Genomic DNA, 115343 nt, shown 5'->3' on the forward strand with positions numbered 1-115343 from the left:
GCGCTGTTGTCACAAGTGATAAATAAAACAAATAAATCGCAATTTGCAGTACCCGTACTTTTGTTGTATCTTTCGCCCATTTTTCAAACCGCTTTGATACACCGAAAATGAGTACAAATAATAAAACAATCCATTGCAACGGCGTCGCTAAGAAAAATAATAAATTTTTCACCCGAGAGTAATCTTGACTAAGTGTCAGCTCCCTTGCATTCATAAATGTTGCTGGATCTGCACTCGTTCCTTTGTACATTTCTGGTATCATCTCATGATTCCATCCAAATAAATACCAATATATAAACAAAGCAAATAACACGTACAAAAAAAGTGCCCAGCTCATCACTTTTCGCATGTTTTCTCCTCCTCATCGCTGCCTGTCTATTATTATTGTAGTTCGTTCCTCGAAAAATAGAACAAGCTAATACGATGAATTGTCATGTAATATTCACTCATACCTCCTCATTTTTCAGACTTTTCTTATAAAATAAAATTGGGGGGATTGGAATGAAAAAACTGTATATTACCTTTACGTTAGGACTTATTATCGCAATCGGGATTGGAATTTTTTATTTTACAAGTTACCGAAAAGTATCAGCGGAAATACCAAAGGGGATTGTTATGGAAGATGTAAACGGCGCATCTGTATCATTTGATCAATTACCGAAAAAATTAAAATTAGTAGAGTTTATGTATACAAAATGTCCAGATATTTGTCCTGTTACAACATATAAAATGAAATATTTACGAGATGAGCTTATGAAAGAGAAAGTTTTCGGAACAAAAATCGAATTTATTACAATTACCATTGATCCGAAATACGATACGAAAGAAGTGCTAGAAAATTACTCCAAAACGTTTGACATGAAACAAACGAAAGGTTGGCACCTGCTGCGCGGCGATGAGGAAGAAACGAAACAATTAGCCGAATCTTTTAACTTCCGCTATCGCGATCCTGGAAGCGGTCTTTACATTCATACTTCAAACTCTTATCTACTAGATGAAAACAATCGTTTAATCGAAGTATTTGGTATGGGAGAACGCGGGTTTGATAGTAAACAAGTGTTAGAGAAAATTAAAGAGGAACTGTAAAAATACAAATTGAAAAACCGACAAAACCTTTTTTAGGTGGGCAAGAGCATCTGGCCATGCCTAGAAGCGTTCAGGGCCTTTTCCTGCCACTGGCGAAGTTAAAACAAAGAGAGAAAGCAAGTGCAGGTCATTTTTTGTGCTGCATTGCAGCGATTTTTATGTTAAAAAATATCGCAACTTACCATATATATTGCTTCTATTGCAACAGACAAATAATACGATATCAGCGCTTTTCTGTATATATCGGCGCTTCGGCAATATTCAACATACGTACACAGTAAGAAACTGCTCCCCAAAGGCACGTAAGTGCCTTTGGGGAGCAGTCTCTTTTACTTTTTCTTTTGCACCGGTAACCAAATCTCTAGTTGTGCAAGCTCGTGCTTATCTGCATGGCACCGCTCATCATATAATTCAAACTCTACAACACCAGAATGTTCGTAGCCAGAATGCGGAAACCACTCTGTAAAGATTGCATTCCACGTTTGCTGAATCGATGCTACCATTTCTTCGTGCGGAACTTTTGGCGTTGTAAATACAGCGTACGTTGCTTCCGGGAATGTACGACACGCCATCTCACTTGGCACACCATTAAAGCTTGTTGCTTCCATTCCGATAATATACGTAATCTCCCCTGTTTCTAAATTAAAATCTGTACACATTCCTAATTCTACACATTCGTTCGTATGCTTACGGTTTGGAATGTTTTCCGACAAATTATTTTGCAAATACTTTTCCCACATCGCTGGGATATCTTTTAGATTTTGTCCTTCTTTACTTGTTGTCTTCATTTCATACCCAATCACTTGAAAAGCTGGCTTTGTTTCTATACGAAATTCCATTTGGATTCCTCCTAAATACGGATTAAATTTCCGCTGCATCACATTCACTTTGGAATATAACGGCGTTCGAATCTCTTGCTTTCGATATGCACTCGGCGTCATATGAAACAGCTTTTTAAAGGCGCGCGTGAACGTTTCATGAGATTGAAAGCCGTGCTCTAGTGCAACATCGAGAATTTTCTCCTCTGTATGAGAAAGCTGATAAGCTGCCCGGGCGAGCTTTCTCTTTCGTACATACTCCATCACAGAGTCTCCAACTAACGCTTGAAACACGCGGTGGAAATGAAACTCCGAAAATCCAGCAATACGAGCTAGATCCTTTAATGTTTGCTTTTCCATTACATCTTCTTCAATATAATCTATTACCTTTTGAATTTGTATTTCATAACTTTCCATCTCTGTTCACCTGCCTTATATGTATTATCATAAAGGGAACTGGAATTTTCTTCTTGATGTTTTTTGCTTTTATTATATAAAACTTTTAACTTTTTAATAAAAAGAAAGCTACCGATTAGCAGCTTTCTTCCCACTCTATTATAATTTCTCTAATTCACTGCCAAGAAACTTCGCAATCTCTAACATACCGTACTTTCCAACAACTGCTTCGGCATCAGCATTGTAGTTTGTGTTCGTATTAATATCATAAGTGAAAATTTCACCATCAGCATTTCGAATAAACTCAATGCCAGCGATTGCTATATTGTTAGCGGCCAAAACAGCCTCATACTTTTGAATAATTGGGTCGTTAAATCCTTCAACGATTTGAAACTTCGGTTTTTCCGGAGCTTTTTCGCCAACAGGACAGAACAAATCTCCAATTTGACAAGCATCAGCAGGGCATAATTCGAAACCTTTCGATGTATCTACTTGAACCGCATACACAAACTTTCCGCCTACAAACTCACAACGCGTAATGTAAGGTTCAGGAGCTTGTATATATTCTTGAATCAACGTAATACCATCTACTGGCTCTTCAAACGCTGCGCTTTCTACATAATCTTTTAAAGAAGCAACAGACTGGAACAATTGAACTCCTAATCCTTTTCCAGCGCGGTTATGTTTCGTAATGAATGAACGGCCTTCAAATTGAGCTGCCGCTTCTATAATATGATCCTTACCAACAGCTGCGATTGTCTTTGGTGTACGAATTCCTTGAGCGTTTAGTGCCATATATTGTGCAACTTTACTTACTTCAAGTTGCAATGCTCTGCTTCCATTGAACACCTTTCGGTTATGTTGTTCTAACCAAGCAAGTACAGCAGCCGTAAGCTCCGGTGCAAAGCGGTGATTTCTCGTATGAGAAGAAGCGCTCATTCGGTTATAAAATACGCCTTCTGGCGGAACAGAAGAAAGATCAACAATACCTTCGTCTAAATGCCATTCTTCATATGGAAGTCCAAGTTCTTCCAACCTTTTTATAAGATGAGTTGTCCACTCTTTATTTTCATGAATAATGTGAATTTTCCCCATAGAAATACCCTCTTTCTAGATGTAATAGTTTCATTATACTATTTGTATAATAAAGAAAAAAGCTGTCCAAAAATTTTACTTGGAACAGCTTCTTCACCTGAAAGAGGGTTAAAAATATTGAATGCTTTCGACCACCTACTACTCTATTAAACTGTTATAGTAGTGCCATCGAATTTCGTAAAAGTGAATCCACCAAACTGTTCATTATAAGTTGCTTTATGATCGTGAAGAATTCCAATTGCTACTGCTTCACCTAGCTTTAGACCTTCAGTCATATCAGAACGCCAGTGAACACCAGCTATATTGCGCCCAATACCAATATTAGAAGCAAGTTTATTTAATTCGTCTCCCACGCTCAAAGGTTGTCCTAAATAAGGAAGCAAAGAAAGACCATCAGCGTTCGCTACAACCGGCTGCGGAATGACAAATGATTCATTAAAGAAGGCCTTCAATACAGTGACGCCAGCACCTAGAATACTAGCATGTCCAGAGGGATATGCTGGATGAGTCGGACAACCTTCTGGGTAAGCCATAGGTAATAAATACGTACCAAATCGGTTAAAGACTTCAGAAACAGCCTGCGAATTCAATAATTCTGAATGAATTGGATAATGAACAGCGCCTGTTAACTGATTATGAACACGGCCTCCAAACTCTTCAGGACGAATTCTACGATGAACTAAAAATTTTTGAAACCAAGCTGCTTCGAGTGCTGCCGTTGCCGTTCTACCTACTAAATCTAAAATATGCGGAGCACCAAAGGTAACAAAACTCTTTTGCGTTTTGGAATGCAAATACGGATTACTTGGCGACAATGCCGCTTCTCCAAAACTAAGTAATATTAAACATGCAGAAAGACAAGCTTGATAGGAAAAGTCTTGATGAACAAATTCACCTAAATCACGTCCATTGCGAATATAGCGTGAGGTAGAATCAAATAACATCTTTTGCGAAGATGAACCATTTTGAATATTCAGCCATTCTTCATTAGAAGTCATGTAATCTTTATCCGGCAAGGCGGTTCGATATTTTTGAACCATTGTTGTCGCTCCATAAGGCACGTCTTTCCACAAAAATTGAGAGATGTAAGGACCAGTTAAATCGCCAGATGTTTCACCGCGGAACAAGGTCCCTGTCGTAACGACTCCCCCAACTTTCGGACCACGAAAATCTGAAAAACTTGAGAGGTCAGAAGCAGCTGCAATAGTAAGTGGATCCGTATCATACTCTGTAAAAGGCACATCACGTAATAATGCATGCCAATATAATTCAGCCATTTCACTTGCTTCCCAAGCACTACTAAACGCCGGAGGTACAGCTACACTTAAATGATGGCTATCTGGCCCTTCTAATCCATATGCATAAGCAGCTTGCGGATTAGCTAGTTTCGCAGTCCCACCTAAAATTAAGCGCTCAAAAATACTTGATTTTCCCTTCTTCAATGCTTTAATCCATCTTTTATAAGCATGCAATTCAACTTCTCCGTAATCATTATGCGGTAAAGCTTTAGAAAAATTAGCACTTTTATTTAAAAAACGTTTTTCATCTCCATTACATAATTGTTTTGGAATAGGAAGATCCTGTTGGTGAAATGCCGCTTCTACGCGAATTTCTAGCGCTTCATCGCAACGCTCACTTGGACACATAGGTCCTATTTCACATTCTTTTTCTTTCTTCGATATATCCGCATTCGGATATCCAGTATTGTTTTCCTGATTACAATCTTTCGCCATTTACTACCACCTTATCACACTCTAAATTTGTTCTAGCTTAAACCATTGTGATTCTTTCATTTGAATTCTATTTAATATATTCATATATCGCTAATTATGAAACTAAATAGACTGCCTGTTTATTAAAATACTGACAATTAGTTGAATGGATTAAGCTTATATAATGAACAATCTTGAGTGCTGTTCGGTCATCATAAGGTGAAACGGCTATCTACAATTCTTCCATCTAATTTCTTCAAATTATTCCCATCTGACTACCTACAGGATAAAGTGAAACTTCCATCAGTAGGGGTTTTCTTCATCCCCCGCTGATGATTAGTTAAACCAATCGGGCTTTTACGGGTAGTTATCCCCCACCTATCTTCTTCGATTCTCTCTGAGTCTTGAGGTAGGGGTCTTATTGCCCGCGAATAGCGGGATAAATCATTTTCATATTCCCTTCTACACTTGCATCGCCTTCTCTTTTAATGCCCTTCTCAAAATCTTTCCTGTCGTATTTTTCGGAAGTTCTTCTAAAAATTCAATACTGCTCGGCACTTTATATTTCGCAAGATGTAATGAACAGTACGCCATAAGCTCTTCCACTGTAACAGCATTCGTTTTCAGTACAACATACGCTTTCACTGCTTCACCTAAACTTTCATCTGGAACACCGATGACAACAACTTCAGCAACAGCTTCATGCATATATAACACTTCTTCTACTTCGCGCGGGTAAACATTATAACCGCCAACAAGAACGATATCTTTTTTCCGGTCTACAATGTAAAAGTAACCTTCTTCATCCATTTTTGCTAAATCACCTGTATACAGCCAGCCATCACGAATTGTTGCTGCTGTATCCTCCGGCGCTTTGTAATAGCCCTTCATTACATTCGGGCCGCGAACGATTAATTCTCCAACTTCGCCAACTGGTACTTCCTCACCCATTTCATTTACAACTTTGTTTTCCACATTCTGAACATTCGTTCCGATTGAACCAGGCTTACGCGAACGATCAAGCGGATTGAAACAAGTGACGGGCGATGCTTCTGATAATCCATACCCTTCCGAAACAATAACATCAAACCTTTTTTCAAAGTTTGTAAGAAGGGCAACAGGCATAGACGCACCGCCAGAAATACAAAAACGAAGTGTATGAACATCTTCTGCACCGGCGTCCTCATATAAATATAAATAATTGTACATAGTCGGTACACCCGCAAATATCGTAGCTTCGTATGTACGGCAAATACGAAATACTTCTTTCGGGCTAAACTTTGGCAACATTAAAATTGTGGCTCCGTTTACAATCGGTGCATTAACAGCAACCGTTAAGCAGAACACATGGAACATCGGCAGCGCTGCAATTACACGATCATGCTCTGAATACTGTAAATACGAAGCGACATCGCTTGCATTACTGTATAAATTTTTGTGCGTTAACATTGCTCCTTTTGGCTTTCCTGTCGTTCCAGATGTATATAAAATAACGGCAACGTCTTCTTCTTGTATATCTGGACCTTGAAAAGCGAGATCTCCGCCCGCCACTAATTTCGTAAACGTTTTCATTTTTTCAGTTTCTTCATGAGTTGAATTTGCTGAGGTTTCACAAATGATGATGTTCTTGATGGAAGGAAGTCTTGATGTAAGTGATTGCATAACTGGTAGAAGGATGTCGAGTGTGATGATTGCTTTAACGTCTCCATTTTGTAAAATGTAATATAGTTCATCTGGTGTATAAATAGGATTGACTGGAATAACAGTGGCTCCTGCACGCATTGCCCCGTATAAACCAATTAAAAAGTGCGGTGAATTCCCAACAATTAATGCGACATTATCCCCTTTGCCAATACCCATTTTTGCTAAACTACTAGAAAACTTAATGACTAATTCGTTAAATTGGTCATAAGAGACCGATTGATCCTGAAATATATAAGCCGGCTTGTTCCCTTTCATTTTCACCGTTTCGGCTAATGATTGAACGAGATTCACAAAACCCCCACCTTTTATAAGATTTTAAAAATTCTAAATACATTATATTAAAAGAAAATTAAGGGTGCAAGTTACATTTCATCAAACAAATATAAAAAAACAACCATACGTAAGATATGGCTGTTTTTTTATCTACTTAAAAGAATAAAGATAAGAAATCTTCTTTTGTTATATTACCAAAATAACGTGGCACTTCTACATCTGCTAGCGCCTCAGCAAATGCTCCCTTATCAAATACCTTACCACTTAAACGTTCTTCAATGTCGTGTACATCTTCAACACCGAAAAAGTCCCCGTAAATCTTACATTCTGAGACTACACCTTTTTGTACTTCTAACCGAACATCTACTTGTCCAACTGGGAAACGTTGTGAATGCTTCAAGTTAAATTTTGGAGACTTCCCGTAGTTCCATTCCCAATTCCGATAACGTTCTTCTGAGATTTTATGGATTTCTTTCCAGTCATCTTCCGTTAATTCATATGTTGGAATTTCACTTTCTCCTTCAAAAATATTTTCTAAAAGGAGCTGTTTAAATTCTTCAATTGTAATTTTCTCATTTAAAAACTCCGCAATATTTGCAACACGGCTGCGAATTGATTTAATTCCTTTTGATTGAATTTTATCCATTTTTACATTTAATGCAGATACAACATGGTCAATTTCTGAATCAAATAATAACGTACCATGACTAAACATACGGCCTTTTGTCGCAAACTGAGCGTTACCAGAAATTTTTCTTCCTTCCGCTAAAATATCATTACGGCCGCTTAATTCTGCGTTAATACCTAATTTTCCAAGCGCTGCTGTAACCGGTTCTGTAAACTTTTTAAAATTGTTAAAGCTATCTCCATCATCTTTCGTAATAAAGCTGAAGTTTAAATTTCCTAAATCATGATACACAGCGCCGCCTCCAGAAAGACGTCTTACAACATGAATTCCCTTTTCACGTACATAATCAGCATTAATTTCTTCTACTGTATTTTGATTCTTTCCAATAATAATAGATGGCTCATTGATGTAAAACAGTAAATACGTTTCGTTAATATTTAAGTTTTTCACACAATATTCTTCAATCGCTAAGTTAATCGTTGGATCTGTAATTCCTTTATTATCAATAAATAACATCATTTCACCTCAAGATTCCCAAACGTAACCGCTATGAGCAAGCACCGTGCGGCCGTTAAAAATTTGTTTTGCTTCCGCTACTAAATCAGATAAATTGCCTGTATGCGGCAAATGAGTTAAAAGCAGCTCTCCTACATTTGCTTGTTTTGCAATTTCTCCTGCTTCTGTACTATTCATATGCCCAGCTTTTGATCCATCTTGATGCGCATACATGTTACATTCACAAATAAATACATCTGCATTTCGTGCAAATGAAACAAACTTTGGCATGTAACTAGAATCTGCTGTATACACAACAGTTTTCTCACCAGCTGTAATACGCATCGCAAAACATATAGCAGGATGCACCGTTTGTAAGAAGGAAATGGAAAATGGACCAATTTGTAATGTGTCCGCTGGGTTGTAAGGAACCCCTTTTGTATACGGTGTATGTGTTAACGATGCAAATCCTTTTGCATCAAAAGTATGGCCATAAATCGGCAGTTCTGGTAATACACCATTTGTCATACTTGTGATTAAGCGCGCATATTGAAGTACCCCAATATCAGCAACATGATCGTGATGATAATGTGATAACAGAACCGCATCTATATCAGAAGGCGTTATGTATTTTTGAAGCTGTGCTAGTACACCGCTGCCACAGTCGACGAGTAAACGAAAGCCATCGTGTTCAAATAAATATCCAGACGTTGCTTCTCCCGCTTCTGGAAAACCGCCCCAAAAGCCAACAACTGTCATTTTCATATGTATTCATCCTTTCTAATCCCTTAATCATTGTTTTACATACTCTGTTTCACTTTCTATTCTCCATTCTTAACTATAATGGATTTTCTACACATTTTCATTATTTCTAAATTTGTTATAAAACAGTTGTTGACTTTAATCATTTGTACTAATACAATAATAGTAACAAATGGAAATGGAGGGATTTACCATGATAGATCAACCAATGGAGTTCTTCAGAAATTTACCGGCAAAAACTTGTTCCCAATGCGGAAAAGAGATTGATGAGCAACACGAAGCGTATCATAACAAATGCGACGATTGTACACACGAAGAATAATAGATTGTAAACATAAGAAAAACCTAGCAGATATCATCTACTAGGCTGGCATCATTGTACCTTTCACCGTTGACCCTTTCACCAAGAGCTCCAGTTCAAACTCGTACACTTCTTTATTTCGATAATTTTTCGTATGAATTTTATCCATCATCAGTTCTACAACTTTACGCGCCATTTCATCAATTGGCTGATCGATTGTTGTAATACCTGAGTCTGTAATTTGTGATAAGAACTGATTATCAAAACCAACTACAGCTAAATCGTCAGGAATGCTCCAGTCGTGTTTGTTTGCTTCTGTGATAATTCCTGCTGCGACTTCATCTCCCCCTGCCAAAATAGCGGTAGGATTTTTTTGTCTTGCAAAAGCTCATAAAACATGTTTTTTCCATCTTCAACAGAGTAAGCGCTTTCAATGAAATCAATTGACTCAACTTGTTTGCTTTTTTCTGTTACAGCACGTAAAAACCCCATTTTTCTCTGCTGATTTATCACCTTTGTCTCTTTCCCCCGACAGAAGACAAGATGACGATATCCTTGATCTAACACATGCTTCGCTGCTATGTAAGCTCCTTGTGCATGATCAAAGTTTACAGTTGGAATGTTTGCTTCTTCAATATATTCATTGCATAAAACAATTGGTCCATGTTGTAAATAAGGCTCAACATCCTCCCACTGATTTTCAAGTGAACATAAAATAATTCCATCTACTTGTTTCGTAGATAACAATTGTAAATACTCCATCTCTTTTTCTGGTAAATATCTTGTTTGACAAATAATCAGTTTATATTTATGATCTGAAGCTACAATTTCAATTGCCTCAATAAATTTACTGAAAAAAGGATCTGTCACGCGCGGAACCAAAACTGCAATCGTTTCCGTCTTTTGCTTACGAAGTCTTCTCGCCGCAGAATTAGGAACAAATCCAAGGTGCTTCATCGCTAATTGTACTCTCTTTTTTCTCTTCCGATACATACGGATGGTTATTAATTACCCGAGAAACCGTTGTTCTTGATAACCCCGCTAATTTCGCTACGTCCTCGATAGTCGACACGAAATTCTCCCCCTTTGAATGAAAACGTTTTCTTATTTAGAATTATATAGTATATAATTGGAAACCGCAAGACACCTTGACGGGAATTTACTATATTAATATTGTAAAAATTAAAAACTAGTAAATTAACGCTATAAACTGCAGGAAAAATGGCTCTATAGTTCGAATTTATTTTTGTGTTGCAATTAGTAGTATAAGATAAGCTTATAAACTGAGAAAGGATGATATATGAATCAAACAGACCGTTCACTTTCCATTATCCGGAATTGTAACAAAAAAATCGTAACAGCAAACGCTTTAGCAAAAAAATATGTAATTCTTCATTCTTACTGCTGGCATAATGGTATCAGCAATACTTCTTTATATTAAGAGAAAAGAACTTAATTATAATAAGAAAGGAAGTATGTAACATGAAAACAAGTGTAGTTTTGGAGAAGTTTGAAGAGTTAGCAACATATTATATAAAAGAGCTGGAGAAGTACCCATTAGAACTATTGATACAAAAACCTTCCGATGAAGAATGGTCACTTGGACAAATGTACAATCATCTAATTTTATCAGCGTTCCATATGCAAATAGCAGCTATTGAAAAATGTGCAAATCAAACAGCTGCTATTGGCGGGGATAAAACAGACGCTGGAGAAAAAATTTACGCAATGGGAGCATTTCCTCCCATCCAAATTAAAGTACCTGATCGCCCTGGATATACACCAGACAATCCAACGAATAAAGAAGACATGAAACAAGGTCTGTTACAACTTATCGAAAAAATGAAAGAAATTGAACCAAAATTATCAACTATTCCAGGTGATTTTAAAGTAGAGCATCCACGCTTAGGTTATTTAAACGCAGCGGAATGGTTTCAACTTATTTATATGCATTTTCAGCATCATCTTCGTCAAAAAGAAAGACTCGATCTATTACACGTTAATGGGTAAAAATTTCTCTTTTACCACGATATATCGTTATCCAAAATACAAAAAGCTAGCACTTTGCTAGCTTTTTTTGTGAAGAGACTAGGAACCCTTATTGAAAAGGCTTTCAAAATTTATTTTCTCTAATAGAGAATATTTATCGTATTCATCATGAAACATTATCTCTCGAAATTTCTATTTTCTTGTACTGATCATGTTTTACCACTTGGCGAGCTTCGATATCTTGATGCTCTTCATTCTTTAACATTTCTGAAACATCTACAACAACTGTATTTATTAAAATGTTTACTACATATCCAGTTAATTTTAAGGATGGGTTATCACGATAAGGAAACTGAACATAATCCCCAATGTTTACTTTGTTCATTTGTTCCATAATAAAAACCTCCTATATGCACTTTATGTTTTTCCTTTATAGTTGTTTCAGCTTTTTCGCCTATTTTTCCTTCCTAATAATACACTTTATTAATAATCATGCAAAAAATACCTGAAAATGCAAACAAATATGCATAAAACCACTCTTTATAATATGAAAAATCCTAAAGGCCACAAACCTTTAGGATTCTTCATTTATTCTGTTTCCGCAAATTTTCCGAATTGACGTTTATGCATCCAAGTTAATGTACCAATTGTTCCAAGTGATAACAGAACGATAAAGATCATTAAAATACCTGCATTGTGCCACATAAAGCTGAAATCTCCACTTGAAATAACTGCTTTAAATCCTGATACAGAATATGTCATTGGGAACCATGCGTTAAATATTTGCAATGGTTTTGGAATTAACTCAAGTGGGAATGTACCAGCACTTGTTGTTAACTGTAAAATCAATGTCAAGATCGCAACAAAACGTCCTGCATCGCTGAAAGCTGTTACTAAAAATTGAACTAACGCAATAAATGATAAACTTGTAATAATGCTAAACAATACGAAGTATGGAACACTTTGTACTTCAACACCTAACCAGAACAGCAATATCGCATCTGCAATAAGTGCTTGAATCACACCAACTGCAAAAAGTACACCAAACTTACTAATAAACCAGCTAAATCCTGATTTCGGTATACCAACTGTTTCACGTAATGGGAACACGATAGATAATAACAGTGCTCCAACGAATAAACCAAGAGATAAGAAGTACGGTGTAAAGCCTGTTCCGTAATTTGGAACTTCTGCTTCCTTCTCAGTTTTCACTTTCACCGGAGCAGCGAACATGTCGTATTTCTTCTCATCGCCTTTTACTTCGCTCGTTTCTTTAGCGCCCTCGCCAAGTTTTGTTGCGAGTTCTTTTGAACCGTCGTTTGCTTCGCCCAATCCATTCGTTACTTGACCTGAGCCTTCTTGTAATTGAGCTAAACCACTTTGGAAATCTCCTTTTGGATTTACGAATTGACCTAAACCACCTGAGATTTGTTGTGAACCGTCAAGTAAAGCACTTACTCCACTTATTAATTGACCGGATTGACTCGCTAATTCATTTAAACCGCCTGTTATTTGCCCTGATCCAGTTGCTAATTGATTTAAGCCAGTTTGGAATTCCCCTTTTGAATCTACTAACTGGCCTAGTCCTCCTGTTACTTGCCCTGATCCAGTTGCCAATTGATTTAAACCAGCTATTGATTTTTCCGACAGCTGATTGATTCCTTTATTTAAATCACCAGCACCACTTGCGAGTTGTGTTGCTCCAGCTTCAATTTTTCCAGCACCTTTTTCTCCAGCTAGCCCTTGTACGCCTTGTGCAACTCCTGCTGTACCTTTGGAAACTTGTTGACTACCTTCCATTATTCCTTGAACAGCAGGCTGTAATTGTTTTCTATATTCTTCTGGTAAATTTTTAATTTGTTCATTTAAATCAGCTAAGCTTTTTGAAACCTGTTGAGCTCCTCCTGCTGTTTGTTGCGCAACACCACTTAGTGTATCTGCTTGTTTCTTCCATTCAGATACCCCTTGTGAAAGTCCAGAAGCTCCTGCGCTTATCTCTTGTGCACCTATTTGAGCTGCTTTGAATCCAGATTGATAGTCACCTTGTGGATCAGTATACTGATGTAATCCATCTGTAATTTGTTGCGAACCATTCAATAACTTACCTAAATTTGATTGCAATTTCCCTTTAGGATTAGTTAGTTCATTTAAACCACCTGTAATTTGTTGTGAACCATTTAATAACTGATTCACTCCACTCGGCATAGCACTTACTTTACTATTTAACTCACCTAAGCCATTCGTAATTTGATTAGAACCTGTTGCTAATTGGTTCAATCCATCATTCGCCTTCTTAGTTAAGTCACCTAAGCCATTTGTGATTTGCTGTGAGCCATCTTTTAATTGACCAGTTCCGTCATGAAGCTTACCCGCTCCCTCACTTGCATCAGCAAAACCTTTAGAAACATCTTTTAATGAATCAAACATTGTCTCAGCATACGTTTTCGTTACTGAATTTGCTACTTCACCTTTGATTTTTTCAATGGCTGATCCACCAATTTGTGAAGATAAGAAGTTTAAACTTTCATTTGGAATGTACTCTAATTTTGATTTTTAGGGTTTTCATCCAACAGTGTTGTTGTATTTTTAGAGAAATCTTTTGGAATGCGGATCGTCATGTAATATTTACGATCGTCCATTCCCTCTTTTGCTTTTTTGTCGCTGACAAACTCCCATTTGAAGCTTTTATTTTCTTTTAAATTATCAACAAGTTCCTTACCGGCTTCAATCGGTTTTCCATTATATACTGCACCTTCATCAAGGTTTACAACTGCAACTGGTAAATCATCTAATTGGCTATATGGATCCCAAAACGCCCATAAGAACATACCAGCGTACAATACTGGAATAAATAATACTGCAATAATTGGAACTAAGATTTTTTTGCTTTTAAGAATCGTAGCAAACTCTTTTCCAAGCAATTTAAATCCTCGCATTGTTTCACTCTCCCTCTAAATTATTGACTACTTTGTTCATTTAGTCAGTTTTTGTAAAAAAAGAAGAAAATAACGACCAATTCATCTTCTCGTATGCGTTGCTATCTTCTTACAATTCCGCCTCCACTAACTCATGACCGAAACGTTCACTTGGTCATATTTTATAATAATAAGAGGATTATCTTATTTTGACAATCCCTTTAATAAATATAGTTCAAAAAGTTCAGCGATATGCTCTTTTTCTAACGGTTCGTGATACTTTTCCCAGTCAGAAATAAGCGATACATACAGATGAAGCATGATAAATGCGGTAATTTCTGGATCACATGCTATAATTTCACCTTTTGCAATTGCAACTTCAAGACGAGATTTAATAAATGTAATAATTTCAGAATCCAATTGCCGCATAACATCTTGCACTTCTTTTGTGCCCATATCTCGCTCTTCTTGAATAAGCTTAATCATAAGTTGATGGTCTTTACGGAATTCTAAAATGCTATATAAGGCACGATGTACATTTTCAAAAAATGATACATTTGAATCAATTGCTGTTTCTGCGACTTGCTTCATTTCGTTAATTAAATTTGAAATGATTTCACCAAACAGCTCTTCTTTATTTTTAAAAAACGTATAAATTGTCCCTTTTCCAACATTTGCAAGTTTCGCAACTTGATCCATTGTTGTTGCCTTATAACCAAAAGCGGAAAAAGATTTTGTTGCAGCTTCAATAATTGCTCGTTTTCGATCAATTGCCATGTTGTCACCTCCAATAATGACCAAATGAATATTTCGGTCAATCAGTACGAATATGATATTATCATATCTTTCCAATGTTTTCAAGTTTTATTTTAAACGGAAATTCAGCATTACTTCTAAAAAATAAAATTCATTATCCCTCATTGTATCAAAAAATAACAAAAGTAAACAAACACACTCGTCTGTACGACAGACGAGTGTGTTTTATCCCGCATGAACGGGCAGTAAGACCCCCACTGATGGAAGCTTCACTTTATCTTTCCCTTAAGAAGCTTTCTTTAAATCCACCTGTGCAAGTACCGGATCATGATCACTCATGCGTCCATCCTCTTCCATGACATTTGCATTTAAATGAACTGGATCAACAATGGTGTGCGGTGCAATGTTATTCGTTACGAAAATATGATCTAACACTTGTGCATTTCCGTCATGAATATACGTATAGCGATTTTCTGGCGGAACTGTTTCAAGCATTTCTTTCATGATGTCTCCCTTTAATGCTTGCATTGGTTTAGAAAATTCAAAGTCATTCATATCACCGACTACAACAACTGGTGCATTTGCATGTCGTCCCTGAATACCTTTTACGAAACCATTGACTTCCTCAGCAAGTTGCACACGTTTTGCTTCACTTTTTAGTACAAGCGGCTGGATTTTTCCAAACGGCGGTGCATCTCCTAATTTAGAGTTTAAATGATTGGAAATAACAACGATGTTCTGGCCTTGGAACGTAAACTCAGCAGCTAACGGTTTACGTGTATCGTCAAATAATGGATTGTTTTCTCCAATTCGTACAACATTTTTCTCAAGTAAAACCGGCTTTTGTGCTAATTTCACACGAGATGGATTATAGAAGAAACCAACACGAATATTTGCTCCTGGTGCACCGCCATCTTTATTGTTTTCTGGTGCAATCTCTACATACTCATACTTTGGTCCGTGAATTTCCTGAATCGCATCAATTAAACGTTTTGCACTAAGTGATGCATCTGTTGTACCGTCATTTATTGTTCCATTGTTATCTTGCATTTCTTGAACACCAATAATATCTGGCATCTTTAAATTGTATTTAATTGCGTAAGCAAGACGTCTTACTTTTTCATCGGACGTTTCTTTTATATTTGCTGAGAAGTTCTCAATGTTATATGTTGCAATTGTTAATTTATCAAGGCGCGGTTGAATATTTGCACCAAGTTGTTTAAATCCACCATCTTGCAGCGCTGGAAGCTCTCCGATTGGGGCAATACGATAACTTCCGTAGTCGTAACCAACTATACCTGTTACATCTCCAAGAAGTTGATCTCCTGCTTTTGCTACATAATTACGTGCGACCTTAACGGAAAGGCGCTCTGGATTTAAATTGTCAGCTTGCAGCAGCGGCGTCCCGAATTTTGTTGTTACTTTCTGACTGCCATTAGCAATCGTTACATACAAGTTACCGTTTTTTGCGGTGCAATCACTTTTGGTTGTGGCAGTGTTACAAGCATTCCTTCTAAACTTTCATAAAAATCAATTGCATCTTCTGCTGGATCAAACATACCGAATCCATCATTATCAATGACTTGATCTGGTATTTTCACACCATTTTCTCCTAATACAACTGCTTCTGGTAATTTTTGATTACTCGCTTTAATTGTAACTTGCTTTGCTTTAATTTCTGTAATCGATAAATCTGTCTCAAAACGTTCTGCATATCCTGGCCCAATAAATTCCTCAACTTGTCCATCTACAGAAACTAGGTCACCTACTTTCACGCCCCCATCTTTCTTATAGACATAAATTCCTTCTGAAGTAGCTGGGTCTTCATCAGACTGGGGATCTTGCATATAAAATCCATACTTATCTACTTGTGTAACAATACCTGTAACGACTTTTACATCTTTTCCATCATAAGCAGAAACGTGCGATTTCCCTTGAATATCATGAATGCGAATAGGGTCATTTTTCACAATCGTAAACGAGAATGTTGCAATGCGAGAATCTTCAAATCCCTCTTTCACTGCAATCGCTTTAATGACACTATTTTCATTAAGTACAATTTGTTCATTATAAAGAATACTCTGAGCCGTTGGATTTGATCCATCTAATGTGTAATAGATAGCAGCACCTTCTGTTGCAGTTGTTAATGTTACAGCTGTTCCTTTGTCTACTTCGCCCCCATTTGGGTTAGCGATTACATCGCTCACCTTATGATTCTCATTATCTTGAAACGCATAAGCTGTAACAGATTTTAACCCTGGACTACTAAAATAACTATCTAACGTACCTGTTAAACGCACTTTTTTCCCTATATTTTCTGGGTGATCTTTTACATTCACTGCTTTACGAACTTCACCTATTGGAAGCTGAACTGGCATAATTTTATCCGCGTTTATTTCATCCGGAGAAGCAGCAATTGCAACATTTGTATCTCCAAATTTCGCTGGGTCTTTCGTATATTTACCTGGATTTTGCGTGTACCCAACAATATACCCCTCTACAACCGCTTGTTTCTTTCCTTGCTGCTGAAACAATTGAATTGCTTCATCAACAGTTAATACTTGTTCCTGTTCAGCCTTCGCTACAATATCTGTTACTAACACAACGAACACGAGTGAAAAAAAGATGATTGCTAGCTTTTTCAAAGAAATCCTCCCCCTAAATGTTTGTCCTATACTCTAGCATGTTCTATCATAGCAGGGATTCTTTATAAAGAATATTATATTTGTTAGAATTTACAAAAAATTAACCTCTTACTTCAGTAGGAGATTAAACTTTCTTTCTATGAACATATGATGAATCCAGTTTACTACTTTCTACGGAGTCTTTTATGACTTTCTTATGTGTTTACCCTTGCGTTTTCATCGCTAGGCGTACGCCATCTATGGAGTACACGATTTTCTTTTTGTACCACCTGTTGTTTAAATTCTGCAGAACGATTTCGTCTTTACATTACAAGAGCCCCCTACTTGACCTTAAGTATAAAAACTATAATGGTATTTCACAGTCCTACATACGATTTTTCACTAAAATAGCTCTCCAGTCATTACAGTCATAAACTCCTTAAAAAACTGTTCGTAATTCATATGTATTGCGATCCTATGTTTTGGACGATTACCGAATGTTTCGGGTTCCAAAGTGGATCTAAAATCTCCTATGCTTTGTCCTCGTAAATTACCAGGTACATTGACCATCACAGACGATTGGTAGTACGTAAAAATATCATCACGATTAAGTGCAATCAAAGTCAGCGCATCATGAACCGGGCTACCTTGTATTCCAGGAACTTTTTTTGATAAAATTGATAATAGTAATAGTCTAAAAGAGGCTTTAAAAACTTAGTTTTTCCTTTAGAATGGATATAATTAACCATTTCTGGTGTTACGATAGCTGATTGTGTAACATTCAAAGGATAAATTGATAAATTTTTTGCGTATCTCATTACAATATTAGCCGCTACAGGATCACCATGAAAATTAGCTTCTGCAATTGGAGTAACATTCCCTGGATATAGAAAAGCCCCCCCATGATATAATAAGAATGGACATTTTTCATCACATCTCCATAAAGAAGAAATAAGGTTGCAAGAGAAGTTAATCTTCCAGTATTCACGATAATAAGTTCATTTTTGTACTGGTTAATAAGTTTGAGAACTTCAAAAAAATTCTCAAACATTTTAAGTTCTAGTCCTGGTTGAATGGGTCCTATCCCAAATTTCCCATGAACTTCTGGGTAAAAAGTTTCAACTTCTGCAGTCATGGAATGTTCTGCCCCACCAAAAACCTTTATATATTCTTTTCCTACACTTTTAAGTAAAAAACGAACATTTCTAATAGCTTCTGTTTTGGGTACATTCCCATAGTCCGCAACAATTCCTATAACATCAATTTTATCTGTTAAATGGGCATATGTAAGAGCTATCGCATCATCAATTCCAAAATCTCCAAAAAACAATACTTTTTTTCCCATAAAATATTTCTCCTTAACTTTATTAACTTTTTAAAATAAGTATAATTGGGGATTATAATATAGATTTGTCCTATACCTTTTCAGAGCCATGTGTACTTAGTTAGCTTACTCTTTCGTGAAAAAAGAACAATTTCCTTCTATTACAATGAATGACAATCCAACACAACAATCACTTGAATACGAACAGGAACACTACAATAAAAAGCATCCCTAATGAATAGGGATGCTTCTGTTATTGTGCTATTAACTCTTTTTGTTTCGTTTGTTCTAAATAAGATAACACATATTTCACCGCTGCTTCGCCTTGATCAATACAATCTGGCAATCCAGCGCCAGCATAAGAGCTTCCTGCTAAATAAATGCCAGGTAATTCTTCATTCATGAACTGTTTTAAAGTTTCCATACGCTCTTTATGACCAACCGTATATTGCGGCATCGCATCTTTCCAGCGGCTGACAACAGTAAACTCTGGCTCAGCTGTTATATCCATCGTCTTTTGCAGATCTTCTAACACGACACGAACCATTTCTTCATCTGTCTGCTCCACAATTGCTTCATCACCAGGGCGTCCCACATAACAGCGCAAGAGCACTTTTCCTTCCGGCGTCGTATGCGGCCATTTTTTATGCGTCCATGTACATGCTGTAATCGTAAAATCACTATTACGAGAGACAACAAATCCTGTTCCTTCAATATCACGCTGAATCGCTTCTTCTGGGAACGCTAACGCTACATTCGCAACTGACGTAGATGGAATGTTGCGGAAAAAACGGAACTGTTTATATTGAGAAAACATCGCTGGCAACCACTTATGAGATGCAGCCATAACAATAGCATCGGCTTCTATTTCTTTACCATTGCTAAGTGTAATGCTATAACAATCACCAATTTTTGTGATTTTTTCAACGCGCGTTCCTTTCATAACCGTTTCATCTTCTAATCTTTCTTCAATTGCATCTACAATGGATTGTAATCCTGTTTTCAACGTTAAAAAGATTCCTTTTGCCTTCGCGTCCTTTGGCTTTTTCGGTGCCAATGTACGCATACCGAGCGAAATACTGCGATATTTTTGTTCTACTTGATAAAACTGCGGGAACGTCGACATTAAACTCATCTGATCAATATCACCAGCATAAATGCCTGATAACAACGGCTCAATTAAATTTTCAACCACTTCATTTCCTAAACGGCGACGGAAAAAATGACCGAGTGATTGATCCGATATTGGCTTAGAACGAGGAAGCACAAAATCAAAGCTTGCTCGCACCTTGCCGATAGGAGAAAATAACCCAGAAAATACAAATGGTTTAATTTGCGTTGGAATCCCCATCATCGAACCGCTTGGAATGCCATGCAAACGATTATTTACAAGAACAAACGATTTTCCTGTTGCATTGTTGACAAGTTCATCGCCAAGATTTAATTCTCGTGCTAACCTTGCTGCACTCTCTTTTCGCTCTAAGAACGAATCTGGACCACGTTCAATTGTAAATCCGTCTTTTTGCAATGTTTGAATTTTCCCTCCGAGCCTACCTGATGCTTCAATAAGCATCGTATCAATCGGCATTCCTTGTTCACGAATTTCTTTTTGTAAGTAATATGCTGTTGTTAAGCCGGAAATCCCGCCACCTATAATTACTACCTTCTTTTTCAAGTCTGCTTCCTCCTTCCTCGCTTTATGAAACTGCACTCCACTTTTTTATAACAACATCTGCTAAACAAGCAATAAATGCAGCACTTGCATTTGGCATTTCTGGACGATAATACTTTGCATTTATTTCTTCTGTTACAATTTTACATTCAATATCATTGTCATATAGTACTTCTAAATGATCTGCAACAAATCCAACAGGTGCATATACAAAAGAAGTGTATCCATATTTCTCATGCAATTCACGTGTTAAATCCTGCACATCTGGCCCAATCCATGGATCTGGTGTATTACCGGCACTTTGCCAACCTACTGCATAATTTTCCACTTCAGCTCCGCGGGCGATATAATCAGCCGTTTCACTTAATTGTTCTGGATACGGATCACCAAGCGCAATGATTTTCTCTGGCAAACTATGCGCTGATACGATAAGAACAGCTTTTTCACGCTCTTCAGCTGTCATTGTTTCATATGTTGCTTTTACTTGGTTAACCCAGTAATCGATAAATTTCGGTTCTTTATGCCAACTGTCAATACCATGAATTTGCAAGCTGCCAAGCTTTTTCTGCTTCTTCTTGCGCTCTTCCTACATACGACTTTACGCTGAATGTAGAATAGTGCGGCGCAAGAACAAGGGCAATTGCATCTTTAATTCCATCTTCGCGCATATTCTTCACAGCATCTTCAATAAACGGCTCAATATGTTTTAAGCCGAGATACATTTTAAACTCTACTTCGTCTTGCATTTCATTTAAATACGCTTCTAACTTTGTTGCTTGCTCAAGCGTAATCTTTGCTAGAGGAGAAATGCCACCGATTGCTCGGTAGCGTTCTGTTAGCTCTTCTAACATTTCTGCGCTTGGCTTTCTTCCTCTGCGAATATGTGTATAGTAACGTTCAATATCTTCTTCTTTATAAGGCGTTCCATATGCCATCACAAGTAAACCGATTTTCTTTTTCATGCGGCTTCTCCTTTACTTCGCCAACTGTTCTCTTGAATAGTCGTGTATGAATGCAGTCATACGTTTTAACGTCTCTGGATTTACCTCTGGGAATACACCATGTCCTAAGTTAAATATGTATCCCGGCTGTTTCATTCCTTCGTCTAAAATCGCTTTTACATGCGTTTCAATAACATCCCACGGTGCAAGTAAAATAGATGGATCTAAATTTCCTTGCACAGCCTTTTGAATACCGCGCGCACGCGCCTCTTCAATCGGCAGACGCCAGTCCAAACCGACAACATCAAGTGGCAAGTCATGCCATTCATTTGCTAAATGACTCGCTCCAACGCCGTGCATAATAAGCGGTACATTCATAGGACGAAGCTCTGTGAAAATACGCTCCATTGCTGGTTTAATATATAAGCGGTAATCCGCAACATTTACTGTACCAACCCAAGAATCGAAAATTTGGATTGCTTTTGCACCAGCATTAATTTGCGCTTTTAAATACGTAATCGTCATATCTGCAAGCTTATCCATTAGCGCAAACCATGCTTTCGGCTCTGCATACATAAACGCTTTCGTTTTATGATAATTGCGAGACGGTCCGCCTTCAATCATATAACTTGCTAGCGTAAACGGTGCTCCTGAAAATCCGATTAGCGGAACATCAAGCATTTCCGTTGTTAATAAACGAATCGTATCTAATACATATGGAACGTCATCTTCAGGATGAATTTCTCCTAATTTTTCTACATCTTGCAGCGATTGAATAGGATTATCAATCACAGGCCCAATTCCAGATTTAATCTCTACATCCACACCAATCGCTGGAAGCGGTGACATAATATCTTTATATAAAATAGCAGCGTCAACGTTATATTGATCAACAGGCAGCTTCGTTACATAAGCACAAAGCTCTGGCTGATGTGTAATTTCAAACAAAGAATACTTTTCTTTAATCTTTCTGTATTCCGGCTGAGAGCGACCCGCTTGGCGCATATACCATGCTGGTACATAATCCGTACGCTCTCCTCTGCATGCTTGTAAAAATGTTTCATTAATTTGTCGTACCAAAACCCTTGTCCCCCTTTTTCTAATCCACCTAACGAATCCTATCCTTTTTATCTTTTCTTACTATACAATCTGTAAAAACAAAATGTACAACATTATGTACGATGTTCATGAAATTGACACAAACATATGTCTAAATCCCTTCTTTTTTCGGAACATTTTCATTATAGCACAAGCTGAATTTACGGCTTAACCTCTTTTGTTTTTTCTCCTTCTCGATTCGTTTGCGGATTAAATGGTACAACATAAAAACGAGGTGCTTTAAAAACGTTCATAAACTTTACTTCATATTCACCTTTTCCTGTTACTGTATCTACATGAGTTGCTTTCCCATTGTCTATTTTGTAAATTCGATATTGAACTCTCTTATCAGGAAGTTGATTCCATGTTAGTTTTGCTGTAAATAAACCAAGCGGGGTAAACATTAACTTAGCTTCTAAACCATCCACTTTACTTAAGCGAATCGGCATCCCAATTGTTTCAACACCGCGTGGCTGTACAAATTTCTTTTCATCTTGTACATTTACTTTCGCTAAAATTGTTTTAAATAGTTTTGTTGGATAGGCACTGCTGCCACGCACATAATGTTTGTCATCAGTGCGGTCATACCCCATCCAAACAGCCCCAACTAAATCTGGTGTATAACCAACAAACCAAACATCTCTTGCTCCGTTTTCTTGATTTGGCAAAGAGGTTGTTCCTGTTTTCCCAGCAAGTGCTCCTTTATATACACCATCTTGTGCAGTTCCTTCTTTCACAACGCCTTCAAGCATTTTTGTCATATACCAAGCAGTTTGCTTAGAAAAAATTTTTATTTCTTTTCCTGTTGCTTGTCCAATGATTTCTCCGTGTCGATTCAACACCTTCTCAATTACATGCGGTTCAACGATTTTTCCACCCTCTACAAATGCACGATACATTTTCACAAGTTCAAATGGGAAACTCCTTCTTTTAAACCGCCAAGCGCAGTACTAAGACCGTGTTCAGGAATATAGATATCTCCTTTTTCTAAATATCGCATTCCTTCCTCCACGCCAATTTCATGCAGAAGAGATACAGCTGGGACATTTGTCGATTCTAATAGCGCATCATACATCGTTACTTCCTTCGAATATTGATTGTTGTAATTGTGCGGTTCATAGCCATCAAACGAACTTTGTTCATTTGTTAATAAAGAATACGGTGTATATTTTTTCGTTTCAAGTGCTGGTGCATATACGAGAAGCGGCTTTAATACAGATCCCGGCTGCCGCTTTGCGTAAATTCGATTTAACCCGCGTGCTAAGTAATGCCTTCCTCCAACTGCGGCTCTTATCCCGCCTGTTTTACTATCCATTAAGAGAACAGCACCTTGCATCTCATCGTCTTGCATTGGAAAATTACGGACATTTTGCAATTGTTCATACGTTACCTTTTGCATCTTGTCATCCATCGCAACAACAAATGTATATCCTCCGCGCAATACTTCTTGATGAGATAATCCATACGTACGAGCTGCTTCATCGACTACCATATCGATATATGGCATATAAGCAAGCTTCTGTTCATTTCGATTTGTATGAAGAGCAATCGTTTTCCCTTGATAACGAACTGTTTCTTCTGCCGATAAATATCCTTGCTTATGCATTAACGATAAAATCAAATCCCGGCGTTCCTTACTTTTTTCAGGATACAAAAACGGAGAATAGCTATTCGGTGCTTTCGGAAGAGCAGCGAGCATCGCACCTTCTTCGACCGTTAACTGCTGCGCGTCTTTATTAAAATAAAATTTTGCAGCTGCTTGAATGCCGTATGCCCCGTGCCCAAAATAAATATGATTTAAATACATTTCTAAAAGCTGCTGCTTCGTATATTTCTGCTCCAAGTGAAACGCAATTGCAACTTCCTTCATTTTGCGAAATAACGTTTTTTCATGTGACAAAAAGACATTTTTCACAAGCTGCTGTGTAATCGTACTCCCGCCTTCTACTTTCTCTCCAGCTAAAATATCTTTATAAAGTGCTCGTATAATAGAAGAAAAATCAACACCATGATGTTTATAAAAACGTGAATCTTCAACAGCTAAAAACGATTGTTGAACAAATGTTGGGATATCTTCAATATGTACCAATTCTCGATTTTCCACGTAAAGTTTCGTGATTTCTTTACCCTTCTGATCAACGATACGTGATGAAGAGTGAAATACAAGACGCTTTTCATCCATCATATAACCACCAGCAAATATAATCAGTTTATATAGAACAATTGCAAATATAAAAATTGAAACAAAGCCAATGAGAAACATCTTTGTATTCTTCACGCCTCACCCTTCTTTCCAAATGATGGTACGTTTATTATTTGAAAAAACATATCCTTTATGTATCATCTTCGAAGGTTTTTACAGGTCTTGGTATCATGAATAAAAATAAAGTGAAACTTCCATTAGTTGGGGTCAAGCCCTCCACTAATGGAAGTTTCACTTTAAAAAATTTGAATTCACTACAACATATGTTTTACGTTCCTAGTATCTTTTTACCAAGAGGTTTCGTACTATTCGAATCTGGCTCAAGTGTAATACCGATGTTATCAAAGGACTGTGTTTGTGAAATTTCATATGTCAGAAGTCCTGAACCAGTTTCATCAGGTTTAAAGATTCCAGCGTTTTTTCTTTCTCCATCTTTTAATAACCAAACTTGATACACTTCTGAATTTTTTACTTGTGGCAAATGATCAGCTTGTACAACTAATTTTTTCTTATCTCCTTGTTGTATAACAAACATATATCCCTTTGTATTTTCATGGTTTTGATCGTTTGATACTAATGGACGAGTAGAAATTACTTCAATTGGATCACTGTTTAATCCATGCTTAGCTAAAGGTTGTACTTTTAATTGCGAATTTTCGATTGTTAATGCTACTGTAATCACTAACATTGTTACTAGTAATCCTGTTGCCAACGGTGTAAATTGTTTTTTTAGTAAAGCCGTCCATTCTTTCAATTTCGCTGTTACTCTGTTATCTTCATTCGTTTGTTCGTCTGCAAATATAAAATCAAACACTTCAGCTTTTAATGTGGCTGGTACTTCTTTCTCCTCAAAATCGAAATGCAGCGCTTCCCAAGCTGGCTGCATTGATTGATACTCAGCTTGACATTTCGGGCATACCTTTAAGTGTTCTTTAAACTTTTTTCTTCTTTATCATCAAATGTATTCGTAACGTAGGATAATAAATGCTCACATTCTCTCTCCATACTATCCCCTCTATTCTAGATATTTTTTTAATTGCTTTAAAGATTGATGAAGACGACTTTTCGTGGTTCCCAATGGTTCATCTTCCATTTTAGCAATCTCACTAAGGGAATAACCTTTCCAATATAGCAAGTCGATTAATCTTTTTTGAGACGTAGACAAATTCTGCTTTGCCTTTTGAATTTCAACACTGTGCAGCTTTTTCTCGATTTCATTCTTTGAATCTGCTATATGTATAGGTTTTTCAGCATCATCAAACTTCCTATACATAAGTTCTTTATTTTCTTTTCGGACATAATCAATACATATATTCCTCGTAATAGTAAGTATCCAATTTACGAACTCACCTTTTGAAGGATTATACATACTTTTCGTTGTCCAAAGTTTTAAGAAAACTAATTGAACGACTTCTTTTGTTTTGTCTTCATTTCCTTGGAAAAACTTAAAAGTAAAACTATATATCAACTTAATATATCGTTCATATAGTTCTTCTAATGCGGGACGATAGTTCCTTTTTACTAATTGCATTAACTCATAATCATTTTTTTCTTTCATTCTCACCTGCACTCCCTGTTTTTTCATTCATTTCTGATAATTCGTAATTTATTTAATTATATAATTCAGGAAGAAAAATAGGAACCACCAACAACGCTGGTCGCTCCGTTTAACAGAATATTTACCACTGTTTACTGTTTAAATGTAGTTTCACTATTCAGCACAAACCATATATCTTTAACCCCTTGTCCATTTATATCTCCTTTTGATTTATCATTCGCAAAATAGTAAAGGGGATAGCCTTTATACGTTACTTGTTGTTCTTTCGTATCTTCTCTTGTTATCGTAGCAAAGTCTTTTTTATCAAATCCTTTTGGCACTTCAAAATCTTTTGCAACAAATGGCGGCCAAAGTTTTACACAGTCACCACTACAATTACTTACCTTAGATGTGTCTTTTGCAAAATAATAGAGTGTCTTTCCGTTTGAATCTGCTAAGTATTTTCCAACCTTATCGTTCTCTAATAATTGTAAACTAAGAGATTCGTCCTTATTACTAGAAACTTCACTCACGTTTTCTCCACTCGTTTTCTTACTTTGAGCCTCTTCTTTCTTATCGCTATTACACGCTGTTAATAAAAAAATGCTCGCTAATACTGCTACAACACATTGCCATGCTTTCATACTGACTCCTCCTTCAATTTTTTATTTATATGTAAGGTAACGATTGAAAGATTGAATCGGTTTTATAGAAAATAAAAAAAGATGCAAGCCTTTCCTTCTGCTTACATCTCTTTCTAACTCTATCAAATTTATTCTGCTATTCGCAGGCAGTAAGCCCCCACTGCTGGAAGTTTCACTTTATGTAAACTGAAGAATTTTTATATGTTTCTATATATTGAATATCGTTATATTAACAACACTTTATACTCAAACGCTCTTTCAGTCTACAACTATTTTTTCATCTTTTTGCTTATACCAACTATGCATCTTCTCCGCATCTTCTAATCTCGTATGCTTTAGTTCATAATGCCGTCCCGCACCTGATGATGCAACCGCAAACATATACGTACACAATTGATCTTTATGCTGGAAGTAAGACTGACTTTTCTTCATCGATTGAATATGTCTTTTTCTCACTAATCCCGTATATTTAGCAATGCCACGATATACAATTGTGAACTGATTAGGTTGCAGTGCATATCCGCCTGTTGTAAATTTTCCATATCCAAGAGCTGTAAAAAGAATAAACAATAGAATTAACACAAATAACCCTATATATTGTTTAAAATATATACTGACTCCGGCAATCGGTATTGCAAATATCATACAAATAATCCAACTATTAATGAGGTAGCGACGCAGTGCAGCCTTTGGTAAATGTGTTACACGCTCCTCTATTTTGTATGGTAATTGCAAGTGCTCAAATAATTGTTGCACGTCCTTTTTTTCATAAGGGGATGAAGCGTGACATTCATTTCATTTTTTCCAACGCTTTGAATTACTTCTACGTGCACCGAGCAATAACCAAACGGTTGGCGAAGCAACGCTTCTTTAATCGTAATGGCTTGGATCCGATGCAACTTTAACACAAGTTCCTTTTTCTCAAATAGCCCTTGCGAAATGCGAATTTCATCTCCTCTTCGATAAACAGTAAAATTCGCATGTTTAAATGCATATGAAAGTGTTGAAATAACCCATGAAAATACAAGTAAAATTGCCGCCATATACATCCAGCCGTACATATCACTATTTTCCACATATTTTTCGACTGCATTGATAAGATGCTGTGGAAGATAGTCTTTTAGCTCTTGCGCAAATATGAAAAGAAACGAAAATAACAACCCAAACTGACCGGATGTAATAGATGCAAGAAGAATTTCTTTTACTGTTAGTTTATAAACAGCTGTATTTGTTTCATTCGTTTGCGCATGCTGTTCTTCTTCTAACCGATTTTCTATTTTCGCTTCTTCATTTAGAAGAGAAATTAAATGCTTTGCCTCATCATTTGTAATCCCTGCTAAGCTTACCTCTGGTTCATGGCCTCCACCAGCCGTTTCAATTTTTAATTTCGTTAAACCTAACAATTGATAGACAACATTGGAGCTTGTATTGATTGTTTGCACACGCTCTTTATTTAAGTAGCTTTCTTTTTTCACAAATAATCCATGTTTAATATGTAGAGTATTATTTTCAATCCAATACACTTTGTAATACCATTCAATCATAGTAGAAAGAATGGTAAATGCGAAAATCCCAAATGGAATCAAATACCAAAATGGAAATTTACCTTTCGTACTAAAGAGAAGTAGAAATGTTGGCAGAAGATCTTTAATCTTTAATTCGAATAAAATGGTAATTGGATGCTGCCTCTTATACATCTTCATCACTTACCTTCGCCAGTTCAGAAATTTGACGTTTTAATTGTTCTGCTTCTCTCATCGTTAAACCAGGAATACCGTGCGTCATTGCAGCTGTAGATACTTTTAATTCTGTTAAGCCATACTTACGCATAATTGGACCTTGTTCAATCGTTATGTGCTGAATACGAATCATCGGCACTAATACGCGCTGAACAACGAACATTCCATGTTGAATTTCCATCTCTTCTTCATTTAATTGATAACTATGATAGCGTTGACGTAAATTTGGAAAAACAAGATAGCTGAGCGGCGCATACGCAAGAAGCCCTATTACAAGCGCACCAAATATCCAGCCTGTCCAATCAAATTTAATCATAAATATAAAATAAGCAATTGTAATAATAAGACCGACTCCAGATGTAATAAGCGAGCTAATTTGCCATACCCGTACCATGCTGGAATGAATTTGATTTTCTAATGGTTGCATCGTTTCACCTCTATTTCATCATCTAGTACATCTTTTCTATGAATCTATAACCTTAGTTACCAAACTGCATTAATCATATAAAAAACATAATTGGAAAACAAGTTATTTTTAGTAAATGTTTTCCTTTTTTGAGGGTATAAAAAAACTTTCGCATCTATATAGATACGAAAGTTTTCTATGTTATATCATGCCTTGTTGCTGTAAGAAGCGCAGCCGATAGCAGTTCATTGTCACTTCACCGAGCCGCTGTAAAAGTTGATAGTTCGCGTACGCCCCCACCGGCGCACCGATAATTGGTACAAGCTGCAGCATCTTGGCTAAGTCAATATAATCCCGGTACTCTTGCTGAAATTTCTCCCAATCAATATGATTTTCTATATTCGTATCCCACGTTTCAATAGCCTTCCATATTTCTTTGCGATGATCATCACTTGAGAAAGCGAGTTGGAATACATGAAGAATGAATAACCGCTCTTCTTTTTTACTCGTATCATAGCCGTACAATGTCGCCGCATCAAATAAAAATTTAATTTTAATGCTAAGCAAAAGTGGGAAGTCAGCAAGACCGAGCAAGAAACCTCCTGCTCCTGTTCCAGCTCCTTCCGCAGCTGCAATCTTTTTATATTCATCCATTTTCTTTAGCACTTCTTCATCTCTTCTTTGCAATGACCAATCCGTTTCTTTTAACTTCGGTTTGATAAAATTTGAACCGATGCTAATTCCTTGCACCATCGTTTTAATCGTTTCTGTTAATATGTTTTGCACTTTTGCTGGAATGAATTGCTGCACTTTCGTTTGCATTGCTTTTGAAAAACGTGTCATTGCGGAAGAGTTTTTTATAATTTTTCTTTTCCACTGCTGCAATTCTAAGATGACCTTTTGTTCATATTCAGTCATACTTTTCTTCCTTTCAATATACAGTGAAACTTCCATTCATCGAATTTGTTCACCTATATTTTAAGTGCGGGATAATTTTTTTAAGCGCTTTGCGCCGTATTGATATACAAATCCAACGCTAAATAACATATTTTCAAAAAATACGATTCCTGTCATCATCATATCCTTCGTTGCAACCGCAAATAGCACGGTGAAAATTACACCACCTATGCAAAGGATAGCACATAATAATGCGAGAAAATCCTTCATCTTCGCTTCCTCTGAAATAGGATATAAATCCATCCATAACTTCAAACGATGATGCTTCCATAAGCTTAGCAACTGATAGCCAATTAAATATAAAAACACGACACTGACAATAAGACGTGCATATAGAAATGGAACAAAGTATAAAATCAAGCTGCCAATTATAAGTAGACGAACATACAATCCAAGATAATTTCCTGAACGTAAAAACGTACGAACAAATAAGAATAAATATGGTCGTTTTTCTGGTACGGTATTGAGAATAAAATCAAGCCATTTCCGGCGAGATACACGTTCCTTTAACGCCGGCACATCGACAAACATATTGGCAATGCGGTATAGCAATAACATTTTCTTTCCTTCTTCAGCAATTAAGTATTCCCAGTTCAGCGGTTTTCCTTTTACTTTTCGCTGCAAAAACACAAGATAAACCACCATTGCAAAAACGATTGCGCCCATATAAACAGCCGAAGCGCGCGCTACAAGGAAATAAACAAAGAAAAAGTTAAGCACAAAACGGACCAACCAGTCAATGAGGTGAATACGGTTATCCGTCATATAAGACTTTTCCCAGGTGACAAATAAATTCCAAGCTTTACTTAACACAATAGCGAGCACAATTACTATGTATGTTGTTCCGGATTGTTGCGTCTGCTGGAAATAGAGCGGAGCAATCGCTGCACTTGCCATCGCTACCAGATACAACTGGATGAGAAACGTAAATTGAAATGCTTTTGTGAAATATGCTTTTAATTTTTCTTCTACCGGCAGTAAATATACAAGATCCGCTTCTTTTAATAACGTTTGAATCGATCCTGCAGTTAATACAAGGCCCAATAGAACTGCTATAACAAATGCTGCTGGAAATGAAGGTGTTAATGTTTGTAACCATTGCTGATAATAATATGCACCCGCACCGATGATAAATACAAAAATAAATTTTAAATGATCATTAAACACATATTTACCATATGTACGAATTTCTTTTAAAAAATGACGAAACCGTTCGCTCCATAACTTTTTACTATTCATCAGCATCTTCTTCCTTCGTTAGTGCAATGTAAATATCATCAAGCGTTGCACCCGCCATGTTAAACCGCTGTTGCAGCTCTTCAAGTGTGCCCTGTGCACGAATTTCGCCTTGATGCAAAATAATGAACGAATCACAATAACGCTCTGCTGTTGCTAAAATATGTGTACTCATTAAAATGCCAGCACCGCTTTTCTTCATTTGATCCATCATTTGCAAAAGCGATTGAATGGCTAACGGGTCTAATCCAATAAACGGTTCATCCACAATATACAGAGAAGGCTGCACTAAAAAGGCGCTCATAATCATTACTTTTTGTTTCATCCCTTTTGAAAAATGGGATGGAAACCACTTTAAACGATTTTTCATGCGAAACTCTTTTAACAGTTTTCCTACACGTTCTTCATATTCTTTTTCCTCAACGCCATATGCCATTGCTGTTAGCTTTAAATGCTCTTCTAATGTTAACTCCTCATATAACACAGGTGTTTCTGGAATAAATGAGAAACTAGAGCGATATGCTGTCATATCCTCTTTTAATGTCTTGCCGTTAATCGTAATGTGACCTTGTTTCGGCTCCATCAATCCGATAATGTGCTTAATTGTTGTACTCTTGCCTGCACCATTTAAACCAATTAAACCGACAAGTTCCCCTTTCTTAACGGAGAATGAAATATTTTGCAATACAGGCCGTTTTGTATATCCACCTGTGACATTTTCCACTCGCAATAATTGTTCCATATGACACCACTTTCTTCTTTATGTATGTGTAATCATCTTACCAAAAAATTAAAGCTCCTACATAGTACGGAACTTTTTTAAAAAGAAAAAATTTCCTTTACATAACTTTTACAAAAGCGGACATCATAATTAGTGAGGAAGGAACACATTGAAAAAGCAACCATAAAAGTGATGAACACAGCATAGCGAAATCATCATGAAATGGGGTGTCTATAATGGACAAAGTGAGTGAGTTTACACGGAGCAGATAATTGTTTAATTTTAGAAACGGGGTGTCTCGAGGAGAGTAGATACTGTTTTATAAAATAAACAAGTCATTTCAGAAGGATTGCAACATCATTTCATTGTAAATGGGGTGTCGACGGCAGAGTAGATGTCGAATTACCACGCATTTCCTAATAAATGAGGTGTCTGTTAAAGGTAGATTAAACGAAAACGCTTTTTCAACCCTTCTTCAGAAGGCAGGAAGCTTAATTAGCTTCCTGCTTTTCGTGTTTTTTCTACTATGTAATTATGGTAAAATACGGCTAAGACCACTGAAAGGATGAGGAATATGAATCATACAGCAGATAATTGTATTTTTTGTAAAATTATTGAAGGGCAAATTCCTTGCGCAAAAGTATATGAAGATGAGCATGTACTTGCTTTTTTAGATATTAGCCAAGTTACAAAAGGACATACACTCGTAATTCCAAAAGTACATAAACAAGATGTATTTGCATTAACACCAGAAATTGCTGCACACATTTTCTCTGTCGTTCCAAAAATTTCGAACGCTATTAAAACCGAGTACAATCCAGTTGGCTTTAACTTATTAAATAATAACGGAGAAAAAGCAGGCCAAACTGTCTTTCACTTCCATCTTCATTTAATTCCACGCTACGGTGGAAAGGACGGATTTGGCGCTGTGTGGAAATCTCATCAAGGTGATTACACAATGGAAGAGTTACACAACATTGCAAACACAATTGCAACTAGTGTAAAGTAGTATAACACTTTCATCGGGACTGATGAGTTGAAAAGATCAGATTTTGCAGATAATCTTTCTTATATAACATATTAAGACAGACTAACCGTTTCATCTGAATAGATAACCTATTGTAGTATGTACAATAAAATTGTACATACCATACATATCCCGCCAATGAAAGCGAACCTAACAGTTTGTTGTTTCACCAAAAGTATTGGCGGATACGATCTTTTCTGTTTTAAAATGAAAAGTAATTGCATTGCTCGTACAAGAAAGAAAAGACTGACAATAAAACAAATTGTTGTAATCCATTTCACTTTTCTCCCCCTTGTCTTATGCATATGCACGTTTTTACACATCATGAGTACAACGATAAAGTAAAACTTCCATCAACTGATGGTTAGTTGAACCAATTAAGGAGGTCCTTTTTATGTCAAAATCTAAATTCTTTCTAACTGGCGTCATCTGCGGCGGAGCTGTCGCTGGACTTGCTGTGCTCTTTTCCACTCCTTCATCTGGAAAAGATATGCGAAGTAAGTTAAAAGAAAAAGGAAATGATATAAAGAAAACATTATCTGATATTACAGCAGATACTAAATTATTAAAACGACAAATTGTTGAAACAGCTTCTGAAGGAAAAGGGGTAATTCAAGAATTAAGAAATGATATGCACGAAACATTCTCTGTATGGAGACAAGATATTTCTCAAAACAAACGCCATATTGAACAAGAAATTGAAGACATTCAAAAATCAATTGAAAAATTACAACAAGCAGTTCCTGATAAAGCGTAACTTTTCGTATATAACAAATATTTTTGATTCGGCTCTTCTCTTACACGGCACATGACATACATGTGCCGTATTTTTTATACAATTACACTGTTTCCTTTTTTCATGCAAATGAGAATAAAATTACGTTAATCTTTACCCTAATCCGCAATGAAACGCTTCCAAATTAACTCGGAATTTGTATAGTTTTGTCATTTTTCCGAAAAATTTTCACAATTCTAACAAAAAGACTTTATTAATTTTTATTTTACTGGCATAATAGATACTAATGAATAAGAATTGTATAAAGTGGGTGAATGAATGAAAAGCGGGGAAAAAAGTTATTCGATAAAAGAAGCGATGATTTTCAGTCAACGCATCGCTCAACTATCAAAAGCATTATGGAAATCTGTAGAAAAAGATTGGCAGCAATGGATTAAACCATACGATTTAAACATTAATGAGCATCACATTTTATGGATTGCGTATCATTTAAAAGGGGCTTCTATTTCAGAAATTGCAAAGTTCGGCGTAATGCATGTATCCACAGCTTTTAACTTCTCTAAAAAACTAGAAGAGCGCGGTTTACTTATTTTTTCAAAAAAGAAGATGACAAGCGAAACACATACATCGAGATTACGGATATGGGAGAGCAATTGCTGCTGCAATTGATGGAGGAGTATGACCCTGAAAGTAATTCTGTCTTTAATGGCGCTTTGGCTCTTCGTAATTTTTATGGTAAATTCCCAGAAAATATCGAATTAATCGCCATTTTACGAAATATTTACGGGCAAGATTTTATCGACATTTTCGAGAAATCCCTGGATAATATCGAGGACAATTTTACAGAGCTCGATGAAAAACTTGTTAAAAAATTTTAAATTCATTCTTTTAATGCCATCATACGTATAAATTCTTGCATTAATGGTTGAAATAAACCTTGACGCTCAAGCGCTTCTGCGGTCTCTTTTCCTTCGAGGCTTCGTGGAAGCGCTTTTTCAAATTTATTCAACAATTCATCAAATAAAAGTAAACCTTCTTGCTTTTCTATTATGTATTGCTCGTTCATTTCTTCACAAAGAACTAACAAACGATCTACATCACGTCTCATCACTTTCTTCTTTATAATTAAAGAGTAAAATGGACACTTTTGTTCATCTATCATATTAAAAAGAAGCGATACATAATATTCTGCTTGTTCTAAGCGTTTGACAACGTCCACTTTCTTCCCTCTCTTTCTAATACAAGTTTCTCTATTTCAGAATTTTATAACACGAACAAAATATCGTATGATACAATAGATTCAATTATATGTATTTTCGCCAAAGGAGGACTCTCCTCGTGACAATTATATTTATCGCTTTTGCACTTATTGTTCTAGTTTATACGAATTTCATGGCGCACACACTGTGTCAACAAAAACAAATGTCTGATCGACGCAAAACGGGTGTCTTTCGGTTCATTAATGTATGTATCACTATTTTATTAATTTCTAGTTATATAGAAATTATATTTCATGCAAAGTGAGGAAGGGAACCCCCTTCCTCACTTTTTTCCTTTATAAACAAATTATACCTACTATCACCAATAAAATAAATAACACAAGCAACAAAATTAATTGTTGATTCATTATAATTTCAACCCCCTCACCTTATTTTGTATGCCTATAAACCTAAAATGGTGAAATGGCCTAATCTTACAATCCTCACCAGCAAATGGTTAATTTTCCTTTATCAATAGGAAAACATGTTGAAATATGTTATATTAAATTTAGTACATATTGCTTATACTATAAAAAATACATAATAGTAGGAGTGTTTATTTCATGAAGAAAGCAATACTTGCTCTAGCTGTAACAAGCGTGTTCACATTATCAGCATGTGGCACTTCGGACAAGGTTGTAACGTCAAAAGCTGGCGATATAACAAAAGATGAGTTCTATGATGCAATGAAGAAACAAGGCGGTCAAAACGTCTTACGTAACATGACAATGGAAAAAGTATTCACTAAAAATTACCCAGTAAAAGACGATGCCGTTAATAAAAAATATGACGAATATAAAAAGCAATACGGTGATCAATTCGATGCTTTATTAAAGCAAAGCGGTATGACTGAGAAACAATTAAAAGATTCCGTTCGCGCTGAGCTTTCAATGAGAGAAGCTGTAAAGGCAAGCATCACGGATGAAGAAGCAAAAGCAAATTACAAACCTGAAATCAAAGCAAGCCACATTCTTGTAAAAGATGAAGAAACCGCGAAAAAAGTAGAAGCTGAACTAGCACAAGGAAAATCTTTTGAAGACTTAGCAAAACAATACTCTGAAGATACAGGTTCAAAAGATAAAGGCGGCGACTTAGGATACTTCGGACCAGGTAAAATGGTAAAAGAATTTGAAGATGCTGCATATAAATTGAAAAAAGATGAAATCAGTCAACCTGTAAAATCACAATTTGGCTACCATATCATCAAAGTAACTGACATTAAAGAATTGAAACCATTCGACCAAGAAAAAGATCGTATTAAAGAGGAACTTGTTGATAAGAAAATCCAAGATCCACAATTCATGAACGATCTTGTTACAAAAGAAATGAAAAAAGCAGATGTGAAGATTAACGATAAAGATTTAAAAGATATCTTCGAAGCTCCGAAAGCAAGTACACCTGGCGCACCTAGCTCATCTGGTTCATCTAGCAAATAATAAAAAGGCTCGGCATATGCCGGGCTTTTTTGTTTTGCGTATTAAATAAAGTGAAACTTCCATCAGTGGGGGTCTTCTTCCTCCCCACTAATGGAAAGCTTTTACCAATCGAGCTTTTACGGACAATTATCCCCCACCTATCTTCTTCACTTTTCTCTGAACCTTGAGGTGCGGATCTTACTATCCACAAATAGCGAGACAAACACACCTAGTGCAAATGATAATGAATTTTTGAAAGCTTATTAATTTCCACAAAAAAGTAAGTTACAATAGAACAAAGAAAATAATCTACTATAAAGTGAAACTTCCATCAGCAGATGCTTTTTCTGCTGATGGAAAGCTCTCACCAATCGGGCTCTTACGGACGGTTTTTCTTCTTGAAATAATCTACATTACCGACCGTTTGAGCGGGATAAAACGAGAAGAAACGGAATTTATAAACTATAGGGGTAAAAGAAAATGAACAATAAACTTCATGAACTCAATAAACAAAAAAAACCGCTATTCGTCACTGTGTATGACCAATTGTATAAATTAATCATGGATGGAACATTTCCTCCTGACAGCAAGCTTCCAACAGAACCCGAATTGGCCAAAATATTTGGCGTGAGCAGAATGACATTGAGACATGCTTTGGCACTTTTGCAGGAAGATGGATTGGTTAAAAATATCCATGGAAAAGGAAATTTCATTACAAAATTTCATCATAATGAAAGTAACGATGGCCTGGAGAAGTTGGGGAATCCCTTATATAAATGCTATACGGAAAAAATAGATGATATCGAACTGAATTTCCGAATTGACCTAGTAACGGACTATGCAATGCAAGTATTAAATCAAGAAATGAGTGCAGTGGTTGCGTTGGAACGCTGGTATAAAAGTAACGATAAGATAGTTGCTTTTGCTTTTACGATGATGCCAATAGAAGCTGTTTCCAAATTAAATCTTGACTTACAAAACGAGAAGCAAGTATTGGAAATGTTGGAGGAGAAAGTATATGAACTCGCTAATTCCTCTACCATTGAAATTAAACGTTCTAATTCCGTCAACACTCCGTCATTAAAATACCAAATTTTCCACGGAGAGGAATGTGATTTGATTTTAGAAAGTGTATATATCAGCGATAAATACCCTGTGGTTTATAATAAATACTATATACCAATAGAATTTAGTCAAATTAGGATTAAAACGTCTAAATAATCGAATGAGCAATCCATTATCTCTTAGAAACTTCCATTCGTGGAGGGCTATACGTGATAAAGTTTGATCAAAAATACTTCTCAAACTCTCATATTACATCAAAACAAAAGAATCCATTTTGAAAAAAGATTAATCAAAATGGATTCTTTTATTAGAAATCTGAATTTAGTTTTTATAAAAAAGTTTGATTAAAACTCATTTAAAATTCGCTAAATCGATTCGGATATAATTCACTTAACATATAACTACCACCTCATTTAAAAATTTCTAGCCTACAATTCTTCATAAAACGAGGTATCCCTTGTTGTTAAATTTTAAGGGAATTCCATTTTTTTGAATATTAAAAGTACATTTCATTATTGCCCAATGATATAATTATAGAAAAACAATGATTATGGACGGATGCTTGAAATGAAGGCGCACAAAAAAGACGACACAAAAAGAAACGACGTAACCGGAAAACATTTAGACAATTTTTGTTTCAATGTTGGATTTATGTCAAAAAATTTTTTAAAGCATTATTTTTCTTAGTGCTTTTATTGGCATTTTTAGTACTTGGTTATTACATAGTGGATGCAATATTGAATCGAGAATTTACAGTATATCTTGCTTTATCCTTTGTAATCTGCGTTGTATTGTCCTATATTCTAGGGTATATAATCAGTAAAGAGGAGAAATTAGATTTTATCAATGCGGATGCTAGTTTCGATGGGGGTATTGTAGATTTTATTATATGTATCATTTTAGCGATGCTATTTTTCATATTATTTGGCGTAACGTATCATGGAGTGAACTATATTATTCATAAAGTAACTGGAAGTGAAAGATTTAAATCCTTCTAAAAAGAGCCCTAATATTCAGGGCTCTTTTCACAGAGAACTCTATGTTGATCAAGATACTTTGCGATATAATTTTTTTGTTCCTTTTTTCTTCTCAATGCTTGATAGACGTATCGTGCTCCCCCTATTAAGGCTTTCTAATTGAAAGTGGGATTCCCTATACGCTCATATAAGATAAGACATTTCGGTTCATCTTTTATATAAAGCGATGTATTTCATACGAAATACATCGCTTTTTTTGTAACAAAAAAGACAAATTCCGAAAGAAAGATGGGTTGTGAGCCAATGAAAGGTATGGTATCCTTTTCATTGTTAAGATGTATACAAGTTTTTAGACAACTGTACAATATTGTATACTTCAAGGAGTTATCATACATTACCATGAAAGCGCAATCAGAAGGTAAGATGGTTTTGGTTATTCATGTAAGTTCCTTATAAACATCATAAGAAGGAAGTGTATGATATCGTTTTCATTACCCAGATGCATACAACCATACGATATTGTATATTTTAAAGGGCTATCACGCATGATCATGAAAGCGTAATCAAAAGGCAAGATATTTTTAGTCATTTATAGAAACGTTTCCTTTATAAAAGCGAGACAATCATGAATCAGGAAGACAATTTCCTGCATAACAAAAGGAGAGGAATATAACTATGTCTACAACAACTGCAGATGTGAGCATGAAGAAAACTCAGGAATATAGTGCTAAGAAAGCAGTACCTATTACCTTACTGTTATTTCTATTATGTTTAGTAATTGACAATTCGTTTAAGATTATTTCTGTTGATATGGCAAAGGATTTTCACATTTCAGCGACAACAGTTAGCTGGCAAGCAACTCTAGCTGGCCTTGTGATTGGAATTGGGGCTGTGGTGTACGCAACTTTGGCGGATTCCATTAGTATTAGAAAACTTTTTAGCGTTGGTATTATTTTAATCTGTGTCGGTTCAATCATGGGATATATTTTTCAACACTCGTTTTTACTAGTTGTTATCTCACGAATGATCCAAACTGCAGGTTTAGCATCAGCTGAAACATTATATGTTATCTTTGTAACAAAACATTTACCTGCAAATGAACAAAAGAAATTTTTAGGATTAAGTACAAGCAGTTTTGCTCTTTCACAACTTATAGGTGCATTAACTGGAGGTTATGTTTCTACGTACTTCCATTGGACAACTCTGTTTTTACTTTCTTTAGTAACACTTTTCACACTTCCTTTTATTTTAAAATATCTTCCTAAGGAAGAAACGAAAAACAGTAATGTAGATGTATTAGGATTATTGCTAGTTGGAACCATTTCAGCATCCCTACTACTATATATTACCGATTTCAATTGGATGTACCTTATCTTGTTTATTGTTGCAATTACATTGTTCCTTACTTATATCAGCAAGAACTCAAAAGCGTTTATCGGAATTTCATTCTTTAAAAATAAACAATTTATCTCATTGCTTGGAGTTGCTTTTGTAATTTACTCTGTACAGTTAGCATATATTTTCTTATTTCCATTCTTGCTTGAAAAGATTTATGGTTTGCAGCTAGATACCATTTCACTATTATTGATTCCAGGCTATATCGCAGCTGCTGTAGTTGGGGCTCTTTCTGGAAAAATCGCGAAGGTTCTAGGAAGCAAGCAATGTATTACACTCGCTATGTGTAGCATTATGATTAGCTTACTATTAGGCGGAATCTTTATAAAAACTTCTGTTGTTGTATTCGTAATATCTATGATTCTCTTCTCTAGTTCATTTGCATTCATGTATGCACCATTACTTGATTCTTGCATTTGTACGATTGAAAAAGAAAAAACAGGAACAGCAATCGGATTTTATAATTTAACACTTAGTGTCGCTATGTCAATCGGAATCGCCTATACAGCAGCAATGATGGACCATTCTGCAATGCGACAAAGCTTCTTCGGGATTACAAGCAATTTAGATGCTTCCATGTTTAGTAATATTCTATTCATTCTCGTACTCATTACCCTTTTCAGTTTATCTCTGTACTGGGTATTAGTAGGACGAAAAGCGACAAAATAGATTATTGGACAAGTTGTCTATTAGTTAACTAGTCATATAGAATTTCTTTGTAAGAAAACTTTAAAACATAGTAGAACCCTAAGACCAAAATCTTAGGGTTCTTTTTTTATTACATTAAAAGGATAGAGTTTAGACGAATCCGTCTACCCTACTTACTCCTGACTATTTCCCAAATCGTTTACGATATCCGCATTTTCTACATAGTTCCTCTACTGCTACTCTTCGTGAAAGTGAAAAAACGAAGGGGTTTATCCCTTCGTCTTTATGTTAAGAATAGAACTGATTTTATTTATTTGGCATCGAGTCTATATATTTTTTAACTACTTCATATACATATTCTTGATTTGCCGCTGCGGTATTGGGGTTGTATTTTCCGCCGTTTACTTTATTGTTAGATAATACTCGAATCCCTAAGAATGGTACATCATAAGCTTCTGCGATTTGCGCTGCGGCAGCACCTTCCATTTCTTCTACAGATGTACCGTATTTTGTATGGAACCACTTAATTCTATCAACTTCATTATTCCAAACGTCTGCTGAACCTATAGTACCTTCAACTACTTTACCTTTTGTATACTTATCTTTTACTGCATTAGCTGCTGCAAGTAAATCCTTATCTCCCTCGTAGTATCGGATTTTCTCAGCATTTGGATCTTCTCCTGCACTTCCTTCAGAAGCCATTAAGTCCATAGATATCCATTTCGTCGGCTCAATTCCTTGGTTCTCATCCATCTTTGTTGTTTTTAGTGAACCTATGTTTGCGACTTTTTTCCTAAAACAATATCAAATACGTTTAAATTAGGATCATGTCCACCTGATGTTCCTTGGTTAATAATCGCTATAGGCTTATATTTTTCAATAGCCACTGCTGTAGCGGCTGCTGTATTTTCCATTCCTTTACCTGTTTTCTCAACGATTACAGGATAGTTGTCTACAGTTCCTTTATAAAATACAAAAGTTCCGGATTTTTCCTCTTTAACATTTTTTAACTTTTTTGCAAATTTTTCAGCTTCTATTGGCATTGGACCTTGAATTAAGATAGGTTTTTGATTGCTTTTTGCCTCAGCTACTTGTTTTGAACTAGCATTACATCCTGCAAGTATTGAGAATGACAATGCGATAGTAGTTGCTAGAGAAGCATATTTTTTTAACATGTTGTTCTTCATAAATAATCTCTCCTTTTTCTCTTGTTGTTTGATACACTTGAGGTTTTGGTCCAAAGAAAAAAGTTCTAGAAATTGTAGAAGAATCTCTACTTTCTAGAACTACGGTAGTTAAAGTTAATTAAGCAAAAAATGAGGCGAATGCTAAATTATAGAACGGTAGCGGCTCAATACACCGAACGACCGAATACTTTAACCCGTAGTCTAGTTCTTTCATTGGGAACTAGGTAGAAACGCTCGGACCATATTACCGAGTATATACGAGTGATGATATTTAAGATTATTACATTGGTAATATAACAAACTTTTAGTGAATACGCAATAAAAACATGAACATTTTTTTCTAAAACTCGAAAAATGTTCGCTTTTATCGACATAATAGATAGAAGGTTTTGTTTCTTAATGGATTCGGTCGTAAAAAACTTAAAGTCCATATACTAGAATTAGCTCATTAATCAAAAATATGAAGTAATTACCCGTTTCAGTTTATCTCTGTACTGGGTATTAGTAGGACGAAAAGCGACAAAATAGATTATTGGACAAGTTGTCTATTAGTTAACTAGTCATATAGCATTTCTTTGTAAGAAAACCTTAAAACAATGATTTCAGAAAAGAACCCTAAGCTCAAAAGCTTAGGGTTCTTTTTTATTACATTAAAAGGGCAGTTGTCTAACCTACTCATCTCTAGCCAATTACCTATCTATTTTCCAAATCTCTTGCGATACCCGCATTTTCTACATAGTTCTTCTACTGCCTCTCTTCGTGAAAATCCATCTACAAGGTTTTTTGCTCGCTCCCCTTCGATAATATCAGAAAATGAGGCATCGTTAATATTTCCAAGGTTGATAATTCCCTCACCATCTAAACAACAAGGGATAACAGTTCCATTTGCTAAAATACCTGCTTGATTTCGAAGGCCATAACAGAAGCCCTTTCCATCGTCTTCTTCTTCATGCAGTGCAGGCCATTGGAATTCGTAATCTTGATTGATGAAAATGCGATCAGCAATTTTCACGCCGCTTCCTGGTGTGACCTTCTCTTCAATTTTGTACGGTAAATCAAATTCGTTCTCAATGATTTCTAGTAATTGTCTGTTTCGTTGTATTTCCACATTCGTCTTATTGTCTTGTGTGAGATTCCATAATCTCAGTGAAACAATCAATTCCGATTGGCTCGTCGCTTCTTTAATAAAAGAAAGTATGCTCCTCACATATCCTTCCTTATCTGTAGAGCCCTCATGACCATCAAAACTATGAAGTGAAAAGTTCATCTGTCTGAGTGCAGGTTTATTTAATAACCTGTCCCTCTTTTTATTAATTAATGTTCCGTTAGTTGTAATATTAACTTTAAACCCTTTTTCATGACATAAGTCTAACAATTGATCTATTTTAGGATGAAGCAGCGGCTCACCTTTTACATGTAAATAAATATAGTCTGTGTGAGGTTTAATTTCATCTAATCTCTTAGAAAAATCCTCCACAGAAATGAATTGCTTCTGCCGTTCTGTTGGCGGACAAAAGCTGCACGCGAGATTACATACGCTAGTAATCTCTAAGTAAAACTTCTTAAACTTTTTCAATCTCAATTCCTCACTTCTTTGACTACTTAGAACAGGATAAAATATTGTTCTATTACTATTACAGCATAATTTTTCATAAATGAAAACATACTTATTCAAGGAAACTACTGTTACTATTTTCTTTGTTTGGAAGAATGGAATTGTATTTTGATCCTCACTTATTCTGCTACAAGAAATAAAATAATGATTTCAATAAAAAAACTACCCACCCGTTAAAGTGGATAGCCCCCTTTTATTTAATTGCCTCATGAACCTTTAACTGCTTCCCTTTTATCGTTGTGTTTTTCATTACTTTTAAAACAAGTGGTCCTTTTCCGTTTAGAATATCAACATAAGAAACATTATCCTGTATCGTAATAATCCCTATATCATCCGCTGTAACACCTGGAATTTTGGCAATTGTACCAACAAAATCCACTGCTCGGATTTTCTTTTTCTTCCCACCATTAAAGTAAAGCTTCATGATTCCCTTATTTAGACTAGCACTTTTATCTTTTTTAATAATTGGCTTAGCATTTATTTTTTCTTCAAATGCCGCCTTTCTTTTTGTAACTTCTTCTTTTAAAGGTGCATCTATTTTTAAAATTTCAAAACCGATATACTCTTCGATTTCTGCTAGAAATCTCTCTTCATACGGAGTTACAAATGTAATTGCTTTTCCGCTATTACCAGCACGTCCTGTTCTTCCTGTACGGTGTACGTAACTTTCTTTTTCTAATGGAATATCGTAATTGATGACGTGGGTAATATTCTCAATATCAATTCCTCGTGCTGCTACATCTGTCGCTACTAAATAGCGGAATTTCCCTTTTTTAAAGTCATTCATTACTGCAAACCGATCTTCTTGCACCATACCACCATGAATTTTATCACAAGGATAGCCAGAACGTTTTAACTGTCTAAATACATCATCTACATTTTCTTGCGTACGGCAGAAAATAATGCAACTATCTGGATTTTCAATAGTTGTTATATCTTTCAGAAGAGCGAACTTCTCTTCTTCCCTCACTTCTAAAAGACTATGTTCAATTTTATCTGTCGTAATACCAGATGCTTTAATCTCGATGTTGATTGGTGATTCCATATATGTACGAGACAAATTTTCAACATCTTCTGGTAATGTCGCAGAAAATAGCATCGTCATTCGGTTCGTAGGTAGTTCGTCAATAATTGCTTCTACTTGATCGATAAAGCCCATATTTAACATTTCATCTGCCTCATCAATTACCAAATATTTCAAACACTCTAACGAGAAAGTCCCTTTTTCAATATGATCTAATACACGTCCAGGAGTACCGACAACAATATGTGTCTTTTGCTTTAGTTCTAATTTCTGACGCGCAAATGGAGATTTTCCGTAAACCGCAGTTGCTTTAATACGCTTAAATCTGCCTATATTCGTAATATCTTCTTTTACCTGCGCAGCAAGTTCCCTTGTTGGTGTAAGGATTAACGCCTGCGGCTTATTTTCTTCCCACTCAACCATTTCACAAAGCGGAATCCCAAAAGAAGCTGTCTTACCGCTTCCTGTTTGTGATTTTACAACAAGATCTTTCTTTTCTAATGCAATTGGGATGACTTTCTCTTGCACTTCTGTTGGCTTTTCATATTGTAAGCTAGCAAGTGCTTTTATAATTTCCTTACTCAATGCGTAATTGTTAAAACTTTGTGGACTCATGTACTAACCTCATTTTGTTATATATTCTTTTATGTATTTTTCACCATTGTATGAATACCATATGCATAATTCCATTTTTTCTATGGAGTTTTCATTTCTCCTTGGTATCATAAACTCGAAATCCAAGTTCCAGCATCTGCAATATTCTTAAATGTTCTAAAATAACAGCAACTCTTATATGATAGTTTATGAATTTTTGCACCATCATTCCTGCTAGACCTGTTTTCAGATTGAAGAAGTCTTCCGAAAATGCATCAACGTAGAGTATTAATAAGTATACGTCATTTTCAACACATATGCCTACAATTCTAACACATCTTTTTCTGAACAAATTTGTCTCTCAACAGAAACACATTCAATATATTTTTTGTTGTTTTTTCCACCACTCTATAATTCATTATGCTTGTCCCCTTATAAATCAGTTTGTTCTACAAGCACTGAAATTGAACTCAGCATCTCTTCAATAAACGTTATATTCCCCCATAACATGACTCTTAATCGGCTTATTTTATCATCATATTTCATAAAAAAGTCTACGTCATTTATGCTACCACCGATACTAATCTACATAAGATTTTAATAAGCCCTTGAAAATCTTATGTGAAACCAATATTCTAATACTATTAACTCTCTACTTAAGGTTGTGTTTAACATGCGTATTAATAAGTACATTAGTGAATCCGGAAAAGCATCTAGACGCGGTGCAGATAAATTAGTCAATGAAGGAAGAGTCACGATAAATGGAAAGGTTGCGAAAATAGGCAGCCAAGTCGAGCCTGGGGATGATGTTCGTGTAAGCGGTAACCCAATACGGATGGCAAGAAATTATGTTTATATTGCCTTAAATAAACCCGTAGGTATTACGAGTACAACAGAAAAAATGTTAAGGGTAATATTGTTGATTTAGTCAATCATCCATTAAGAGTTTTTAATATCGGGCGACTAGATAAAGATTCAGATGGCTTAATACTCCTTACGAACGACGGTGATATAGTCAATGAAATTTTACGTGCTGAAAATAAGCATGAAAAAGAATACATTGTTACAGTAGACAAGCCGATTACTCCTGAATTTTTAAAACGAATGGCTGAAGGTGTAAAAATTTTAGGTACGAAAACGCTGCCTTGTAAGATGGAACAACTTTCTAAATATGTTTTTCAAATCACTTTAACACAAGGTCTAAATCGTCAAATTCGTCGCATGTGTGAAGCGCTTGGATACGATGTTTATAGACTACAGCGAACTCGAATTATGAATATTCATTTAGGTAATCTACCCGTTGGACAATGGAGAGACTTATCTAAAAAAGAGCGCAATCGATTATTCCAAGACTTGAACTATGAGCCAAAGGAATGGTAAAAAAGATGGACCAAAACAGTAAGAAACTGTTTTGGTCCATCTTTTTTTACTGTACACGTTTTGCGTGGCCCTCGTTTTCCTATCTATTTTCCAAATCGTTTGCGATATCCGTATTTTCTACATAGTTCCTCTACTGCCACTCTTGATTTAAGTCAATGACCAGTCATAATCTTCCCATTAAAATGAAATTCAATAATATAATATAGGGGGTTATCTTATGGCTATCACAGTAAAAGAACGATCGGATCAGCGAAAATCCGCTCTGACTGCTGGCACATCACTTATCATCATGACACTTGCTGCATTTTTTTCCTATGGCTTTGTCCATGCAAGCCTTGTTGTACAGGGCGATGCCGGCGCCACATTTCACAACATCATGTCATCAAATATCCTTTCCAAGGCCGAAATCTTTGGTTGGGTCATCATCCTAATAAGTGACATTGTGGTCGCCTGGGCTTTCTATATCTTCCTGAAGCCCATTCATAAAAACCTTTCATTGCTCGGTGCGTGGCTCCGTCTTACCTATGCGGCTATATTGGGAATTGCCATACTGAATTTAATATTTGCGTTGCTGCTCACGAAACATACAGACTATTTATCATTATTTAAAACCGATCAACTTCAAGCACAGATGATGCTATTTTTAGACGCATTTGAATCTATTTGGTCTATTGGTTTAATCATTTTTGGTGGACATCTCATGGTTGTGGGCTATTTAGCTTTCAAATCAGACAGCGTACCAAAAGTTATTAGCATCTTATTATTGCTTGCTTCAATAGGCTACATTGTCATTCACTTATGCAACACGTTTCTTCCAGAATATGCTGGAGTCATTTCAATACTTACATTTGTATTTACTGTGCCAATGATTGCAGGAGAATTGGGCTTTGGTATATGGTTGCTGCTCAAGGGAGGAAAGATCCATAAAAGTGTATGACAACTTCCTAAACATTATCTTTATGGATCCGTTTCTTAATCCTACTTAATGACTCTGGGGTAATACCAAGATAACTTGCTAACTGATGTTGGGGTACACGGTCGACTAAATGAGGTCGTTTCTGTAATAGTGCTTTGTAGCGTTCTTCAGGTGTAGATGCAATAAATGAAGCCATTTCATCTTGCATGTCACCAAGTTTTTCCTCAATCATCTTGCGTGTCATTGTTTCCAATTGTGTATATTTGTTATACATGTCCTTTTCGGTATCAAGGTCACCAACGACCAATATACAGTCTTCTACACAAGTTAAAGAATACGCCGATGCCTTGTCTTGTTTATGATAATTGAAATTCGCAATTGCTTGTTCTTCTATGTAGAAATTAGATGTAACCTCTTTTCCCGTTTCATCTATAGAATACTGCCTAACACATCCCTTTAATACGAAATAACATTTAGTAGGAACATCTCCTTGTCTAAGGAGCGTTGTTCCTTTTTTATATTCTTCAATAAGTATATCTTTAACGATTGCTTGTTGCTCTTCTTCGTTAAGCGTTGTAAATTTAGTCAAATACTTCATTAATATTTTTTTCATTTTGCTTTTTATTCAACTCCTTTGATTGAAACTCATCTTGAATAGAAACGTTTATAAAAAACGCCATCCTTTTCATACATTTCTATAAAAAGAATAGCGCTTTTTTCGTAAATTAAAAAGTTATTTTAATGTCTTTTTTACAAACAAAATAAAGATTACCAGACTAATAAACCCAGATACAGCGCAAACAATGAATAGCATTTGATATCCCATGAGCTGTGAAACAAATCCTAGAATCATAGAGCCTAAACCAATCCCTAAATCAAAAGCAGTAAAGAATGTAGCGTTCGCTACCCCTCTTTTCTCTGGTGGAGCTAATCGTATCGTTGCTACTTGAAGAGCCGGTTGTGCTGATCCGAATCCAATTCCGTACAAAATAGCGGTAATAACTAGTCCAACAATCCCTTTTGTCATTGTTAGAACTAATAGTGCGATAATCAGTATAAAAAGCGCAGGAACAATAATGACTCCTTCTCCATGTTTATCGGATATCTTTCCTGCAAGTGGTCTAATTACTGTAAGTGTAACAGCATAAACTAAGAAAAAAGCACCAGCATTAACTTGAATTTTTGCTGCAAACAGTGGTAAAAATGTTGTAATACCACCAAAAGTAATAGTTAGGAAAAATGTAACAATAGCTATTGGTAAGACTGTTTTTTCAAAAAATGATATTGGTTTTTTTGATGTATGTTGAATCGCTGGTATTTTTGTACCAAGTGCAAGTATGAATGCAATAAGTGCTAATACTGTGCATAAAAGAAATAGATAGTGAAATGAAAATGATTTTGCTACCCAAAGACCTAATATTGGTCCTAAAGCCATGCCTAAAGTCATTGCAAGTCCATACCATCCCATTCCTTCTCCACGACGAGATGGTGGAATCACATCAGTCACAGCTGTTCCTATCGAAGTTGTAGCAACTGCCCAGCCGATTCCATGGAGAATACGTAATACCACTAAAAATATAACTCCTGTTACCCAATCGTAAAAATACATTGTAATTGCAAAAAATAGTAGTCCGCTTATTATAAATGCTCGTCGACCATATCGATCCATTAATCCTCCAACAATAGGACGAAAAATTACTGCCGATATTGTAAACACTCCAATAATAAATCCAACTTGAGACTCACTTCCACCTAATTGTTTAATAAACATAGGCAGTGTTGGCATTAATAAATAAAAACCACTAAATAGTAATAATGCTGTAAGTGTCAGCATTATATAGTTCTTTGTCCATAAACGTTCCATTATAATGTAATCCTGCTTTCTATCGTTTAATAAATTGAGAATGTTCTTACCGCCCAAAAGTAGCGAGATAAGCGAATAAAAAAACAGTACCACCGCTATAAAGTGTTGGTACTGCCATATTAAGTGACAAGTGTTTTGTTAATTAGAACGTACTTGCTACTTTAACAGCTTTTTCAAGCCCTGCAGCAATAATTTCTTCTGCTCTATCTGGGAATTTGTTGTGACCTTCAATTACTACTTTCTCCATATCTTTTGCACCAAAGAAGCTCATCATACTTGCTACATATTTAACAGCCATTTCCATTTCAGCTGCTGGTCCTTCAGAATATACACCGCCACTTGCGTTTAATAATGCAATTTTCTTATCTCCAATAAGACCTACTGGGCCTTCTGGCGTATATTTAAATGTTTTGCCCGCGCGGTTTAAGTAATCAATATATGTGTGTAGTACAGCTGGGATTGTTAAGTTCCATAACGGGAAACCGAATACAACTTTATCAGCTGCAAGGAATTGATCTAAATATTTATCAGCAACAGCTACTGCTTCTGCTTCCTTTTCTGTTAAATCAAGTCCTCTACTAGCCTTAAATGTGCCGTTAATCATATCTACTCCTACATACGGCAATTCTTCATTATATAAATCAAGCTCTACCACTGTATCATTTGGATGTGATTCTTTATAGCTCGCTAAAAAAGCCTCATATAATTTCACACTAACCGCCTGATCTGCTGGACGATTGTTTGCTTTTACAAATAAAACTGTTGTCATTTTCTGTTCCCCCTATTTCCTTCAAAACGTAAGAATATAGTCAATTTGATTGACTATATTCCGTATAGTACAATAAGATGTAATTATAGTCAACTTAATTGACCTTGTTTAAGGAGGTTTTATACATGAATCATCAAGATCAAGTATTTAGTAAATTGGATCTTACATCACTTTTGTCATTATCTTATAGTACATTGATTTATGAACTACATGACAGATTAAGTGAGTTGGGATTTGGAGATATTAGACCTGCACATGGTTTTATGTTTAAACATATCATTCCTAATGGAGCAACAGGTATAGAACTAGCTGAACATTTAGGAATTACAAAGCAAGCTGTGAGTAAAATGGTGGATTATCTTGAGAAAAGTGGTTATGTAATACGCAAAGCTCATCCCACTGATAAAAGAGGGAAAATAATTGTTCTGACCGAACGTGGTTGGCTAGTAATGAAAACAAAAGATGAGATAATAGCTGAGATAGAACAGCGCTGGATTGAAAACATAGGTGCTGAACGAATGCAAATGCTCAAAGAAGATCTAACAAATTTAATTTATGAAGCAAATGAAGGTAAATTAGCATCGAGGTTAAGACCTGTTTGGTAAATATAGAGTTTAAAAAGAGGACTAATCGTGCACCTATGAACTTAAGAAACAGATAATTTCCTTAAACGATAAGGTAAAAAATATAAATGTAACTAAGAAAGGAGATCATTTCGATCATGTCAACTCAAGATATCAACGTCCTCCGTGTTCACCAATACGGGGGGCCAGAACAACTTAAACTAGAGCAAGTAGAATGTCCAAAACCATCAGCCGGAGAGGTACTGATTCGAGTTCACGCAGTAGGTGTACTTCCTGTTGATTGGAGAATTCGTTCTGGCATGGTGAAAGACTTCTTCTCCGTTGATTTCCCTTATATTCCTGGTTCATCTATAGCTGGTGTCATTGAAGAAATTGGCCCCGATGTTACAGGATTCAAAAAAGGACAAGCAGTATTTGGACGGAGTACAAAAGGAGCATACGCTGAGTATATTACAACTTCAGTAGAAAGACTTGTTCTTAAACCCGAAGAGCTCTCTTTTGATGAGGCAGTTACTATTCATGGTGGTGCGGGAACTGCTTGGGCGGTTCTCTTCGATAATGCTAAGTTACAAGAAGGACAACGAGTATTGATTCATGGTGCGGCTGGAGGTGTTGGATTGTTTGCTACCCAATTGGCCAAATGGAAAGGGGCGCATGTAATAGGAACCGCTTCAACAACTAATGTTGATTTTGTTCGTTCTTTAGGGGCAGATATGGTGATTGATTATACCACTACACCATTTGAGGAAGTGGTTCAAGACGTAGATTTGGTAATTGACTCAATCGGAGGAGATACGTTAGAACGCTCTTGGTCAGTACTAAAACGAGGCGGAACGCTTTTATCTTTAGTTGCTCATCCTTCACAGCAAAAAGCACAAGAGCTAGGTGTGCGTGCCGAACATAATACAGCGCTACCAAACCGTGAAGCCTTGCAAACCATTGCCCAGTTGATGGCTGATGGAAAAATTAAAACGTTTATATCAAAAACGTTTGCTCTTGATGAAGCTCCAAAAGCCCACGAATTCAGTCAGCGTGGACATGGTCGTGGACGAATTGTACTTCATATTGTTGATTAATGTTGAGTTAGAATATTTTAAAGCCGATCCTTCATCAGTGTGTAGGAAATCGGCTTTTTCTGTATAAAAAATTGTTTAAACGAAATCATGTTCATTAAATGAATGGCTGAGCATAAATATTTTAATTGTTACACCTTATATACTACGTTTATAAATGAATACTGAGTAAGGGAGATGGTGAAATGTCTGTTGATAAACAAAACAAAGTAAAGATAATGCACCGTAACACCCATGAAAATAACACATACCTTTTTTAAATAGTCTCGCTTCCATTCTTGTAAGTGGTGAAGATACTAATGGAGAATTTTGTGTAATTCATACTTCTAGTAAGAAAAGTGATGGTCCTCCGTTACATGTTCATGAAAAAGAAGATGAAACATTTTTCGTGTTAGAAGGAGAAATCACATTTTTCGTGGGCGATGAGATTATCTCAGCAAAAGCCGGCGATTATGTATTTGCCCCACGTGGTATTCCTCATACACTTAAAGTTAGTTCAGATACAGCTAAATGCCTGGTTACTGCATACCCTTCAGGTTTTGATAGTTTTATAAAAGACTTAGGTGTACCTTATCGAGATGGAATGAAAATACCTGAAGGTCCTCCTCCTCTAGAAGTATTACAAAAGCTTATTAAGACTTCAGAAAAGTATAATATTTCTTATCCAAACTTAACTTTTTAAAAGATCGTGGCACATCCGAATGTAATCGTGTCCACTATCCTACGCTCAATTAATCTCACTTTACACATTTCGCACTTCTTTCACTATTTTTAATCCAACATCAAATACATCATCGAGGACAAATGATAAAAGCGGATTTAATGGTTCCTGGTATTTATAGTCCATCGAAAGATGAATGGGCTAACATAGGTATGGAAGCTTCTAAAATGTAATAATATTCTGAAGGGAAAGAGTGTATTTTGTTTCAAAATACACTCTTTCTGTTTCTTCTTTTATTAATGTTTATAGAGTTAATTTAATCAACCTTTATTTTAAAGCTACAGTCATACAACTATCCAAATTTTTGTCGTCCGACATCAAAATGTTAGCTTGATAGTGATGTGGCGCTACCCCTTGTAATAATCAGACTTTGTCAAACCATAAACAACAGTATCTTCATAAACTCCCCAGTACAAACAGCTCTGTTTAAATGTCCCTTCATGTTTCAATCCTAATTTTTGCATGACTTTAAAAGAGGCAGGATTTTTAGTGAAGGCATCAGCATAAATACGATTTAGACTTAATTCTTCAAATGCGTACTTAACGATGACTTTCCCCGCTTCTGTACAGTACCCTTTACCCCAATATGATTTACCTACCCAATAGCCCAGTTCTCCTTTGTTGTGTTTTTTATTAATAAAAAGATATATACAACCTATAAGCATATTTTGCTCATTAACCATTGCAAAGTGAAAACTGTCCCCTTTATCCATAGCTTTATAAGTAGATGTAACCCACTCTTCTGCCCAGCCATCGGAATATGGATGAGGAATAATTGTAGTAGTTTTTGCCACCTCTTTATCTCCTGCTAATTCTTGAACTTTCGGAGCATCATCTAATTGAAATGGGCGTATTGTTAATCTCTTAGATAAGAACATCGGATATTGCATTTCTTTTTCTCCTTTCTAACCCCATGAATAAGTTACTGAAATTTATAATAAATATTTTTTTTATTGAAACGCCAATAGATCTTGTGCACGATATTCGCTTCTTCGTTGAACAAATCCTACCTCTCTAGCTAAATGATCTAAAGCATGTGGTGACATATATCGATGTAATTCTTGAGAAAACAATTCTAATTCAACAAAAACCGATAAGGTTCAACTAACCATCAGTGAACCCCCTCCTTACTGATGGAAAGCTCTCACCACTAACTCAGCCCTTCCTTTGCAGGCATCAATAAAATTTTCTATAATCCTCTTCTCCCTCTGTCGAAAATACTGGAAAGATATATTTTTATATTTGAAGAAGGATTAGATGTAACAAACTCACCCTAAACCAAAGGAGAACAAAATGAGAAAAGTAATTGTATCGATGTACCTCTCACTCGATGCCATATAACTACCGAAGATTATATGAATAAAAAATTTCCCAAGCATAAATACGGATCCTATAACGTATGTTTTCAAAGAAATTTTAGCAAGAAAAATTAACAGAGTTATAACAACAAAAAACATAGAAAGGAACATTCATATGATACAAGAAACGAGAACTCCTGTCCTAATAGTAGGTGGAGGACTAGTCGGTTTGTCCATGGCCCTCTTTTTAAGTCATCATCAAGTTCCCTACCTCTTAATTGAACGTCACCGAGGAACATCTATCCATCCCCGTGCTCGTGGTTTAAGTGTTCGTGCTATGGAGTTGATGCGACAAGTCGGAATTGAAGAGGAAATCAGGAAAGCGGGAAGGACAATGGCTAATAACCTTGGTTTTCTTGACGCCAAGACTTTAGCACAAGCTGATTTTGCACAAGGTCTTGATGGAGGGAAAGCACAACAAGTATATAAGATAATAACACAAGAAAATCTAGATCAACTTAGTCCAACGAATACATGTAAGTGTACTCAGGATAAAATTGAACCAGCTATATTAGCAGTTGCACATAAACAGGGTGGAACGTTTCGTTTTCACACTGAGCTTCTTTCTTTTGAACAAGATGAGGTTGGAGTAACAGCCACAGTTATGGATCGAACTACAGGAAGAAAAAGTATAATTTACTCTCAATATCTAATTGCTACTGATGGTGCAAAGAGCCCAATCCGACAAACATTAGATATTCCTATGTCTGGACGAGGTTCAATGGGACATCAGATCAATATGCTATTTGAGGCTGACTTAAGAAATCTGCTACACAACCATCGCTTTAACATTTGTAACATTCAAAATGAATATACAGCCGGCTCCATTCTAACAGTAGATAATAAAAATCGCTTTACTTATCATATTTCTTATTATCCAGAAAAAGGAGAAACAGTGGAAGAATTTACTCCTGACCGTTGTTTACAGCTCATTCGTCATGCCATTGGTTTACCTCAAGTTGATGTTAAATTATTGAGTGTATTACCTTGGGAAGCAGCTGTTCGTGTTGCAGATCAATTTCAGAAAGGAAGAATCTTTTTGGTGGGTGATGCAGCTCATCACATGCCGCCTACTGGCGGATATGGTGGAAGTACGGGTATTCAAGACGCACATAATCTAGCTTGGAAGTTAGCAATGGTCTTACAGGGGCATAGTAATCCCGCTCTTTTAGAAAGTTATGATGCTGAGCGTCAGCCTATTGCTCATTTCACTGCTACACAAGCCGGCTTGATTGCTGACACAGGTGTGATAGCAGGTATTCTTAAATCTGATTATCAGAAAGATAACACACCTAAACTTGCTAATAGTACCATGATTAGCTTGGCCTATCATTATAATTCACCCGCTATTATCCAAGAAGAGACACAAAAAGTACCAATTGAGCATCTGGCTCTCGATGGACGTCCTGGAACACGGGCTCCCCACTTTTGGATGGACCCAGAGAGTAAACAAAATTCAATTTTAGATATATTCGGAAGACGATTTGTACTGTTAACAAGTAGCAAAGGAAATCCTTGGCGTATTGGAATCCAACAGGTAAGTAAAAATTTAGGAGTTCCCATTGATAGCTATACTATCGACTCTACAAATGGTTTAAAAGATCCACTTGAAACATTTGTAAATTTATATGAAATTACAGAATTTGGAGCGGTACTTGTACGACCTGATGGTTTTATTGGCTGGCGTTCACCTAGTATGCAAGAAAATACTGAACAAGTATTGGAGAAAGTTCTAAAACAACTTCTATACCACTTAGAAAACGTGTAATCATCGGTATTTGCTGTTATTGAAGGTTTTGATCATTAAATGAATAATACAAAAAGATCCACAGTCGTTAAAAAGAAAACTGTGGATCTTTTTATATAAAACAAGCTACTGTCGAACTTTCCCAAAATACATTAGATCCCATATCGCCTCTTCGTTCAGTGTTTCCACCACTTCATCACCTTCAAATCGCTCTAGCTGAACATCACCAGCGAACCTCAGATAAGCCCCATCAAAGCCGGACTGTATAGCTTCTTCTTTTATTTTACCTGTTAATTCATCTATGAATTTGTGGACCACAAGATTTTTCTCTCGTTCAAATGTAATGGTGTAACGGTGTATATCATCTTTGTAGTCGTACACAGTTTTGTTTGCTACTGGTTTTCCAGTAAAAGAGTCTACATACTTATTACATGCCGTGAAACGAACGTTTCTTTCGTTATCAACGATAATCTCATTCTCTTTAGCCAGCATGAAAATAGGGAATGTTTCGTATCCGTACTTTTGTTCAGCCGTAATAAATGAAGCGATCACTGTATAATCCCCAATTTGTGCACGCGCCCAATACCAGTTATTCATAAGCTCCATCATGGGAGTATTCCCCCAGTTATGATCGTGGTATCCAGTACCAATATAATGCTGAATATTATTATCTATTTTTATGTCTGCTTCTACGATTCCATAAGGAACAGATGGTAACCAGGCAAAATACTTCTCTTCACCGTTTCCATAGAACCAATGACCAGTTTCTGGTCTCCAAGAGGGAACCGCACCTTTAATCGTGATATCAGCCAAGACATCATCAATTTCGATATGGATTTGATAGGTATTTAAATCGCCTTTGAAGATGTTTGGTCCAATACGGACTTCACATTGATCTTTAGAGGCGAAAAAGTCTTGCTCTGAAGTCTGATAGATTTTTTTGATAGTACGTCCATCAGAAAGATCAAGATTGAAAGTAACAAAAGGAGTAAGTGGTTTGTTACTTTCAATATATGGTTTTGTAAAGAATACAATCACCAGTTTTGAACCATCATTCAAGTGAGCGTCGAAGTACCACCATTCATAAGTCCCTTCACTTCCATCCGTACGTATACCGTCTTCCCATTTTTCTATTTGTCCTTTTTTAAGACCTAATTTATTGTAATGTTCTGGTGTTGATCCTAATACAGCGTTCATTGTTTTCATACTCATCGTTATTCCCTCCCAAAAAATGATATGACTCACATACCATAATTTAATCCATACTTTCATTTTTAGAAGAAAATTTTATTTGATTATAAATTCTAAGCACTACACTACATGTAAATATAACTTGGGTTCTTCCACAATCGCGCCCTTTAATGGAATAACGAAAATTTTAAAGGATTTTTCACCTGTTGTCGCTCCATGGAAAATTGAAGTGATTGAGACACTTTCTGTTGAATAGATTAAGAGGTAACCATTGGAAATGGTAACAAAACCTTCCAGATCGGAGTGATTAAAGGATGGCAAACCAGCTTCAACCAGGGCAGGAGCTCCTAGCAAACCAACAGATCACCGCGAACAACGGTCGAGCATTTCTGATCATGCAGGGCGATGGAAACTTCGTACTTTACGAAGTACATAAGGGCCAACACATCCCTGTCTGGGCGTCGGGCACCGACGGTAGTGGTGCCGAGAAAGCAGTCATGCTGGATAATGGCAACCTTGTCGTCTACAAGGCGAATGGCCAGGAGGTCTGGCAATCTGGCACCGTGGGGAACGCCGGAGCATACCTCATTCTTCAAGACGATGGGAACGCGGTGATTTACACTAACCAGGGAAACCCGCTCTGGGACTCGGGAACGTGGCGCCATAGTCGAAAGCTTGCTTTCGATCCGGCGGTTCACGGCTTTTTGTTTAGAAACAATTTCATCAATGCTGTGGCTAACATTCCGGGCTATGGGCAGGTGACAACACAGGGACGCTGCGGCGGAATGGCTTTTGCCGCACTCGACTACTTCCTCAAGGGCACTCCGGTTCCAAAATACACCGGGAACCTGTTCAACGCAGAGGTTCCCCCGGATGGACACTGGCTTGCGGATTACATTTACAGTCGACTTGTGGACAGCTTCGTTGTGCCTTCCTCCATCAAGTATATTAATTGGACCTTGGCGTCAGATCATTCTACCGTCTTTGGAGGAAAGGGAGTCACCCGCTGGACGAAGGAGGAAGAATTTCCAAAGCTACGATCGCGCATCGACGCCGGCCAACCGGTCGTCCTCGGGCTGGTAGATGCAACAAGCCTAGGGGAGATCGGGTCGAAGAATCACCAGGTTCTAGCCTATGGGTATGAGTGGCACTCGAAGGCTGACATTATGAAAGTGTTCATATACGATAACAACACGATAGGTCAGGAGGTAGTTTTGTCCTCCGAACCGGGCAATCCCCACTTTGACGCCACGAACACCGACCCCTGGAGAGGCTTTTTCGTAGTAGACTACCAGCAGAAGACCCCGCCCGTGTTCACGACCACTCCGCCGGCGGCCGGTGCTGTGGTCCGATACGGTCAGACCATTAAGGTAAGTCATCTCATGACGGGGCTGACTCTCCATTCGCACCCACTGAACTACGGCCACAGCGGCAGCTCAGGTCAGCAGCAGGTAACCTGCTTCAAAGGGGCTGATGACAATGACCTCTGGAGGATCAAGGGACCCGATGGTACGCAATCGAACCACAGGAACGGTGAAATAGTCCAACATGGCGATGTGATCCGACTCGAGCACGTGCTCACGCAACGCAACCTACACAGCCACTTCGGACACCCTTCCCCTGTCACTCGTCAGCAGGAGGTGACCGGCTTCGGATCCGGAGGTCAGGGAGACAGCAACGATAACTGGCGGATCGAAGTCGATGGTGGGGGTCCGTGGAATGCGCAGAGACGAGTCCGACTTGTCCACCTGAACACCAACCATGCGCTCCACTCCCACCGCGGGTTCAGCGATCCCCGCTGGACAGCCGGCCAACAGGAGGTAACCGGCTTCGGTGACCGTGACGACAATGACTGGTGGTGGCTCCTCGAAATTCGATGAGAGTGGCCTGGTTTTAAGACGTTCGTACTTTGATCGTAAACTTCAACCACAGCCGGTCGATTATTGAGCTCGCGGTGCCCGAGTCACATCGAAAAGCGTTTTTCTGTATTTCGAAGTCTATCGTAACCGGTGAGGATCGCAACCTTCGTTTATGTGCAGCTGCGATTATGGAGTGGGACATTTTATTATTCTGATTGGAAAACTTGATAGTCATTTTGTATTTAGCAATTAAAAATTGTTGCTTATGTCAGTATGTTTTTTAAATGTAAAAAAGCCGAAAATATGCAATAAGTGAATAAAAACTTGCATATTTTCGGCTTTTTAATAATTTTAGATATTGAACAAAATCACCCGTTCGAAGAAACAAACAGCCGGCTATGGCAGCCCGGCTGTTCAAGTAATGCGCCCGATTGCCGAAGATCAATCATGTTTTTCCGAGCTTCTCAAGTTAAATGAGTAAATGACGATTTACCGGTAATTATTATGGATTGGTTGAAACAAGTCTTCTTGAGTAGTCCGAACGACAGAAAAATTGTCAACATTGTAATGACCATGAAGTATTTCATTATGATGACTGATTATCTGTTCGGCAGATAAAGTTGAAGAATCTGTCGTCGAATGACCATCCCCAACTAAAGTAACATCAAAATGATTCACCGTTGCCGTTCTAACCGCTGTGTCAATACAGTGTTCAGTTTTACATCCCATAATAACAAGATGTTCAATCTCATTGTCCTTTAAAAAATCCATTAATGGCGTACCATAAAACGAATTTGTAGCCGCTTTATCAAATATTTTTGCAGTGGTCGGCACTTTTATTTTTGGATGTATTTGAAATCCTGGACCTTTGCCGTCAGCAACATCTTTATCCCTTATAAAGACGATTAAAATTTGTGATTCTAATGCTTTATTAATAACCAAATTAATATTATCTAATAATACGTCTTTATTCAGTACACTCTTATTTTTATCATTTCCATCAACTAATTCTTGTTGAACATCAATAATAAGCAACGCTTGCTTCAATAGAAAAACTCCTTTTCATTATAGTTTTTTACACCTATTCTCCAAACCGTTCTTCATTTTCATGTTATCGCCCCCTTTATCTTCTAAACTTATTTCGTTATAGAACCTTAGCATCCTCTTTTTCAATCTAGTATCATTTAAAAACTTTTTCCTTTTATTACTATCGAAAAGAATCGAAACAAAAAATAAAAGCGCTTGCATAATTAAAAATCCGAGTTATAATACTTGTATACAAGTATACTTGATTAACATGAGAAGGTGACGTTATGACGGAATCAATGGAATTTCTTTATCCTGAAAAATGGCTTTCAAAAGCTTCTACTGGTGATCGTGTTGCAAGCGAACTTAGAATGCGTATTATTGCAGGTAGAATTGAAAGCGGTACCATTCTATCGGAAAATAAATTAGCTGCCGATTTTTCTGTAAGCCGGTCACCCGTTCGTGAAGCATTAAAAGTACTAGCATCTGAAAATATCATTCGCTTAGAAAGAATGGGTGCCGTTGTCATTGGCTTAACCGAAAAAGAAATCGAAGAAATATATGATGTCCGTTTACTCATAGAAACGTTTATCTTTGAACGGCTTGTAAAGATGGACACGAATGAGTTAGTAAAGGAACTGAATAAAATTATGGAAATGATGAAAATCGCCATCAAATATCATGATGCTGATGAGTTTTCTTATCAAGATGTCTTATTCCATGAAACGATTATTCGCACCATTCAGCATTCCCACATCCTGATGATTTGGAATAATTTAAAGCCTGTTATGGAAAGCTTAATCCTTTTATCAATGCGTACCCGTTTCAAGGAAAAGTACGAAGACTTTGAACGGGTTATTAAAAATCATGAGCTTTATATAAAAGCAATCGAATCAAAAGATCGAGCCCTCATGATTAAAGCCTTACATCAAAACTTTGATGATGTTCAAGGGAAGGTTGAAGACCTCTGGATGTCACAACAAATGTTATCTAAAGGAGTAGAGCAAGAACATGAGTAGCTATATGTTAGGTATAGATATCGGTACAACAAGTACCAAAGCAGTATTATTTACTGAAAAAGGCGAGGTCATCCAAACAGAGAATATTGGTTATCCACTTCGCACACCGGATATATCCACAGCGGAACAAGATCCAGAAGAGATTTTCCAAGCTGTTTTGCGGGCGATTTCAAATATAACGAAACATCATTCAGATAAAAAATCATCGTTTATTTCATTTAGCAGCGCCATGCATAGTGTCATTGCCATGGATGAAAATGATCAGCCGCTGACACCTTGTATCACCTGGGCAGATAATCGCAGTGAGGCATGGGCACGTAAAATCAAAGATGAACTGAATGGCCATGAAGTTTATAGACGAACAGGAACACCCATTCACCCTATGTCACCATTAAGTAAAATTACTTGGATTGTGAATGACCATCCTGAAATCGCTGTTAAAACGAAAAAATATATCGGAATAAAAGAATATATCTTTAAAAAATTCTTTGATCAATATGTTGTCGATCATTCCCTCGCTTCATGCATGGGGATGATGAATCTACAAACGCTAGATTGGGATGAAGAAGCTTTAAAAATTGCTGGTGTAACACCTGCTCAATTATCTGAGCTCGTACCAACCACTACGATATATAGCAACTGCAATCCGGATTTAGCCAAAAAGATTGGTATCGATCCACAAACACCATTTGTCATTGGTGCCAGTGATGGAGTGCTTTCTAATCTAGGTGTGAATGCAATTAAAAAAGGCGAGATTGCAGTCACAATTGGGACAAGTGGTGCTATTCGAACCATCATTGACAAGCCGCAAACAGATAAAAAAGGAAGAATATTCTGTTATGCCCTAACGGAAAAACATTGGGTAATTGGTGGACCGGTAAACAATGGCGGAATGGTCCTTCGCTGGATTCGCGATGAACTTGCTTCATCAGAAGTAGAAACTGCAAAAAGACTAGGAATTGATCCATACGATGTATTAACCAAAATTGCTGAACGTGTGCGACCTGGTGCAGACGGATTATTATTCCATCCATACCTCGCAGGTGAACGTGCGCCATTATGGAATCCAGATGTACGTGGCTCATTCTTCGGTTTAACGATGTCACATAAGAAGGAACATATGATTCGTGCAGCCTTAGAAGGCGTTATTTATAATTTATATACTGTATTTTTAGCATTAACTGAATGCATGGACAGTCCTGTGACCCGTATTCAAGCAACAGGAGGCTTCGCAAGGTCTGACGTTTGGCGACAAATGATGTCCGATATTTTCGCATCTGAAGTCGTTGTTCCAAAAAGCTACGAAAGCTCCTGTCTAGGTGCATGTATATTAGGTCTCTATGCTACAGGAAAAATTGATTCTTTTGAAATCGTTTCCGAAATGGTTGGCAGCACCTACAAACACACACCGAAAGAAGAAGCAACAAAAGAATACAGACAATTACTGCCGATATTTATTAACTTATCTAGAGCATTAGAAGAAGATTATACACGAATTGCTAATTATCAAAGAAATTTAATAAAGTAAAACTTTCATCAGTGATCCCCCACTTCCTCGTCTCTCATTGAGATTTGAGGTTGGGGATTACTGCAAAAAAATAGGGGATAAACACAAATACAGCTAATATTAGGGGGAAATTACGATGCCATTAGTCATTGTAGCAATTGGGATTTTAGCATTACTCTTACTGATAATGCGCTTTAAATTAAACACTTTTATTTCATTAATCATTGTATCATTTGGTGTTGCTTTAGCACTTGGAATGCCGCCAGAAAAAATTGTCAAAACGATTGAAGCAGGATTAGGCGGCACACTTGGCCATTTAGCACTCGTTTTTGGACTTGGTGCGATGTTAGGCAAGTTGCTCTCAGATTCTGGGGGCGCACAACGCATTGCCATGACTCTTGTGAACAAATTTGGTAAAAGAACATTCAATGGGCTGTCGTGACTGCCTCATTTATTATCGGTATTGCATTATTTTTTGAAGTAGGATTAGTATTATTAATTCCGATTGTATTTGCCATTTCAAGAGAATTAAAAGTTTCCATCTTGTATCTCGGTATTCCGATGGCAGCAGCTTTATCTGTAACACACGGATTTTTACCACCACACCCAGGACCAACCGCTATTGCTGGTGAATTGCATGCAAACATTGGTGAAGTATTACTTTATGGTTTTATGATAGCGGTTCCAACAGTTATTTTAGCTGGACCTGTATTTACTAAAATTGCGAAAAAGCTAGTACCTGAAGCATTCAACAAAACTGGTAATATAAAATCTCTAGGTGAACAGAAAGTATTTAAACTTGAAGACACACCTAGTTTTGGAATCAGTGTTTTTACCGCTTTACTACCTGTTATTTTAATGGCAATCGCTACGATTATTACTTTGTTGCAAAAAACAATGGGATTTAAAGATAATAGTTTACTAGCAGCGATCCAGTTTATTGGGAATGCGGATACTGCCATGTTGATTTCCTTATTAGTTGCTATCTATACAATGGGATTGGCAAGAAATATTCCAATCAAAAACGTGATGGAATCTTGTACAACAGCGATCTCAAATATTGGAATGATGCTATTAATCATTGGTGGAGGCGGAGCCTTCAAACAAGTATTAATTGATGGCGGTGTTGGTAACTATGTAGCCGAATTATTCAAGGATACTTCATTATCACCAATCTTGCTTGCATGGATTATCGCTGCTATCTTACGTATTTCCTTAGGATCTGCTACGGTTGCTTCATTAACAACTGTCGGTTTAGTGATTCCGATGTTAGGTCACTCTGACGTTAACCTTTCTTTAGTTGTCCTTGCAACAGGAGCTGGTAGTTTAATTGCTTCACACGTGAACGATGCTGGTTTCTGGATGTTCAAAGAATATTTTGGTTTAAGCATGAAAGAAACATTTGCAACATGGACCTTACTTGAGACTATTATTTCCGTATCGGGATTAGGATTTACTTTATTACTAAGCTTATTTGTATAAACCTTGCTAGATATAACAAAACCCTCAATTCAGTGAGGGTTTTGTTATCTATTAAACTAAGAAAAAGTCTAGTCAAGGGCACATTTGTTAGATTAGCCTGATGGGCATGTGTTGTACCCTCTATTCTATTACTAGCGATTTTCACAATCGTAGCGTATACTCTTTTAAGCTTGTCCATTGTTTAACAATTAGAACATATAGAAAGTAATTTATAATCTATATAACTAGGGTCATAGTAAATGAATTGATTTCCCCCTAAATTTAACCATCCATTTTGTTCGTAAAATACTTTATACGACTCATCATGATATAATTTCCGAATCACATTGCCATTCATAGAAGGCTGATCCCTTAAGTTCACATTATCACCTGTGATTGTAGCAATCCCTATATAGTTACAGTAACAAATATAACTAGGGTCGTAATAAATAAATTGATTTCCCCCTAAGTTTAACCATCCATTTTGTTCGTAAAATACTTTATACGACTCATTATGATGTAATTTACGAATCACATTGCCATTCATAGAAGGTTGATCCCTTACATTCACATTATCACCTGTGATTGTAGTAATTCCTATAATGGTGCTACTAGCCCCATTATTATTACTGATACCCAAATCAATAGAGGTGCTACTAGCTCCATTATTACTGATATTCAAATCTATATAGGATATATTATAATCGACATTCCCATTAATCCCTTGTACTTTTCCACTCTCTGTGTATTGCCAGATATCACAATCAATTCCTGCACTTCTTTCATTATAACGCGCAATCCACAATAACGTATTTTGTAAACGCGAAGGATTTAGACTATTTTCAAAGAAATATAGATTGCTATAAACTCCGTTATTTGTATATCCCGCATTTTTTAATTCCGTTAAAAACGCACTCACAGCATCTGTTAATGTATTTGGATCTAAATTCCCATCATTGACTTCTACATCCACAAATACAGGTGCAGTTAATGTTACACTCTTTAAATTTCGAATAAAGAAAGCAGCCTCTTTTTTTGCATCATCAACAGAGATTGCTCGAAAAAAGTGGTAAGCTCCTGTAAGTATGCCAACATTATTAGCACCATTTATATTGTATTGAAAGGTTGGATCTACAAAATTTGTACCTTGCTCAGAACCCTCTGTTACTTTTGCAAACATAAAGTTTACTTGGCTACGATCATTCTTTACTTGATTCCAATCAATTATCCCATTATGGTGACTGACATCAATTCCAAATGACATGATATAACACTCCTAAATCGTTTATTTAATCTTGTTTGGTATTAATTTATATTCTCAATAGGGGGTCGACCGCATGTCCATCAAGCTAAGGTTTTGAAGTACCCTCTAAATGAAAGTTTTCTTTCTCTACAGTTCATTATTTTGAGAAGTCAGCTCATTTTTTCGTTTTGGAGGTATTTACTTTTCTTAAGTTGATGGGCATGTGACATATCTTCTTCTCCGTTATCTTTTAGAACAAAAAGTTTATCGTTATGCTGGCTCAACATATACAAAATTTCAGCTCTATTCTCCCTTTCAAAATCATTCGTCCACTTAAACATCTTCAGAAACATTTTGAAAGTAGGTTTATAGTTCGCCTTTTCAAGTCTTAGTAATTGCAAAATAAATCGTTTTGTTATTCTATATATCCTTTTCGAAAGCGCTACATCTAAAAATATAATCATATCTGCATGTTGAAAACTTTGAGATACCCATTTATGATGAGCGCCTTCAACAATCCAAGCATTTGAACTAAGAATATGATGAAGCTGCTCATCCCTTTCTTCAGGCGTATTTCTTATATCTCCATTTTCAGACCTTCTCCACACAACGTTATCTAGCTCGTAATATGGAATCTGTAACTCCGAAGATAACGTTCTTGCTAAAGTTGTTTTCCCGCTTCCAACAGAACCTATGATATGAATTTTATTAGGAAGTTTCCGTTCCAATGCGACCACCGCTTTATGAATTTCTATATATACATTTTCTTTGCCTATCTACATCTTTTTCCCCATTCTCCAACAACGTTGATTGTAAGAATTTCGCTCTTCCCCTATTATTTTAAGTCCTTGTTTTTCATAGAATTTGATGGCCCTTACATTGGACTGTGCAACGCGGAGATGATATTCAAATAAATTACGCTTTTTAAACTGATCCTCAGCATATTGAAAAAGTTCATTACTATATCCCTTCCCGCGGCCCTCGGGAATTACATACACAAAACTTACATAGCCAATCTCTCGTCCTTCATAGCTATCGTACCTAAGAACTAATTCCCCAACCGCCTGTTGATCACCTTCCAATAGAACAAATCCTTCAGGAAAATTCACTTGCTTTTGTTTCGCATACTTTATATATTCACTCTCATTAAACTCAAGTTCTTCACCTGTATCTGTAAAAAATCTAATAATAGTCTGTTTATCTTTTTCTACATCAACAAGCCGAAACGTAAGCATTGGCATCATTTCCTTTCACTTCATACTTAATTTCATCGTACAATATCTTTTATTCCGGTAAAATGATCCAAAACTTTATGATACATATAAGAGATACTTATCAATCTAACAACCTCTTATTCAATTATCCTGTCCCATTAATTAAATGGCTCTGCTAAACTTAATTGTTGATTTTCTTATAAAAAAAACGAGAAGTAATGCGTGGCATCAACCTATTACTTGTACTGAACTAGTTGATATTACTCATTATTGTTTCCAAATAATGAGTAATATACGGTTAATTATAAACACCATTCCAAGAATAATGGCTAAGATTGTTTTATCAACAAAATACAAAGCGGATGAGGTAACTCCGAAGATTACTAATTCCAGAAGAAACCTGTACGGTTCTGGCAGTTTCAACGATGCTTTAGGTGCAATGAAAGCCCCCCATAATATCGCCAAAAGTAGTGGTGAGCCAATACCAAAAACAAATTTTGTATACACGCTTTTCCCGACTTGAAAACCCCAATAACCTAGTGATGCAAGGGCACATAACTCTAGAAGAAACCGAATAGCCAAATTTACAGATTTTATGAACATTAAAGAACACTCCTTTGAAAAACATGTCTTTTTGATATATCCCAGTTCTTCGTCAACAACGTTTTCTTTTGATTATAAAGTGAAACTTTATAGATTATGAGTTTTATTTTCTTTCCATTTCAATGTATATCTATCACACAAAAAAACGACCCGCATTGCAGGATCGTTAAAGTCTATTTTTCTTTCAAATGTTGTTGTAATTCGTCTATGACTTTTTGTAAAACAACGTGCTGTTCTCGTGCCATTGCCAATTCTTCCTTTACTAAAGTCAATTCCTCCATCACTGTATTATGAGTCTCACTTATAACCTTTTCTACTTTTTGTAAAGCATCGTACTGTTCTCGTGCCAGCGCTAATTCTTCCTTTACTAAAGCCAATTCCTCCATCACCGCATCATGAGTCTCACTTATGATTTTTTCATCTTTTTCCCCGGCGATTCTTGCCACATATCCTATGACAGGCAAGGCAACGCCTTGAAAGATGGTCTGTATCATGTACTGTACCCATTCTACAAGAGTATTTGGATGCTGAAAGAAAAGCGGCACAACCACAAGCGCAAAAACGATGTAGAAACAGGCCATTGTAGAAAGCCATAAGGCCAGTTTGTCACCAAGCCATGCATTAAAGCGTCTTATCATTTATCACTCCTTATCTAAAATAAAGTTGCTCTTTGGTACATTTGAAGAAAAGAATTTGCGTTCTGTTCCATTTGTTTCGTTATTTAAATGAATTTCCATCAATCTTTTTTACCGTGCTCCAATGACTTAATAAATAGAATGACAGCATTGATGAGAAGATATACAGCTGCAAATCCCCAAATGATTTGCTCAACAGGTGGAAACTTCGTCTTATAAATAAACGGTCGAACGCCCACATAAATAAAAGCATGATATAAGATTAACAAGTTCATCCACTTAAGGAATGATCTCCAATTTTTCACTATGATTCCGGCTATAACAACAAGGATTGCAAAATAAAAGAAGCTTAGTAAAAGTCCTGTTAAAAATCCTGTCGATTCATTAATCATTTCAATTATCAAAAAATATCACATCCTTTCATGCATAATGTACTATCATACTATGCGCAAAAGGGACAAGCTGTTTGTACACGTGTACTTTGCAAAAAAATATCATACGTGATTCGTATATATGTCGATTTCGGCACCATTTTACTAAGAAATAAAAAAACCCGAATTGTGTGCTTTTTAATGTTCACAATTCGGGTTTCAATTAAAAAACGTGTATATTTATTTTACTAATTAGAGATGTTTTTTTACGCCAACGCACATGCCTGCTCTTGCTGATCAACCGGAACAACAGTATCTGTTAATGCTGAGTCTAATTCAGCTGTATATTTCAGCTTCTCTTCTCTGCTCCAGTTTAACGCTACTGCCATGTAATTGATTACAGCATCTTTCCATTTATATACCCAGTGAATGTTAAAGAACACAGCACCCATACGGCGTACAAAGAAATCAACTGGCTTTGTTGTCATTTCGAACTCCATCGCATATACGAGTGGTAAAAGTACGTCAAGCGGCATGTTATGGCGCTCTGCATCTCCTTTATATTCTTTCGCTAATTCAAAGAGAACATCGACGTTTGAACCGTAGAACTTCGCAAATTGTTCTGCCTGCTCTACTGTTAAACCGTATTTCTTTCCTTCCTGTGCTTTTTTCGCAATGAATGTTGGGAAATTCTTAGAACCGCCAACATGACCGCCAGAGATTGGCATATGCTTCGTTGAGCTTACAGGGTATGAACCGTGACCTTCTTTTTGCAGTAAAGATGCGACATAGTCGACAACCATCTCCGCCATTTTGCGGTATCCTGTTAACTTTCCGCCGGCAATTGTAATTAAACCAGATTCAGAAGTCCAAATTTCATCTTTACGAGAAATTTCAGATGCGTTCTTTCCTTCTTCATAAATTAATGGACGAACGCCTGCCCAGCTTGATTCAATATCCTTCTCTGTAATGTTTACAGTTGGGAACATATAGTTAATCGCGTTAATAATGTACGTACGATCTTCTGTTGTCATTTTTGGTACCGCTGCGTCTTTATCATAAAATGTATCTGTTGTACCTACATACGTTTTTCCCCCGCGTGGAATCGCAAATACCATACGTCCATCTGGTGTGTCAAAATAAATTGCTTGCCCTAATGGGAAACGTTTTTGATCAATAACAAGGTGAACACCTTTTGATAATTGCAATACTTTTCCTTTTTTCGAATTATCTTTCTCACGAAGCGTATCTACCCAAGGTCCTGCTGCATTGACAATCTTTTTACCGTACACTTCATATACTTTTCCGTCTAATAAATCGATTACACGTACGCCGCATACTTTTCCATCTTTATATAAGAAGCCGTCTACTTTTGCATAGTTAACTGCTTTCGCGCCATGTTTGATCGCTTCTTTCATAACTTCAATTGTTAAACGCGCGTCATCTGTACGATATTCTACGTAGTAACCGCCGCCTCTTAATCCATCTTGTTTCACAAGCGGCTCTCTCTTCATTGTTTCTTCGCGGCTAAACATTTTTCTGCGCTCATTTTTCTTAACGCCTGCTAAAAAGTCGTATACACGAAGACCGATTGATGTACTAAATGCACCGAACGTACCGCCTTTATGGAACGGAAGCAACATCCACTCTGGTGTTGTTACATGGGGGCCGTTCTCATATACAATCGCACGTTCCTTTCCAACTTCAGCTACCATTTTCACTTCAAACTGTTTTAAATAACGTAAACCGCCATGAACAAGCTTTGTGGAACGACTTGATGTACCTGCTGCAAAGTCTTGCATTTCAAACACAACTGTTGATAACCCGCGTTTTGCTCCGTCTAATGCAATACCAGACCCTGTGATTCCTCCGCCGATAACAATGATATCTAACTCTTGTTTATTTACTTCATTTAAAACATTTTGACGTTGTTTACTTGAGAATTTCATGGTAATTCCTCCTTTTAATTACGAAAAAAAGAGACCACAAACATCACCATAGAACTGCTTCTATAGCGTGTTGTGGTCTCTCCAAATCTCCTACCGAATTATTAACTTATCATCATAATAACACTGTTTATAATTATTTAAAAGCTTTCGTTGCTTCAATTGCTTTTTTCCAGCCAGCATATAGCTCTTCACTTGTACCCGCTTCCATTGCTGGTGCAAAGCTCTTATCCATATTCCACTGTGCTGCGATTTCCTTTTGATCTTTCCAATACCCAACTGCAAGACCCGCTAAATATGCTGCTCCTAAAGCTGTTGTTTCGTTTACTTCTGGACGCTCTACTGGCACGCCTAAAATATCACCTTGGAACTGCATTAAGAAGTTATTTTTCACTGCGCCGCCATCTACACGTAATGTTTTTAACTCAATACCAGAATCAGCTTCCATCGCACATAATACATCTTTTGTTTGATATGCTAACGATTCAAGCGTTGCACGTACAAAATGTTCTTTCGTCGTACCGCGTGTTAAACCGAATACAGCGCCGCGTACTTCACTATCCCAATATGGTGTTCCAAGTCCAACAAATGCCGGTACAACATATACACCTTCTGTTGACGCAACGCGAGTCGCATACGCTTCACTGTCACTTGCATCCTTGAACATACGCAGTCCATCGCGCAGCCACTGAATTGCAGAACCTGCTACGAAAATACTACCTTCTAATGCGTATTCTACTTTCCCGTTTAGGCCCCATGCAATTGTTGTTAATAAGCCATGCTCAGATGCTACTGCTTTTTCACCTGTGTTCATTAACATAAAGCAGCCTGTTCCGTACGTATTTTTCGCCATACCTTCACTGAAGCAAGCTTGGCCAAATAATGCCGCTTGTTGGTCACCTGCAATACCTGCAATCGGTACATTTTGACCGAAGAAATGATAGTCAACTGTATGACCGTATACTTCAGAAGATGGACGTACTTCTGGAAGCATGCTTGCTGGTACTGTTAACATTTCAAGAAGCTCTTCGTCCCATTTTAATTCATGAATGTTATACATTAATGTACGAGATGCATTGGAATAATCTGTTACGTGAACGTTACCACCAGATAGTTTCCATACAAGCCACGTATCAATTGTTCCGAATAATAATTCACTGCGCTCTGCTTTCTCTCTTGCACCTTCTACGTTATCTAAAATCCATTTTACTTTTGTACCAGAGAAATATGCGTCAATTAAAAGACCTGTTTTTTCACGAACCATATCGTTATAGCCTTTTTCTTTTAGCTCGTCACAAATGTCAGCTGTTTGGCGGGATTGCCATACAATTGCATTGTATACAGGTTTTCCTGTTTCTTTTTCCCATACAACTGTTGTTTCACGTTGGTTTGTAATCCCGATACTCGCAATTTGCTCTGGTTTTACGTTTGCTTCACTTAAACAACTTGCAATAACCGCTAAAATTGATCCCCAAATTTCTTGCGGATTATGCTCAACCCAACCTGGCTTTGGAAAATGTTGTGTAAATTCTTTTTGCGCAACATGTACAATTTTACCTTCTTTATTAAAAAGAATCGCACGTGAACTTGTTGTTCCTTGGTCTAATGAAAGAATAAACTTTTCCATATGTATTTCCCCCTTATGCTACTTTTCTACTATTTGTATTTTTTCCGCTCTGTTTACTTGTCATATAAGAGATTGCTAGAACAATCACTGTTACAATTACTACATAGATAAGTGCTGAGTTTTGCTTTCCTTCAAATACAACTTGATGGAATAGTCCTGCTAATGATCCGCCTAAAATCGGTCCTACAACTGGAATCCATGCGTATTTCCAGTTCGATCCGCCTTTTCCCGGAATCGGTAGAAGGAAGTGTGCAATACGAGGTCCTAAGTCACGTGCTGGATTGATTGCGTAACCAGTTGTTCCTCCTAATGATAAACCAATACTTACAATTAAGAAACCTACGACAAATGGATTTAAACCATCCGCAAATTTATTTGCTCCAATTGCTAAAATACCAAGTACTAAAATAAAAGTTCCAATAATTTCACTTAAAAGGTTTGCAAATGTATTTGGAATTGCCGGTCCTGTTGCAAATACGCCTAGCTTTGTGCCTGCATCTTCTGTTTCTTTCCAATGTGGTAAGTAATGTAAATATACAATAACTGCCCCAATCATTGCCCCCAGCATTTGTGCTGCGATATAACCTGGTACGTCACTCCAAGGAAATGCTCCTTTAAACGCAAGTCCAATTGTTACCGCTGGATTTAAATGCGCTCCGCTAATTGATCCAACTGCATAAGCAGCTATTGAAACTGCTAAGCCCCATCCCATCGTAATAACGATCCATCCTGAATTTTGCGCAAACGATTTCTTTAAACTTACACCAGCACAAACACCGCCGCCAAGAATGATTAGTATTGCTGTCCCTATTAACTCCCCTAAAAATGGTGACATATAACCCCTCCATAATCAAATTAAAACGCTTTCAGTGAAAGAGGAAAATTGAATGGCCATTCTTTTTTTTCAAAAGAAAAATCCACAAGTACACGTTTCTATAGAAACATAGAAACAATGAAATGTGGATCTCTTCTTTTCTCCGTCACGTTTATTAACTTGTTTATAATGTTAACCGCAATTGAAAGCGGTGTCAATTAAATTTTCCACATTTTTGTCACTTTTTATGAAAATGTTTCCATAACTCTTTTTTCGATGTTGTAATCGCTGTTGCACCAGCTTCTAAAGCTCTTTCCACATCATCAACTGTACGTATAAATCCACCTGCTAAAATAGATAATCCGGTCCGTTCTTTCATTTCTGCAATCACGTCCGTTAAAGCTCCCGGCAGCACTTCAATGTAATCCGGCTTTGTCTTTTCTAAAAGAGCACAACTTTTTTCCATTGCACTAGAGTCAATTAAGAAAACGCGTTGAATCGCAACGACACCTTTTTGCTTCGCTTTCATAATTACGCTTGATTTCGTAGATAGCACACCATATGGACGAAACTCCTGGCATACATATTCTGTTGCATACGCATCACTTTGCAAGCCATGAATTAAATCAACATGTAAAAAGACTTTCTTACCATGCTGCTTCGCTAACGCCACGACACTTTTCAACTGACCGACATGAATATCTAAAATTACAATATATTCATACGGACTATGTAACAACTTTTCTAAATCCTTGATTTGCCGAACAGCTGGTAATATTTTTTGTTCATGAAATTCCATTCGAAAATCCCCTTCTATTATGTCTTTCTATCTCTTATAGTACACAAATTAAGGAAAAAGAAAAGATAGTCCACTGTCTTTTTACGTGTCCGCAAAAATATCGGCGTTATTTGCGATACATCGGTGGAAGTGGTGCATTTATCGGCGTTATTTGTAATATATCGGCGCTTCGACAGAATATAAAGTGAAACTTCCATCAGTGATGCTTTTCTCACTGATGGAAAGCTCTCACCAATCGGGCTTTTACGGGCAGTTTTCTTCCCCGCACTTCTCCAGCCTTTACTGCCCGTTAATGCGGGATAAAGACGTTTCAATGATGTTCGACATGCGAGTAGTCGGGCCACTGAAACTGGGTCATATCAAAAAAATAAAAGGAGCTGACTTTTTGCAGTCAGCTCCCTTCTTATATGAATTATTGTTGGCAAGCAGCCGTTGAAACTTGCCATTGTACACCGAATTTATCTTTCACTTGGCCGTATAATGGGCTCCAGAAAGTTTCTTGAAGCGGCATTACGACTTGACCGCCGTCTTGTAATTTTGCAAATACTTCTTTTGCTTTTTCTTCACCTTGTATATGAATTGCTATAGTCACTTGCGATCCAACAACTTCGTCCGGCTGACCTGGGAACGTATCAGAAATCATCAGATCCGTATTCCCAATTTTTAAATGTGCATGTAACACACGATCTTTTGCCTCAGCAGGCATCGGGTATTCCGGATTTTCTGGCATTTCTCCAAACGTTTGAAGCATTTCAACCTTTGCATCCAATGCATTTTCATAAAACTTAACCGCTTCTTGTCCATTACCATTCGTCACTAAATACGGGTTAATACCTAAAATCATCACAAACACCTCTTTCTAAAATGTTTAGTAGTCATAAACATATGTAACCACAAAACAAAAACAGAACATATGTTTCTATTTTATTTTATCATATATTACTTGTTTATGGAACTCTTTTACTTCATTTGTGCAATAAAAAAAATCGACACTTCCTATGAGGGATTTAGCCTTAACGTACAAAATTCGCAAAATAATTCTTGAAGTATGGCATCCTTTCGCTTACACATGAAAGTGTTCTAAAGGGGGAAATGCCTGAAATATAAATATAATGAAAAGGAGTGAGAGAATATGGATGCAAGCACCTTTTTAGGACTGTTTTGGGGATGGGTGACGGTTATCGTATCAGGAATACTTTTCATACGTCCATCAGTACTACGTGAACTGAAAAAATTAGTAGTCGAAGACAGAGGGTTTGGGATTATGTATGGCTTTCTATCGATTTTTTTAGGGTTAGGCACTGTTATCCTGCATAATGTATGGGCATTCAACTGGCAGGGATTCATCACACTCATTGGATGGCTCGCGCTATTAAAAGGAATTTACGTAATTGCATATCCTGAACCATCCAAGAAAACCGACTTCGAAGTACGGATACTATCTACGCGTATAACACTTGCTATCCTTGGTGCTTTGGCTCTATGGATGCTTATAGTAATCTATATGAAATAATCTGTAATTCGAAATAGGTCTCAGTAGATTCATTAAAATCGGGGTAGCCGCCGGAAAAAATATGCTTAACCGCATTTTTCTGACACTACCCCGTTTAAAAGGAGATGAGTAGATGAAGCTGAATCATTTGAATTTATGTGTTGATGATTTATCGGCAGCGAGAGCTTTTTTTGAAACATTTTTTGATTTTCAATGTTTAGAAGAGAAAGGAAAAGCTCTTGTAGTGATGAGTGATAATGATGGATTTATTCTTGTATTAAGTGATCCAAAAGCGTTTAAAGGTGGAAAAGATGCGGCATACCCAGAAGCTTTTCATATTGGTTTTTTAGTAGAAGAACCAAATGAAGTTGATCAAGTATATAATCGCTTAATAGAGGGAGGTATTGAAATAGATAAAGAACCTTATAAGATGAGGGGTAGTAGTTATGGCTTCTACTTTACAGTATTTAATGGATTGTTGATTGAGGTTTCTTGTCTTGATTATAAAGACGGTAAAAGAATCTCAAAACCTAATGTTACTAAAGATTCTAAACGTTAATGAACTACCGGATGCTTTATATAAAAAAAGGCTCTCTAAATCTAAAGAGCCTTTACTAGTTAATTAGTATTTTATTTCTTCATCGTAATAGTAGTTCAGTACCTAAAGACTTTAAATACAGCACTCAAAATTATTTCTCATTTAAAGATGAATTGCATAATAGGCAATTCATCACCTCTTCAAGTACTAAGTCAGGGGTTAATACTCCTTCTTCTGTACGCCAGCCAATACATCCATCTGGTCTTACGAGTACAGCCCCTTTAGGATTTATTCCATATAGCATGCCAAAAATGTTGTCCTGATCAACAAAATCTCCTTTTGGACAAACACGGTACACATTAATGCTCGTTCCTAAATGGGAAGCAACAGTATGTGCCGCCGTTGACCAAGAGTTATGTTCTGAACCAGTAAATAGTACAAAGTCTCTCCCCAGTAAATCAAGTATGGAAATACGCTTTCCTTCATAAGTACCCCACATATGCGGAGCGCGTGTTCCTGGCCTTCCGCCAAGCTCTAAAAGATCCATCCTATGTGAAGTTGTATCTTGATCGATAATTGCTGCCGAACGGTATTTGTAACCTACAGTAACAGCTAGGCTATCCATGTTATTCAGATTATCATCTTCTTTATTCGCAGCACGGAGCAATATACTGCTTGCGTAATCCGTAGTTAATTGTACAACGGGATGCCTTTCCTCATGGTAGGTTTCCAGTAATTTCGAATTCGCTTGATGATGTATAACAGCAGCTAATTTCCAAGCTAAATTGTGAGCATCCTGAATACCTGTATTTGAACCAAATCCTCCCGTAGGCGGCATAAGATGAGCAGCATCACCAGCTAAAAAAACTCGATTATCCTGAAAACGTACCGCTGTACTTTCTGTCGCTTCCCAAGGTGAAATGCTTAGTATTTTCACATTAAGATTTGGTATCCCAATGGCTTTTTGAACAATTTTTTGACAACGCTCTGCAGAAAAATCTTCAGGTGTTTCTCCTTTTAAAGGATTATAGGCAACATGATAAATCCACCGATCGTTATTATTGACTGGAATAAGTGCACCTAAAACTTCAGGGTGTAAAATCATAGAGAAACCAAAGGCATCTCCTTTTATGAGATCGCTCAAATCCGCTTGAAAGTAAATGTTTATATAATGGCCTCCGATATTACCACGACCAGTAGTTGGAATGTCTGCATGTTTACGTATAGAACTTTTGGCACCATCTGCTGCAATTAAATAATCACTATGAATCATCTGTTCTTCCTTAGTTTCACGATCTCGTACAATAGCGGTTACTCCTATATCATCCTGCTTGTAAGAAACAAGTTCATGATTAAACCACAGCTTCCCGCCTAATTTTTGGGCCTCTTGCAGCAACATCGGTTCTAAATCGATTTGATAACAAGCTGTTACCTTTGACGGACTAATCTTTCTAATTATTTCGGACATACTTTCATCATTGGCCTGAGCTATTCTAGCCCTTTTTAACTCTTCAGGGTCTGCTTCAGCCATTGTATTTACAGCAATCCTTCCACGGCAATTCTCTAGTGACTCTCCTGCAGCGCGAATGTTTTTTTCTAATCCTAATTCTCGGAATAATTCCATCGTACGAAAAGTAATGCCCCCTGCCTTCGGATGAATAGCAGTCGTAGCATGCCTTTCAATAAGTAAATAATCGACTTTATGACGCGCAAGAAATAATGCAGAAGTTAGACCTGTCAAACCTCCTCCAATAATTAAAACTGGAACGTGATTAGATCTCATGTATATGCCCCTTTCATATAGTACTTACATCATTTCCACTGAGCTCAGTAGTCTAAATATAATAAGGAAATTCAGAAAAATATAGACTTATTTTTCAAAATTATTTATCATATAGATAGAGTACGCCCCAAAATATATTAAGATATATGTAATAAGGGTAGTAATAAAAGTCCTTCAAGCTGGACATTCAAGAAGAAAAGCTGAAATATCTTATTTTGATTAAAATAAGATATTTCAGCTTTTCTTTTTTATAAGCAGTGAAACTTCCATCAGTGGAAGTTTTCTTCATCCCCCACCTATCTTCTTCGCTTTCTCTGCATCTTGAGGTGAGGGTCCTACTGCCCGCGGGATAAACTCATCGATATAATCCCCGTGATGAAAGATTAAATAAAAAAAGCATGTTTTGAAAAAAATGTTTTATTAAATAAAAGCTTAAAAGAAAATTGGATATCTTTTTTACATTTTAGAAGAGATTGTTAAAATTTCTATATAAAGGGGCCGTGTCAAGAAGTATTTTGACGATAATATGTTAGAATAGTTATTAGGAATGAGTCTAACTCATAAAAAAATGTGTAGGAACGAAAAGAGAACATAGTTTGAAATGGAGGAATTATATGAGTATAAGCAAAAAACGCAAGCCCAATAAACTAAAAATCGTTTTTCGAGTATTAATGATTATTATTGGGGCATTTATAACAGCATATGGACTAGAATCGGTATTAATCCCAAACAACGTTTCAGACGGTGGTGTGACGGGTTTAAGTATTGTTAGCTCAGAACTACTTGGATTACCATTAGGACTTCTAATTGCAATTATTAACATCCCTTTTGTTTGGTTAGGGTATAAGCAAATTGGTAAAAATTTTGCTATTTATTCGATTATCGGTATTGCTTCACTAGCAATCGGTACTATTCTTATGCACAACGTACGAACTATTATTCACGGTGATACATTGTTAGTTACCGTTGTTGGTGGGATTATCATCGGTTTTGGTATGGGGTTAGCATTGCGTAATGGCGGCGCATTAGATGGAATTGATATGTTGGCCGTATTACTTTCTCGAAAATTACCTTTTGGGACAAGTGACCTCATCTTATTTTTAAACATGTTTATCTTTATTGTTGTCTCAACAGTATTTGGTCTTGAAGGGGCTATTCTTTCAGCAATTGCTTACTTTATTGCTTCTAAAGTAATTCACATCGTTGAAGTAGGTTTAAGTGGTTCTAAAACATTTAAAATTATCACAAAGGAACCTAAATTAATGGTAGAGACAATTCGAGAACGCTTAGGTCGAAGTGCAACTTATAATGAAGTTTACGGCGGTTATTCACATGAAAAATTTAAAGAAATCACTTGTGTCATTAACCGTTTAGAAGAAAGTAAAATGAAAGAAATCATACATGAAATTGATGAAAATGCCTTTGTTACGGTATATGACGTAGCAGAAGTAAAGGGCGGTAATTTCAGAAAACATGATATTCATTAATTATAACTTAGAAAGTTTTAATATAGTTTCACAAAAAATCACCTTTTAGTTTAACTAAAAGGTGATTTTTATACTGGATTTTTATCCCGCATTAACGGGCAGTAAGGGCTCGATTGGTTCAACTAACCATCAGTGGGGGATGAAAAAAATCGACATCTATTTATGTAAACCGTCATTTTTTGATAGGTGCCTTTTTTGACAATACTTCAAATGCTAAGAATTGTGTTACCTGGCTAGAGTTGAAATTATTATCTGAAACTAGTACAAGACTGTCGTTCCCGTTTGCAAGTTTAGGGCCCCAAGAAATGCCTTCGATATTGTCAAGCTTAGATAAACCTAATGTGTTCAAATCAAGAATCAGACGCTTTTTAACAGACTTAAATTTGCCTTCTTGTAACGAATCTATATTACTAATATCACTAGCTCCGTTAAGATCAATCTCATAAATACGAATATAGTTTTTAAAAGTTCCATCTGCACCTTGTACACCAGAACGTTCAACTGTTAATAACTCGTGGTTGTTTACCGCGAGAATCTCTGACACGCCATTATCTGCGTATTTACCAGGCGCTGGCGTTGCTGGAATTGGATCAACAGGGTATGCGTACTGTCCTAGTACATTCCCTTTACGATCGTATTGAGTGATCCGTGAAAGTGCCCCGGAGTTTGGAGTAGGTATAGGCCCGTCCTGATATAATGGACCTTCCATTGCAACCCATAGCGACTTACCGTCGGGTGCAAACGTAGAACCTTCAAAACTCAGGTTATTACGTGCTCCAGTCTCTTGTGTTGGTGATACTTTAAATATTTCTGGCAAAGGAAATGTAGATAAGTATTGTCCATCACGAGTGGCATGTTTCACGAACGGATTTAAGCCAAGAGAACGATCACCCTCACTCGCATACCAAATACTCCCATCTAGAGGGTCAATGTTTATGGATTCAAAATCGGGAACTTCTCCACCATGAGTGGTGTATTGTGTTTGATTGGGATAAACGCTTCCATCAGCTTGCTTTAAAAAATTCACTCCGGTCAATTGAATAGACTGAAAACCTTGAATATTATAGTCGAGCCTAGCATTATAAAAACGCGCAGGATTATAACTTGATCTGTCGTCGCTTATCATAACCCATGTGTTACTTTTAGAATCGTACCTAAGTCCTGAAAGACCACCCACAGTAGTTCCTTCAAAATTCTCATTGAACGGAATTTTTTCTCTCCAATAAACCTTAGACTCTTAACGGAACGTTTTTCGTTTACGTTGTTTACACCATCCCTTTTCTCGCTAGAATGGTCATCATTTTCCTGTGATACATTTTGCTCAGCAGCATGAATAGTAATAGGTGATAAAGCTAGACAAGCACTTAATGCAGCAACACTTAAAACGTTAAAATACTTAGGTAACTTAAATTTTTTCATAATACTCTCCCTCTCCTATGTTTATTTTTATACAGCCCCATTTCCTTCATACAAAATTACCCCTCTAAAATAACACCCAGATATGAATTTCCATTTAAGAGACTATTAAAAAAATGTAAAGCATTGTCAAAATTTTAAATAACTTAAATATATTTACCGTAGTTAAAGGGAGCATCAGTTACTGATGCTCCCTTTTTGGTGATGAACATTATTTAACATCTTAATAATTCTCACGGGGGGTGCTTGGTGACATCTTGTTTATGGTACACAGCTCCGTTTTACTAAAGATTAGCGTCCCTTTAAATATTATCCGTTATGATTGAGTAACAATTGGCTGTGTTTCTTTGACAGTGTCCACACTATTATTACTTGTCAATTTTAATGTAATTAATGTGAAAAGGCCGATTATTAGTAATCCTGATAAAATAAACATTCCAAGGGTAAATGCTACAGATCCAAGAATCATCGGTCCTACAAATCCGCCTAATGCCGCAAATGAATTGACTAAAGCAATACCAACAGGTGCAGTAGACTCGGTGAAGAAAAATGTCATGTAGGCAAAGAAACATCCAGTAAATCCATATAATCCGGCAGATGTAATTGTTAACATAAGTACCATCATAAAGACGTTTTCTGAAAAGCCACATCCGATAAAGCCCAATACTGCGATAATAAAGCAAACAATTAAATGTTGTTTGTACGCATTCGTTCGATCCGAATACCATCCGACAAATATAATAGCCGGAATACCTACTAATGAAGGAATCATGGCTAACCAACCTATTTCTAAGTTGGTCGTGGCATTTTCTGATAAGGATTTAATGATGGTTGGCATCCAGAATGACAAGCCATAGATACCTGTATAAACAGCAAAATATAGCATAGATAACTTCCAAACCTTTGAATCCTTCAGCATGTCTAGTTTTGAGACTTTATTTACTTTTGAACTTGCTTGCCGTTCAGCACTCAATTCGCCCTCCAGCCAATCTCTTTCTTCCTTCGATAGCCATTTTGCTTTTGCAGGTCTATTTGTTAAGAAGAAAATAGTAAGAACACCTAAGATAATGGCCGGGATGCCCTCAAGGATAAACATCCATCTCCATCCTGACATATTGAGCCAAGATATGTTATCAATAATCCACGTTGACACTGGTGCGCCGATTAGGCCGCCTATCGGTAAAGCCAGCAGTAATGCAGCTGTTGCTCGTCCTCTTTCACGGGCTCTAAACCAATAAGTTAAATACAAAACAATTCCAGGAAAAAATCCGGCTTCAGCAATACCTAATAGAAAACGCAGGGTGTATAAATGTGTCGTCGTTTGCGCGAAACCAGTTAAGATTACTATAATTCCCCATGAAAGCATAATCCGGGCAATCCAAATGCGCGCCCCGACTTTATGCATAATCATGTTACTTGGGACTTCAAAAAAGAAATAGCCAATAAAGAAAATACCGGAAAGAAGACCAAAAACTTCAGCAGATAAAGCTAATTCTGCATTCATTTGTAAAGCAGCATAGCCTAAGTTTACCCGGTCTAAGTAAGCAACAACATATAGAATTAATATAGTTGGAAGAATGCGTTTCATCGTTTTACGGATTGTACTTTCTTCTATAGCCTTAATATTCTGATTCATCAAATCCCCCTATCTGTTTCATCAGCTTTGTACATTTTCTAAAATAATGGCAATGCCTTGTCCGCCGCCAACACAAAGCGAAGCTAATCCATATTTAACGTTTCTTTTCCTCATTTCAAGTGCTAAAGAATAGGTAATTCTAGCACCGCTTGCGCCTACAGGATGGCCTAATGCAACAGCCCCTCCGTTCACATTCACCTTTTCCTTATCGACACCTAACTCTTTAATTACAGCAATAGATTGTGAAGCAAATGCCTCATTAAATTCGAACAAACCAATATCCTCTAAGCTTAAACCAGCCTTTTCTAATGCTTTTTTGCTTGCTGGTACGGGACCAATACCCATAATGCTCGGGTCAACTCCTGCAACGCCCCATGTTACAATTTTCGCAAGCGGCTTTAAGTTATGTTCACTCACATACTCCTCAGATGCGACTAACACAGCAGCTGCACCATCATTAATGCCGCTCGCGTTCCCTGGTGTAACAGTCCCATTCTTTTTAAAAGCGGGCTTCAATTTTGCTAAACCTTCTACAGATGCACCTTCACGAATATGCTCATCCGTATCAAAAATGACTTCCTTGCCTTTTCTGCCTTTTAACTTAACCGGAACAATTTCCTCTGCAAAACGGCCGCTATCTCTTGCTGCAATGGCCTTTTCTTGTGATTCCACAGAAAACTGATCCTGCTCTTCTCGGGAAATTGAATATTTTTCAGCTAAGTTTTCAGCTGTCATCCCCATTCCACAGCCAACGTAGTTATCTGTTAATGTTTCCCATAACATATCATCAACTTTTGGTGCTTTATTTGGTGAGCCGAAGCGCGTGCCTCTTAATACATGCGGTGATAAGCTCATATTTTCGGTTCCTCCAGCGACAACTACTTTTGCATCCCCAGAAGCAATGGACTGTGCGGCAGATACGATAGACTGCATGCCCGAACCGCATAATCTATTAAGTGTAAGCGCAGATGATGACTCTGCCATGCCGCTTTTTAAACCGATATGTCTGGCTAAATAAGCAGAGCTGCTGCTTGTATGAATAATATTTCCAAATATGATTTCATCTACATTAGAAGCTTGAATTCCGCTTCTTTTCAATGCCTCTTCCGTTGCTGCTACACCCAAATCGACATCGGTCACATCTTTTAATGCCCCGCCAAAAGTACCAAAGGCTGTTCTTGCTCCGTCAACAATATAAGTTGCCATTCTTTTTCCTCCTCTTTTTTTATTACATGCCGCCTGCTGCACCTGTCACAATAACTGTTCTTTGCTTGTCCCATGTGTTGCCCTTCATTCTTCACTTATTACTTACGAGTGTTAAATCATTCAAATACTCTAAATCAAAACCAACCTTTTCACTTAATTCTTGTATTGAAATCTCTTCCATCATTTCTACAACTTTTACGCCTTTATCCGTAAATTTAAAAACAGCGTAATCGGAAACAAATAAATCTACTTTTCGAATTCCGCTAGTTTTATATGATAATTCCTTGACTAATTTAGACGTTCCATCCTTTGCAAACAAGGTAGCTGCGACAATAACCTTTTTTGCTCCTGTCACCAAATCCATCGCTCCACCAACGCCTAAAATCGGCTGATTCGGAACGGCCCAGTTGGCAATTTCACCATGAACATCCACCTGAAGCGTGCCTAAAACCGCTACGTCAATATGACCACCTCTAATCAAAGCAAAAGAATCAGAACTATTAAAAAATGATGCACCTTTCAAATAGGTAACCGGTTCTTTTCCTGCATTAATTAAATCAATATCTAAATTTTCCTCTGCAGGAGAAGGTCCCATACCTAACAATCCATTCTCAGATTGTAAATAAACCTCTTTATCACCTAAATAGGAAGCAACCAAAGTAGGAATTCCAACTCCTAAGTTAACAATCTGTCCATCTTCTAATTCTTCGGCAATTCTCTTAGCAATAATTTGTCTTTTATCTTGACTCAACATAATCACTCCCTATCTTTGAATATTTGCTTTGGATGACATAATCCACATACGCATGAGGCGTCACAACAAGTTCCGGGTCCAGCTCACCAACTTCAACAATTTCATTAACTTCGGCAATGACTATTTTTCCAGCTGTAGCCATCATAGGGTTAAAGTTTCTAGCTGTCGTATGGTACACTAAATTTCCAATTCGATCTGCTTTATCCGCCTTTATAATAGCAACATCACCTTTAATAGCCTTTTCAAAAATGTATCTCTCTCCATCAATTTCTCTTTCCTCTTTGCCCTTGCTTAATTCAGTACCAACGGCGGTTCTTGTGTAAAAACCACCTATTCCGGCACCACCGCAGCGAATTGCTTCAGCTAATGTACCTTGAGGCAGCAAATCGATTTCAAGCTCGCCTTTAGACCAGGCTATTACCGCTTCTTTATTAATGGAAAAAAGGAGCCAATTGCTTTTTTGATTTTTCCCTGCATGAATACTTTATGTAATCCTTGTCCAAGATCCCCTAAATTATTACTAACAATCGTTAAATCACGAATATCTGTTTCTAATAGTTCATCAATGATCGTTAAAGGTGTACCTGATAAGCCAAAGCCTCCTGTTAAAATTACATCGCCACTCTTGAAATACTTTCTTATTTCACTAGACTCAATGACTTTATCCATTATTTCCCCTCCACTTCTTTATAAAGCGCTTTCTTTTTCGGTTAGAATAAAATAAAATAAGAAATCGTTGTGATAGTCGAAATCTATGAGGTAGACTTGAATAAAACATCAACTTGTTAACTAGACTGCAGTCTGTTTATAATTAGACCGTAGTCTGATTTTATAAAAATATAAATATTCTGTCAATTTATTTCCGGAGGATTTTTCATGCTAGAATCAAAAAAAAGCAGCGCAGAGGAGAAGTAACACGCGATAAAATTTTAAAAACAGCTTTAAAACTTTTTAGCCAAAAGGGTTATGACAAAGTAACAGTCGACGAAATCGTGAAAAAAACCGGCACTTCAAAAGGTTCATTTTACCAACACTTTTCGGCTAAATCGGACATATTTTTAGAGAGATTCACAGAAGTCGACAATTATTATTTAGAAGTTTTCCATTCTTTCCCGAAAGATATGGACCCATTTGAAAAACTATTTATTTTCACTCAGAAATTATTGCGCTTTCTAGAAGAAGAAATGGGTAAAGATCTTATGAAAGTCATTTATAGTTCTGCTCTAAATTCAAAAGAACACACTTACTTTTTAAATTCAAACCGTTCACTCTTTCAAATCATCTTTACACTACTTGAAGAAGCTAAGGACCAAGGATCCATTGGCACTGACCAATGTGTAGAAGTCATTTCTACAATGGTCACACAAAGCCTAATGGGAATCATCTATCACTGGGGTATACACGACTCTGACCAAAGTCTAGAGTCATTATCAATACCGCTGATTAAAACAATCCTTGAGGGATTGAATATGAAGAACTAAAACAAATTTAGAGGCCATCCGCGAGAAGATTTTTGTAGAATTGGACTTATGATGGGTACACAATAAGAAGACCGTTCTCATGCGAGAACAGTTTTCTTATATATGGAGGAGCTATAGCAGCCCTTTCACTCGTAAGTTTATTAAGCATTATTTGGTTATATGTTCAAGGTGAAGCAAGCGAGAGTTTGAGTAAATTTGCTCTTGATGTTCTTTGTGGATTTCCAGCTACTGCTGTTTTATTACTTATCGTTTATCTATTATTAAAGAATACAATAAACCTATATGCATGTATTTTTATTGGCATAAGTGGCTGAATATTTTTTTAATCATTAAACAGAACCTAATTAATTTTGTAAAAACAAATTTTCTTAAATGATAGAAGTCTTAAACAACACCTATTGAATTAATAGAGGTTATTCCAGAAAAGGGCGCGATTGTACAATAACAATTAGATTTAAACGACTTTATTGTTGTTTTTTAAGTGCAGTGAAGTAGTCTTCCCCGCTCCATTTGGTCCAACTATTCCGTAGAATGATCCACTTGGTACTATTAAGTCAATATGATTAACTGCAATAGACTCGCCGAATCGTTTATACAGATTAAGAAGCTGTAGCGCTGGAGAGGATTCATCAAATGTGGATTCCAATGATATTGATTTAGAGCTTTTCATAACCCTAGTTCCTCCTTCAGGATTTTATCCCGCATTAACAGGTATCAGAATTGTAAAAATCGCAGATATATCATAAAAAAAGGATGGCAACCGTTCATTCGGCTACTCATCCTCTAACATACAACTATTAAAGCAAAACGGAATCCTCATCCTTATCCTGATGACGTCTTTCCCGTTCTTCTGCTAGGCGTCTCATATATATTTCGCCTTCTTTTTCAATAAACTCATTATCAATTTCTTGCTCTTTTTTCGACGTGTATAAGACCATATAACCGCTCACAATAATCCCAATAATAATGAGATAAATCCACCATGGTAAAGTTTCCATTCAAATTCCTTCCTTTCATAAGACAAGCTTTGTTAATTTCACTGTATGAATGAAAGGAAGGTTTTATGACTCTTTTATTTTGAAAGGACCTTCACCTTATCGATGAACCCAAACTGCCCCTGCTGACTTATCATCAGCTTGACCTACTACTTCAATTTTAATTCCAAGATTCGGAAGTTTTCGTCCTGCATCTGGAATTACGCTGTTCATATATGATTTAGAATCATTAAATTTAGACACACCTGGTAATCCTTTATAATCAAAGATTCCGCGCGTTGGTGAATTTACTTTCCATGCTGGCGTTTGATCAAACGAGAACGCAGCATCTGCAATTTGATAACGAGTACTATTTTTCACACTTGGCTGTCCATTTAATGTTCCAATAATCGCTTCTGGATGAGAATCTACTACTCCAAGAAATCCTTCTCCTGGATGCACGCCCACCCAGTTATCTGTAAAGCTTTGATCTGCATACCATACAACAAGTCCTGTATTGTAAACCGGACCGCGTCCATATTGCAGCGCTTCGTCAGAACCTGCATAGTTTCTCCACTCTAAATAATAATTATTTTTCTTCTGCTCAAATCCATCAGAAACAGTAAATCCTTTTACAGTAAAGCTTGGTTGTCCTTCTGCATCATCAGAGAAAACAACTTTATTATCTACCGTTAAAGTAGCATTATCAAGCGCAAATCCTCTGTAAGCTACAGCAACATCTGTTAAATATTCAAATTGCAGTTTTACTTTCTTCCCTTTGAATTGACTTAAATCATAAGACTTGTCAATCCACGTATCATTCGTTGTGTCCATGCCATTCTTTATGTCTTTGTCACCCATTCTATCAATCTTTGTTTTCGTTCCATCTTCCGCAATAGCATATACGTCAAGGAAATCATATTTTGCTTCAAGTTCATAGAATGCTTTATAATCAAATTTCGCATTCGTTGCATTTGTTAAATCAAACACTGGTGTCTCTAATGTTGTATGTATATCATTTCCTTTTGTACTATAATAAAATTTCTTTCCAAAACCAGGTTCAATATTTTTCAAATTTTTATCCGGTAAATTTACACGAATAATTCCTGGACGTTTTGATTTTGTAACACTTTGATCTAAATACGTCGAAAAGCCGATACCTGTACTAAGTTTATCGTAGTTTACCTCTACAATATTTGCCCAGTTCCCTTGCATATTCTTTTGGAAGAACTCTTTGTTTTGCGGAGAGAAACTTGTTGGTTCTGTTCCTGCAATTCTTCCAGCCCAGCTGCCGCCACTCATAATAGACCAAGCTTCAATTGGCTCACCTTGTCCTGAATACTTTGTATCATACTCATCAGGTAAACCTAAGTCATGACCAAATTCATGAGCAAATACACCAACTGCACCGTCTTCAGGCTCGATTGTGTAATCGTATGCCGCCATCTTTCCGCCCCAATTTGGAACAGATGCGTTTGTGCCATCGATTGCGTAAGGTTTTGCACCAAGTTTTGAACGATGAGACCAAATCGCATCATCTTTCAATTTGCCACCGCCAGCTTCTTGTCCAACACCAGCGTGAACAACCATTAAATGATCAATAATTCCATCTGGTTCATTTTTATTACCATCACCGTTGTAATCATACTGATCGTATTGATCAAAATCAGCTAAATTAATTCCTTTTGCTACTGCTGCTTTTAACGCGTCTTTTACTAAATCACGCGGTCCTAAAGGTGCTTTATTATCATGACCACTTCCTGCATCATCACCGTAATCTGCAGCTTTACCTGGAACAGTCAACCATTCCGTTACAGTTCCATCAACTGTATAGCTGCCGCCTGATTGCTCTTCATAATATTGCTTGAATGTTTTAATTTTTGAACCGTTGAATAGTGTAAACTGTTCATCTCCAAACAACATATTTTCATAATGCTCACGATTAAAATCATTCGCATACATATATCCTTGTTCTTGATCAATATTGTTATGTTTAAAATCGCTATACTCTACAAGTAACACAAGAACTTTATCTTTACGAACAGGACCGTTATATTGCGCTTGCTGCGCTGAAGACGTCGGCACTTTACCATTTCCATGTATCTTTCCATTTAATCCAGGTACTTGCCCAGCTAATGGACCATTCTTTGACTGATGCTGGTTCTCTTTCTCTTCCATTTTCGCATCTTTTACTTTTTTCATAAAATCAGTAGCATCCTGAGCAAGGCTGTCTTCTGGCGTTGTTTCCTTTCCAGGATTTTCGCCTTTCTTTTTCTCTACATATTTTTCTACAGCCTTCGACGTTTCTGCTTGTGATGCAGATGGATCAATAACCCCGCGCTGTTTCAAAGCATTTGCCAAACGTTCCTCCGGTATTAAATGCTCATCTACGAAACTAGATGGCTCTGATGATGATTCAGCATAAGCAGCATGACCACCGAAGGCAAACATAGAACTTAGCATAGCCCCTGTCGCCAACACTGAAAAAGTTTTTAATTTTCTGTTCTTTTCCAATGCAATCCCCCTATTGTGTATAAGTTGTCGACTTTTTTGTCGATATTTATATATTATTATCGATTGATGTAATTTTCAATATTTTTGTAATATACAGACTATTTAACGTGATTTATTTTATTATAATAACTTTTCTGCAGTAGAGTTGATCATTTTTTTGTTCTACTTCACTTCAATCATCATAAAAAAAGATTCTACCACGATAGTAGAATCTTTTTTGCAATCTTTTTTAGTTATGGAAAGTCGGTTTATAAAACGAACGATTATCAAGCGCAAAGACACGCTCTGTATATTCACCTGGTTTTGTACGGCTTAACGCACGATCCATCATGTTCATCTTCGCATCTAAGTTATCGATATAATGGAGAATTTCTGCTTCTTTTACAAGCGGCGGCTTCGGACTGCCCCATTCTGCTTTGCCGTGATGCGATAAGACGATGTGCTGAAGAATCAATATTTCTTCTGCTTCAATTTGTAGCTCGTCTGCTGCTTTGCCAATCTCATTTACCATAATCGAAATGTGGCCAAGCAAGTTACCTTCTAACGTATATGTTGTTGAAATTGGCCCTGATAATTCAATAACTTTACCAAGGTCATGTAAAATAACGCCTGCATATAATAAATCTTTATCAAGAGACGGATATAACGTCGCAATTGCTTTTGCTAAATCAAGCATTGATACAACATGGTACGCAAGTCCTGAGACAAACTCATGATGATTTTTCGTCGCTGCTGGATAATCTAAAAATTGACTTTGATACTTATTCAGCAAATGTCTTGTAATGCGCTGAATATTAGAGTTACTCATTTCAAATATGTACTGTGTAATTTTCTCAACCATATCTTCTTTTTTGAGTGGCGCCTTTTCCACAAAATCCGAGATATCCGTTACTTCATTCGAATTTGCCACTCGAAGTTGTTTTACGCGAAGTTGAATGCGTCCTTTATAATTTTGAATATCTCCCGCTACTTTTACGATTGTTTCCGCTATATATTGCTTCTCTACTTCAGGTGATACGTCCCACAGCTTCGCTTCAATGTCACCGCTTTGATCTTGCAAAATAACTGTTAAAAATGGTTTTCCGTTACTTGCAATCCCTTTTGTTGCCGACTTAATCATTAAAAATAACTCGACTTGCTCACCAACTTCATACTGCGCAATTTTCTTTTTCATATTCTTTCCTCCACCGTCATCGATATTGTTAGTATAGCATAACCTCACTACTTTAACCTTTGCATTTCATCTTCTTCAAAGAAAGATAGAAGATGTTTATGACAAGTAAAGAAAATGACTTGCCGTTCTTTCGCTAATCCCTTCATAAGATGCACAGTCCGCTCTGTCCGCAGTACATCAAAATGTACAAAGCTATCATCAATAATAAACGGATACTGCCCTTCAAACGTATGCGCTAACGCAAACCGCAGCGATAAATAGAGCTGCTCTGCTGTTGCTTGGCTTAATTCATGACTGTAAAAACGAAGTCCATCTTCTCTCTCTACAATAAACGGCTCTTCTGCATCTGGCGAAAAGACTTTTACATATTTTCCACCTGTTAAATACACAAAGTATTCTTCTGCTTTTTGCAAAATGCGCGGCAGCTGCACTTCATGATAATACTTCTTCGTTTTTGTTAATACAGCCTTTGCCGCAGCATATGCAGCCCACTTTTTCACTTGCTCACGCACTTGTGATTTTTTTAGTTCCCATTCATGAAGCACATCACCGTACGTACGACCATCTTCTAATTGGGAGATATCAAGACGCAGAGCTGCCAGTGTATTCGTCAATTCTTTTTCCTCGCGCATCAATTGTTCTAGCTGCTCCTGCTCTTTTTGGCGCTCCTCTTCGTAGCCTTCTAAACGGTAACCAGTCTCCAGCGCCGCAGTCATTAACCGTCCTTCCAACAAATCCATTTGCGGAATTAACCGATCAAGCTGTTGCTGCTTTTCTTCAATCTGCTCCGCTTGCTTTGCTGCCGTTAAAAAGGCCTCTTCATCAGTTGCTCCGGCAATATCCCAAAGCTGCTGACGTTCCTCTAAAAAATGATGAATTTGCTGTTGCACCGCAGCTTGCTCTTCTTTCCACGCAGCATCTTTTTCTTCCAGTTGCTTTTTCTGCAATTGCTTTTCCTTTTCTTTCTGCACATCTTTACTCATACCATGTAAATATAACGACGGTGTGTCCATGTTTCCTTCTGTAGAAACAGTTAGCTTCATTAGTTTATGTTCAAACTGCGAAATCATGTCTTCCTGCAGTTCTTTTCGTTCTTGCAGCTTTGCTAACTCACGATACAATTGCTGCATCTTTTCAATCCGTTCAAACGCCGGCAATATGTGAGCGTATGTAAAACTATCTGGCAGTGCGTACATCTCTTTATACGATTTCACCTGCTCATTCACCTGAAACAAATCACGCTCCCACTCATCATATTCAGAAAGAACGCGTTCATATCCTCGCTCAATTTGCTTTAACTTAAATTCCTCGCGTTCTAGCAACTTCCGCACTTCATCATCCTTCTCCAGACGATACCTTATTTCAAGCGCTTCATTACTCTGATGTCCATCTGACTCAAGCCCTTTAGAAGCAGAGCCCATATACATCACATACAAAACGACAAGGCCAATTAAAAGAAAAACACCAACAAACAATAACTTGCGATTATCCATTAAAACGCCCGCAAGCAGCAGCAAAGCATTCATAACGAACAGTACCATCGCAGCTTTATTCATCTGCGGTGCGGTGTTACTTCGTTTCTGTCTTTGTCCTCTTTGCTGGGACGCTGCACTTTGCGCTTTTGGCAAATGTCTCTCCCGCTCTTCTTCAGACATCGTTTGTGCCTTGAGCCTGTTAACTGCTTCCTCTTGTTCCTCTAACTGTTCCTGATCTGTTTTAAATCTTTCATCTAACTGCTCTTTACGCTTCTCTAACTCTTTTGCTTGCTGCATTATTTGCGTAATTGTTTCCTTCATAGCCAAGCTCGTATTGAAAGAAAGAACGTCCTCACGCGCAAACGCTATCCCGATTTGCTGCTGCAAATTTTGTATTTCTTCTTCTATATGTGAAATACGCCCCGTCAAATCCCGCACTTCTTGCAGCGCTGCTTCATATGACATATGCTGCAAACGAAGCTCTTCCACATACACCTCTTGCTGAAGCAATTCTTCATTTACTACTAGCACTTCTATTTCAGTTTGAGCTGCATTCAATTTCTTTTGCAGTGCATCTCCTTGCAGCTGAAGTGGTTCAAGCCGTGCTTTTACCGCTTCATAACGCTTTAGACCATCAACTGGAAACGCATGTCCCGCATGTTGTTCTAAAAAGCGTTCACACGCACGTTTTTCTAGAAACAGTGGCTGCAACGCTTCTAACACTTCGTAATCTTGTTTTCGTTTTCCTGCTTCTTGCTGCTCTGTGCGAATGACGGTAAGGCGCTCTTCTATGCCCTTTTTCTTTTTCACAAGCTCTTCATACGCCGCAATCTTCCCTTGCCAATCAGCCAGCTGATCTTGCAGCTTTTTTAACTCCTGCAATGCAACATTAATTTCGGGCTTACGGCCATTTGGCTTAAAGCGCTGCTCCATTTCTTTCTCAAGCATTTTTTCGAGTCGTAATAACCCGTCGCTGCCAACTGCACTTGCCGAAAATAAATAGTTACCAATATCGTTTTCACCGATATGGTGAATATTTTGCAAACCATGCATATCAAATGAAAAAACAGAATCAAACAGCTGCTCATTCATTCCGTTTAACAGCTGCTTTAAAACATCTTCTCCGCCTGTTTTGCCATCCGCAAAATAAACTGTCACTTCCCCGGCCGCTGTTTTCGGAAGACGTTCAATTTTTAATCGTCCATACTCCTCAGTAAAAGCCGTAATTGCACCGCCGTATTTCCCGCCTTCTTTCGGCTCATAACGGCGCTGTCCCCTCGTTGGAAAACCAAATAAGATGCTTTTCATAAACGAACGAATCGTTGACTTACCCGCTTCATTTTCTCCGTACAATACAGTAAGCATGGAAAGGTTCAGCTCGACATTTTCTAATTTTCCATATCCGTAAATATGAAGCTTCTCAATTCTCATGCTTTACTCCTCTCTTGCTCTAGTAATTGCTCTAAAATAATATTCTCGGCGCCCTTTTGAATCTCTTTCTTTTCTTCCTCAGAAAATGAATGAAGCACCTTCCTCGCAACAGGTGAAGTCCAAATCGTCCGCAGCACCTCATCCATACTAGAAAACGCTTCAAGCTCCTGCAGCACATTCCCAATAAAATGATTCTCTTTCTTCAGCTTCTCAATTTCCGCAAACGAAATCGTTTCATTCTTCCATTTCACGACGTGTACAAAATTACTGCGCTCCTCACCTGACGCTACAATATGAAGGATTTCCTCGACGCGCTTCTCATCACGTAAATAAGAAGCAAGCGGGCCTTGTCCTGTAAACGTCATCGTCACAAGTAAACCTTCCTCTTCTTTTCGAACACTGTTCATACTCTCTGTACACGCATGAATAAGATCATCAACTGTCTCTAACCCATCAATGTTGATAGAAATCTCATCCCAAACAACATCTGCCGTACTGAAAAATGTCAATTCCGCCCCTTGCTTAGACAAGGAAACAGCATACGCACCTTTCTCCCCTGTTTCCTTTCGGTGCCGTCCTTGAATATTGCCAGGATACACAATGCACGGTTCTTCCGCTAACACTTCACGCTTATGTATATGACCAAGCGCCCAGTAATCAAACTGATTTTCCTTCAATTCACGAATTTGAAACGGCGCGTACCGATTATGCTCGGCATCTCCTTCCACGCTTCCATGAAGCATTCCGATATGAAACGGTGCATCCGTCATCTTTTTATATTGCTCTGTCATATTATCCGTCACAGCTTGTTGCTGATAACTAAATCCATAAATGGAGGCAAGCAGCTCCCCGTTTTTATAAAATGATTTTTCTTCTATATAAGGCTCTGTAAAAATATGTACATTACTCGGAAACTCAATTGCCGCCCAGCTTCCACCTAAGTGATCATGATTACCGTGAATCACATATACGGGAATGTCATACTGCGCCAAACGCTTCATTTGCTCACGAACAAACACCTGCGCCCGTAAACTTCTCGTCTCCGCATCATACAAATCACCCGCAAGCAAAACAAAATCAACCCGTTCTTGAATCGCTTTATCAACAATGCGCGCAAACGAACGAAACGTACTTTCCTTCATTCTTTCCCATATAAAAGCGGGCACATTCAATTCCATCCCTTTAAACGGACTATCCAAATGCAAATCTGCCGCATGAATAAACTTTACTTCTTTCACACTGTAACGTCCTTTCTCCGTCATACTTGGCTCTATTTTAACACGGAATGTCACATGCTTGTCTTATTCCAAGGCTAAAAAAGAAGCAACTGAACGTCATAGTCTTCAGATTAAAAGTTTATATAAAAAAAATTTTAGTCTTCTATAAAACAATGAAAATAAGCCAGATGTAAATAAACATCCAGCTTATTTTTATTACCTCGCTCGTTACATTTTCCTGTTTATGCTTTAGCCTTATTTTACTTTCGCTTCCTCACCTTGTGTTTCCAACTTATTAAGTAATTCATGATATCTTTGCATTTCTTGCTCACTACTATCCCAGTTTTCTCCGTAAATATGATTAATTTTGTTTGCTGCAATTTCTAATATAAAAGTGCTATCATCACTTTTCACTGATAAGTACGTATTTGTTCCTTCTTGATAAATTTTAGCAGGATTTGAATTTTTTAATTTCTCTACACTTGATTGCCCTGCCTTTTCCATAACAACTGGCACATAAGGATCCGCTACAATTTGGCGAAGCGAATTCTCGCTGAAGTCACTTGTTTTTAATGAATGTAATGTTAATGCAGCCGTATACACACTTAGATTTGTTTGCTCTTCTTTAAGTTCTTTATCTCCAGACTCCACAACAGCTTCCCTATCTTCTTGGCTTATATTCGGCATCGCATTTCCATTTGTTTTATGATTAAGGTAATATAATTTCCCGACACGGTAAACGAGAGTAAGAGACAGCGTAATTAACAAATAAATATACCATTTGTTATATCGCCAAGATTTATTTTTTTCTTCATCTCTTCCATCCCGCCAGCATCTATCTTGTCACGATTTTTCTCCACTTCATTCATCCTCTTTTCTCATTTACGCATAAACAAATGCATTCAGCTTTCGTAATTGCATATTTCTCTAATTCTGTAAAAATATCATAACAAATAGAACACCTTCAGTTTGTCATATTTCGTCGAACAAATACAAAAAAAGGGTTTTATACCTTTTTATTCAAAACAAAATAAATACAAAATTCATCTTACTTATTACCAATAATGTCACATATTTCTTTTGCATAATCGCCCGTTTTATGACACAATAGTTATAACATTCTGATTATTTATTTTGGAGGGAATTTTCATGGGCGTATACACACTAACAGTTTTCGAAAAGGACGGTTCCAAAGTACTAGACGAATCATTTGAGGCTGCGACTGAAACAGAAGCAAAATCAAAAGGCGAAACCCTTTTACGAGAAAAACAATTGTATGACCATACCCACCGCTGCACATCTTCAAGCGGAAAGCTTGTCTTATTCCAGCGCTAAAAAAGAAGCGTCAGAACGCTTCTTTTTCACACTATATCTTCTTCACACCACAGAAACACAACTTCTACGATTCGATTACCTAATCGAACGCGCTTATTCCACATTCCTGCTTGAATAAGGCGCTTTAACTCATCCTTCATTTTATCCGTCCAATCAAGAATACTCTCTTTCTTATCATACGGATAAATACTTGGAAACTCTTCATGCAAGAGACGCAAACTTTCCGCATCCAGATGAAAATGAAAAAATAATTCGCAGTAAGAGAAGGCTCCTGCAATTGTAAAAACTGGTGGTCAATTTGCTTTTTATTGCGATAAAACGTAAAAATATTGACCTTCCCACTCGTAATTTGATCAATTTGAATTTCGTGCTTTTCAATAATCACGCTGTTCAGTCACCTCAACATATACTACTTCTAGTATATATCTCTTTAACAGAGAAGTTAACCACTTTCATATGGAAATTCATCATTCCGCCAAAAATACAATCAGAACAACTCAAAACAAGAAAGGAAGCGATTATATGCATTTCGGTAGCAAAGGTTGGTACGTAAATGAGTTAAAAAAATTAGGTATCCGTACTTATGAAGGTAGAAAACTAGAGTCATATCGTACGCATATTTTGGCTGGGTTGTTAGAGAAGGTTAAGAGAGAGTCGGCTTAATGTAAAGAAGCTCCTTCTTACACAGGAGGAGCTTTTTTGTTTGAAATTAAGTATAGAGAAAAATGGATAATATAGTTTTATTTCCTATTATAGAAAATACTCTATATTTTTACTTTATGGTTTATGACAAATTCGCATTCAACACGTATACTGCTGCTGGTACATACTGCATGAACGTTCCTCAAGAAAGTGTTGATTGACGATACAGTTGATAACAGAGCAGGATCGTTACATTAAACATGAAGGAATATTGGAATCAGTGACGAATTGTTCGATTAAATTTTTTAGGAGATGATTGATTTGAAGTTGTTGCAAATAAGACTTTTGGTCAAAGATTTTAAGAAAAGTGCCATGTTTTATAGAGATTTATTGGAGTTTCCAGTTAGTTGGTACGAGGAAGACATGGAATATGCGCTTTTCAATAATGGAGAGACGAAAATTGAGCTTGTATCTCGAAAAATGATGGCCGAATTGGTCAGAGAGGGAAATAAGCCTTTAGAAGCTGAGTCTCAATCAAAATTCTTGCTTCAATTTGAAGTTGAAGATGTCGATAAGACTTATAACCGGTTCAGAGAAAAAGGAATTGAATTTGTTAATGAACCGCACGATCGTAAGGAATGGCGATCACGTATTGCACATTTTCGCGACCCTGATGACAACTTAATTGAAATATATAAAATGCTATAATTTGATTGGTCAAAATGAAATTTTATAATCCTAAACACCTTTAATCACACAGTTCGATTTATTTGAACTGTGTTAATTTTATTTGTGAGAGTAGAATTTTTACGGTAAACGAACAAAAAGGATGGTGTTTTTTTACGTATTTCTTCTATGTATTCTTTTTCATTTAAAGTTCTTGTTGTAAACTGGCATCGCAATTCCTCCAATGCTTTGATTCTATTATTTTGCCACGCAAAATTTACCATTATCCTTGAAATACATATATGATATCCGCAGAAAAATCCACACTTTCCGCAAGTAAAACAAGCTTTCCTTTTCATACTCAAGCATATAATGTTAAAAATTCAAAAGGAGCATGTTCACATGTATTACGGAACAAAAGGCTGGTACGTGTATGAGTTGAAAAAACTTGGGATTAATTATCACGAAGGACGGAAGTTGGAGAGTTACCGGGCGCATGTTTTGCGGAACTTGTTATTGAAAGAACAGGAGGAAAGAGAAAAAGAAGATAAATAAGACCTCTACGTTGGTGGCGTAGAGATTAGAGGGCACTCATATAGAGCCAAGAGAAACCTTAAGAAATTAAGGTTTTTTTCTATAGAATTGAAGTTTCCTTTTATTGTCTAGACAGCATTACCAAGAAATGTTATATTACCATTTTGTAATTATCATGAAACTAAAAAAGGAGGAACCTTGCATGCAATGGTATCTACAAGCATTTAAAAACTATGCAGGATTTCAAGGGAGAGCTCGTCGTAAAGAATACTGGATGTTCTTCCTTATTAACTTAATTGTCACTATTATATTAGAAATTCTTGTGGCAGTATCATTTGTATTTTTGATACCTTTCTTACTTTATGCTGTCGCAATCATATTACCATCCTTAGCTGTTGGTACCCGCAGACTGCACGATACCGGAAGAAGCGGATGGTGGCAACTGCTGAGCCTTATTCCTTTTGTTGGTGGTATCGTTCTCATTATATTCTTTTGCCGGGATAGTGAAGAATACGATAACGAATATGGCCAATACCCTAAGTTTGACACAAGCTATTAAGGGTATAAACGAAAAATGACTTGAGTTGCTACATGTGTAGCCTCAAGTCATTTTTCTATTTACTGGATGATTAGCCCCAAAATCAAGAGATGTTTCCTCCACCCCTTTTAGGTATTACTGTCGTTTGACTATACTAATCTACCATTTGAAATTAACTGTACCCCTATCTTCCGCTTCTTCTGCACCATTGATCTGTATTGGCTTACGGAAGTTTGATTTTGGTTCAGGCATTTTGCTGTCAGCACCTTTGATGCTTTTCCAGATAGCTTCGTTAAGCAGCGGTTCAGACGCGCTGTCTGAGACCTCAAGATTCATTTGGGCTGATTCAGCGGCCATTGGAGCGTTCTTTGGATTTAGCTCGTCAAGTGACTGCTTTGGAACGATCGCCTTATAAGGGTTATAATTCGGCTTATCTGTAAAACTATTTACCATCGGAGTTGCTGCTGCGTCAAATTGTGTCATCGGCGGTACTCCAACAATCAATTCCATCGTACGCAGCATGGAAGTGGTCGTATAGAACGTGGAATCCACCTTGCCCGTTTGCGTATACGGACTGATTACAAGAGCTGGCGTACGGTGAGCGTCAACGTGATCGGAGCCATTTTGCGCATCGTCCTCGGTAACGAAAATTGCTGTATCCTTCCAAAATTCGGAGTTCGAAACAGCTTCTACGATGCGGCCTAACGCCAGATCGTTATCCGCCATCATCGCTCTCGCAGTCGGTCTACCTACTGATGTCCCTACGGTATGGTCATTAGGCAATCGGAGAAACTGGACAGTTGGCATCTTGCCCGCCTCTTCAAAAGTCTTAAACTCTTTTAACCACTCATCCGCTCTCTTCTGATCTTTGATGCTCAAACCATCCCCTGGGTAAGCAGCATCTGTTTTTGCTGCCAGCTTCGGCATCGTGGAAGGCGCTATGCCGTTTCGAGCATAAAATCCGTAATTGCGATAGTCGATGCCAGCTTGGTCCAAACTGTCCCATAAATAGGCATTATCAACATTATCGCTTGGTGCCGTAGAAAGCTTGTTTTCGCCTTCCCAATCATAATCACGTGCCCGTCCGCCGTACCAATGAGGCCAAGTCTTTTGCGTATACGAATTGGCCATAGCTGCCGTGGACCAATTCCAGCCATCGGCAGAAACATCGGCATCCGCATAAAAATTGTCGATCGTGACGAATTTGCGGGCCAACTCCCGGTGATTCGGCGCCGACTCATCCCCGAACAGATTCAAGCTTGGATCCCCATTTCCTTTTTCCAAAGAACCAAATACTTGGTCATAAGTCCGGTTTTCCTTCAAAATGTAAATCACATGCTTAATCTCGGAGGGATCCCCGACATGGCGAGGAATAACTTGCTTCGCCTCATTTGAGCTGATACGAACCTTGTCCCGTTCATTAAACCCGTTGTTCTCAACCACCTGCTTTGTATACTTGTTAAGCTGCCCTTTGTCCGGCACATCGATGATGGAAAGTGTTCCTTTTGTCATCGATGAGGTTTTTTGATCATCCGGAACACTCTTTTTAATAGTAGGATCTGGGCCATTCGGGTTTGGACCGGCTCCGAATCCTTTAGCGTTGGCCACAAACAGTTGCTCTCCATCCTTGGAAATCTCCACTGCAGACGGATACCAAGCGGTTGGAATCATCCCCTCGATCTTTCCATGTTTCGTATCGATGACGACTACATCGTTATTACCAGCGTTGGCCACATAGAGTTTCTCTCCATCCTCAGAAACAGCCATTGCGTTGGGACTGCTTCCCTCTTGTGCACCTTTGTAAGGAGAGAGATCAATCGTTTGTTGCACCTTGCGGGTCTCGGTGTCAATAACAGAAATGCTATCGCTATCACTGTTGGTAACATACAAAAGTTTTCCATTTGCACTTAACTTCATGGCGCTCGGATGGGAACCGACTTTGATCTGATCCACCGCTTCTCCTGTTACCGTATCGATGACCGAAATCGTATTCCCGCCCCAGTTGCTTACATACGCAAACCCACCGTCATCGGAAAGCTTAACAGTGTAAGGATTATGCCCAACCGGAATCGTTTTGGTAACCTGTCCGGTTTGGACATCAATGATCGACATGGAATCATTCAGGTTATTGGCCACGTATAGGAATTTACCGTCCTTTGAAATGTCCAGTCCCCCCGGGAAGAAATCCACATTTTCCGGTAGTACGATCGGCTGCTTTTCCGTTAGACGCTGTCCCTCGACATCATAGACGCGAATCTTTTGGTTGCCTCCGGTAGTAGCATACACATGTTTACCATCAGGACTATAAGTGACACCCCAAGTCAAGGATTCTGGATATTTGTACTCTAGAGTTTGAATGACTTCCCCGCTCTTCACATCAACGACCATTATGGAATGGATAGATTGTCCACTGTTAGCGTACAAAATGGTTTTTCCATCCGGGCTCATGACTGAAGCGAACGGTTTATCACCCAACTTCACTTGTTTTCCAGCAGGCGTGATGGTCCAACCGTTTGCTGGTTTTTCAATTTGTGCTCCCCAAGGGAATTGGTTATAAGCAGCCAAGGCCGCTGTTCCCCCACCGAATGTCAAACTTACAGCCATAGTTACCCCAATCCACTTCTTCCAATTCTTTTGCATATTTTCACTCCTTACCAAGATTTTGTATGAGCAAAACTACATAACTTGTCCAACTTCCACGATTTTTCCTGAATCAAGTGCTGACTTCCGATTCATCCATTCATAAATGATAGGGATGATAAACAGGCTGATGCATGTTGATGTAATCATGCCCCCTACAACCACAATTCCGAGAGTCTGTGTCACAATCGTGTCCCCCCGGACGTAAAACATAGGGGCAAAACCGTTAAGATGGTTGTACCCGCTGTCATTAAAACGGGACGAATCCGTGTCAGTGTGCCTTGCAGTACGGCATCTCGCGGAATCATTCCTTCCCTGAGATTCCGTTCGATTTTGTCCACAAGTACGATTCCGTTGGTCACAACAATTCCGGTGAGCATCAACAGCCCGACAAATGCGCTCAAATTCCACTCTTTACCGAATAGGATCAGCCCCCAGACGGAACCGATCAAGGCTAAAGGGATGCAGACGAGAACAGACATTGGAACCTTCCAGCCTCGGAAAAAAGTACTGATGATAAGGAGAACCAACAGCGTCGATACTCCCAACGCGATAGCCGCTTCGACCACCATTTGCTTCACCTGTTCCGAAATCCCGCCAAAGGTATACGTAACTCCCGGCGGCATTTGCACATCCTTCAAAATGTGATCCACTTGGTCAGTAACCTTTTCCACATTCCTTGAGATAACATCAGCCGATACGACTGCAAAAGGACGCCCATCCCGTTCACGGATAACCGGATTGCGAAAACTGTGCTGAAGGGTTGCCAACTTATTGAGAGCGACAACGCTTCCATCTGCTGCGGTAAAAGTTTCATTGGCTAATGCATCAATGACGTTTTGTCCCGGCAGGACGGTAGCATCTGCTGCCACAGGTACGGCTTCCACTGAAGTGACCGCATCATTTTCCAGGACAATCGGAACTTCCCCAGAATTGATTTGGACCGAGATTTTTTCCCCTTGAGAAAGATAAGGTTTGATTCTCTCTAGGACATCCTCCATTTTAATTCCAGTACGCTGAAGCTCTTCTCGATTGATGTTTAATAGATAAATAGAGTTGCTGTCATCATTATCCGCTGCCCCTTCCACACTTAAGCCCTGTACTAACTTCAGCTTGCTTTGGATAACTCGCGCCTGTTGTTCCAGCGTAGCGGTATCCGCTCCTGTAAGGACCACCTTCAACCTCGAGTCGTCCCCGGCGATATTCATATTCGTGACCGTAAACAACGCTTTGCTCGGGATCGCTTTGACTTTTTTGGTCAGCGCTGCTGAGTAAGCTTCCACATCTGTTCCCTTTTTCACCGCGACTGTGATGTTGGCTACATTATTGCGTGGAATCCAGCCTCCGCCTTCATCAAACACATCGTCAAATTGCGGTAGAAAATTAGAGCCAATCGTAGCCGAAAAGGTATCAATAGCAGGCTCCTTTCCTAGTACATCTTCAATCTTTTTCACCTCAGCATTAACCTGAGATAAGGAACTATTTTCCGGGAGCTCCACCTCAATGTTGATTTCTCCCGAACGTCCCATTGGCAAAACATTGGTAGGCAGGAGCAGTGCTGCAGCCACTGTAACAGAAAAAATCCCTGCACAAACCGCTGTCACTGTCTTCTTGCGTGGCAGTGCCCAACTAAGCATATGGTGAAGAATGTTTTCCATCCGTTTGCTGTCCCCCTTGAGGGAACCTTTATTCAACCAAAATAGCGACAGACCCGGTATCACTACTAGCGACACTACCAAGGAGGTTACTAGCGCGATCACCACCGACCAGGCGAATGTTGAGAATGCGGCACTAATCATCCCTCCAACTAAAGCGATAGGGATAAACACAGCCACCGTTGTTGCCGTTGAGGAGACGATCGCAGGGATCATTTCCTTTACAGCTCCTGCAATGACAGGAATCGTAGCCTTTCTTCCAGTCTCCTTAACCCGACGATAGATATTGTCCAAAATGACAATCGAATCATCGACGACCCGGCCCATCGCCACCACTAGACCGGATACAGTGAGCATATTCAGAGTAATGTCCATTGCTTTTAGAAAGCCCGTTGTCACTAGGAAACAAATTGGCAGCGTCAAGGCGATCAGCAATGTAGCCCGAACATGGCGGAGAAAAACAAAAACACAAATCATGGCAAACAAACTGCCTAATACCCCTTCCTTTAGCAGACCAAAAAGAGACTTTTGAACTTGAGCCCCGTAATCATAAAGGATGTTCATCTGCACGTCTTCGGGCAGTTTCGCCTGAATTTCATTCACCCGTTGTTTGATTCGATCCGATACGTCCGTCACATCGGAAGATGGCGTTTTCAGCACATCGATGAGGACGCTCGGTTTACCGTCCGTTCGCGAAATCGTCTTTAGATCTACCATACCTTCGGATACATCGGCTACAGAGGAGAGATCTATCGATTTGCCCTCAGCATTGCTTATCTTTATCTGCTTCAGCAGCTCAGGATTGATAGTCTCACCTGTTACTTGAATCGGAATTAGAGCCTGCTGACTTTGGATCTTTCCTTTCGGCCATACCGTATTGGCGGAAGACAACGCCTTCTCGACGTCTTTCAACGTCAGCCCGTTTTTTTCAATTCATTCATGTGGACCGTTACGACATAACCTTTCTGTCCTGTCCCCGTAAGGCGTACTTCTTTTACCCCCGGAACATACTCCAGCTCCTTCGCTACCTTTGTTTGGATTTCTGTGCGAAGCTGTTTTTCGTCGGTCGCTGTCCCTTCACTTACTAACCCGATTCTCATCATAGGAAAAGAATGAGTACTGACTCTCGTGACCACCGGCTTTTCGACTCCTGCTGGAAACTGAGAACCATTCAAGGCTTGAATAATCTCCTGCTCTGCCTTTTGCACGTCAAAGTTGAGCGGAAAATAAAGACTGGCAAACAACCCGCCATCATAGGAATTGGTTTCTAGATATTGAAGCCCATCTATTCCTCCCACAGCTTTTTCCACCGTACTTGCAACATCGCTTTTCACCTGATTGGCATCAAAGTTCTCCGCCCTTACCGTAATCATCAAGGTCGAATTGTTAATGGCAGGCATGTAATCACGCTGCATTTGATAAGCTGAAATCCCGCCCCACAGCATAATCAGAAGGATCGACATTATAACCAGCACAGAACGTTTCGTTACTGCTTCTATCAATCGTTCCATCGTTTTTTATCTCCTTCTTTAGCATGTAGAATATCGTCTGCTACCTTTTCCGTTCCGCTCTTTTCATTTTTTATTCGCTCTCCCTTTGTTGCCTTATAAAATATTTTGATTAAAAATACGCTATGAACATTGTTTTATCAACAAGACTTCGTTTTATCCCGCATTAACGGGCAGTAAGACCCCCACCTCAAGATTGAGAGAAAAGCAAAGAAGAAAGGAGGGAATAACTGCCCGTTAATGCTCGATTGGTTCAACTAACCATCAGTGTGGGATGAAGAAGACCCCCACTGATGGAAGTTTCACTTTATTTTTTGAAAAAAGGTTGATCAAAACCCCTCTGATGTTTCAGACCATATAATTTAGAATAAAGTTCGAGAAAAAATGTTCATAAGTCTTGTTTTATCAACGTTCTTATAAAATATGTACTGTATTTTAATCAATCTTTTTTATAAACGGTGCAACTTTATTACAAACGGTCGAGCTTTATTTTAAATTCCCCCTTCAGAATCAAATTTGCTTTTCTGCTTAATCGTAAGCGACAAAATTTAATAGAACGTGAATTGAATGTAAAATTTTCGTAATCTTATGGAAATGATAGAGGAACGAGGATTATGCGTTGAGTTCATCAGTATAGTTCTGAATTAGACAAGCGACTCGTCGTCATCTAAAACGTACAAATGATTCAATGAAAAGAAAATAAAAAAGCACTCCATCATGCACAGATGAGCGCTAATTTCTTCATTCTAATTTTTATAAAAATGATTCCGAAAATGACCCATTTTACTTTTGGGAGGAATCATCTCTGGTTACCATATCCTGGTAAGTCGCCTGTTCGCTTCCGATCTTGACATCGGCGATAAAAATCTTCCGTTCTTTTACCGGACCAGGTTTCGGTTCGCCGTACTTGAAATCTCTGGAACGGCTATATATGCAGAAGAATTCCAAGTTTCGATTTAAAAACAGGAAAAAGTTCGGCATATAACCGAACTTTTTTCATCTGTTTATCACTTCAATAAAAGATGTATTCCCATTGTTCCTAATTGTAGAATGGAATTTTTGATTTTCTAATGTCTCAGCAACTTGTTCTAATTTTTGTACATCATCATGATGAATGAGTAAACTGTCTGATCCACTTTCTTCAATGTGGATATGTTCAATATTACCAATGGCTTTGTGTACGGTTTGTAAAAAATCGGGTTTCATAAATAAGGCCTCCTATATTTACAGTTATTTGTTTCTATTATTTCCTTATTTATAAAAAATTAGGCCGGTTGATAAACCAATCTTGGTAATTTTGTTTTTTTAACTTGTATATGTCCTAACCATCAACTGACTCATTATTTTCAATAAGCATTTGAATTTGACAACTATAAGATTCTGTATTAAAGAAATCATTAAATAACTCCACCTCAATAAAACTTTTAACTTTTAAATTATATTCTTTTATATATTTAATTATTTTATTTCTACGTTCCTCCTCATTCTCTTTACTATAGGCTAAAGTTACATACTTTCCCTTTGGTAATATTTTTATATTTTGTTCCACTTCTATATTAGAATTCCCTTGAAATCCACTAAAAACATATTTTGGTTCTGCATCCCCCTCTGAATCAAAGTTATATATGATTCCTCTTTCCAGCGACATTTTTACTTCTTTATCTTGAATGATTTTCTCTAAATCTGAATAATAAAGTAACTCCTGTAAACTCCCCACTTCTTTACATGGTGCTACAATTACATAACGCTCTTCCAAAGATTTAATAGATATTTCATCATTATTTAATATCGCTTTAGAAGTCTCTACCTTCATATGTAAGCTATCAATGGTTTTGATTACTTCTTGCATTTTATTTATGTTTTCTTCTGCTTCATCTCTTTTTAATTGTAAAAATTGCAGTAATTTCTCCGTATCACAATCCTTAAAAATCTCTTGAAGTTCTACTATACTCGTTCTTAACTCTCTACAGCTTTTTATAATATCTATATGAATAAATTGATCTATAGAATAATATCTATAACCTGTTTCTTCATCAATATATCTTGGAATAAGAATCCCCATTTTGTGATAATATCTTAACGCTTTTATTGTAATGCCTTTCATTTTAGCAACTTCCCCAATAGAAAATAAGTTTTTCATCCGAATCGCTTCCTTTATATTTTTTCTTACATGACCGTTGACTCTCCTCTTAGGGGAGACCTTATGATCATAATAAGATATTTACAAGAAAATACGAAATTTAAATTTACTTATATAAAAGGGAGTTTATAAACATGGATCAAGTAATATACAGAAGCCTAGTTAAAGAAGATTATGCAGCAGTTAAAGAATTGATTGGTGAAGCATTTGGCTTCAATGAATTTATTAAGGATAAGAAATTTTTAGATTCAATATTAAACATCTATCTACAAAGTTGTATTTTAGGAAGTTCATTTAGCAAAGTCGCAGAAAGAAACAATAAGATTATTGGTGTTATTTTAGGGGATTCAAAAAAGACAAAAATCGTTTAAAGAAGGCTCATAATACTTTAAGTCTTGCCTATAGCATGCTTAAAGTATTCATGGCCAATAAAGAAAATAAAAAATTCATAAAAGAATTCGCAAAGGTTCAAGATGCATATAAAGAACTTATAAAAGAAAAAGAAGAGGATTTTCAAGGTTGTATACAGTTATTTATTGTATCAGGGGAATCTAGAGGTCTTGGAGTTGGGAAAGCTCTAATGAACCATTTATATAATTATATGAAAAGTATGGATGTAAAATCCTTATATCTATATACAGATAATAGATGTAACTATGGATTTTATGACAGTCAAAACTTTGAACGTATAAATGAAAAAGAAATTTATTTTGATTCAATGAAAGATAAACTTAATGTATTTTTATACTGTTATGATTTTTAACTAGTAGTAAAAACCGTATCACTTATTTGTGATACGGTTCTACGTAACAGGGCAGATGGCCAACTTCCCGATTTCGTACTACTTCGGCTTCCCTACGACCAACCCAAAGAAAAACAAATCTATCAATTGATCCATACTCCTCGTTATGCGTTCTTGATTCGACGCTCCCCAATGCCGCCCCAGCTCATTTTTGTACATCGTGAAGTACAGCATAATTATCTCTTCTGTTTGATCTCTATGAATGTAACCCTCTTGCTTTCCAATCGCGACAAACTTCATAAATAATTGCATGACTTTCTGCTCATTATAACTCTTCAGCCTTTGCATCAACCCACTCCCCTCAGAGAATGGGGATTTCTGAAAATTATCCGATATAATTTGTAAATTTTTAGCTTCCAGCAGCATGATTTCCTTCGTCTTTTCAGGAAAGGAACACGCTGAATCCAGAATCTTCTCATACTGCTCCAACTGTTTGTCCATCCAATTCATAAGCATGTCAGTATAGAGCTGTTCTTTTGTTCCAAAGTAGTTATAAATGGTAGAGGGAGAAACCTTCGCATTTTGAGCGATTTCATTCACGCTTACCTTTTGAAAACCATGTTTGGAGAACAATTCAAATGAGGAGCTGTATATCTGCTCAATTTTGTTCTGTTTCCGTCGTTCGAATCCGTTCATATTCTCCACCTCACTTGTAGTGTAGCTCAAGTTTTAGAGTAAATGCAGAAAATGTAAGTTTGTACCGGGGATTCGGATTTGCTCTAAGCAAAGAAACACAAATCGACAAGGTCCCCGTATATTGTATGTTCTATCAGAAAAATAGTTCGGGCAACGGAGATTCCGAGATTTCGACTCATTTATATAAATAAAAAAGTGGCCAATGTAATGGCCACTTTTACTAATTTGTATGCTTTCATCCAAAATAAAGAGAAATCTAAACTATGAAGGTTTCCCATTCTTTGTTAAAGTATGAATCCGTAACACTGTACTATTTTTAAAGCGGCGGATTTTCCACCCCTAAATGAATCCAATCTTCTTTTGGTGGACCATAAACTCCAAATGGTTTTATTCCTGCTTGACGCATAAGAACTGTAACTTGTCCACGATGATGAACAATGTGCTTAATTAGCCCCATTAGGATCGTAGCGTTTGATTCCTGTCTTCCAAATGCTTCTTGTATTTGCTTTAGAGACTCATCTGTCCATTGTTCTTCAATAACCTTGGCTGCATCGAGACTTATCTTTTTAAAGGTTTCAGCAATTTCCTTCGCTGAGGTTGGTACACTTTCTGCATTTCCTACTCCATCTATCTTCAACCCAAAATGAGCTAAATACTCTGGAATACTTGTTGTAAAATGCCACGCAATCCTTCCCAAAGTACGACCTTCTGTATAAACTTGTTGTTGTAATGATTCATCTGTCAAACCATCCAAAACTTTTTGAGTTAGTAATGCTTCCCTATTCCATTCATTAATAAAATCTGAAATTGTTACATACATAAATAATTCCTCCTCAATCAAATTTTTTCTCGAAATACAGTACAAAACATTCGTTTCTATATCTCGATTTCCCTTCTTGAATTAGAACAACTCATTGATAGATTTGTTCTTTTTTGTATGTAGTAATTTTTCGCTATGCTTTAACAAGTCGCTTTGCTCACCTTGACAACAAATAAGAACACTTGTTCTTATTTTAACTATATCAAGAATTCAGGAAAACATCAAATAGATAGTAATCATTTAAAAAATTAAATTGAAAGCTGCGTCTGAGAGACCATAACTCCCTCGTTTGCTCCAACCTACTTGTTTCATCATCATGACAATCCTCTCTTCCGATAAAGTAAAACTTCCATCAGCAGAGGTTTCTTCATCCCCCACCTATCTTCTTTATTTTTCCTTACATCTTGAGGTGGAGGTCTTACTGCCCATTATAAAAAGGCTGATTAATCTAAACGTGGATTAATCGGCCTTTTTAATATCCAAATTTGCTTAGCCTAGGGGCCGAAATGCCGGTTGTACCCCATGCCTATCAAGCTAAAATTTTGAGGTATCCTCAAAACGAAATTTTTATCTCTCCATGATTGTCCATAGGAATTTAGCTCTTTTTTTCGTTTTGGGGAACAATTAATTTCTTAACTTGATAGCGATGTGGTGGGACCCCTTTTTAACCGGTATATGTTTTGAAGCTAAACTTACAATAGTGGTTATTACAATATTCATAAATAATGCTATTGCTCCTGTACTAATGTCGTTAATAGTGTGTGGGACTGTTGGAAAAAAGGTTGCGATTTTTATATTGAAAATCGTAGCATACAATACAATGAGCACACCTATAATAATTCCAGTCATTGCGCCATATTTATTAATATAATTTTTTGAGGAAAGGCTAAGGAACAATGCAGGTGCCAATTGTGCAATAAGACTGTATGACATGATGTTTAACAGTGCAAGTGCTGTCCCGCCAAATACTGTGAAGATTAAAGCAGTCAAAGAAAGGATAATGATGAATAGTTTTGAGGCTACTAATTGTTGCTTTTCGGTAGCTTTTGGAAAAATAACATTGTAAACCCCTTTTGTTAAGCCAACAGATGCAGACATTAACATAACAGATGCTGGTACTAAAGCCGTTAGTAAACCAGCTGCTCCAACTATTCCAATGACCCAAGGATCAAATGTTTGAATAGATAATCTTAAAAGAGAAAGATCTCCATCGGCTCCTTGTAAACCAGGGATTTTTATGATAGCTGAAAAGCCAATAAAAAAAACAAACAGTAATAATATGGTGTATAAAGGTAGGGTAATTGCATTTTTGCGAAGTGCTTTTTCACCATTTGCTGAGAAAACCACAGAGAAAGAAGTCGGTAATAAATAAAAAGAGATTGCATTTAAAAGGATAGTAGAGATAAACCACGGTACACTTAGTCCCTGATTGGCTAACGTTAACAATTCAGGTTTAACAGCCTGAACAGACTTAAACATTTGCTCAATCCCACCAAAATAGTGGATAGGGATGTAAAGGCCTAAAAAAATAACTACTCCCAAAATCATAATGTCTTTAATCACGGCTGTCCAAGCTGAGCCGTGAATACCAGAGAATATTACATATGTTGTAATAACTATTGCACCTATAACACTTGCAACTACTGGTGAAATAGCTCCGTAAGAAGCTTCTGAAACAATAATTCCTAACCCTTTCATTTGTATACAAATATATGGTATGATCGCTAAACTTCCTACAATAGCTACTATAACCCCCATTGCACGACTATCGTATTTAGATGCAAAATAGTCAGGTTGTGAAATAATACCATGTTCTTTACCGTATCTCCAAATTTTAGGTGCAATCCAATAAGATATTATATATGCTAGAAATATATACGTGGGCACATAATATGCAGCAGCTCCTTTGGAATATGCCCAACCACTTCCGCCTAGAAAAGTAAAAGTCGTATACACCTCTCCAGCTATTAATAGAAATACGAACAAGGTTCCAAAACCTCTGCCCCCAACTGAAAATTGCTGCAAATTCATCTTTTTCCTCTTCTTGCTGCTATCCCTAAATAAAGAGATAAGATTAAGAAAATAAAAATAATAAGTAATGATATATTCATTCCATCTCACTCCCTTGATTATCAGGATCAAGCTTATAAACAATGGTTAAAATAATCGAAGAAAGTACCATCCAAAATACAATCCAGAATAAAAGAAAAGGCATTCCTAACACGTAAGGCTCAATTCTATTTGCAAATGGCAAGAATCCAACACACCCAATAAAAGGGATTAAGAGTAAGAGTTTAATATATTTCAAAATATGCTCGACCTCCTATTTCATAGTTTGAATTTTTATGAATTAAGAGCCAATATCATAAAAGGATTTGTTAATAGAATAATGTGAAATGAATAGAATTGTAATGAAGCTCCTTTTATTAACAAATCCTTTTGCCTAGATCTAATTTTTCATTATTAAATCATTCTCTTTTTGATAGACAATTTCTCCATCAATAATCGTTGTCTCCACTTTCAAATCCTTAATACTTTCTGGTTCAGCTTTTAAAATACTTTCATTTAAAATAACTAAATCAGCTAATTTCCCTACCTCTAGGCTGCCTTTTATATCCTCTTCAAAACTTGCATAAGCGCCATTCCATGTGTAAAGTTTAATAGCTTCTAGTACACTAATGGATTGATTAATGCCAATTTCGGCTCCAAATTGGCTTTTTCTATTAACTGCAGTATGAATTCCTACTAAAGGGTTATAATCAGTAACCGGTGCATCTGAACTACCCGCTGCAATAATACCTTTATCTATATAATCACGAGCAGCGTACATATAGTTAACACGTTCACCATAATTGTGAGCATATATCTCGCCATATTCATATGGAAATGGTGGGTTTGGAATAGGGATGACTTCAAGTTGTTTCATTCTTTCTTGTAAATCCGGGGTTGAAACCCCTGCATGCTCGATTCGATGACGGTGATTTTTCCTTGGATTTTCTTTTAACGCTCTTTCTACGCAATTTAAATACATTTCAATGGCTTTATCCCCTTGAGCGTGTACGGTAATTTGATAGCCTTTCTTATGTGCTTCACCTAGAACTTTGTATATTTCTTCCTCACTATAATAAAGAATCCCGAAATTGTTAGGATCACTGGAGTATGGTTTTCGAGTTGCAATCGTTGGACCAGAGCTACTTCCATCTAAAAATATTTTAGCCGGCCCGACTCTGAATTTCTCATCTCCTGTACCGGTTACTATCCCTGCATTCATCATTTTATTTACAAATTTATCGGATTCATTTATGGTACCGATTATTGCATATACCCGAACACGGATGTCTTTGGTTTTTATAGCTGTTTGTAACAAACGATAACAATTAGAATCAAAAGTAGCTGCTTCATGAATACTCGTGATACCCCCTGAAATAAAATGATCCGACGCAATTTTAACAGCTTTCATAAGTTCATCATCTGTATAGCTTGCTACATCATTCATCTTCATATTTGCAGCTTCAAATAATTTACCTGTAAGTTCCCCCTTCTCATTTTTTTCAATTACTCCACCTTGAGGATTCGGTGTCTTTTCGTCAAATCCAGCCTTCTCTAGTGCTGCTGTGTTTACGATACAGATATGTCCACATGTACGAGAAATGATGATTGGATGATCCGTTGAAATGGCATCCAGCTCAGCAATCGTTGGATACCGCTTTTCCTTTACTGTGGTTTCATTAAACCCCCAAGCTCTTATCCACTCGCCTTTTGGGGTTTCCAATGATTTTTCTTAAGCTCATTCAGCAAAGCTGCAACAGAGTCGATGTGACTTTCTTTACAACTGATATTCAACTGAAAAACCCCATATAAAACCAGGTGTGTGTGAGAATCAATAAATCCAGGAAGAAGAGATTTGCCTGCTAAGTCAATAACTTCAGTCTTCTCCCCAATGAATTCCTTCATTTCTAAATTTGAGCCGACCCCAATTATTCGATTATCCTTTATTGCTACAGATTCTACTATTGAGTTTTGTCTGTCTGATGTAATAACTTCACCATTGATAAATACTAGATTTGCATTCATAAATGCACCATCCTTTTTAATTTTTAGTTTTTTTCCAATTAATATATTGATTATAATGATGCATAATTAAAGCGCTCTCATTAAACGATTGGTAAGATTTATTTCAAAAGCACAAAAGGAAGAAATCACAATAGATAGAAAAATTTCATTAAATACCTCCTTGTATAAATTAATAATTTCGCCCGGTACACTTTTATAAAGCAATAATCATGCCATAAATTTGGAACGAAAGTAGAATAAATAGACAGAAAATTATAAAAAGTCACTTTAAATCCAGCTATTGTGAGATATAATGAATTAAATTCGTTTCAACAGATTCATAAATGGTTCGTTCTTTTCATTAATTTCCATCTATTTTGAACCACTTGTGGTTCAAAGTAGATGCATGCATAGGAGGATTCAAGCCATGTACGACATTCCTGTCCAAATTGAAACCAAATATCTCTTAAAGATTCTCGACAGTCTTGAAAGTGGGATGAATATTGTTGACAAAAATGGAACGATTATGTGGGTAAACCAAGCATGTTGTAAGATTCTTAACAAAAGCAAGGAGGATTTGATTGGTAAGAGTATTTTCGTTCTGAAAAAAGAGGGTGCGTTCACTCCATCCGTAATCGAAATGGCTTTACAAAATGGAAGTACTGTAACCACTGTGCAAGAAACTACCAGTGGAAAGAAGATGACAGTAACAGGGGAAGTTATTTTGGATGAGGAGGAAAACCCCATTTATTTTGTAGCACATGGTCATGATATAAGCAATTGGATGGAGAATATTTCTAAGCTGGAATGGGAAGAATTAGCCCCCGTATTGAAGCGGTATTTACTAGAAATTAAAAAAATGAATACCCGGTATATTCTAAGCAAGGAGGAACAATCCTTTATTGGACATAGCAAAGTACATAATTTGCTTGCTGAAATCATGGAAAGAGTGGCAAGTGTTGATTCAACTGTGCTCATTAACGGAGAAACGGGAGTTGGAAAAAACGTAGTTGCGAAGCGTATTCACGAGTTGAGTGAACGAAACAGTCAACCCTTTGTCCACTTAAATTGTGCAGCAATTCCCGATTCACTTCTCGAATCTGAATTGTTCGGCTACCACAAGGGAGCCTTTACAGGTGCTAATCCAAAAGGTAAGCCAGGGCTGGTCAAAATAGCCGAAAAAGGGACACTTTTTTTGGATGAGATTAGTGAACTTCCGCTACATCTGCAACCTAAGCTCCTTCAATTACTGCAGGACAAGACCTATATGCCTATTGGCGGTTCACAGTTAGTAAAGGCTGATATTCGCATTATTGCAGCAACAAACCGCAAGATTGAGGAAATGGTAAAAGAGGGAAAATTCCGAGCCGACCTATATTATCGCCTTCATGTTTTACCAGTAAACATTCCGCCACTACGCGAGCGGAAAGAAGATATTTTTCCGTTTCTCCATTTCTATTTGCAAAAATATAACCAGATATTCAACCAGACACGTACCTTCTCGGGGCAAACGCTAGATGTTTTACAACGTTATCAGTGGCCGGGAAATATACGCGAGTTGGAAAATACTGTTGAGCAGCTCGTTATTATGGCTAAAAAGGAAGAAATCTCGATTCATGATTTACCAGAGCGCTTTCTCTCAGTAAACATGGAAAAAGAAGCTTTAGAGTCTCTGAAAAAAGGCAACAATTTAAGCGAGATTATCGAAAGTATGGAAAAAAATTATTGAACAGACAATTAAGGAAAATAAGACTACACGTAAAACTGCAAAAGTTCTTGGAATTACCCAAACCTCACTGATCCGTCGGTTAAAAAAATACAATATCCGTAACGAAAAAGAATAGCTAAGTATACATATCTGGTAAGATACAACTTTCTTCAATTAATAGAAAAAAGTTTAAGTGTTTATACAAAAGATTTTCCTAATTGATTATATTACACAACATGATTATCAAGCGGCACAACAACCGGATGCACTTACTATGCAATAAAGCGCAACTTCCATCAGTGAGGGATTTTCTTCACCCCTCACTGATGGAAAGCTCTCACCAATCGGGCACATGCCAGCAGTTATCCCCCCACCTATCTTCTTCTCTTTCACCCTTGAGGTTGTGGTTCTTACTGCCCACGAATAGCAGGATAAACTAAGATGGATCATCCATCTTAGTTTATAGAAAATAAGTATACTATTTTTTATACCAATTTGATTCTATTCTAACACCTGCATCTTTTAATAAATTATAGACAGGACATCTTTTTTCTACTTCTTCTTTCAATTCCGCTATACGAGAATCATGTTCATGAGTTGTAAAAATAACGTCAAAATTAACACTTTGAAAATGGGTTAGAACTCCTTTAACTCCCATTAACCCTTGTAAATCTAGTGTTCCATTATTCTCAAAATCTACCCCTTGATAAGAGAAGTTCTTTTCCTTAGATATGAATCCAATCATAACAGACGTACAGCTAGACAATGCAGCTAATACATACTCAATAGGATTTGGTCCTTCATCCGTTCCGCCTAATTTTCTTGGTTCATCAACAATTAATTCCGAAAAATCTCTAATGGAAATTGAAGTTTTTAAACCTCCTTCCCACTTTCCACTTGTTTGTACTTTTAACAATCTTTCTGTTCCCATATCATCACCTCTAATTCAAAGTAATTTTATAGGTTTTATTGTAAAATAAAAAATCTGAATTGTAAATTTATTTCGCGTGTTGTTTACTTATCTGCTTATAATATAAGTTCACCATGATGCATCTAATTTAATGCAATGCAATGAAAAAACAAAAAACCATTCATAATAAAATGGTTTTACACATTGTTACTTATTTAATTCACCTAATATGTCTAAATGGATGGAAGCCCATAGCTGCCTGATTCTCCCCAGCCTACTTGTTTCCTCATTATGACAATCCACTCTTCCTGTGCACATATTTTCTATATTAGAGCTTGTTCAAAAATCATATTTTTTGAACAAGCTCCACAAAATTAAGCAAACACTCGCTTGATCTCTTTTGCAATTTCATTCATTAAATCTTCCGCTTGCGGATACAAACCAATTTTGTCCATAAAAGCATGATCTGTACCATTATACTGAATCAGCTTCGTAGGAACTCCGCTGCGTGCAAGTTTTGCCGCGTAAGCTTCGCACTCTACTTTTAAATAATCAAATTCGGCAGTTGCAATTAGCGTCGGTGGCATGCTGCTTAACTGATCTGACAGCAGCGGAGAAACGTGAGGATCAGTGATTTCCGCTTTACTTTGCAAATAGAGCCGGAAAAATAACTCGCCGCTTTCAGCCAACCCTTTAATCAATGGAATGATGAGCTCAGAATAGTTACGAATCTCATATTGATCGAGGCTCCAGTTGAAATCCTCAGTTTGGACGCCAGCCATATTCACTGTTGGGTAAATAAGCGCTTGCAGCTTAATCATCCCCGTTCCCTTTTCAATATCCATGAGCGCACACACCGTAGCTAAATTACCACCCGCACTGTCTCCAGATACAGCAATTTGCTGCGGATTCACACGAATTTCTTCAGCGTGTTCATACACCCATGTTACGGATTCAAAGCAATCTGTCAGTCCTGCTGGATACGGATGTTCAGGTGCTAAGCGGTAATCAACGGAAATCACAACGGCGCCTGCTTTTTCTGCCAATGCTTTACACGGATTTTCCACGACATCCACACTGCCGCCTATGAAACCTCCGCCGTGAAAGAAGACAACCGCCGGCAGAATTCCTTCATTAGCTGGCGTATAAATTCGCAGTGGAATCGATCCATTTGTACCTTCAATTGTTTTATAAGTAGTCTCGACTTTACTTTTCGTAACGTCGTCATTGTTCCAACCCATCATAGCTCGCATTCCCTGAACAAAACCCATAGTATCTGAAGGATCAAATGGCTGGTTTTCCATCGCAGCCATTTTTTCTGCCGTTTGTAAAGTCACTTGGAGAACGCGAGGGTCTAATTCACCAATCGCATCAGAATCAGGAATCGATTTAGCAATAAAATCGAAACCTCTTTTTTGACAGTAGGTATCTCCTCGCTCAGTTTAGAAACTAGATTAACGTAAGAAGTTGTATTACT

General features: G+C 37.2%; 91 protein-coding genes, 20 pseudogenes and 1 riboswitch (1 of these 112 running past the window's edge). Of the genes and pseudogenes, 33 read left to right on the top strand and 78 right to left on the bottom strand.

The window, feature by feature from the left end:
* On the bottom strand, window positions 1-349 hold the beginning of the coding sequence (locus ACEWFJ_RS19100; protein ID WP_473689541.1) for a M48 family metallopeptidase. It extends 908 nt beyond the left edge of the window; only the first 349 of its 1257 coding nucleotides appear in the window; it begins with the start codon at window positions 347-349; the stop codon falls past the left edge of the window.
* Between the two features lie 152 nt (window positions 350-501).
* On the opposite strand from ACEWFJ_RS19100, the gene ACEWFJ_RS19105 reads away from it, so the two are divergent.
* Window positions 502-1086 (top strand): SCO family protein, encoded by a 585-nt coding sequence (locus ACEWFJ_RS19105; RefSeq protein WP_473689542.1) that lies wholly within the window; start codon window positions 502-504, stop codon window positions 1084-1086.
* 329 nt (window positions 1087-1415) lie between these two features.
* Here the strand turns inward: ACEWFJ_RS19105 and ACEWFJ_RS19110 are convergent, their stop codons facing one another.
* The 6 genes from ACEWFJ_RS19110 to ACEWFJ_RS19135 all read right to left on the bottom strand — a co-directional run bounded on the left by ACEWFJ_RS19110 (window position 1416) and on the right by ACEWFJ_RS19135 (window position 8972).
* Window positions 1416-2321 carry an AraC family transcriptional regulator gene (locus ACEWFJ_RS19110; protein WP_473689543.1) on the bottom strand — a complete coding sequence of 302 codons (906 nt, stop codon included), beginning with the start codon at window positions 2319-2321 and terminating at the stop codon, window positions 1416-1418.
* A 138-nt stretch (window positions 2322-2459) separates the two neighbouring features.
* Window positions 2460-3395, bottom strand: a complete 936-nt coding sequence (locus ACEWFJ_RS19115) for an ATP-grasp domain-containing protein (RefSeq protein ID WP_473689544.1) — start codon at window positions 3393-3395, stop codon at window positions 2460-2462.
* A gap of 146 nt (window positions 3396-3541) precedes the next feature.
* The gene (locus ACEWFJ_RS19120; RefSeq protein ID WP_473692596.1) at window positions 3542-5041 is read right to left on the bottom strand and encodes a vanadium-dependent haloperoxidase; all 1500 of its coding nucleotides are present in this window, start codon (window positions 5039-5041) and stop codon (window positions 3542-3544) included.
* A 528-nt stretch (window positions 5042-5569) separates the two neighbouring features.
* Complete coding sequence (locus ACEWFJ_RS19125) at window positions 5570-7102, bottom strand: fatty acid--CoA ligase family protein (RefSeq protein ID WP_473689545.1); 1533 nt, start codon at window positions 7100-7102, stop codon at window positions 5570-5572.
* A 136-nt stretch (window positions 7103-7238) separates the two neighbouring features.
* The gene (locus ACEWFJ_RS19130) at window positions 7239-8228 is read right to left on the bottom strand and encodes a lipoate--protein ligase (RefSeq protein ID WP_473692598.1); all 990 of its coding nucleotides are present in this window, start codon (window positions 8226-8228) and stop codon (window positions 7239-7241) included.
* Window positions 8229-8237: 9 nt separating this feature from the next.
* Window positions 8238-8972, bottom strand: a complete 735-nt coding sequence (locus tag ACEWFJ_RS19135; RefSeq protein WP_473689546.1) for an MBL fold metallo-hydrolase — start codon at window positions 8970-8972, stop codon at window positions 8238-8240.
* Between the two features lie 190 nt (window positions 8973-9162).
* Between ACEWFJ_RS19135 and yhfH the strand changes: the two genes are divergently transcribed.
* Window positions 9163-9291 (top strand): protein YhfH, encoded by a 129-nt coding sequence (gene yhfH, locus ACEWFJ_RS19140; RefSeq protein ID WP_429708253.1) that lies wholly within the window; start codon window positions 9163-9165, stop codon window positions 9289-9291.
* Window positions 9292-9331: 40 nt separating this feature from the next.
* On the opposite strand, the pseudogene ACEWFJ_RS19145 reads toward yhfH, so the two are convergent.
* A pseudogene (locus ACEWFJ_RS19145) lies at window positions 9332-10342 on the bottom strand (LacI family DNA-binding transcriptional regulator).
* Between the two features lie 410 nt (window positions 10343-10752).
* Between ACEWFJ_RS19145 and ACEWFJ_RS19150 the strand changes: the two are divergent.
* On the top strand, window positions 10753-11280 hold the full coding sequence (locus ACEWFJ_RS19150) for a DinB family protein (RefSeq protein WP_473689547.1): 528 nt from the start codon (window positions 10753-10755) through the stop codon (window positions 11278-11280).
* A gap of 145 nt (window positions 11281-11425) precedes the next feature.
* On the opposite strand, the gene ACEWFJ_RS19155 is transcribed toward ACEWFJ_RS19150, so the two are convergent.
* From ACEWFJ_RS19155 to ACEWFJ_RS19240, 18 genes and pseudogenes are all read right to left on the bottom strand, one after another.
* A complete protein-coding gene (locus tag ACEWFJ_RS19155; protein WP_429718620.1) occupies window positions 11426-11653 on the bottom strand; it encodes a DUF2187 family protein in 228 nt (75 codons plus the stop codon).
* Between the two features lie 194 nt (window positions 11654-11847).
* Complete coding sequence (locus tag ACEWFJ_RS19160) at window positions 11848-13686, bottom strand: YhgE/Pip family protein (protein WP_473689549.1); 1839 nt, start codon at window positions 13684-13686, stop codon at window positions 11848-11850.
* Window positions 13687-13799: 113 nt separating this feature from the next.
* The gene (locus tag ACEWFJ_RS19165) at window positions 13800-14195 is read right to left on the bottom strand and encodes a YhgE/Pip domain-containing protein (protein ID WP_473689550.1); all 396 of its coding nucleotides are present in this window, start codon (window positions 14193-14195) and stop codon (window positions 13800-13802) included.
* A 183-nt stretch (window positions 14196-14378) separates the two neighbouring features.
* Window positions 14379-14951, bottom strand: a complete 573-nt coding sequence (locus ACEWFJ_RS19170; RefSeq protein WP_429708243.1) for a TetR/AcrR family transcriptional regulator — start codon at window positions 14949-14951, stop codon at window positions 14379-14381.
* Window positions 14952-15215: 264 nt separating this feature from the next.
* Window positions 15216-17542 (bottom strand): annotated as a pseudogene (locus ACEWFJ_RS19175) (DUF6359 domain-containing protein).
* Between the two features lie 414 nt (window positions 17543-17956).
* Window positions 17957-18899, bottom strand: a pseudogene (locus tag ACEWFJ_RS19180) (nucleoside hydrolase).
* A gap of 232 nt (window positions 18900-19131) precedes the next feature.
* Window positions 19132-20553 (bottom strand): protoporphyrinogen oxidase, encoded by a 1422-nt coding sequence (gene hemY / locus ACEWFJ_RS19185; protein ID WP_473689551.1) that lies wholly within the window; start codon window positions 20551-20553, stop codon window positions 19132-19134.
* Window positions 20554-20575: 22 nt separating this feature from the next.
* Window positions 20576-21512, bottom strand: a pseudogene (gene hemH / locus ACEWFJ_RS19190) (ferrochelatase).
* Window positions 21513-21524: 12 nt separating this feature from the next.
* Complete coding sequence (gene hemE, locus ACEWFJ_RS19195) at window positions 21525-22571, bottom strand: uroporphyrinogen decarboxylase (protein WP_473689552.1); 1047 nt, start codon at window positions 22569-22571, stop codon at window positions 21525-21527.
* Between the two features lie 179 nt (window positions 22572-22750).
* Window positions 22751-24852 (bottom strand): annotated as a pseudogene (locus ACEWFJ_RS19200) (transglycosylase domain-containing protein).
* A 208-nt stretch (window positions 24853-25060) separates the two neighbouring features.
* Window positions 25061-25678: an anti-sigma factor gene (locus ACEWFJ_RS19205; protein ID WP_473689553.1), complete on the bottom strand. Its 618-nt coding sequence runs from the start codon at window positions 25676-25678 to the stop codon at window positions 25061-25063.
* 129 nt (window positions 25679-25807) lie between these two features.
* Window positions 25808-26350 carry an RNA polymerase sigma factor gene (locus tag ACEWFJ_RS19210; protein ID WP_473689554.1) on the bottom strand — a complete coding sequence of 181 codons (543 nt, stop codon included), beginning with the start codon at window positions 26348-26350 and terminating at the stop codon, window positions 25808-25810.
* Window positions 26351-26481: 131 nt separating this feature from the next.
* A complete protein-coding gene (locus tag ACEWFJ_RS19215; RefSeq protein ID WP_473689555.1) occupies window positions 26482-26973 on the bottom strand; it encodes a COG4315 family predicted lipoprotein in 492 nt (163 codons plus the stop codon).
* A gap of 258 nt (window positions 26974-27231) precedes the next feature.
* Window positions 27232-28670: pseudogene (locus tag ACEWFJ_RS19220) on the bottom strand (PH domain-containing protein).
* The gene (locus ACEWFJ_RS19225) at window positions 28663-29139 is read right to left on the bottom strand and encodes a PH domain-containing protein (RefSeq protein ID WP_098306027.1); all 477 of its coding nucleotides are present in this window, start codon (window positions 29137-29139) and stop codon (window positions 28663-28665) included. The pseudogene ACEWFJ_RS19220 and the gene ACEWFJ_RS19225 overlap by 8 nt, the downstream one beginning before the upstream one ends.
* Before the next feature lie 180 nt (window positions 29140-29319).
* Window positions 29320-30036: an EcsC family protein gene (locus ACEWFJ_RS19230; RefSeq protein WP_473689556.1), complete on the bottom strand. Its 717-nt coding sequence runs from the start codon at window positions 30034-30036 to the stop codon at window positions 29320-29322.
* 60 nt (window positions 30037-30096) lie between these two features.
* Complete coding sequence (locus ACEWFJ_RS19235) at window positions 30097-31314, bottom strand: ABC transporter permease (RefSeq protein WP_473689557.1); 1218 nt, start codon at window positions 31312-31314, stop codon at window positions 30097-30099.
* The gene (locus tag ACEWFJ_RS19240) at window positions 31307-32053 is read right to left on the bottom strand and encodes an ABC transporter ATP-binding protein (protein ID WP_473689558.1); all 747 of its coding nucleotides are present in this window, start codon (window positions 32051-32053) and stop codon (window positions 31307-31309) included. Before ACEWFJ_RS19240 ends, ACEWFJ_RS19235 begins: the two co-directional genes overlap by 8 nt.
* A gap of 553 nt (window positions 32054-32606) precedes the next feature.
* Between ACEWFJ_RS19240 and ACEWFJ_RS19245 the strand changes: the two genes are divergently transcribed.
* Window positions 32607-33041 (top strand): HIT family protein, encoded by a 435-nt coding sequence (locus tag ACEWFJ_RS19245; protein WP_098306021.1) that lies wholly within the window; start codon window positions 32607-32609, stop codon window positions 33039-33041.
* Window positions 33042-33148: 107 nt separating this feature from the next.
* Here ACEWFJ_RS19245 and yhzF read toward each other — a convergent pair whose 3' ends face one another.
* A complete protein-coding gene (gene yhzF, locus ACEWFJ_RS19250) occupies window positions 33149-33340 on the bottom strand; it encodes a membrane protein YhzF (RefSeq protein ID WP_098306019.1) in 192 nt (63 codons plus the stop codon).
* A gap of 113 nt (window positions 33341-33453) precedes the next feature.
* On the opposite strand from yhzF, the gene ACEWFJ_RS19255 reads away from it, so the two are divergent.
* A complete protein-coding gene (locus ACEWFJ_RS19255) occupies window positions 33454-33816 on the top strand; it encodes a YtxH domain-containing protein (protein WP_473689559.1) in 363 nt (120 codons plus the stop codon).
* Window positions 33817-34113: 297 nt separating this feature from the next.
* Window positions 34114-34673: pseudogene (locus ACEWFJ_RS19260) on the top strand (HTH-type transcriptional regulator Hpr).
* Window positions 34674-34675: 2 nt separating this feature from the next.
* Here ACEWFJ_RS19260 and ACEWFJ_RS19265 read toward each other — a convergent pair.
* Window positions 34676-35014, bottom strand: a complete 339-nt coding sequence (locus ACEWFJ_RS19265; RefSeq protein WP_473689560.1) for a DUF1878 family protein — start codon at window positions 35012-35014, stop codon at window positions 34676-34678.
* 89 nt (window positions 35015-35103) lie between these two features.
* On the opposite strand from ACEWFJ_RS19265, the gene ACEWFJ_RS19270 reads away from it, so the two are divergent.
* Complete coding sequence (locus ACEWFJ_RS19270; protein WP_473689561.1) at window positions 35104-35319, top strand: hypothetical protein; 216 nt, start codon at window positions 35104-35106, stop codon at window positions 35317-35319.
* Window positions 35320-35350: 31 nt separating this feature from the next.
* Here the strand turns inward: ACEWFJ_RS19270 and ACEWFJ_RS19275 are convergent.
* Window positions 35351-35422, bottom strand: a pseudogene (locus ACEWFJ_RS19275) (YjcZ family sporulation protein); the annotation flags it as partial.
* A gap of 195 nt (window positions 35423-35617) precedes the next feature.
* Between ACEWFJ_RS19275 and prsA the strand changes: the two are divergent.
* The 4 genes from prsA to ACEWFJ_RS19295 all read left to right on the top strand — a co-directional run bounded on the left by prsA (window position 35618) and on the right by ACEWFJ_RS19295 (window position 40575).
* A complete protein-coding gene (gene prsA, locus ACEWFJ_RS19280; RefSeq protein WP_473689562.1) occupies window positions 35618-36490 on the top strand; it encodes a peptidylprolyl isomerase PrsA in 873 nt (290 codons plus the stop codon).
* Window positions 36491-36949: 459 nt separating this feature from the next.
* Window positions 36950-37690, top strand: a complete 741-nt coding sequence (locus tag ACEWFJ_RS19285; RefSeq protein WP_473689563.1) for a GntR family transcriptional regulator — start codon at window positions 36950-36952, stop codon at window positions 37688-37690.
* Window positions 37691-38271: 581 nt separating this feature from the next.
* Window positions 38272-38532, top strand: a complete 261-nt coding sequence (locus ACEWFJ_RS19290; protein ID WP_473689564.1) for a hypothetical protein — start codon at window positions 38272-38274, stop codon at window positions 38530-38532.
* 654 nt (window positions 38533-39186) lie between these two features.
* Window positions 39187-40575, top strand: coding sequence for an MFS transporter (locus ACEWFJ_RS19295; RefSeq protein ID WP_473689565.1), 1389 nt, complete (start codon window positions 39187-39189; stop codon window positions 40573-40575).
* A gap of 162 nt (window positions 40576-40737) precedes the next feature.
* Here the strand turns inward: ACEWFJ_RS19295 and ACEWFJ_RS19300 are convergent.
* The 5 genes and pseudogenes from ACEWFJ_RS19300 to ACEWFJ_RS19320 all read right to left on the bottom strand — a co-directional run.
* Window positions 40738-40815, bottom strand: a pseudogene (locus ACEWFJ_RS19300) (SPASM domain-containing protein); the annotation flags it as partial.
* Between the two features lie 45 nt (window positions 40816-40860).
* Window positions 40861-41741 (bottom strand): annotated as a pseudogene (locus ACEWFJ_RS19305) (5'-methylthioadenosine/S-adenosylhomocysteine nucleosidase).
* A gap of 177 nt (window positions 41742-41918) precedes the next feature.
* A riboswitch (purine riboswitch) is annotated at window positions 41919-42022 on the bottom strand.
* 416 nt (window positions 42023-42438) lie between these two features.
* Window positions 42439-43317, bottom strand: a complete 879-nt coding sequence (locus ACEWFJ_RS19310) for a radical SAM/SPASM domain-containing protein (RefSeq protein WP_473689566.1) — start codon at window positions 43315-43317, stop codon at window positions 42439-42441.
* A 232-nt stretch (window positions 43318-43549) separates the two neighbouring features.
* A complete protein-coding gene (locus ACEWFJ_RS19315; RefSeq protein WP_473689567.1) occupies window positions 43550-44995 on the bottom strand; it encodes a DEAD/DEAH box helicase in 1446 nt (481 codons plus the stop codon).
* A gap of 91 nt (window positions 44996-45086) precedes the next feature.
* Window positions 45087-45326: a DUF4180 domain-containing protein gene (locus ACEWFJ_RS19320; protein ID WP_473689568.1), complete on the bottom strand. Its 240-nt coding sequence runs from the start codon at window positions 45324-45326 to the stop codon at window positions 45087-45089.
* 321 nt (window positions 45327-45647) lie between these two features.
* Here ACEWFJ_RS19320 and rluF point away from each other — a divergent pair.
* Together rluF and ACEWFJ_RS19330 are read left to right on the top strand one after the other, a co-directional pair.
* A pseudogene (gene rluF / locus ACEWFJ_RS19325) lies at window positions 45648-46354 on the top strand (23S rRNA pseudouridine(2604) synthase RluF).
* Between the two features lie 217 nt (window positions 46355-46571).
* Window positions 46572-47291: a DUF4386 domain-containing protein gene (locus ACEWFJ_RS19330; protein ID WP_473689569.1), complete on the top strand. Its 720-nt coding sequence runs from the start codon at window positions 46572-46574 to the stop codon at window positions 47289-47291.
* A 7-nt stretch (window positions 47292-47298) separates the two neighbouring features.
* Here ACEWFJ_RS19330 and ACEWFJ_RS19335 read toward each other — a convergent pair whose 3' ends face one another.
* From ACEWFJ_RS19335 to ACEWFJ_RS19345, 3 genes are all read right to left on the bottom strand, one after another.
* On the bottom strand, window positions 47299-47883 hold the full coding sequence (locus tag ACEWFJ_RS19335; protein WP_473689570.1) for a Crp/Fnr family transcriptional regulator: 585 nt from the start codon (window positions 47881-47883) through the stop codon (window positions 47299-47301).
* A gap of 120 nt (window positions 47884-48003) precedes the next feature.
* A complete protein-coding gene (locus tag ACEWFJ_RS19340; RefSeq protein ID WP_473689571.1) occupies window positions 48004-49134 on the bottom strand; it encodes an MFS transporter in 1131 nt (376 codons plus the stop codon).
* A gap of 142 nt (window positions 49135-49276) precedes the next feature.
* Window positions 49277-49903: an FMN-dependent NADH-azoreductase gene (locus ACEWFJ_RS19345; RefSeq protein ID WP_473689572.1), complete on the bottom strand. Its 627-nt coding sequence runs from the start codon at window positions 49901-49903 to the stop codon at window positions 49277-49279.
* A 125-nt stretch (window positions 49904-50028) separates the two neighbouring features.
* Between ACEWFJ_RS19345 and ACEWFJ_RS19350 the strand changes: the two genes are divergently transcribed.
* From ACEWFJ_RS19350 to ACEWFJ_RS19365, 4 genes and pseudogenes are all read left to right on the top strand, one after another.
* Entirely contained in the window at window positions 50029-50508 is a 480-nt protein-coding gene (locus ACEWFJ_RS19350) for a MarR family winged helix-turn-helix transcriptional regulator (RefSeq protein ID WP_473689573.1), read from the top strand.
* Between the two features lie 116 nt (window positions 50509-50624).
* On the top strand, window positions 50625-51563 hold the full coding sequence (locus tag ACEWFJ_RS19355; RefSeq protein ID WP_473689574.1) for an NADP-dependent oxidoreductase: 939 nt from the start codon (window positions 50625-50627) through the stop codon (window positions 51561-51563).
* A 385-nt stretch (window positions 51564-51948) separates the two neighbouring features.
* Window positions 51949-52242 carry a cupin domain-containing protein gene (locus tag ACEWFJ_RS19360; RefSeq protein ID WP_473689575.1) on the top strand — a complete coding sequence of 98 codons (294 nt, stop codon included), beginning with the start codon at window positions 51949-51951 and terminating at the stop codon, window positions 52240-52242.
* Window positions 52243-52319: 77 nt separating this feature from the next.
* Window positions 52320-52454: pseudogene (locus ACEWFJ_RS19365) on the top strand (DinB family protein); the annotation flags it as partial.
* A gap of 174 nt (window positions 52455-52628) precedes the next feature.
* On the opposite strand, the gene ACEWFJ_RS19370 reads toward ACEWFJ_RS19365, so the two are convergent.
* On the bottom strand, window positions 52629-53171 hold the full coding sequence (locus ACEWFJ_RS19370) for a GNAT family N-acetyltransferase (RefSeq protein ID WP_473689576.1): 543 nt from the start codon (window positions 53169-53171) through the stop codon (window positions 52629-52631).
* Window positions 53172-53754: 583 nt separating this feature from the next.
* Here ACEWFJ_RS19370 and ACEWFJ_RS19375 point away from each other — a divergent pair.
* A complete protein-coding gene (locus tag ACEWFJ_RS19375; RefSeq protein WP_473689577.1) occupies window positions 53755-55407 on the top strand; it encodes an FAD-dependent oxidoreductase in 1653 nt (550 codons plus the stop codon).
* 105 nt (window positions 55408-55512) lie between these two features.
* Here ACEWFJ_RS19375 and ACEWFJ_RS19380 read toward each other — a convergent pair whose 3' ends face one another.
* A complete protein-coding gene (locus ACEWFJ_RS19380; protein WP_473689578.1) occupies window positions 55513-56598 on the bottom strand; it encodes a hypothetical protein in 1086 nt (361 codons plus the stop codon).
* Window positions 56599-56891: 293 nt separating this feature from the next.
* Here ACEWFJ_RS19380 and ACEWFJ_RS19385 point away from each other — a divergent pair, with 293 nt between their 5' ends.
* Window positions 56892-58457, top strand: coding sequence for an MIR domain-containing protein (locus tag ACEWFJ_RS19385; protein WP_473689579.1), 1566 nt, complete (start codon window positions 56892-56894; stop codon window positions 58455-58457).
* Window positions 58458-58925: 468 nt separating this feature from the next.
* Here the strand turns inward: ACEWFJ_RS19385 and ACEWFJ_RS19390 are convergent, their stop codons facing one another.
* The gene (locus ACEWFJ_RS19390; protein WP_473689580.1) at window positions 58926-59483 is read right to left on the bottom strand and encodes a cysteine hydrolase family protein; all 558 of its coding nucleotides are present in this window, start codon (window positions 59481-59483) and stop codon (window positions 58926-58928) included.
* Window positions 59484-59749: 266 nt separating this feature from the next.
* On the opposite strand from ACEWFJ_RS19390, the gene ACEWFJ_RS19395 reads away from it, so the two are divergent.
* The 3 genes and pseudogenes from ACEWFJ_RS19395 (at window position 59750) to gntP (ending at window position 63470) form a co-directional block, all read left to right on the top strand.
* Entirely contained in the window at window positions 59750-60481 is a 732-nt protein-coding gene (locus tag ACEWFJ_RS19395; RefSeq protein WP_473689581.1) for a GntR family transcriptional regulator, read from the top strand.
* Window positions 60474-62009, top strand: coding sequence for a gluconokinase (gntK, locus tag ACEWFJ_RS19400; RefSeq protein ID WP_473689582.1), 1536 nt, complete (start codon window positions 60474-60476; stop codon window positions 62007-62009). Before ACEWFJ_RS19395 ends, gntK begins: the two co-directional genes overlap by 8 nt.
* Before the next feature lie 115 nt (window positions 62010-62124).
* Window positions 62125-63470, top strand: a pseudogene (gntP, locus tag ACEWFJ_RS19405) (gluconate permease GntP).
* A 181-nt stretch (window positions 63471-63651) separates the two neighbouring features.
* Here the strand turns inward: gntP and ACEWFJ_RS19410 are convergent.
* The 11 genes from ACEWFJ_RS19410 to ACEWFJ_RS19460 form a co-directional block, all read right to left on the bottom strand.
* Window positions 63652-64713, bottom strand: a complete 1062-nt coding sequence (locus tag ACEWFJ_RS19410; RefSeq protein WP_473689583.1) for a GH25 family lysozyme — start codon at window positions 64711-64713, stop codon at window positions 63652-63654.
* Window positions 64714-64862: 149 nt separating this feature from the next.
* A complete protein-coding gene (locus ACEWFJ_RS19415) occupies window positions 64863-65420 on the bottom strand; it encodes an AAA family ATPase (RefSeq protein WP_473689584.1) in 558 nt (185 codons plus the stop codon).
* 48 nt (window positions 65421-65468) lie between these two features.
* The gene (locus ACEWFJ_RS19420) at window positions 65469-65927 is read right to left on the bottom strand and encodes a GNAT family N-acetyltransferase (protein WP_473689586.1); all 459 of its coding nucleotides are present in this window, start codon (window positions 65925-65927) and stop codon (window positions 65469-65471) included.
* A gap of 246 nt (window positions 65928-66173) precedes the next feature.
* Window positions 66174-66509 carry a YrdB family protein gene (locus ACEWFJ_RS19425; protein WP_473689587.1) on the bottom strand — a complete coding sequence of 112 codons (336 nt, stop codon included), beginning with the start codon at window positions 66507-66509 and terminating at the stop codon, window positions 66174-66176.
* Window positions 66510-66682: 173 nt separating this feature from the next.
* Window positions 66683-67147, bottom strand: coding sequence for a hypothetical protein (locus tag ACEWFJ_RS19430; RefSeq protein WP_473689588.1), 465 nt, complete (start codon window positions 67145-67147; stop codon window positions 66683-66685).
* 98 nt (window positions 67148-67245) lie between these two features.
* Entirely contained in the window at window positions 67246-67548 is a 303-nt protein-coding gene (locus tag ACEWFJ_RS19435; protein WP_473689589.1) for a hypothetical protein, read from the bottom strand.
* A 233-nt stretch (window positions 67549-67781) separates the two neighbouring features.
* The gene (locus tag ACEWFJ_RS19440) at window positions 67782-69464 is read right to left on the bottom strand and encodes a glycerol-3-phosphate dehydrogenase/oxidase (RefSeq protein WP_473689590.1); all 1683 of its coding nucleotides are present in this window, start codon (window positions 69462-69464) and stop codon (window positions 67782-67784) included.
* A 133-nt stretch (window positions 69465-69597) separates the two neighbouring features.
* Complete coding sequence (gene glpK / locus ACEWFJ_RS19445) at window positions 69598-71088, bottom strand: glycerol kinase GlpK (protein ID WP_473689591.1); 1491 nt, start codon at window positions 71086-71088, stop codon at window positions 69598-69600.
* 13 nt (window positions 71089-71101) lie between these two features.
* The gene (locus tag ACEWFJ_RS19450) at window positions 71102-71923 is read right to left on the bottom strand and encodes an MIP/aquaporin family protein (RefSeq protein ID WP_098305947.1); all 822 of its coding nucleotides are present in this window, start codon (window positions 71921-71923) and stop codon (window positions 71102-71104) included.
* A 217-nt stretch (window positions 71924-72140) separates the two neighbouring features.
* On the bottom strand, window positions 72141-72701 hold the full coding sequence (locus tag ACEWFJ_RS19455; protein WP_473689592.1) for a glycerol-3-phosphate responsive antiterminator: 561 nt from the start codon (window positions 72699-72701) through the stop codon (window positions 72141-72143).
* Between the two features lie 412 nt (window positions 72702-73113).
* Window positions 73114-73545 carry a VOC family protein gene (locus ACEWFJ_RS19460; RefSeq protein ID WP_473689593.1) on the bottom strand — a complete coding sequence of 144 codons (432 nt, stop codon included), beginning with the start codon at window positions 73543-73545 and terminating at the stop codon, window positions 73114-73116.
* A gap of 288 nt (window positions 73546-73833) precedes the next feature.
* Here ACEWFJ_RS19460 and ACEWFJ_RS19465 point away from each other — a divergent pair, with 288 nt between their 5' ends.
* A complete protein-coding gene (locus tag ACEWFJ_RS19465) occupies window positions 73834-74214 on the top strand; it encodes a hypothetical protein (protein WP_473689594.1) in 381 nt (126 codons plus the stop codon).
* Window positions 74215-74326: 112 nt separating this feature from the next.
* Window positions 74327-74752, top strand: coding sequence for a VOC family protein (locus ACEWFJ_RS19470; protein ID WP_473689595.1), 426 nt, complete (start codon window positions 74327-74329; stop codon window positions 74750-74752).
* Between the two features lie 130 nt (window positions 74753-74882).
* On the opposite strand, the gene ACEWFJ_RS19475 is transcribed toward ACEWFJ_RS19470, so the two are convergent.
* Window positions 74883-76514 (bottom strand): FAD-dependent oxidoreductase, encoded by a 1632-nt coding sequence (locus ACEWFJ_RS19475; RefSeq protein ID WP_473689596.1) that lies wholly within the window; start codon window positions 76512-76514, stop codon window positions 74883-74885.
* Window positions 76515-77128: 614 nt separating this feature from the next.
* On the opposite strand from ACEWFJ_RS19475, the gene ACEWFJ_RS19480 reads away from it, so the two are divergent.
* Window positions 77129-78001 carry a YitT family protein gene (locus ACEWFJ_RS19480; protein WP_473689597.1) on the top strand — a complete coding sequence of 291 codons (873 nt, stop codon included), beginning with the start codon at window positions 77129-77131 and terminating at the stop codon, window positions 77999-78001.
* Between the two features lie 172 nt (window positions 78002-78173).
* Here the strand turns inward: ACEWFJ_RS19480 and ACEWFJ_RS19485 are convergent, their stop codons facing one another.
* From ACEWFJ_RS19485 to ACEWFJ_RS19510, 6 genes and pseudogenes are all read right to left on the bottom strand, one after another.
* Window positions 78174-79127: an esterase-like activity of phytase family protein gene (locus ACEWFJ_RS19485; protein ID WP_473689598.1), complete on the bottom strand. Its 954-nt coding sequence runs from the start codon at window positions 79125-79127 to the stop codon at window positions 78174-78176.
* Window positions 79124-79420 (bottom strand): hypothetical protein, encoded by a 297-nt coding sequence (locus tag ACEWFJ_RS19490; RefSeq protein WP_473689600.1) that lies wholly within the window; start codon window positions 79418-79420, stop codon window positions 79124-79126. Before ACEWFJ_RS19490 ends, ACEWFJ_RS19485 begins: the two co-directional genes overlap by 4 nt.
* A gap of 313 nt (window positions 79421-79733) precedes the next feature.
* Window positions 79734-81053 (bottom strand): MFS transporter, encoded by a 1320-nt coding sequence (locus tag ACEWFJ_RS19495; protein WP_473689601.1) that lies wholly within the window; start codon window positions 81051-81053, stop codon window positions 79734-79736.
* A gap of 21 nt (window positions 81054-81074) precedes the next feature.
* The gene (locus ACEWFJ_RS19500) at window positions 81075-82259 is read right to left on the bottom strand and encodes an acetyl-CoA C-acetyltransferase (protein ID WP_473689602.1); all 1185 of its coding nucleotides are present in this window, start codon (window positions 82257-82259) and stop codon (window positions 81075-81077) included.
* A 91-nt stretch (window positions 82260-82350) separates the two neighbouring features.
* Window positions 82351-83013 carry a 3-oxoacid CoA-transferase subunit B gene (locus ACEWFJ_RS19505; RefSeq protein WP_473689603.1) on the bottom strand — a complete coding sequence of 221 codons (663 nt, stop codon included), beginning with the start codon at window positions 83011-83013 and terminating at the stop codon, window positions 82351-82353.
* Window positions 82997-83682: pseudogene (locus tag ACEWFJ_RS19510) on the bottom strand (CoA transferase subunit A). The gene ACEWFJ_RS19505 and the pseudogene ACEWFJ_RS19510 overlap by 17 nt, the downstream one beginning before the upstream one ends.
* 257 nt (window positions 83683-83939) lie before the next feature.
* On the opposite strand from ACEWFJ_RS19510, the gene ACEWFJ_RS19515 reads away from it, so the two are divergent.
* Window positions 83940-84494 carry a TetR/AcrR family transcriptional regulator gene (locus ACEWFJ_RS19515; protein WP_473692600.1) on the top strand — a complete coding sequence of 185 codons (555 nt, stop codon included), beginning with the start codon at window positions 83940-83942 and terminating at the stop codon, window positions 84492-84494.
* 454 nt (window positions 84495-84948) lie between these two features.
* On the opposite strand, the gene ACEWFJ_RS19520 is transcribed toward ACEWFJ_RS19515, so the two are convergent.
* The 7 genes from ACEWFJ_RS19520 to ACEWFJ_RS19550 form a co-directional block, all read right to left on the bottom strand.
* Complete coding sequence (locus tag ACEWFJ_RS19520) at window positions 84949-85164, bottom strand: ATP-binding cassette domain-containing protein (protein ID WP_473689604.1); 216 nt, start codon at window positions 85162-85164, stop codon at window positions 84949-84951.
* A 127-nt stretch (window positions 85165-85291) separates the two neighbouring features.
* Window positions 85292-85492 carry a sporulation YhaL family protein gene (locus tag ACEWFJ_RS19525; RefSeq protein ID WP_098305920.1) on the bottom strand — a complete coding sequence of 67 codons (201 nt, stop codon included), beginning with the start codon at window positions 85490-85492 and terminating at the stop codon, window positions 85292-85294.
* Between the two features lie 96 nt (window positions 85493-85588).
* A complete protein-coding gene (locus ACEWFJ_RS19530) occupies window positions 85589-87982 on the bottom strand; it encodes an immune inhibitor A domain-containing protein (RefSeq protein WP_473689605.1) in 2394 nt (797 codons plus the stop codon).
* A 229-nt stretch (window positions 87983-88211) separates the two neighbouring features.
* Window positions 88212-89156 carry a 3'-5' exoribonuclease YhaM gene (gene yhaM, locus ACEWFJ_RS19535; protein ID WP_429718096.1) on the bottom strand — a complete coding sequence of 315 codons (945 nt, stop codon included), beginning with the start codon at window positions 89154-89156 and terminating at the stop codon, window positions 88212-88214.
* 47 nt (window positions 89157-89203) lie between these two features.
* Complete coding sequence (locus ACEWFJ_RS19540) at window positions 89204-92062, bottom strand: ATP-binding protein (protein WP_473689606.1); 2859 nt, start codon at window positions 92060-92062, stop codon at window positions 89204-89206.
* Entirely contained in the window at window positions 92059-93300 is a 1242-nt protein-coding gene (locus ACEWFJ_RS19545) for a metallophosphoesterase family protein (RefSeq protein ID WP_473689607.1), read from the bottom strand. The genes ACEWFJ_RS19540 and ACEWFJ_RS19545 overlap by 4 nt, the downstream gene beginning before the upstream one ends.
* 234 nt (window positions 93301-93534) lie before the next feature.
* Window positions 93535-93966: a hypothetical protein gene (locus tag ACEWFJ_RS19550; protein WP_473689608.1), complete on the bottom strand. Its 432-nt coding sequence runs from the start codon at window positions 93964-93966 to the stop codon at window positions 93535-93537.
* Between the two features lie 462 nt (window positions 93967-94428).
* Between ACEWFJ_RS19550 and ACEWFJ_RS19555 the strand changes: the two genes are divergently transcribed.
* Window positions 94429-94614: a YhzD family protein gene (locus ACEWFJ_RS19555; RefSeq protein WP_154711722.1), complete on the top strand. Its 186-nt coding sequence runs from the start codon at window positions 94429-94431 to the stop codon at window positions 94612-94614.
* A gap of 26 nt (window positions 94615-94640) precedes the next feature.
* Here ACEWFJ_RS19555 and ACEWFJ_RS19560 read toward each other — a convergent pair.
* Window positions 94641-94999 (bottom strand): annotated as a pseudogene (locus ACEWFJ_RS19560) (hypothetical protein).
* A gap of 137 nt (window positions 95000-95136) precedes the next feature.
* Here ACEWFJ_RS19560 and ACEWFJ_RS19565 point away from each other — a divergent pair.
* From ACEWFJ_RS19565 to ACEWFJ_RS19580, 4 genes are all read left to right on the top strand, one after another.
* Window positions 95137-95277 carry a YflJ family protein gene (locus ACEWFJ_RS19565; RefSeq protein ID WP_473689609.1) on the top strand — a complete coding sequence of 47 codons (141 nt, stop codon included), beginning with the start codon at window positions 95137-95139 and terminating at the stop codon, window positions 95275-95277.
* Between the two features lie 300 nt (window positions 95278-95577).
* The gene (locus tag ACEWFJ_RS19570) at window positions 95578-95964 is read left to right on the top strand and encodes a VOC family protein (RefSeq protein ID WP_473689610.1); all 387 of its coding nucleotides are present in this window, start codon (window positions 95578-95580) and stop codon (window positions 95962-95964) included.
* A gap of 360 nt (window positions 95965-96324) precedes the next feature.
* Window positions 96325-96477 carry a YflJ family protein gene (locus ACEWFJ_RS19575; protein ID WP_473689611.1) on the top strand — a complete coding sequence of 51 codons (153 nt, stop codon included), beginning with the start codon at window positions 96325-96327 and terminating at the stop codon, window positions 96475-96477.
* Window positions 96478-96658: 181 nt separating this feature from the next.
* Entirely contained in the window at window positions 96659-97015 is a 357-nt protein-coding gene (locus ACEWFJ_RS19580) for a DUF805 domain-containing protein (protein WP_473689612.1), read from the top strand.
* Window positions 97016-97153: 138 nt separating this feature from the next.
* On the opposite strand, the gene ACEWFJ_RS19585 is transcribed toward ACEWFJ_RS19580, so the two are convergent.
* The 5 genes and pseudogenes from ACEWFJ_RS19585 to ACEWFJ_RS19605 form a co-directional block, all read right to left on the bottom strand.
* The gene (locus ACEWFJ_RS19585) at window positions 97154-99634 is read right to left on the bottom strand and encodes a bifunctional YncE family protein/alkaline phosphatase family protein (protein ID WP_473689613.1); all 2481 of its coding nucleotides are present in this window, start codon (window positions 99632-99634) and stop codon (window positions 97154-97156) included.
* Window positions 99635-99670: 36 nt separating this feature from the next.
* Entirely contained in the window at window positions 99671-99820 is a 150-nt protein-coding gene (locus ACEWFJ_RS19590; protein ID WP_473689614.1) for a hypothetical protein, read from the bottom strand.
* A pseudogene (locus ACEWFJ_RS19595) lies at window positions 99817-102800 on the bottom strand (efflux RND transporter permease subunit). Before ACEWFJ_RS19595 ends, ACEWFJ_RS19590 begins: the two are co-directional and overlap by 4 nt.
* 993 nt (window positions 102801-103793) lie before the next feature.
* Window positions 103794-104003: a hypothetical protein gene (locus ACEWFJ_RS19600; protein WP_429751744.1), complete on the bottom strand. Its 210-nt coding sequence runs from the start codon at window positions 104001-104003 to the stop codon at window positions 103794-103796.
* A 115-nt stretch (window positions 104004-104118) separates the two neighbouring features.
* A complete protein-coding gene (locus ACEWFJ_RS19605) occupies window positions 104119-104937 on the bottom strand; it encodes a MerR family transcriptional regulator (RefSeq protein ID WP_473689615.1) in 819 nt (272 codons plus the stop codon).
* Between the two features lie 134 nt (window positions 104938-105071).
* Between ACEWFJ_RS19605 and ACEWFJ_RS19610 the strand changes: the two are divergent.
* A pseudogene (locus tag ACEWFJ_RS19610) lies at window positions 105072-105700 on the top strand (GNAT family N-acetyltransferase).
* A gap of 78 nt (window positions 105701-105778) precedes the next feature.
* Here ACEWFJ_RS19610 and ACEWFJ_RS19615 read toward each other — a convergent pair.
* The 5 genes and pseudogenes from ACEWFJ_RS19615 to ACEWFJ_RS19635 all read right to left on the bottom strand — a co-directional run bounded on the left by ACEWFJ_RS19615 (window position 105779) and on the right by ACEWFJ_RS19635 (window position 111269).
* The gene (locus ACEWFJ_RS19615; protein ID WP_473689616.1) at window positions 105779-106375 is read right to left on the bottom strand and encodes a TetR/AcrR family transcriptional regulator; all 597 of its coding nucleotides are present in this window, start codon (window positions 106373-106375) and stop codon (window positions 105779-105781) included.
* Between the two features lie 316 nt (window positions 106376-106691).
* A complete protein-coding gene (locus tag ACEWFJ_RS19620) occupies window positions 106692-107195 on the bottom strand; it encodes a DinB family protein (protein WP_473689617.1) in 504 nt (167 codons plus the stop codon).
* A 624-nt stretch (window positions 107196-107819) separates the two neighbouring features.
* A pseudogene (locus ACEWFJ_RS19625) lies at window positions 107820-109306 on the bottom strand (sodium:solute symporter family protein).
* Window positions 109303-109503, bottom strand: a complete 201-nt coding sequence (locus ACEWFJ_RS19630) for a DUF3311 domain-containing protein (RefSeq protein ID WP_473689618.1) — start codon at window positions 109501-109503, stop codon at window positions 109303-109305. Before ACEWFJ_RS19630 ends, ACEWFJ_RS19625 begins: the two are co-directional and overlap by 4 nt.
* Before the next feature lie 141 nt (window positions 109504-109644).
* Window positions 109645-111269, bottom strand: a pseudogene (locus ACEWFJ_RS19635) (amidohydrolase).
* Between the two features lie 406 nt (window positions 111270-111675).
* Here ACEWFJ_RS19635 and ACEWFJ_RS19640 point away from each other — a divergent pair.
* Window positions 111676-113092: pseudogene (locus tag ACEWFJ_RS19640) on the top strand (sigma-54 interaction domain-containing protein).
* Between the two features lie 342 nt (window positions 113093-113434).
* On the opposite strand, the gene ACEWFJ_RS19645 reads toward ACEWFJ_RS19640, so the two are convergent.
* Both ACEWFJ_RS19645 and ACEWFJ_RS19650 read right to left on the bottom strand, forming a co-directional pair.
* Entirely contained in the window at window positions 113435-113887 is a 453-nt protein-coding gene (locus ACEWFJ_RS19645; RefSeq protein WP_473689619.1) for an OsmC family protein, read from the bottom strand.
* A gap of 353 nt (window positions 113888-114240) precedes the next feature.
* Window positions 114241-115110, bottom strand: a complete 870-nt coding sequence (locus tag ACEWFJ_RS19650; protein ID WP_473689620.1) for an alpha/beta hydrolase — start codon at window positions 115108-115110, stop codon at window positions 114241-114243.
* Window positions 115111-115343: the final 233 nt, after the last annotated feature.

This window comes from Bacillus sp. EA-CB0995 (genome assembly GCF_055814245.1).

What these genes read in the sequence shown, in the direction of transcription:
- ACEWFJ_RS19105 (WP_473689542.1), top strand. Translation starts at nt 502, where the DNA reads ATGAAAAAACTGTATATTACCTTTACGTTAGGACTTATTATCGCAATC.
- ACEWFJ_RS19110 (WP_473689543.1), bottom strand. Translation starts at nt 2,321, where the DNA reads ATGGAAAGTTATGAAATACAAATTCAAAAGGTAATAGATTATATTGAA.
- ACEWFJ_RS19115 (WP_473689544.1), bottom strand. Translation starts at nt 3,395, where the DNA reads ATGGGGAAAATTCACATTATTCATGAAAATAAAGAGTGGACAACTCAT.
- ACEWFJ_RS19120 (WP_473692596.1), bottom strand. Translation starts at nt 5,041, where the DNA reads ATGTGTCCAAGTGAGCGTTGCGATGAAGCGCTAGAAATTCGCGTAGAA.
- ACEWFJ_RS19130 (WP_473692598.1), bottom strand. Translation starts at nt 8,228, where the DNA reads ATGTTATTTATTGATAATAAAGGAATTACAGATCCAACGATTAACTTA.
- ACEWFJ_RS19135 (WP_473689546.1), bottom strand. Translation starts at nt 8,972, where the DNA reads ATGAAAATGACAGTTGTTGGCTTTTGGGGCGGTTTTCCAGAAGCGGGA.
- yhfH (WP_429708253.1), top strand. Translation starts at nt 9,163, where the DNA reads ATGATAGATCAACCAATGGAGTTCTTCAGAAATTTACCGGCAAAAACT.
- ACEWFJ_RS19150 (WP_473689547.1), top strand. Translation starts at nt 10,753, where the DNA reads ATGAAAACAAGTGTAGTTTTGGAGAAGTTTGAAGAGTTAGCAACATAT.
- ACEWFJ_RS19155 (WP_429718620.1), bottom strand. Translation starts at nt 11,653, where the DNA reads ATGGAACAAATGAACAAAGTAAACATTGGGGATTATGTTCAGTTTCCT.
- ACEWFJ_RS19160 (WP_473689549.1), bottom strand. Translation starts at nt 13,686, where the DNA reads ATGTTTGATTCATTAAAAGATGTTTCTAAAGGTTTTGCTGATGCAAGT.
- ACEWFJ_RS19165 (WP_473689550.1), bottom strand. Translation starts at nt 14,195, where the DNA reads ATGCGAGGATTTAAATTGCTTGGAAAAGAGTTTGCTACGATTCTTAAA.
- ACEWFJ_RS19170 (WP_429708243.1), bottom strand. Translation starts at nt 14,951, where the DNA reads ATGGCAATTGATCGAAAACGAGCAATTATTGAAGCTGCAACAAAATCT.
- ACEWFJ_RS19205 (WP_473689553.1), bottom strand. Translation starts at nt 25,678, where the DNA reads ATGCAGCCAGCTTGGGAAGCGCTGCATTTCGATTTTGAGGAGAAAGAA.
- ACEWFJ_RS19210 (WP_473689554.1), bottom strand. Translation starts at nt 26,350, where the DNA reads ATGAAAGAAAAAAATGATTATGAGTTAATGCAATTAGTAAAAAGGAAC.
- ACEWFJ_RS19215 (WP_473689555.1), bottom strand. Translation starts at nt 26,973, where the DNA reads ATGAAAGCATGGCAATGTGTTGTAGCAGTATTAGCGAGCATTTTTTTA.
- ACEWFJ_RS19225 (WP_098306027.1), bottom strand. Translation starts at nt 29,139, where the DNA reads ATGCAACCATTAGAAAATCAAATTCATTCCAGCATGGTACGGGTATGG.
- ACEWFJ_RS19230 (WP_473689556.1), bottom strand. Translation starts at nt 30,036, where the DNA reads ATGACTGAATATGAACAAAAGGTCATCTTAGAATTGCAGCAGTGGAAA.
- ACEWFJ_RS19235 (WP_473689557.1), bottom strand. Translation starts at nt 31,314, where the DNA reads ATGAATAGTAAAAAGTTATGGAGCGAACGGTTTCGTCATTTTTTAAAA.
- ACEWFJ_RS19240 (WP_473689558.1), bottom strand. Translation starts at nt 32,053, where the DNA reads ATGGAACAATTATTGCGAGTGGAAAATGTCACAGGTGGATATACAAAA.
- ACEWFJ_RS19245 (WP_098306021.1), top strand. Translation starts at nt 32,607, where the DNA reads ATGAATCATACAGCAGATAATTGTATTTTTTGTAAAATTATTGAAGGG.
- ACEWFJ_RS19255 (WP_473689559.1), top strand. Translation starts at nt 33,454, where the DNA reads ATGTCAAAATCTAAATTCTTTCTAACTGGCGTCATCTGCGGCGGAGCT.
- ACEWFJ_RS19270 (WP_473689561.1), top strand. Translation starts at nt 35,104, where the DNA reads ATGTATTTTCGCCAAAGGAGGACTCTCCTCGTGACAATTATATTTATC.
- prsA (WP_473689562.1), top strand. Translation starts at nt 35,618, where the DNA reads ATGAAGAAAGCAATACTTGCTCTAGCTGTAACAAGCGTGTTCACATTA.
- ACEWFJ_RS19285 (WP_473689563.1), top strand. Translation starts at nt 36,950, where the DNA reads ATGAACAATAAACTTCATGAACTCAATAAACAAAAAAAACCGCTATTC.
- ACEWFJ_RS19295 (WP_473689565.1), top strand. Translation starts at nt 39,187, where the DNA reads ATGTCTACAACAACTGCAGATGTGAGCATGAAGAAAACTCAGGAATAT.
- ACEWFJ_RS19315 (WP_473689567.1), bottom strand. Translation starts at nt 44,995, where the DNA reads ATGAGTCCACAAAGTTTTAACAATTACGCATTGAGTAAGGAAATTATA.
- ACEWFJ_RS19330 (WP_473689569.1), top strand. Translation starts at nt 46,572, where the DNA reads ATGGCTATCACAGTAAAAGAACGATCGGATCAGCGAAAATCCGCTCTG.
- ACEWFJ_RS19335 (WP_473689570.1), bottom strand. Translation starts at nt 47,883, where the DNA reads ATGAAAAAAATATTAATGAAGTATTTGACTAAATTTACAACGCTTAAC.
- ACEWFJ_RS19340 (WP_473689571.1), bottom strand. Translation starts at nt 49,134, where the DNA reads ATGGAACGTTTATGGACAAAGAACTATATAATGCTGACACTTACAGCA.
- ACEWFJ_RS19345 (WP_473689572.1), bottom strand. Translation starts at nt 49,903, where the DNA reads ATGACAACAGTTTTATTTGTAAAAGCAAACAATCGTCCAGCAGATCAG.
- ACEWFJ_RS19350 (WP_473689573.1), top strand. Translation starts at nt 50,029, where the DNA reads ATGAATCATCAAGATCAAGTATTTAGTAAATTGGATCTTACATCACTT.
- ACEWFJ_RS19355 (WP_473689574.1), top strand. Translation starts at nt 50,625, where the DNA reads ATGTCAACTCAAGATATCAACGTCCTCCGTGTTCACCAATACGGGGGG.
- ACEWFJ_RS19370 (WP_473689576.1), bottom strand. Translation starts at nt 53,171, where the DNA reads ATGCAATATCCGATGTTCTTATCTAAGAGATTAACAATACGCCCATTT.
- ACEWFJ_RS19375 (WP_473689577.1), top strand. Translation starts at nt 53,755, where the DNA reads ATGATACAAGAAACGAGAACTCCTGTCCTAATAGTAGGTGGAGGACTA.
- ACEWFJ_RS19380 (WP_473689578.1), bottom strand. Translation starts at nt 56,598, where the DNA reads ATGAGTATGAAAACAATGAACGCTGTATTAGGATCAACACCAGAACAT.
- ACEWFJ_RS19385 (WP_473689579.1), top strand. Translation starts at nt 56,892, where the DNA reads ATGGCAAACCAGCTTCAACCAGGGCAGGAGCTCCTAGCAAACCAACAG.
- ACEWFJ_RS19395 (WP_473689581.1), top strand. Translation starts at nt 59,750, where the DNA reads ATGACGGAATCAATGGAATTTCTTTATCCTGAAAAATGGCTTTCAAAA.
- gntK (WP_473689582.1), top strand. Translation starts at nt 60,474, where the DNA reads ATGAGTAGCTATATGTTAGGTATAGATATCGGTACAACAAGTACCAAA.
- ACEWFJ_RS19410 (WP_473689583.1), bottom strand. Translation starts at nt 64,713, where the DNA reads ATGTCATTTGGAATTGATGTCAGTCACCATAATGGGATAATTGATTGG.
- ACEWFJ_RS19420 (WP_473689586.1), bottom strand. Translation starts at nt 65,927, where the DNA reads ATGCTTACGTTTCGGCTTGTTGATGTAGAAAAAGATAAACAGACTATT.
- ACEWFJ_RS19425 (WP_473689587.1), bottom strand. Translation starts at nt 66,509, where the DNA reads ATGTTCATAAAATCTGTAAATTTGGCTATTCGGTTTCTTCTAGAGTTA.
- ACEWFJ_RS19430 (WP_473689588.1), bottom strand. Translation starts at nt 67,147, where the DNA reads ATGATAAGACGCTTTAATGCATGGCTTGGTGACAAACTGGCCTTATGG.
- ACEWFJ_RS19440 (WP_473689590.1), bottom strand. Translation starts at nt 69,464, where the DNA reads ATGAAATTCTCAAGTAAACAACGTCAAAATGTTTTAAATGAAGTAAAT.
- glpK (WP_473689591.1), bottom strand. Translation starts at nt 71,088, where the DNA reads ATGGAAAAGTTTATTCTTTCATTAGACCAAGGAACAACAAGTTCACGT.
- ACEWFJ_RS19450 (WP_098305947.1), bottom strand. Translation starts at nt 71,923, where the DNA reads ATGTCACCATTTTTAGGGGAGTTAATAGGGACAGCAATACTAATCATT.
- ACEWFJ_RS19455 (WP_473689592.1), bottom strand. Translation starts at nt 72,701, where the DNA reads ATGGAATTTCATGAACAAAAAATATTACCAGCTGTTCGGCAAATCAAG.
- ACEWFJ_RS19460 (WP_473689593.1), bottom strand. Translation starts at nt 73,545, where the DNA reads ATGATTTTAGGTATTAACCCGTATTTAGTGACGAATGGTAATGGACAA.
- ACEWFJ_RS19465 (WP_473689594.1), top strand. Translation starts at nt 73,834, where the DNA reads ATGGATGCAAGCACCTTTTTAGGACTGTTTTGGGGATGGGTGACGGTT.
- ACEWFJ_RS19470 (WP_473689595.1), top strand. Translation starts at nt 74,327, where the DNA reads ATGAAGCTGAATCATTTGAATTTATGTGTTGATGATTTATCGGCAGCG.
- ACEWFJ_RS19475 (WP_473689596.1), bottom strand. Translation starts at nt 76,514, where the DNA reads ATGAGATCTAATCACGTTCCAGTTTTAATTATTGGAGGAGGTTTGACA.
- ACEWFJ_RS19480 (WP_473689597.1), top strand. Translation starts at nt 77,129, where the DNA reads ATGAGTATAAGCAAAAAACGCAAGCCCAATAAACTAAAAATCGTTTTT.
- ACEWFJ_RS19485 (WP_473689598.1), bottom strand. Translation starts at nt 79,127, where the DNA reads ATGATAAGCGACGACAGATCAAGTTATAATCCTGCGCGTTTTTATAAT.
- ACEWFJ_RS19490 (WP_473689600.1), bottom strand. Translation starts at nt 79,420, where the DNA reads ATGAAAAAATTTAAGTTACCTAAGTATTTTAACGTTTTAAGTGTTGCT.
- ACEWFJ_RS19495 (WP_473689601.1), bottom strand. Translation starts at nt 81,053, where the DNA reads ATGAATCAGAATATTAAGGCTATAGAAGAAAGTACAATCCGTAAAACG.
- ACEWFJ_RS19500 (WP_473689602.1), bottom strand. Translation starts at nt 82,259, where the DNA reads ATGGCAACTTATATTGTTGACGGAGCAAGAACAGCCTTTGGTACTTTT.
- ACEWFJ_RS19505 (WP_473689603.1), bottom strand. Translation starts at nt 83,013, where the DNA reads ATGTTGAGTCAAGATAAAAGACAAATTATTGCTAAGAGAATTGCCGAA.
- ACEWFJ_RS19520 (WP_473689604.1), bottom strand. Translation starts at nt 85,164, where the DNA reads ATGAAAAGCTCTAAATCAATATCATTGGAATCCACATTTGATGAATCC.
- ACEWFJ_RS19525 (WP_098305920.1), bottom strand. Translation starts at nt 85,492, where the DNA reads ATGGAAACTTTACCATGGTGGATTTATCTCATTATTATTGGGATTATT.
- yhaM (WP_429718096.1), bottom strand. Translation starts at nt 89,156, where the DNA reads ATGAAAAAGAAAATTGCGCAGTATGAAGTTGGTGAGCAAGTCGAGTTA.
- ACEWFJ_RS19540 (WP_473689606.1), bottom strand. Translation starts at nt 92,062, where the DNA reads ATGAGAATTGAGAAGCTTCATATTTACGGATATGGAAAATTAGAAAAT.
- ACEWFJ_RS19550 (WP_473689608.1), bottom strand. Translation starts at nt 93,966, where the DNA reads ATGCCGAATATAAGCCAAGAAGATAGGGAAGCTGTTGTGGAGTCTGGA.
- ACEWFJ_RS19555 (WP_154711722.1), top strand. Translation starts at nt 94,429, where the DNA reads ATGGGCGTATACACACTAACAGTTTTCGAAAAGGACGGTTCCAAAGTA.
- ACEWFJ_RS19565 (WP_473689609.1), top strand. Translation starts at nt 95,137, where the DNA reads ATGCATTTCGGTAGCAAAGGTTGGTACGTAAATGAGTTAAAAAAATTA.
- ACEWFJ_RS19575 (WP_473689611.1), top strand. Translation starts at nt 96,325, where the DNA reads ATGTATTACGGAACAAAAGGCTGGTACGTGTATGAGTTGAAAAAACTT.
- ACEWFJ_RS19580 (WP_473689612.1), top strand. Translation starts at nt 96,659, where the DNA reads ATGCAATGGTATCTACAAGCATTTAAAAACTATGCAGGATTTCAAGGG.
- ACEWFJ_RS19585 (WP_473689613.1), bottom strand. Translation starts at nt 99,634, where the DNA reads ATGCAAAAGAATTGGAAGAAGTGGATTGGGGTAACTATGGCTGTAAGT.
- ACEWFJ_RS19600 (WP_429751744.1), bottom strand. Translation starts at nt 104,003, where the DNA reads ATGAAACCCGATTTTTTACAAACCGTACACAAAGCCATTGGTAATATT.
- ACEWFJ_RS19605 (WP_473689615.1), bottom strand. Translation starts at nt 104,937, where the DNA reads ATGAAAAACTTATTTTCTATTGGGGAAGTTGCTAAAATGAAAGGCATT.
- ACEWFJ_RS19615 (WP_473689616.1), bottom strand. Translation starts at nt 106,375, where the DNA reads ATGAACGGATTCGAACGACGGAAACAGAACAAAATTGAGCAGATATAC.
- ACEWFJ_RS19620 (WP_473689617.1), bottom strand. Translation starts at nt 107,195, where the DNA reads ATGTATGTAACAATTTCAGATTTTATTAATGAATGGAATAGGGAAGCA.
- ACEWFJ_RS19645 (WP_473689619.1), bottom strand. Translation starts at nt 113,887, where the DNA reads ATGGGAACAGAAAGATTGTTAAAAGTACAAACAAGTGGAAAGTGGGAA.
- ACEWFJ_RS19650 (WP_473689620.1), bottom strand. Translation starts at nt 115,110, where the DNA reads ATGATGGGTTGGAACAATGACGACGTTACGAAAAGTAAAGTCGAGACT.